General features: G+C 45.1%; 104 protein-coding genes and 1 tRNA gene (1 of these 105 running past the window's edge). 47 read left to right on the forward strand and 58 right to left on the reverse strand.

What is annotated here, in order from left to right:
- A partial coding sequence (locus AC1RNB_RS14950; protein WP_493084080.1) for a hypothetical protein occupies positions 1 to 229 on the forward strand: 229 nt, incomplete at its 5' end.
- A gap of 33 nt (positions 230 to 262) precedes the next feature.
- Here AC1RNB_RS14950 and AC1RNB_RS14955 read toward each other — a convergent pair.
- The 11 genes from AC1RNB_RS14955 to mgtE all read right to left on the reverse strand — a co-directional run bounded on the left by AC1RNB_RS14955 (position 263) and on the right by mgtE (position 11,428).
- Positions 263 to 1,192, reverse strand: a complete 930-nt coding sequence (locus AC1RNB_RS14955) for a CPBP family intramembrane glutamic endopeptidase (protein WP_493084082.1) — start codon at positions 1,190 to 1,192, stop codon at positions 263 to 265.
- A gap of 193 nt (positions 1,193 to 1,385) precedes the next feature.
- The gene (locus AC1RNB_RS14960; RefSeq protein WP_493084084.1) at positions 1,386 to 1,979 is read right to left on the reverse strand and encodes a plasmid pRiA4b ORF-3 family protein; all 594 of its coding nucleotides are present in this window, start codon (positions 1,977 to 1,979) and stop codon (positions 1,386 to 1,388) included.
- 463 nt (positions 1,980 to 2,442) lie between these two features.
- Positions 2,443 to 2,883 carry an NUDIX domain-containing protein gene (locus tag AC1RNB_RS14965; protein WP_493084086.1) on the reverse strand — a complete coding sequence of 147 codons (441 nt, stop codon included), beginning with the start codon at positions 2,881 to 2,883 and terminating at the stop codon, positions 2,443 to 2,445.
- Between the two features lie 270 nt (positions 2,884 to 3,153).
- A complete protein-coding gene (locus AC1RNB_RS14970) occupies positions 3,154 to 3,498 on the reverse strand; it encodes a hypothetical protein (RefSeq protein ID WP_493084087.1) in 345 nt (114 codons plus the stop codon).
- A 10-nt stretch (positions 3,499 to 3,508) separates the two neighbouring features.
- A complete protein-coding gene (locus AC1RNB_RS14975) occupies positions 3,509 to 4,591 on the reverse strand; it encodes a serine hydrolase domain-containing protein (RefSeq protein WP_493084089.1) in 1,083 nt (360 codons plus the stop codon).
- Between the two features lie 131 nt (positions 4,592 to 4,722).
- Positions 4,723 to 5,292: a Crp/Fnr family transcriptional regulator gene (locus AC1RNB_RS14980; RefSeq protein WP_493084091.1), complete on the reverse strand. Its 570-nt coding sequence runs from the start codon at positions 5,290 to 5,292 to the stop codon at positions 4,723 to 4,725.
- Positions 5,293 to 5,515: 223 nt separating this feature from the next.
- On the reverse strand, positions 5,516 to 6,130 hold the full coding sequence (locus AC1RNB_RS14985) for a VOC family protein (protein ID WP_493084093.1): 615 nt from the start codon (positions 6,128 to 6,130) through the stop codon (positions 5,516 to 5,518).
- A 204-nt stretch (positions 6,131 to 6,334) separates the two neighbouring features.
- On the reverse strand, positions 6,335 to 7,441 hold the full coding sequence (locus tag AC1RNB_RS14990) for a ligand-binding sensor domain-containing protein (protein ID WP_493084095.1): 1,107 nt from the start codon (positions 7,439 to 7,441) through the stop codon (positions 6,335 to 6,337).
- Positions 7,442 to 7,838: 397 nt separating this feature from the next.
- Positions 7,839 to 8,186, reverse strand: coding sequence for a hypothetical protein (locus AC1RNB_RS14995; RefSeq protein ID WP_493084097.1), 348 nt, complete (start codon positions 8,184 to 8,186; stop codon positions 7,839 to 7,841).
- 288 nt (positions 8,187 to 8,474) lie between these two features.
- The gene (locus AC1RNB_RS15000) at positions 8,475 to 9,509 is read right to left on the reverse strand and encodes a phosphotransferase (RefSeq protein ID WP_493084099.1); all 1,035 of its coding nucleotides are present in this window, start codon (positions 9,507 to 9,509) and stop codon (positions 8,475 to 8,477) included.
- Positions 9,510 to 10,036: 527 nt separating this feature from the next.
- Complete coding sequence (gene mgtE, locus AC1RNB_RS15005; RefSeq protein ID WP_493084101.1) at positions 10,037 to 11,428, reverse strand: magnesium transporter; 1,392 nt, start codon at positions 11,426 to 11,428, stop codon at positions 10,037 to 10,039.
- 243 nt (positions 11,429 to 11,671) lie between these two features.
- Between mgtE and AC1RNB_RS15010 the strand changes: the two genes are divergently transcribed.
- Complete coding sequence (locus AC1RNB_RS15010; protein WP_493084103.1) at positions 11,672 to 12,055, forward strand: SET domain-containing protein; 384 nt, start codon at positions 11,672 to 11,674, stop codon at positions 12,053 to 12,055.
- Between the two features lie 163 nt (positions 12,056 to 12,218).
- Here AC1RNB_RS15010 and AC1RNB_RS15015 read toward each other — a convergent pair whose 3' ends face one another.
- The 5 genes from AC1RNB_RS15015 to AC1RNB_RS15035 all read right to left on the reverse strand — a co-directional run bounded on the left by AC1RNB_RS15015 (position 12,219) and on the right by AC1RNB_RS15035 (position 18,076).
- On the reverse strand, positions 12,219 to 13,496 hold the full coding sequence (locus AC1RNB_RS15015; RefSeq protein ID WP_493084105.1) for a TolC family protein: 1,278 nt from the start codon (positions 13,494 to 13,496) through the stop codon (positions 12,219 to 12,221).
- Between the two features lie 130 nt (positions 13,497 to 13,626).
- Positions 13,627 to 15,210, reverse strand: coding sequence for a DHA2 family efflux MFS transporter permease subunit (locus AC1RNB_RS15020; RefSeq protein WP_493084107.1), 1,584 nt, complete (start codon positions 15,208 to 15,210; stop codon positions 13,627 to 13,629).
- Positions 15,211 to 15,264: 54 nt separating this feature from the next.
- Complete coding sequence (locus tag AC1RNB_RS15025; protein ID WP_493084108.1) at positions 15,265 to 16,302, reverse strand: HlyD family secretion protein; 1,038 nt, start codon at positions 16,300 to 16,302, stop codon at positions 15,265 to 15,267.
- Positions 16,303 to 16,450: 148 nt separating this feature from the next.
- Positions 16,451 to 17,101, reverse strand: coding sequence for a TetR/AcrR family transcriptional regulator (locus AC1RNB_RS15030; protein WP_493084110.1), 651 nt, complete (start codon positions 17,099 to 17,101; stop codon positions 16,451 to 16,453).
- Positions 17,102 to 17,218: 117 nt separating this feature from the next.
- Positions 17,219 to 18,076 carry a bestrophin family protein gene (locus AC1RNB_RS15035; RefSeq protein ID WP_493084112.1) on the reverse strand — a complete coding sequence of 286 codons (858 nt, stop codon included), beginning with the start codon at positions 18,074 to 18,076 and terminating at the stop codon, positions 17,219 to 17,221.
- A 96-nt stretch (positions 18,077 to 18,172) separates the two neighbouring features.
- Here AC1RNB_RS15035 and AC1RNB_RS15040 point away from each other — a divergent pair, with 96 nt between their 5' ends.
- The 3 genes from AC1RNB_RS15040 to AC1RNB_RS15050 all read left to right on the forward strand — a co-directional run bounded on the left by AC1RNB_RS15040 (position 18,173) and on the right by AC1RNB_RS15050 (position 22,187).
- Positions 18,173 to 19,828, forward strand: coding sequence for a DUF3472 domain-containing protein (locus tag AC1RNB_RS15040; RefSeq protein ID WP_493084114.1), 1,656 nt, complete (start codon positions 18,173 to 18,175; stop codon positions 19,826 to 19,828).
- Between the two features lie 145 nt (positions 19,829 to 19,973).
- Positions 19,974 to 21,476, forward strand: coding sequence for a S10 family peptidase (locus AC1RNB_RS15045; RefSeq protein WP_493084116.1), 1,503 nt, complete (start codon positions 19,974 to 19,976; stop codon positions 21,474 to 21,476).
- A gap of 243 nt (positions 21,477 to 21,719) precedes the next feature.
- Positions 21,720 to 22,187, forward strand: a complete 468-nt coding sequence (locus AC1RNB_RS15050) for a hypothetical protein (protein ID WP_493084118.1) — start codon at positions 21,720 to 21,722, stop codon at positions 22,185 to 22,187.
- Positions 22,188 to 22,189: 2 nt separating this feature from the next.
- On the opposite strand, the gene treF is transcribed toward AC1RNB_RS15050, so the two are convergent.
- From treF to nhaD, 4 genes are all read right to left on the reverse strand, one after another.
- Positions 22,190 to 23,692, reverse strand: coding sequence for an alpha,alpha-trehalase TreF (treF, locus tag AC1RNB_RS15055; protein ID WP_493084120.1), 1,503 nt, complete (start codon positions 23,690 to 23,692; stop codon positions 22,190 to 22,192).
- 3 nt (positions 23,693 to 23,695) lie between these two features.
- Positions 23,696 to 24,946 carry an MFS transporter gene (locus tag AC1RNB_RS15060; protein WP_493084122.1) on the reverse strand — a complete coding sequence of 417 codons (1,251 nt, stop codon included), beginning with the start codon at positions 24,944 to 24,946 and terminating at the stop codon, positions 23,696 to 23,698.
- 27 nt (positions 24,947 to 24,973) lie between these two features.
- Positions 24,974 to 26,092: a lactonase family protein gene (locus tag AC1RNB_RS15065; RefSeq protein WP_493084123.1), complete on the reverse strand. Its 1,119-nt coding sequence runs from the start codon at positions 26,090 to 26,092 to the stop codon at positions 24,974 to 24,976.
- An 80-nt stretch (positions 26,093 to 26,172) separates the two neighbouring features.
- Complete coding sequence (gene nhaD / locus AC1RNB_RS15070) at positions 26,173 to 27,453, reverse strand: sodium:proton antiporter NhaD (RefSeq protein ID WP_493084125.1); 1,281 nt, start codon at positions 27,451 to 27,453, stop codon at positions 26,173 to 26,175.
- 84 nt (positions 27,454 to 27,537) lie between these two features.
- On the opposite strand from nhaD, the gene AC1RNB_RS15075 reads away from it, so the two are divergent.
- Together AC1RNB_RS15075 and AC1RNB_RS15080 are read left to right on the forward strand one after the other, a co-directional pair.
- A complete protein-coding gene (locus AC1RNB_RS15075; RefSeq protein ID WP_493084127.1) occupies positions 27,538 to 28,020 on the forward strand; it encodes a PPC domain-containing DNA-binding protein in 483 nt (160 codons plus the stop codon).
- A 79-nt stretch (positions 28,021 to 28,099) separates the two neighbouring features.
- Complete coding sequence (locus AC1RNB_RS15080; RefSeq protein WP_493084129.1) at positions 28,100 to 29,341, forward strand: peroxiredoxin family protein; 1,242 nt, start codon at positions 28,100 to 28,102, stop codon at positions 29,339 to 29,341.
- A gap of 52 nt (positions 29,342 to 29,393) precedes the next feature.
- On the opposite strand, the gene AC1RNB_RS15085 is transcribed toward AC1RNB_RS15080, so the two are convergent.
- The 6 genes from AC1RNB_RS15085 to AC1RNB_RS15110 form a co-directional block, all read right to left on the reverse strand.
- Positions 29,394 to 31,037, reverse strand: coding sequence for a tetratricopeptide repeat protein (locus AC1RNB_RS15085; RefSeq protein WP_493084131.1), 1,644 nt, complete (start codon positions 31,035 to 31,037; stop codon positions 29,394 to 29,396).
- A 9-nt stretch (positions 31,038 to 31,046) separates the two neighbouring features.
- Complete coding sequence (locus AC1RNB_RS15090; RefSeq protein ID WP_493084132.1) at positions 31,047 to 31,874, reverse strand: hypothetical protein; 828 nt, start codon at positions 31,872 to 31,874, stop codon at positions 31,047 to 31,049.
- Between the two features lie 93 nt (positions 31,875 to 31,967).
- Complete coding sequence (locus AC1RNB_RS15095) at positions 31,968 to 33,359, reverse strand: sensor histidine kinase (RefSeq protein ID WP_493084134.1); 1,392 nt, start codon at positions 33,357 to 33,359, stop codon at positions 31,968 to 31,970.
- 2 nt (positions 33,360 to 33,361) lie between these two features.
- Positions 33,362 to 34,051, reverse strand: a complete 690-nt coding sequence (locus tag AC1RNB_RS15100) for a response regulator transcription factor (protein WP_493084136.1) — start codon at positions 34,049 to 34,051, stop codon at positions 33,362 to 33,364.
- Between the two features lie 274 nt (positions 34,052 to 34,325).
- Entirely contained in the window at positions 34,326 to 36,749 is a 2,424-nt protein-coding gene (locus tag AC1RNB_RS15105; RefSeq protein ID WP_493084138.1) for a S9 family peptidase, read from the reverse strand.
- Positions 36,750 to 36,774: 25 nt separating this feature from the next.
- A complete protein-coding gene (locus tag AC1RNB_RS15110) occupies positions 36,775 to 37,560 on the reverse strand; it encodes a glycoside hydrolase family 16 protein (RefSeq protein ID WP_493084140.1) in 786 nt (261 codons plus the stop codon).
- A gap of 309 nt (positions 37,561 to 37,869) precedes the next feature.
- Here AC1RNB_RS15110 and hisG point away from each other — a divergent pair, with 309 nt between their 5' ends.
- The 7 genes from hisG to hisB all read left to right on the forward strand — a co-directional run bounded on the left by hisG (position 37,870) and on the right by hisB (position 44,675).
- Complete coding sequence (gene hisG / locus AC1RNB_RS15115; protein WP_493084141.1) at positions 37,870 to 38,763, forward strand: ATP phosphoribosyltransferase; 894 nt, start codon at positions 37,870 to 37,872, stop codon at positions 38,761 to 38,763.
- Positions 38,764 to 38,868: 105 nt separating this feature from the next.
- Positions 38,869 to 40,155: a histidinol dehydrogenase gene (hisD, locus tag AC1RNB_RS15120; protein ID WP_493084142.1), complete on the forward strand. Its 1,287-nt coding sequence runs from the start codon at positions 38,869 to 38,871 to the stop codon at positions 40,153 to 40,155.
- A 12-nt stretch (positions 40,156 to 40,167) separates the two neighbouring features.
- Positions 40,168 to 40,587: a GNAT family N-acetyltransferase gene (locus tag AC1RNB_RS15125; RefSeq protein WP_493084144.1), complete on the forward strand. Its 420-nt coding sequence runs from the start codon at positions 40,168 to 40,170 to the stop codon at positions 40,585 to 40,587.
- 30 nt (positions 40,588 to 40,617) lie between these two features.
- Positions 40,618 to 41,673, forward strand: coding sequence for a histidinol-phosphate transaminase (hisC, locus tag AC1RNB_RS15130; RefSeq protein WP_493084146.1), 1,056 nt, complete (start codon positions 40,618 to 40,620; stop codon positions 41,671 to 41,673).
- Positions 41,674 to 41,729: 56 nt separating this feature from the next.
- The gene (locus AC1RNB_RS15135) at positions 41,730 to 43,028 is read left to right on the forward strand and encodes a PQQ-dependent sugar dehydrogenase (RefSeq protein WP_493084148.1); all 1,299 of its coding nucleotides are present in this window, start codon (positions 41,730 to 41,732) and stop codon (positions 43,026 to 43,028) included.
- A gap of 7 nt (positions 43,029 to 43,035) precedes the next feature.
- Positions 43,036 to 43,488, forward strand: coding sequence for a c-type cytochrome (locus tag AC1RNB_RS15140; protein WP_493084150.1), 453 nt, complete (start codon positions 43,036 to 43,038; stop codon positions 43,486 to 43,488).
- Between the two features lie 2 nt (positions 43,489 to 43,490).
- Entirely contained in the window at positions 43,491 to 44,675 is a 1,185-nt protein-coding gene (gene hisB, locus AC1RNB_RS15145; RefSeq protein WP_493084152.1) for a bifunctional histidinol-phosphatase/imidazoleglycerol-phosphate dehydratase HisB, read from the forward strand.
- A 118-nt stretch (positions 44,676 to 44,793) separates the two neighbouring features.
- Here the strand turns inward: hisB and AC1RNB_RS15150 are convergent, their stop codons facing one another.
- Together AC1RNB_RS15150 and AC1RNB_RS15155 are read right to left on the reverse strand one after the other, a co-directional pair.
- Positions 44,794 to 45,228, reverse strand: a complete 435-nt coding sequence (locus tag AC1RNB_RS15150) for a DUF2147 domain-containing protein (protein WP_493084154.1) — start codon at positions 45,226 to 45,228, stop codon at positions 44,794 to 44,796.
- A 16-nt stretch (positions 45,229 to 45,244) separates the two neighbouring features.
- Positions 45,245 to 46,516 carry a metal-dependent hydrolase family protein gene (locus tag AC1RNB_RS15155; RefSeq protein WP_493084156.1) on the reverse strand — a complete coding sequence of 424 codons (1,272 nt, stop codon included), beginning with the start codon at positions 46,514 to 46,516 and terminating at the stop codon, positions 45,245 to 45,247.
- Between the two features lie 312 nt (positions 46,517 to 46,828).
- Here AC1RNB_RS15155 and AC1RNB_RS15160 point away from each other — a divergent pair, with 312 nt between their 5' ends.
- The 12 genes from AC1RNB_RS15160 (at position 46,829) to AC1RNB_RS15215 (ending at position 57,339) form a co-directional block, all read left to right on the forward strand.
- Entirely contained in the window at positions 46,829 to 48,244 is a 1,416-nt protein-coding gene (locus AC1RNB_RS15160) for an anthranilate synthase component I family protein (protein ID WP_493084158.1), read from the forward strand.
- A gap of 44 nt (positions 48,245 to 48,288) precedes the next feature.
- Entirely contained in the window at positions 48,289 to 48,885 is a 597-nt protein-coding gene (locus AC1RNB_RS15165; RefSeq protein WP_493084160.1) for an anthranilate synthase component II, read from the forward strand.
- A gap of 1 nt (position 48,886) precedes the next feature.
- A complete protein-coding gene (gene trpD, locus AC1RNB_RS15170) occupies positions 48,887 to 49,879 on the forward strand; it encodes an anthranilate phosphoribosyltransferase (protein ID WP_493084161.1) in 993 nt (330 codons plus the stop codon).
- A 1-nt stretch (position 49,880) separates the two neighbouring features.
- Positions 49,881 to 50,666: an indole-3-glycerol phosphate synthase TrpC gene (trpC, locus tag AC1RNB_RS15175; protein ID WP_493084163.1), complete on the forward strand. Its 786-nt coding sequence runs from the start codon at positions 49,881 to 49,883 to the stop codon at positions 50,664 to 50,666.
- A 1-nt stretch (position 50,667) separates the two neighbouring features.
- On the forward strand, positions 50,668 to 51,309 hold the full coding sequence (locus AC1RNB_RS15180) for a phosphoribosylanthranilate isomerase (RefSeq protein ID WP_493084165.1): 642 nt from the start codon (positions 50,668 to 50,670) through the stop codon (positions 51,307 to 51,309).
- A gap of 9 nt (positions 51,310 to 51,318) precedes the next feature.
- Positions 51,319 to 52,515, forward strand: coding sequence for a tryptophan synthase subunit beta (gene trpB / locus AC1RNB_RS15185; protein ID WP_493084167.1), 1,197 nt, complete (start codon positions 51,319 to 51,321; stop codon positions 52,513 to 52,515).
- 27 nt (positions 52,516 to 52,542) lie between these two features.
- A complete protein-coding gene (gene trpA, locus AC1RNB_RS15190; protein ID WP_493084169.1) occupies positions 52,543 to 53,322 on the forward strand; it encodes a tryptophan synthase subunit alpha in 780 nt (259 codons plus the stop codon).
- A 9-nt stretch (positions 53,323 to 53,331) separates the two neighbouring features.
- Positions 53,332 to 53,913 (forward strand): imidazole glycerol phosphate synthase subunit HisH, encoded by a 582-nt coding sequence (gene hisH / locus AC1RNB_RS15195; RefSeq protein ID WP_493084171.1) that lies wholly within the window; start codon positions 53,332 to 53,334, stop codon positions 53,911 to 53,913.
- Between the two features lie 69 nt (positions 53,914 to 53,982).
- Positions 53,983 to 54,696 carry a 1-(5-phosphoribosyl)-5-[(5-phosphoribosylamino)methylideneamino]imidazole-4-carboxamide isomerase gene (hisA, locus tag AC1RNB_RS15200; protein WP_493084173.1) on the forward strand — a complete coding sequence of 238 codons (714 nt, stop codon included), beginning with the start codon at positions 53,983 to 53,985 and terminating at the stop codon, positions 54,694 to 54,696.
- A gap of 57 nt (positions 54,697 to 54,753) precedes the next feature.
- Positions 54,754 to 55,512, forward strand: a complete 759-nt coding sequence (gene hisF / locus AC1RNB_RS15205) for an imidazole glycerol phosphate synthase subunit HisF (RefSeq protein ID WP_493084175.1) — start codon at positions 54,754 to 54,756, stop codon at positions 55,510 to 55,512.
- A gap of 115 nt (positions 55,513 to 55,627) precedes the next feature.
- Positions 55,628 to 56,224, forward strand: a complete 597-nt coding sequence (gene hisIE, locus AC1RNB_RS15210; protein ID WP_493084177.1) for a bifunctional phosphoribosyl-AMP cyclohydrolase/phosphoribosyl-ATP diphosphatase HisIE — start codon at positions 55,628 to 55,630, stop codon at positions 56,222 to 56,224.
- A gap of 2 nt (positions 56,225 to 56,226) precedes the next feature.
- Positions 56,227 to 57,339 (forward strand): redoxin domain-containing protein, encoded by a 1,113-nt coding sequence (locus AC1RNB_RS15215; protein WP_493084179.1) that lies wholly within the window; start codon positions 56,227 to 56,229, stop codon positions 57,337 to 57,339.
- 338 nt (positions 57,340 to 57,677) lie between these two features.
- Here AC1RNB_RS15215 and AC1RNB_RS15220 read toward each other — a convergent pair whose 3' ends face one another.
- A complete protein-coding gene (locus AC1RNB_RS15220) occupies positions 57,678 to 58,031 on the reverse strand; it encodes a Spx/MgsR family RNA polymerase-binding regulatory protein (RefSeq protein ID WP_493084181.1) in 354 nt (117 codons plus the stop codon).
- Between the two features lie 94 nt (positions 58,032 to 58,125).
- Between AC1RNB_RS15220 and AC1RNB_RS15225 the strand changes: the two genes are divergently transcribed.
- The gene (locus AC1RNB_RS15225; protein ID WP_493084183.1) at positions 58,126 to 60,582 is read left to right on the forward strand and encodes a TonB-dependent receptor domain-containing protein; all 2,457 of its coding nucleotides are present in this window, start codon (positions 58,126 to 58,128) and stop codon (positions 60,580 to 60,582) included.
- Positions 60,583 to 60,596: 14 nt separating this feature from the next.
- Here the strand turns inward: AC1RNB_RS15225 and AC1RNB_RS15230 are convergent, their stop codons facing one another.
- From AC1RNB_RS15230 to AC1RNB_RS15240, 3 genes are all read right to left on the reverse strand, one after another.
- Positions 60,597 to 61,112 carry a hypothetical protein gene (locus AC1RNB_RS15230; RefSeq protein ID WP_493084185.1) on the reverse strand — a complete coding sequence of 172 codons (516 nt, stop codon included), beginning with the start codon at positions 61,110 to 61,112 and terminating at the stop codon, positions 60,597 to 60,599.
- A gap of 72 nt (positions 61,113 to 61,184) precedes the next feature.
- Positions 61,185 to 61,406: a hypothetical protein gene (locus AC1RNB_RS15235; protein WP_493084186.1), complete on the reverse strand. Its 222-nt coding sequence runs from the start codon at positions 61,404 to 61,406 to the stop codon at positions 61,185 to 61,187.
- Between the two features lie 38 nt (positions 61,407 to 61,444).
- Positions 61,445 to 62,224: a (Fe-S)-binding protein gene (locus AC1RNB_RS15240; protein ID WP_493084188.1), complete on the reverse strand. Its 780-nt coding sequence runs from the start codon at positions 62,222 to 62,224 to the stop codon at positions 61,445 to 61,447.
- Positions 62,225 to 62,476: 252 nt separating this feature from the next.
- Here AC1RNB_RS15240 and AC1RNB_RS15245 point away from each other — a divergent pair, with 252 nt between their 5' ends.
- Positions 62,477 to 63,106, forward strand: coding sequence for a LysE family translocator (locus AC1RNB_RS15245; RefSeq protein ID WP_493084190.1), 630 nt, complete (start codon positions 62,477 to 62,479; stop codon positions 63,104 to 63,106).
- A 19-nt stretch (positions 63,107 to 63,125) separates the two neighbouring features.
- On the opposite strand, the gene AC1RNB_RS15250 is transcribed toward AC1RNB_RS15245, so the two are convergent.
- Together AC1RNB_RS15250 and AC1RNB_RS15255 are read right to left on the reverse strand one after the other, a co-directional pair.
- Positions 63,126 to 63,455: a DHCW motif cupin fold protein gene (locus AC1RNB_RS15250; RefSeq protein ID WP_493084191.1), complete on the reverse strand. Its 330-nt coding sequence runs from the start codon at positions 63,453 to 63,455 to the stop codon at positions 63,126 to 63,128.
- Between the two features lie 161 nt (positions 63,456 to 63,616).
- Positions 63,617 to 64,930 (reverse strand): 4Fe-4S dicluster domain-containing protein, encoded by a 1,314-nt coding sequence (locus AC1RNB_RS15255; RefSeq protein ID WP_493084193.1) that lies wholly within the window; start codon positions 64,928 to 64,930, stop codon positions 63,617 to 63,619.
- A 97-nt stretch (positions 64,931 to 65,027) separates the two neighbouring features.
- Here AC1RNB_RS15255 and AC1RNB_RS15260 point away from each other — a divergent pair, with 97 nt between their 5' ends.
- On the forward strand, positions 65,028 to 65,528 hold the full coding sequence (locus AC1RNB_RS15260; RefSeq protein WP_493084195.1) for a phosphoribosyltransferase family protein: 501 nt from the start codon (positions 65,028 to 65,030) through the stop codon (positions 65,526 to 65,528).
- A 93-nt stretch (positions 65,529 to 65,621) separates the two neighbouring features.
- Here the strand turns inward: AC1RNB_RS15260 and AC1RNB_RS15265 are convergent, their stop codons facing one another.
- Positions 65,622 to 66,584, reverse strand: coding sequence for a DUF2279 domain-containing protein (locus tag AC1RNB_RS15265; RefSeq protein WP_493084196.1), 963 nt, complete (start codon positions 66,582 to 66,584; stop codon positions 65,622 to 65,624).
- Positions 66,585 to 66,685: 101 nt separating this feature from the next.
- Between AC1RNB_RS15265 and AC1RNB_RS15270 the strand changes: the two genes are divergently transcribed.
- Complete coding sequence (locus tag AC1RNB_RS15270; protein ID WP_493084198.1) at positions 66,686 to 68,413, forward strand: phospho-sugar mutase; 1,728 nt, start codon at positions 66,686 to 66,688, stop codon at positions 68,411 to 68,413.
- 91 nt (positions 68,414 to 68,504) lie between these two features.
- Here AC1RNB_RS15270 and AC1RNB_RS15275 read toward each other — a convergent pair whose 3' ends face one another.
- Positions 68,505 to 69,023, reverse strand: coding sequence for a hypothetical protein (locus AC1RNB_RS15275; RefSeq protein WP_493084200.1), 519 nt, complete (start codon positions 69,021 to 69,023; stop codon positions 68,505 to 68,507).
- 244 nt (positions 69,024 to 69,267) lie between these two features.
- Here AC1RNB_RS15275 and AC1RNB_RS15280 point away from each other — a divergent pair, with 244 nt between their 5' ends.
- Together AC1RNB_RS15280 and AC1RNB_RS15285 are read left to right on the forward strand one after the other, a co-directional pair.
- Positions 69,268 to 69,924, forward strand: coding sequence for a protein-L-isoaspartate(D-aspartate) O-methyltransferase (locus tag AC1RNB_RS15280; protein WP_493084201.1), 657 nt, complete (start codon positions 69,268 to 69,270; stop codon positions 69,922 to 69,924).
- Positions 69,925 to 69,966: 42 nt separating this feature from the next.
- Positions 69,967 to 71,145, forward strand: a complete 1,179-nt coding sequence (locus tag AC1RNB_RS15285; RefSeq protein ID WP_493084203.1) for an MFS transporter — start codon at positions 69,967 to 69,969, stop codon at positions 71,143 to 71,145.
- Positions 71,146 to 71,239: 94 nt separating this feature from the next.
- On the opposite strand, the gene AC1RNB_RS15290 is transcribed toward AC1RNB_RS15285, so the two are convergent.
- The 3 genes from AC1RNB_RS15290 to AC1RNB_RS15300 form a co-directional block, all read right to left on the reverse strand.
- Positions 71,240 to 73,894 carry a TonB-dependent receptor gene (locus AC1RNB_RS15290; RefSeq protein WP_493084205.1) on the reverse strand — a complete coding sequence of 885 codons (2,655 nt, stop codon included), beginning with the start codon at positions 73,892 to 73,894 and terminating at the stop codon, positions 71,240 to 71,242.
- A 161-nt stretch (positions 73,895 to 74,055) separates the two neighbouring features.
- Positions 74,056 to 74,655, reverse strand: a complete 600-nt coding sequence (locus AC1RNB_RS15295) for a DUF445 domain-containing protein (protein ID WP_493084207.1) — start codon at positions 74,653 to 74,655, stop codon at positions 74,056 to 74,058.
- Between the two features lie 54 nt (positions 74,656 to 74,709).
- A tRNA-His gene (locus AC1RNB_RS15300) sits at positions 74,710 to 74,783 on the reverse strand.
- 168 nt (positions 74,784 to 74,951) lie between these two features.
- Between AC1RNB_RS15300 and AC1RNB_RS15305 the strand changes: the two genes are divergently transcribed.
- Together AC1RNB_RS15305 and AC1RNB_RS15310 are read left to right on the forward strand one after the other, a co-directional pair.
- Positions 74,952 to 77,096, forward strand: a complete 2,145-nt coding sequence (locus AC1RNB_RS15305; RefSeq protein ID WP_493084209.1) for a carboxy terminal-processing peptidase — start codon at positions 74,952 to 74,954, stop codon at positions 77,094 to 77,096.
- A 48-nt stretch (positions 77,097 to 77,144) separates the two neighbouring features.
- Positions 77,145 to 77,648: a UpxY family transcription antiterminator gene (locus AC1RNB_RS15310; protein WP_493084211.1), complete on the forward strand. Its 504-nt coding sequence runs from the start codon at positions 77,145 to 77,147 to the stop codon at positions 77,646 to 77,648.
- A 265-nt stretch (positions 77,649 to 77,913) separates the two neighbouring features.
- Here the strand turns inward: AC1RNB_RS15310 and mtaB are convergent, their stop codons facing one another.
- Entirely contained in the window at positions 77,914 to 79,188 is a 1,275-nt protein-coding gene (gene mtaB / locus AC1RNB_RS15315) for a tRNA (N(6)-L-threonylcarbamoyladenosine(37)-C(2))-methylthiotransferase MtaB (protein ID WP_493084213.1), read from the reverse strand.
- Positions 79,189 to 79,382: 194 nt separating this feature from the next.
- On the opposite strand from mtaB, the gene AC1RNB_RS15320 reads away from it, so the two are divergent.
- The 3 genes from AC1RNB_RS15320 to AC1RNB_RS15330 all read left to right on the forward strand — a co-directional run bounded on the left by AC1RNB_RS15320 (position 79,383) and on the right by AC1RNB_RS15330 (position 85,578).
- Complete coding sequence (locus AC1RNB_RS15320; RefSeq protein ID WP_493084215.1) at positions 79,383 to 82,646, forward strand: glycosyltransferase family 117 protein; 3,264 nt, start codon at positions 79,383 to 79,385, stop codon at positions 82,644 to 82,646.
- A gap of 161 nt (positions 82,647 to 82,807) precedes the next feature.
- A complete protein-coding gene (locus tag AC1RNB_RS15325; protein ID WP_493084217.1) occupies positions 82,808 to 83,905 on the forward strand; it encodes a vWA domain-containing protein in 1,098 nt (365 codons plus the stop codon).
- Positions 83,906 to 84,030: 125 nt separating this feature from the next.
- On the forward strand, positions 84,031 to 85,578 hold the full coding sequence (locus AC1RNB_RS15330; RefSeq protein ID WP_493084219.1) for a sigma 54-interacting transcriptional regulator: 1,548 nt from the start codon (positions 84,031 to 84,033) through the stop codon (positions 85,576 to 85,578).
- A 222-nt stretch (positions 85,579 to 85,800) separates the two neighbouring features.
- Here AC1RNB_RS15330 and AC1RNB_RS15335 read toward each other — a convergent pair whose 3' ends face one another.
- The 3 genes from AC1RNB_RS15335 to glmM form a co-directional block, all read right to left on the reverse strand.
- Positions 85,801 to 86,292: a hypothetical protein gene (locus AC1RNB_RS15335; protein ID WP_493084220.1), complete on the reverse strand. Its 492-nt coding sequence runs from the start codon at positions 86,290 to 86,292 to the stop codon at positions 85,801 to 85,803.
- 174 nt (positions 86,293 to 86,466) lie between these two features.
- A complete protein-coding gene (locus tag AC1RNB_RS15340; RefSeq protein ID WP_493084222.1) occupies positions 86,467 to 87,597 on the reverse strand; it encodes a cysteine desulfurase family protein in 1,131 nt (376 codons plus the stop codon).
- 61 nt (positions 87,598 to 87,658) lie between these two features.
- A complete protein-coding gene (glmM, locus tag AC1RNB_RS15345; protein WP_493084224.1) occupies positions 87,659 to 89,038 on the reverse strand; it encodes a phosphoglucosamine mutase in 1,380 nt (459 codons plus the stop codon).
- Between the two features lie 81 nt (positions 89,039 to 89,119).
- Between glmM and AC1RNB_RS15350 the strand changes: the two genes are divergently transcribed.
- Positions 89,120 to 89,863, forward strand: coding sequence for a class I SAM-dependent methyltransferase (locus tag AC1RNB_RS15350; protein ID WP_493084226.1), 744 nt, complete (start codon positions 89,120 to 89,122; stop codon positions 89,861 to 89,863).
- 86 nt (positions 89,864 to 89,949) lie between these two features.
- Here AC1RNB_RS15350 and AC1RNB_RS15355 read toward each other — a convergent pair whose 3' ends face one another.
- Positions 89,950 to 90,375, reverse strand: a complete 426-nt coding sequence (locus AC1RNB_RS15355) for a hypothetical protein (RefSeq protein ID WP_493084228.1) — start codon at positions 90,373 to 90,375, stop codon at positions 89,950 to 89,952.
- A 564-nt stretch (positions 90,376 to 90,939) separates the two neighbouring features.
- Here AC1RNB_RS15355 and AC1RNB_RS15360 point away from each other — a divergent pair.
- From AC1RNB_RS15360 to AC1RNB_RS15370, 3 genes are all read left to right on the forward strand, one after another.
- Positions 90,940 to 91,554 (forward strand): phosphatase PAP2 family protein, encoded by a 615-nt coding sequence (locus AC1RNB_RS15360; protein ID WP_493084230.1) that lies wholly within the window; start codon positions 90,940 to 90,942, stop codon positions 91,552 to 91,554.
- Positions 91,555 to 91,622: 68 nt separating this feature from the next.
- Positions 91,623 to 93,290: an ArnT family glycosyltransferase gene (locus AC1RNB_RS15365; protein WP_493084232.1), complete on the forward strand. Its 1,668-nt coding sequence runs from the start codon at positions 91,623 to 91,625 to the stop codon at positions 93,288 to 93,290.
- 44 nt (positions 93,291 to 93,334) lie between these two features.
- Positions 93,335 to 94,606 (forward strand): hemolysin family protein, encoded by a 1,272-nt coding sequence (locus AC1RNB_RS15370; protein WP_493084234.1) that lies wholly within the window; start codon positions 93,335 to 93,337, stop codon positions 94,604 to 94,606.
- Between the two features lie 341 nt (positions 94,607 to 94,947).
- Here the strand turns inward: AC1RNB_RS15370 and AC1RNB_RS15375 are convergent, their stop codons facing one another.
- Complete coding sequence (locus tag AC1RNB_RS15375) at positions 94,948 to 95,436, reverse strand: DUF6702 family protein (RefSeq protein ID WP_493084236.1); 489 nt, start codon at positions 95,434 to 95,436, stop codon at positions 94,948 to 94,950.
- 54 nt (positions 95,437 to 95,490) lie between these two features.
- Between AC1RNB_RS15375 and AC1RNB_RS15380 the strand changes: the two genes are divergently transcribed.
- The 3 genes from AC1RNB_RS15380 (at position 95,491) to AC1RNB_RS15390 (ending at position 99,477) form a co-directional block, all read left to right on the forward strand.
- Complete coding sequence (locus tag AC1RNB_RS15380) at positions 95,491 to 96,072, forward strand: HupE/UreJ family protein (protein ID WP_493084238.1); 582 nt, start codon at positions 95,491 to 95,493, stop codon at positions 96,070 to 96,072.
- A 14-nt stretch (positions 96,073 to 96,086) separates the two neighbouring features.
- A complete protein-coding gene (locus tag AC1RNB_RS15385) occupies positions 96,087 to 98,495 on the forward strand; it encodes a M1 family metallopeptidase (RefSeq protein ID WP_493084240.1) in 2,409 nt (802 codons plus the stop codon).
- 163 nt (positions 98,496 to 98,658) lie between these two features.
- Positions 98,659 to 99,477: an alpha/beta hydrolase gene (locus AC1RNB_RS15390; protein WP_493084242.1), complete on the forward strand. Its 819-nt coding sequence runs from the start codon at positions 98,659 to 98,661 to the stop codon at positions 99,475 to 99,477.
- 359 nt (positions 99,478 to 99,836) lie between these two features.
- On the opposite strand, the gene AC1RNB_RS15395 is transcribed toward AC1RNB_RS15390, so the two are convergent.
- From AC1RNB_RS15395 to AC1RNB_RS15405, 3 genes are all read right to left on the reverse strand, one after another.
- Complete coding sequence (locus AC1RNB_RS15395) at positions 99,837 to 101,210, reverse strand: porin family protein (RefSeq protein ID WP_493084243.1); 1,374 nt, start codon at positions 101,208 to 101,210, stop codon at positions 99,837 to 99,839.
- A complete protein-coding gene (locus tag AC1RNB_RS15400; protein WP_493084245.1) occupies positions 101,203 to 101,784 on the reverse strand; it encodes an RNA polymerase sigma factor in 582 nt (193 codons plus the stop codon). The genes AC1RNB_RS15395 and AC1RNB_RS15400 overlap by 8 nt, the downstream gene beginning before the upstream one ends.
- A gap of 198 nt (positions 101,785 to 101,982) precedes the next feature.
- On the reverse strand, positions 101,983 to 102,663 hold the full coding sequence (locus tag AC1RNB_RS15405) for a toxin-antitoxin system YwqK family antitoxin (protein WP_493084247.1): 681 nt from the start codon (positions 102,661 to 102,663) through the stop codon (positions 101,983 to 101,985).
- Positions 102,664 to 102,709: 46 nt separating this feature from the next.
- Between AC1RNB_RS15405 and AC1RNB_RS15410 the strand changes: the two genes are divergently transcribed.
- The 3 genes from AC1RNB_RS15410 to AC1RNB_RS15420 all read left to right on the forward strand — a co-directional run bounded on the left by AC1RNB_RS15410 (position 102,710) and on the right by AC1RNB_RS15420 (position 106,669).
- Entirely contained in the window at positions 102,710 to 105,232 is a 2,523-nt protein-coding gene (locus tag AC1RNB_RS15410; RefSeq protein WP_493084249.1) for a WD40/YVTN/BNR-like repeat-containing protein, read from the forward strand.
- 170 nt (positions 105,233 to 105,402) lie between these two features.
- Entirely contained in the window at positions 105,403 to 106,014 is a 612-nt protein-coding gene (locus AC1RNB_RS15415) for a hypothetical protein (RefSeq protein ID WP_493084251.1), read from the forward strand.
- Positions 106,015 to 106,045: 31 nt separating this feature from the next.
- On the forward strand, positions 106,046 to 106,669 hold the full coding sequence (locus tag AC1RNB_RS15420; protein ID WP_493084253.1) for an MCP four helix bundle domain-containing protein: 624 nt from the start codon (positions 106,046 to 106,048) through the stop codon (positions 106,667 to 106,669).
- Positions 106,670 to 106,869: 200 nt separating this feature from the next.
- Here AC1RNB_RS15420 and AC1RNB_RS15425 read toward each other — a convergent pair whose 3' ends face one another.
- The 10 genes from AC1RNB_RS15425 to AC1RNB_RS15470 all read right to left on the reverse strand — a co-directional run.
- Positions 106,870 to 107,685, reverse strand: a complete 816-nt coding sequence (locus AC1RNB_RS15425; RefSeq protein ID WP_493084255.1) for a class I SAM-dependent methyltransferase — start codon at positions 107,683 to 107,685, stop codon at positions 106,870 to 106,872.
- Positions 107,682 to 108,755 carry a PepSY-associated TM helix domain-containing protein gene (locus tag AC1RNB_RS15430; RefSeq protein WP_493084257.1) on the reverse strand — a complete coding sequence of 358 codons (1,074 nt, stop codon included), beginning with the start codon at positions 108,753 to 108,755 and terminating at the stop codon, positions 107,682 to 107,684. Before AC1RNB_RS15430 ends, AC1RNB_RS15425 begins: the two co-directional genes overlap by 4 nt.
- A gap of 58 nt (positions 108,756 to 108,813) precedes the next feature.
- Positions 108,814 to 110,325 carry a glycoside hydrolase family 32 protein gene (locus AC1RNB_RS15435; RefSeq protein ID WP_493084259.1) on the reverse strand — a complete coding sequence of 504 codons (1,512 nt, stop codon included), beginning with the start codon at positions 110,323 to 110,325 and terminating at the stop codon, positions 108,814 to 108,816.
- 163 nt (positions 110,326 to 110,488) lie between these two features.
- Complete coding sequence (locus tag AC1RNB_RS15440; RefSeq protein ID WP_493084261.1) at positions 110,489 to 111,331, reverse strand: maleylpyruvate isomerase N-terminal domain-containing protein; 843 nt, start codon at positions 111,329 to 111,331, stop codon at positions 110,489 to 110,491.
- A 100-nt stretch (positions 111,332 to 111,431) separates the two neighbouring features.
- Positions 111,432 to 111,647: a hypothetical protein gene (locus AC1RNB_RS15445; RefSeq protein ID WP_493084263.1), complete on the reverse strand. Its 216-nt coding sequence runs from the start codon at positions 111,645 to 111,647 to the stop codon at positions 111,432 to 111,434.
- 22 nt (positions 111,648 to 111,669) lie between these two features.
- The gene (locus tag AC1RNB_RS15450) at positions 111,670 to 112,407 is read right to left on the reverse strand and encodes an MlaD family protein (protein ID WP_493084265.1); all 738 of its coding nucleotides are present in this window, start codon (positions 112,405 to 112,407) and stop codon (positions 111,670 to 111,672) included.
- A gap of 16 nt (positions 112,408 to 112,423) precedes the next feature.
- Positions 112,424 to 113,203: an ABC transporter ATP-binding protein gene (locus AC1RNB_RS15455; RefSeq protein WP_493084267.1), complete on the reverse strand. Its 780-nt coding sequence runs from the start codon at positions 113,201 to 113,203 to the stop codon at positions 112,424 to 112,426.
- A 2-nt stretch (positions 113,204 to 113,205) separates the two neighbouring features.
- On the reverse strand, positions 113,206 to 113,964 hold the full coding sequence (locus tag AC1RNB_RS15460; protein ID WP_493084269.1) for an MlaE family ABC transporter permease: 759 nt from the start codon (positions 113,962 to 113,964) through the stop codon (positions 113,206 to 113,208).
- An 11-nt stretch (positions 113,965 to 113,975) separates the two neighbouring features.
- Complete coding sequence (locus AC1RNB_RS15465; protein ID WP_493084271.1) at positions 113,976 to 114,437, reverse strand: low affinity iron permease family protein; 462 nt, start codon at positions 114,435 to 114,437, stop codon at positions 113,976 to 113,978.
- 216 nt (positions 114,438 to 114,653) lie between these two features.
- Positions 114,654 to 115,343: the final stretch of an OmpA family protein gene (locus tag AC1RNB_RS15470; RefSeq protein ID WP_493084273.1), read on the reverse strand. 1,293 nt of this gene lie beyond the right edge of the window; only the last 690 of its 1,983 coding nucleotides appear in the window; its start codon lies off the right edge, out of view — the gene reads right to left on this strand; it ends in the stop codon at positions 114,654 to 114,656.

A 115,343-nucleotide genomic window follows, 5' to 3' on the forward strand; every position in this document is an offset into this window, starting at 1 on the left:
GCTGTATTCATCGAGCTGGTTACCGGTTACGGTTGCCCTGCCGGGAGAGGAACTTTTTCTGTCCTTACAGGTGATCAAGAACAACAGTATAAGCCCCGCGGCTATTGTACTAACTGAACAGCATAGCCTGGTAATGGCTGCCGGCATACAGATGGGTAAACCGGGGCCCAACGATACGATAGAGGAAGTAAAATATTGCGGTGCGGGAAAAATGCTGGCGGCAGGTTAAGTATTCGCTGGAAATATTTGCGAACAGGGAAAACTAAAGATGCCATGTTTTTATAAACGCAGGAAGATTGGGTAACAGGTCAAACATTGCATGGATGGCTATTACAAGATATAAATTTTTTGTTCTGTTGTAAACGATGCCAAGGAAGATACCAGCAACACCCATATAAACAATTGTATAGGCTGCCCAGAATAAAAAAGGCATTTGTTCTCCCATGCCTTCACTCTCTGCACCTCTTAGAAACAGACCTGGTGCATGAACGAGCCCAAAAATGATAGCGGTGCAAACAATGCCACTGACAGACGATTTTAGTAGTAAAGACAACCGGGACTGCAGCCATCCGCGAAAGAAAAACTCTTCAATGAAACCGGCATCAAAAAAAAGATACACAAAACATAGTGGTATGCCGGTAATCAGTTGCCAGCTGCTGAATTGCCCTGTACGTATCGGTTTACTTCCATTACCTGCAAAATACTGAAACAAAACAGCCGCTACAGAAAGCAGTATAAAAACAACCAAGGTTTTTCTTCCGGGAAATTTTACTGCAGTATTCTTTAATCCGAAGTCTTTTACTGTAAATCCGGATGACGTATATATAGTAAACGGAATAATAACAAATACAAATAGTTTTTTCACAAAAATGAGAACAGTTGCTGATTTTGGATTTTGTAGCCATGCCGGAGGAAATAATTTATCCAAAAGTGATCCCCCATAGGTGATGTAAAACGTAATCCAGGCAACGAGTAGTGCTATGAGCCAGATCTCATTTTTCAGTAAAGGTTTGTCATGATGTACAGGAGTGTTTTTTGTAAACTGCCACGCTATGAAAGAAAAGCAAATGCCTATAATAAAAATTACTTCATAAAAATCTGAGAAGGGTATTTGAAAAGTAAAGTGCAGATAAAGTACGGCCATGCAATAGATAGCCAAGCCTGCCGTCATGAATTTTTTTGTTGCGTTCATTTGGTTAATATCAGCTGAAATTGTGTAATAGGGTTTATTGCTTTTTTTCAGACGAATATATGTTTTATTGAAATAAAGATACCTGCGCTGATGATATATTCTGCAGACCCAATGGGGAGGCAGGAACTATTGCCTATAAAAGGAACCTTAGATCGGCCCCGCCAATTGCGATAAGCTGATATTGACTGCCATTTTACTGTCCCTTCATCCACCTTGAAATATAGCTCTTCAGTTTTCCCAACTGTTTATTGGTCTTTTCTTTGTCAAATGTTATGGCATCATATTTTTTCGGGAACCACTCTTTTATTTGTTTATACTCCGGATGCTTTTTGTTGTTTAAAATGTCTAAATAGTAATAAAAAGAAGCTGTTCCTCCGCAATCTTCGGGCGGACAGTTCATTTGTCCATTCATGCAGACAGGATATTGTAATGCATCATCACGGTCTAAGAATTTTTCGACTTTGATTTTATGTCTCCAATTGTCTCCAAAATCGTACAGGTAATTAATGTATTCTTTTGTGTCTGAAATTACATCAGCCAGTTTCACCTCTTTTGCATCAAGTAGTTGATCGCTTCCAAACCCAGCAGTGATGTCATCTTCAATAATTTCTCCTATTCTGTATCCTTCGAGATTAAATTCAAATAAATGGTAATTATGCCAGCCCATTGCAATCTGAATAATATGATGTAATTCAAAGAACGATGTGTCCTTTTGTAGAAGGATTTCGCGCCAGATGACCGGGTTTGATTGTTCGATAGAAATCTTTATTTGAATTATTTCTTTCATGTTCTTATAGTTTAAAATAGCAGCTAATTCAGGTTGTGAGCATGTACCCATTCCCAAAATACTTACTTTTCCGAATATATAATTATCAAAGAAGATAAATCGGTTTAGGGATGTTTAAACACAAAGCAGTATTCTTTTCCTGTTTGTGGGCACTTTGTTTAGTTCGGAGTTTTCATAGTGAAGTTGGCTTTGTGCAGGAGATCTTTTCTCAGCCGGATCTACATAGTCTATTCAAAACCAGCGCAGTTTTGGCTGGGTATTTCGATAGGCTGGGTGCGCAATTGTGTCTTCGGGATACACATGGCAATAAACTTATGATCTGTTCCCGCAAGGCTCTCTCGAAATATGGGTACACAATAATCTCAGCGAGCCCCATGCGAGGGGATTTCTTTGGTGAGTAACGAGAGGAAGAATTATATGCCATCCTGGTCGCTGGCAAATTTTGTTAGCAGGTGCCGCTACCTTAACGAATAAAAACAGTGTTGTCTCTGTGTAAAGCATCTGTCAGCCAATTCGCATTGATCAATGCAAAGTCCTTGGGAAGATTCTCCGGGTGAAAAAACTTCAATTCCAGTGTTTCGGTGTTTGAATAGTTTGTATTAATGGGATTTGTCAACTTTGCTTCAAAATAGGAAGTAATATATTGAACTGTTTTATCCTGGTAATGATACGTCTGCGAAGTAGGTGAAGAATAAATACCTATGAAACGAACAATAACTGCTTTACTATTTGTTTCTTCTTCAATTTCTCTTAAGATAGCGGCTTCGACTGTCTCACCAAATTCTACGTGTCCTGATATGATGCACCATTTATTTACGTCTTTTCGTTTTTGTAACAGCACCTCTCCTTTGTCATTAAAGATCGCTGCTGCTACTGCTGGTAATATCTGTTTTGTAGTGTTCATGCAAAATTATTGTAAGCCTGTGTTGTATTTTAAGGAAAGGTAAACCTTTTCGGCCAGCAGACAGGGCTTACAGCAGTTGATAGATATATTTCGTTGAGCCAGGAGGAATCCTGCTGAATAAAGATACAAAAGTTGGAACTATATTTTATGCTCAGCAAAAGTTCATATGGTCTGCTCAACGCCACCTTGGCCTCCACGGGGTTTTTGCGAGACTCATGCCGGTTTTTTTTAGTAGGTAGGTATGGCCTGAGGAAAATGCAAATGCTTTCGTTACCCGATTTTGTTTCTCCAAAACAAAAGTATTGCCAAAACTAGTATTGAAATTAGTGTACCTGCGGGTAAATACCATAATGTCAGTATGCTGATTATCAGACCAAATAGGTAGGTCCATTGTTTGTTTGTCCATATGGCATAAATCCATACTAACCAAAGTAGTCCATACAAAGTAAAAAGCCACCCAAGCTTAAAAACATCGATGTTCATTTTATAAAAAAGTTCAGCCCAGGGACCGGGTTTTTCAGGTCCAATGTATTTCCCCTTGATTATAACAAAAATTCCGTCAAGTAGCATAAAGCCACCATTTATAAGCCCGAGTATGGTTAGTACGATTTTCATTTGAATTTTGTTAACTGCCGTAATTTTCTTTAAGCTTTCTCATCAATAGTCTTAACCCTTGCTGCGTTCCTGCATTGAAAGAGTTTGTAAAAATGATATAAGCCTTGTTTTTTAATCTGTCTATATGAACCAGCGTGAAATACGTAAATGCTCCGGTTCCCGAATGCACAGAAAGTTCTGTTCCATTTTCATAAATATTGAACCAGCCCAGGGAATAATTGGCTACCCCTTTGTGTATGAATCTATAGGTTTCCGCTGTCAGGTAATTATCTTTCCCTTCCAGCCCTTTTAAGTTGAGTTGGATGAATTTGATGTAGTCCTTCAGTTTGATATTCAGGTCTCCTGCGGGTTCGGTATAATCTAAATGATAATCAACAGTGGAGGGAACAGGTGTGAGTTTGTCGTTTTCGGTACTATGTCCCCAGGTGTCTTTTCGTGTTTGATTTTCGGGCCAGGATAATTTTACACGTAAGCCTAAGTCTTTGTTGAATATTTTGTCGATCAGCTGTTCCCAGCTTTTATGAGCAACTTTTTCCAGCATCAATGTGGCCAATGTATAGCCGGCATTGGAATAAATGAACGGATGCTGCGCATCTGGCTTTACCGGTTCCAGCGTCAATACAAACCGACCAAATTGTTTTCTTTTTTCCGGGTTGGTTCCTTTGAAACCGGGTATTTGCGGGTCGTTCTCTCCCTGAAAAGGTTGGATCCCTGCTCTGTGTGTAAGCAGATCCAGTAAGGTGATACTTGCGTATGCCGGATCACTTTTGGCTGCCCAATCGGGAAACAGGTCAAAGAATTTGGTGGTCCATCTCAATTTCCCGGTTTCCACGTATTTGGCAACCAGGTAGGCCGTCATTGCTTTGGTATTTGAGCCAATGTGGAACCTGTCATCCAATGTTGCGGTATCGGAAAGGTTGATGGAATGTTTGCCCAATGCGGCTATTTCTAGAATTGATCTGCTGTTTACCACTGCGTAACTGATCTCGGGGATCTTATGCGCCTTACGGATGGAATCAGCAAATGCAACCGTTTTTTGCCCAAAAACCATTGCGGAAATTCCTAAACAGAAAAAAGTAATTGTTTTTTTCATCCAGCCTCTGGTTTTTAGCGTTCCTTTTTTGCCAGCTTATTTGCGCCTTCTCAGCGTTCATTCAATTTCTGGCTCGTATTTTATTTGAATACAAATGTAGGGCAGTGCAAGGCTGCATGATTTGACCTAAGTCAAGCCTTACTTTTTTTTCTGATGCGGCTCAGCCTTTCCTGTGTAATGCCTAAATAAGCCGCAATATGCACCAGCGGAATCTTCTCAATTAACGAGGGTTGCTGCAGTAATAATTGCTGGTAACGCTGCTCCGCCGTTAAGGAAATGGCTTCTATGACCCTGTTTTCCAGGATGGATATATAATTGGCCATGATATTATGGGTGATACTGGTGTATTTATCTGCGGTACAGGTTTTTTGAAAATCTCTCAATTCGCAGATGAGTATTTTGCTGTCGAGCACTGCTTCGATGGCAAAATTGTTTGCATTCCCTTTTAACAGGGAAGCAGGACAGCAATCAACATCACCCTCAAAGGTGAAGCCAAGTATGTACGCTTTGTCATCTTTTTTCAGAGAGGTTTTACAGGCACCACTGATAATGTAAAAAAAGAAGGAGGGGTGCGAGCCATAACGTATAATGGTCTCCCCTTTTTTAATGAGCTTTTCTTTCCCTATTTTTTGAATGATGGAGAAAAAATATTTCGACTGTTTTTCAGGTATGTTGCTGTATAAAAATTCTGGAGAGATCATAGATCATCGTGAATTTACCTATTCGTATGTATTTTGTCATTCTAAACGAAGAGCCCCCGCTGGGAGACTCTTCGGAAAAGGGAAACTAGTGTTGATAAAACAATAATTTCTATACCAGCTCATCTCATATAATAAAGCGTCAAACTTGCACCACAGAGAATACATATTAGCGTTATAATACCGCTGTAATATTAAAAATACGGCTTACCCGATAGCAGGCCGCTTATTTAAGTTCTGAAAGTATTAATTTTTTCTGTTTTAGTGTATTCCGCATAGCTTTTTCTCTGACTGCAGGATCGTCACTGTTTATCAGATCAAAATATTCAACAGGTACCACCTGCCATGATAAACCATATTTGTCTTTGCACCAACCACATGCACTTTCTTGTCCCCCGTTTGCGGTTAGGGCATTCCAGTAATAATCTACTTCTGCCTGATCTTTGCAAGTAATAACAAACGAAACTGATTCATTAAATTTGAAATAAGGGCCTGCAGCTAAAATATTAAATTCTATATTGCCCATTTCCATGACAGCTGTTTCAAAACTGTCCTGACCTCCTTGTGCTTTTGCTTCCGGTGGATTTTTATATTGGTGGTATTCTTTCAGTTTCCCGTTTTTGAAAATGGAAAGATAATAGTCTGCTACTGCTTTTGCATCTTTATCAACCCACAGGCAGGGTGTTATCTTTTGCGTGATCATATCAGGCTTTTTTAGTAGAGTTTGATTAGTGATTGTATCTATGTTACTCTTGTTGTCGGCATTCTGTTGAGAATTGCCACAACCCATTACAATAGCTATCGTGATTATTTTCAAAAAAACAGGTATTTTCTTTTTCATAGCTTTATTTGTTTTTTGGAAAGTAAATAATTTCAGCCGGAATTGTCTGTATGTCGGGTGTTGCTAACTTTTTGAGATTTGGTGTAGTGACAGATTTTCAGCACAATAGTTCAATCGAAGAACTGACCTGAACCTATCACAAAACTGTCATACGAAGCACTGCACCCGCCATTACGCCAAACCGCTGTTGTACGTTCGTGTTTCTTAAAATTGCTTTTCAAATGTCTTTCCGTTAAATTTATATATTTTCCCGTCTGCCATTCCAAACCACAATTCACCTTTATTATCTTCGAAAATTGATAGGGCATTCTCATCGGTAAGTCCATCTTTCTTTGTGTAATTAGTCATCTTTACACTATCATATTTCCAAATTCCCGCATCTCTGTCTCCAAACCAAATATTACCTTTTCCATCTTCTGCAATTGTGAAAATGTGTTCGAGAGTGCCAGGCATTGATTTATCACCTTTTCTTCCACTTGTGGGGTGAATTAAGTTATTTTTTTCAGAAAAATTAATGATTGAGTCACCTTCCTTCAGTAATACTCCTATTCCATTATTACCAATCCAAAGTCTGCCTTTTGAGTCTTCGAAAATACTTCTAATATGAAGTGGGGCAATATTTCTATCAAATCCTAATGTTTCATCATTGATGATTGTAAATCCGTTTCCATCATAGCCAAAAACACCTGCGTAAGTGCCAAACCAAATCATTTTCTTTTTTCCTTTTGAAATACTGGTTACAGCAAATAAATTATCATAATGATTAAGGACTTTGCGGTGTGGAAACGCTAAATAAGTTAATTTTTGTCCATCGTATCTGTAAACCCCTTCTTTGGTTCCAGCTTCAAACCAAAGGTCGTTATCTGATTTCATCCATTGACCTTGTAATGATTCATTGCTATGAATTGGGAAATTAGTTTGTGATTTTTCTATCTCTGCTTTAGTGTGATTCACTATTTTTGTCCCATCATAACTGCTCACTCCCCTTTGCGTATTAAACCAAATAACACCCTTTTTGTCTTCCTGGATGTTGTGAATTTGGTTGTCCGACAATCCGTTATCGCTATTAAAGTAAATGAATGATTTGCCATTGTAGACTGCTACTCCTTCTTGAAGACTTCCAAACCAATAATATCCTTTGCTGTCTTGATAGATAGCACGAATTCCTGAGGTAAATTTTAGGGTGTCGTTTTTTGAAGTCTCTGCCAATTCAGTCTTGTTCAGTTCATTTTCTGTTGATTTCTTTTCAACGCAGGAAAAGTTCAGTGTTAATATGAGTATTAGATATGTCAATTTAAATTTTTTGTCCATTTCGGGTTTTTCTAATATGACGCACAACGGGCGGGGGCTTTAAGTAGTAGTGGTGTTATCTTCTGTCGTTCCTGGCTAACCGCTGCTGAATTAAAGATACAAAAGCTGGTGATATATTTTATAGACCAGGTGGATTTGGTAGGTCTGAAGCTTCGAGGAATCTGCGAGATATCCAGGCAGAGGCTTTTAGTGGTAGGTAGAAGAAGCGAAAGAAAAAGCTTACTCAAGATCACCGCAGCCTCCACGGGGTCATTGCGAGATCCATGCCGGGAGGTTTCTTTTTATAGGCTGATCCTGCGGAGAATTTATTACAGCCTGTATTTACAGTTTGTTTCTAATTGTAGGCAATCCCATTCTGCATATAATCGGATGTTATATACCTTACTTAGTTTTTCAATTATCTGCCTGGTTTTAATCTTTCAAACGTCTGCCGTTCATAATCATCCATTTTTCGTGCTTCCTTTAATACAGAGTTTAGTTTACCTTTTTTGGGTTCTTCAAAAATAAAAAACGAGTCGATTTTTGCATAAAAAAGTTTAATGCCTCTACATTTATTTTCCGAAATGTACTCATAAATAAATTGTGGCTGTCCTCTATCGTTACACTTACAGTCAAGGAAACTTGATAATGCCGAGTTTCGATGAAAACCCTTGTTGTAATTTAATCTTCTGTTGCCAAAATTGTCTTTGTTGCCTGTAACTAAATAATAGGAGTTTTCTGCTTTACGCCAGGTATAACCATGCATAAAAGCTTTACAACTTATAAACAGAAATGCTGCAAAAGTAGAAATGAGGAAATTAATTTTCTGAACATAGTATCATATTAAAGATATGTATCAGGCTACTCAAATATATTTTGCCAAGCTAATTTTGATTCTTGAACTGCATACAGTATCCGCGTATTAAAACTTGAGCAAAACTGTATCAAATAAAAATACTAAAGTGATAAACCATTGAAAAAATATATAAAAGTAAAAAACAAAACTGTCTGCCAGCACAGAACTTGATATGAAGCCCAAAACTTTATTTAGCTACTAAATCACCAATTTCTTTTGGTTGCTGTTAGGCACAATTTTTTTTGTTCCAAGTTTATAAATGTCATAGTATCTTTTAACAAGTCCGTTGATAAATCTTTTTAAATAATTTTCACTAAAAAAAGTGTTCGACCAATTATCGTAACGCTTACATTGTACACCTAAGTAGAAAAAATATAAGCTTACACCAAGCATAGGAATAAGTCGTCTTTCTTCTGCGCTTATTGGTGTTATTGATTCATACCCTTTTAGGAAAATATCAACTTTGGGCTGATAATCTTTAGTGTCATATTTTTCAATATTGTGTAGTTGTAAAATATAGTAAGCAATATCTAAGCAAAGCCAACCGTTTCCGCAGAAATCGAAGTCGAAAATGGTTACTTGGTTTTCGTTGGTGATGTTAAGATTGTCAAACCAAATATCAAGATGAACAATTCCCTGTCTGATTTGCAAAGTGTCAGCATTTCCAAACTCCCTTAACAGGTACGTTTGAGCCGACCTCATAAAGTTCATTTCTTCCGTATCACTTTTCAAAAAGATCGATATCTCTTTAAGTGAATCAATAAGAATGAGTTCTGGCGTATAGTTTATGCGATTTAATTTCTGATCAATGGTTATTTTATGAATTTGAGCTATCAGTTGTCCGATTTGAAAGTGAGTTTCTTCTGAAATTATGTGCTTTTTTTCACCAGATGCAAATGTAAAAAGTACAGCAAATCTGTCTCCTTCCGGGGCACTTAGTATTTGTATGTAGTTATTTTCTTTGTCTGATAGTGGATAGGAAATGGGAATGGTATTTTCTTTTAGTTGATTCAGCAATTTAATTTCTTCGTCAATCTCCGTTTCTGAACGCCAATTTAAACTATAAACCCTAAATACAAATTTATCTGAGTTGTCGGTTACTAAATATGTATCATTGATCCCAGCTTTTATTAATTGACATCTGGTGTCTGTACTCAAAGAATATTTCTCCTGTATAAACTGTCCTATATGTGTAGCTGAAAGAGTGGAATTTGTTACTGGAAAATGTGCCATTGATCTGTTTTGTTGTCTGCTGTAAAATTGTGCCTAACTTAATTATAATTGCTAAACCATTGAACCAATACAACCATTTAGCTCGGCTTTGCATGTGTAACCGGCGTCTAATGAATATAGGAAAATATATTATAAGTCATCGAAAGATGTTGTGATATTTTGCATATTCCCTGTACTTACTTGCGTATAAATCTGAGTTGTTCTACCTATATATTTGCTGAATCGTGATGATAATACTATAAAGAGCAGGCAGTTTCTGGGGAATACACATCCTTTTAGATCATTTAATTACAGCCGCCATGCAACCCGAACGCCCCAGTGAGTGACACAAGCGGCGATGCCATGAAAACAGAAGCCGGGAATCGGCTTATAAGATTTAGCAGTGCGTGTATGAGGGAGATTTATTTTCACCGCAGGGGGGGAGAGCGGGGAGTTTCGCGGAGTTGTGAATCGGCCCTCTCTTTTCTATAAGTGCAGGATCTATTGCTTTTACCATTCTATCATCCTATCATGCTATCATTCTCTCATTACAATAGAATTCCCTGCAAAAACAGATACGCAAAGCTGAAATAAATGATGAGCCCCGTAACATCTACGAGCGTAGCCACAAAGGGGGCGGAAGATACGGCCGGGTCGGCGCCGAGTTTTTTGAGAAAAATAGGCAGCATAGAACCGGATAGGGTGCCCCATAATACCACACCCACCAGTGAGAATCCTACGGTAGAGGCGATCATCATCCAGTGCGGACCGTAGAGTCCCGGTGCAATGGAATGCCATACACCCACACGGATAAAACCAATGATGCCGAGTACGGTGCCGAGCAGCATTCCACTCAGTAATTCGCGGCGCAGTACGCGCCACCAATCGGCAATAGTAATTTCGCCCACGGCCATGGCCTGTATAATGAGGGTGGATGCCTGCGAGCCACTGTTTCCACCGCTGGAGATAATGAGTGGTACAAATAATGCGAGTACCACAGCTTTGGCAATTTCATCTTCGAAATACCCCATGGCCGTGGCCGTGAGCATTTCGCCGAGAAACAATACCACCAGCCAGCCAATGCGTTTGCGGAAAAGTTTGAGTAAGGGAATATCGAGATAAGGCTCGTTCAGCGCTTCGGTACCTCCCATTTTCTGCATGTCTTCGCTGAACTCTTCGTTGGCCACCCATAACATATCATCGATGGTAACAATGCCGAGCAGTATGTTATGATCATCTACCACGGGCAGGGCCACACGGTTATTCATTTTAAATACCTGGCTGGCATGTTCCTGGTCGTCGTGTACGTTCAGCGAAACATACCGGCCATCAATGATCTCGTCCACCCGTTTATCCGGCGCTGCCAGAATGATATCGCGGATCCGGATATCATCGATCAGTTCGCCGTTATCATCGATCACATAGATCACATCAATGGTTTCGCTGCTTTTGGCGTGTTTGCGGATGGTCTCGAATACTTCGTTGATGGTGTTGTGCCGGTAGATGAACACATAATCGGGTGTCATCAAACGGCCCACACTATCTTCGGGATAACCGAGCAGGGAGAGGGTGATCTTTCTTTCTTCGGGATCGAGTAATTTGATCAGGTCGCGGATAGCGGCTTTGGGTAATTCTTCGAGAAAGTCGGTACGATCATCGGCCGGCAGCTCGTTCAGCAGTTCGGCGGTTTTGGCCGGGGGCAGTTCCTTTACAATATCGCGCTGCTGGGCAATATCGAGGATCTTGAATACACTCGAAGCCCGGTGTATGGCCATATTGGCAATGATCTGCGCCTCGTATTCGGGGTACTCGTTTATGAGTTCGGCCACGTCGCTGATATTCTGGTCGTCCAGGAATTCCCGGATCTCCAGTTTATCTTCTTTTGAGATCAGTTGTTCAAACTGCTCAAAAAGGCCGGGTTGTTCGAGTTCGAGCGACATAGGCGCAAGGTAGGAAGAATTAAAAATTAAAAATTAGAAATTAAAAATTGATAATGGGCTTCTCCTCTGTGCTCCTCTGTTGCTCCGGTCTCTGTGTTGAAAATAGTAACTGTGCGCGGGTGATGATCTTTTCAACACAGAGGCCATAGATGGGGAGGTACACAGAGGGGAGGGGATGCTTTACCAGTAAATTGTTAATTGCTGATTTCTAATTTTTAATTTTTTGAAGTTTATCTTCACAAAATGATCCTTCCCTGTATCGAAATAGCACCTTCCGATTACCGTGGCCGTGGGGTATTTGCTACGGAAGACATTCCGGCGGGTACCCTGATAGAAGTATCACCTGTACTGGTATTGAGTGAGGCGGAGCGGGTAGACGCAGAGAAAACTTCTTTGTACAATTATATTTTTGAGTGGGGACCGGAATCCAAACAGGCCTGTGTGGCCTGGGGGTATTTGTCCATCTACAATCATTCCTATCATGCCAACTGCCGCTACGATATGGATTTTGAAGCACAGGAAATGTGTATCACCACCGTACGCGATATCAAAAAAGGCGAAGAACTGTTTACCAATTACAATGCGGAGCCGGATAGTGAGGATTTGGTTTGGTTTGAAGCGAAGTGATATTGAACAGATGAACAGATGAGCAAGGAACAAGGAACAGACGATCGGAGTGTATTCCTTCAAGTCTTTTTTCTGTTCTATGTTTTGTGTTCTTTGTTCTTTCGTTCATCTGTTCCTTGCTCATCTGTTCGTCTGTTCATCTGTTCGTCTGTTCATCTGTTCCCTACCAATACTGATACCCCATCAACCTCGTTAACTCCAATTTAGCTAAACATAACTGGTATTCATATTGAAGCCTGGTGAGTGCGGCTCTTTGCACATTGGCGCCGGCGTTGGTGATTTCGAGGTGGGTGCCGGTACCGCTTTTTAAACGGTTGGTGGCCAGTAACTGGGCGCTTTGGGCCTGCTCGGTTTGTCCACGGGTATTTTTGATGCGGTCGAGGTTGGTGGCAATATCAGTGAGGGCCTGTTCAATATCTTTTTTGTAGGTACTGCTCAGGCTTTCTACGGCCATTTCATTTTGTTTGATGATATTCTGCTGCAGTTTCTGCTGCTGTTTGTTTTTACCGCCATTGTAAATGGGCATGGTAAAAGATACACCGGCGAGATAGTTAAAACGCATATCGCCGATATAAGGTACGTAGCCATTTTTGATACCTGCCGCTGCCCGTAAGCCGATCATGGGTTTATCGGCCGTTCTGGTAATAGCGAGATCGCTGCTGGCTTGTTGGATCTTGTCTTTGGCCAGCATAAAATCCGGGTTCTGGGTTTGTGCGGTTGCGAGTGCATTGCCCGCATCGGTGAGGTTCACATCAAAATCAAAATCTTTACCGTTGTTCTGTTTCACACCTGTTGTGTATTCGAGCAGGTTCAGTTGTTTCTGCAGGCTGTTTGTCAGATCAACTTTGCGGTTCTCTTCGTTATCGATGGAAGCCTGTATGTTCAGCAGATCAATCCGTAAGGCGGTTCCGTTTTTCAGCTGGCTCTCCACGATCCGTTTGTTCTCGTTCAGGAAGCTGAGTACACTGTCCTGTATACCGATGGCTTTTTGCAGGAAAACGATATTGTAGTACACATTGGCTACCTGGTAGGCCAGTTGTGCTTTTACATAGTCTACCTGGTGTTTGGCAAACTGCAGGTCGTCTTTACTGCGGTTGATATTGGCCTGTAACCTCCCGAAATCAAAGAGCGCATAATTGGCATTGATGGCCCCGTTCAGGTTATGCAGTGGTGCAAACTGGAACTTATCGCCGTTAATGGGCAGCTCTATTTTCGGACGTACATAGGCATACGATGCATCGGCCGTTACATCCGGGTATTTGTTGAGCTGTGTCAGGTTCATTTTTTCCTGCGCGGTGGTAACGGTATTCTCCACTTCTTTCACCTTAGGAAAATACCCGAACGACTGCCCGATCAGGTTCTTCAGTTCCGTATTCACCTTCACCTGTGCCTGTGCTGAGAGGGCGAGAAGGAGGCTTGCGGTAATAAGTATATTTTTCATTGTATTCATATATTTTCTTTAGAACTAATTCGCGAATTACGGATCACGGTTTGGCGGATTATTCTCTTATTTAAAATTCTATCATTCACTCATCCACTCATTCACTCCTTCACTCCTTCACTCCTTGCTCTCAATGGTTCTCCGCTGCTGCTTTCATCGAAGCTGCTATTTCTGCCGGCGATTTTTTCTTTACCCGTAAAAACACCACCAGGGGTATTACGAGCACAAAAAAGAGGGCCGTGAGGCGGAAGGTATCGAGGTAAGAGAGATAATAGGATTGCCGGTCGATGATGGCATTGATAGTGGCGAGTGCTTTGTTACTGGCGCCGGCCACATCGCCCGAACGGGTGATAAATCCCTGGGTAAGGGTATTACTTCTCTCGAGAAACATCTGCGATTCTCCGGTTACTTTGCTTACCAGGTCGTAACGGTGTTGCGCATACTGGCGGGCAATATAGTTATTGGCCAAAGCAATCCCGAATGCACCACCCAGCTGGCGTATCATGTTATTGAGTGCAATACCCGATGCATAATCTTTGGGCGCGAGGCCTGCTACCGCCTGGTTAATCAGCGGTAACTGCACCATGCTGATGCCCACTGCGCGCAGGGCCAGCGGAAGAAAGAAATCGCCCTTGCCTACATCCGGACTCAGGTTGGCACTCATCCATGCATACGCTGCAAACAGCAGGAAGCCTACCACCACAAAGGGAATGGGCGACACACCCTTACTCATGGTTTTACCGATGATGGGCATCATTACTACCGTAATCATCGTAGGGGCGAGTAGGGTAAGTCCTGTTTCATACGCCGTAAAACCGAGGGTTCGTTGCGCGAGAATCGGGAATACGAATACGGAAGTAAATAATCCCACACCCACTACAAAAGTAAAAATGGTAGTAAAGGCAAGATTACGGTTACCGAGTATTTTTAAATTAACGGCCGGGTTCTTGATACTGAGTTCGTACCAGATAAAACCTACCATACCGATAAATGCGAGTATGGCGGTAATGCGGATAATATTGCTGCTGAACCAGTCTTCCGATTCGCCTCTCTCCAGCACATACTGTAAACAGCCGATACCCACCGAGAGTAGGAGGATGCCCGTATAATCGATCTTGATCTCTTTTTTGCGTTTGCCTTCGCCTTCTTTTTTCTCGATGAAAGTGAAGGATAAAAAAGTAGCGAGAATCCCGATGGGGATATTGATCATGAAGATCAGGGGCCAGGAAAAATGGTCGATGATATAACCGCCCAGTGTTGGCCCCAATGTTGGGCCTAACACGATACCCATCCCGAATAAACCGGAAGCGATGGGCCTGTCTTTGGGTTCAAATGCATCAAACAGGATGGCCTGCGAAGTGGAGAGCAAAGCGCCTCCACCCACGCCCTGGATAAAACGCCAGATGATCAGTTCAACCAGTGTATCCGATTGCCCGGACATATAGGAGGCAATGGTAAAGATGATCATGGATACGATATAGTAATTCTTTCTTCCGAAATATTCTGCGAGGAAGCCGGTGAGCGGAATGATGATCACATTGGCGATGGCATAGGACGTGATGACCCAGCTCATGTCTTCAATGTTCACGCCAAGGCTTCCACTCATATCGCTCAGTGCCACGTTCACGATGGAGGTATCAATCAGTTCCATTACCGCGGCGGTTACCGTGGTTAAAACAATGATCGCCCTCGCAAATCCTTTAGGTGTTGCCATAGTTACAATTTACCTCTGTTGCAGAATGTGCAAGGAGGAGTATAGTCTGGTAATTTATTTTGTTTCTGCACTCACAAATACGCTCAAACCTGCACGCAGCATGTTGCGGTATTTATCGATGTCTTTGATCTGGATCTTCACCGGCACACGCTGCGTCACTTTTACAAAGTTGCCGCTGGCGTTATCCGGAGGCAGCAGGGAGAATTTGGCACCCGTAGCTTCACTCAGGCTTTCGATAATGCCTGTGATCTTTGTATCGGGGAAGGCATCAATTTCTATATCCACTTCTTTACCCGGGTATAATTTTTTTAACTGGTTCTCTTTAAAGTTGGCTACGATCCAGTAGGTGGTATCGTTAACAATAGAGAACAGGGGTGTACCTGCCTGTACAAACTGTCCTTCCGATACATTTTTTTTACCGATTTTTCCAGCCTGTGGTGCATAGATCTTTGTATAGGTCAGTTTCAGCTGGGTCTGAGCTATTTTGGCTTTTTTCACATCGAGTGCGGCAGACGCTTTCTGTACACCTGACTGCAACACAGCAATACGACTTTGCGCGGCAGCCAGATCGGTGCGGCTGTTGGTTAACTGCTGTGCAGCAGTGGCTACAGCAAATTTTGTGTCGTCTAACTGTTTGCGGGTAATGGCCTGGTCGGTGTAGAGGTTCTGGTCGCGTTTCAGGTCATCTTCTGTTTTTTTGTAACGTACCTGGCTCAGTTCAATATTACCCTGGTTAACACGAAGGCTTACTACAGCGTTGTTCAGGGCAGCTTTGGCGTTGATCACGTCTACTTCTGCCTGGCGAAAATCGGCTTCCATTTCGAGTAACTGGGTTTGTAGTTCTGCATCGTCCAGTTCTACTACCAGGTCGCCGGTTTTTACAGAGTCATAGTCTTTTACCGAGATATGTTTCACATAACCTGCCACACGTGGTAATACCGGGGTAATCTGTGTTTCCACCTGTGCGTTATCGGTGGTTTCGTGTGTGATGGCATAGTTTACTTTTCTGTAACCGAAATAACCGGCTACCAGCAGTACCGCGATTAAGACGATGGTTTTTACGGGTGATTTTTTTTCGTTGCTTACTGACATATTGATTGCTTGTTTTTCGTAATGGTTAGTTGGTTCTGCGTTCTATGTTCTGCGTTCTGTTTTTTTTGTTCGTCTGTTCCTCTGTTCCTTGCTCCTCTGTTCTTCTGTTCAATTGTTCTATTGTTCGATATTCGGTGTTCGATATTCTCTAGCGTTTCTCTGCCAGCAGATACGAATGCATCAGCAGTTTCAAATGTTTAACCAGCCTGTTTTTAAACGCCACATTGGTATAGGGATCGAAGTTGGGGTCGTTATTTACGAGAATGCCGCAGAGGGGTTTGGATAACATGACCTGGTTAATGGTACCGATGAGGGTAGCCATGGTTAGTTCGGGGTCTACTTTTCGGAAGACCTTTTTTTTGATGCCCTGGTCAATGATGCTGTGCAGCACTTTGGTGTTCCGCATAAAAATGCGGATGATACCATCGTGCAGTGCCTCGCGTTCCCTTTTCAGCAGCTCCTGGTGCAGGATGCGGTGAAAAGAGGGGTGGGCGAGGATTTTATCTACATAGTTGTCTATGATCGCATCGATCTTTTCGATCTCGGTCATGGAAGTGTTGGCATGGATCTCGTCCAATTTACCTCGCATAAAAGAAGCACGGTATTCTACAATAGCTTCAAAGAGTTTTTCTTTGGAACCGAAATAATAGTTCACCATCGCTACGTTTACATCGGCTCTTGCCGCCAGGTCGCGGATAGAACTGCCATCAAATCCCTTCTCCGCAAACAATTCGATAGCGGTGTGGATGATGTGTTGCTTTTTGTCTGAGAGCACCTGTTCGGGAAAATCTTTTGCCATAGCCTTCTTTTGAAGGCGCAAATTTTAAACAAATGTTTGAATTAATCAAACGTTTGTTTAAAAAACTAAAAAATAATTTTCCCTCCTACAGGTGGAATCACTGTTACTGATTGATTATCAGGCCAGAATATCGTTTATATTTTTCCGGATATTTTCTGCCATTTTGTGCATGGGCAGGTCGTTTTCGTCTTTTCCAAAGGGATCTTCGATCTCTTCGGCAATCATTTCCAGGCTTCCCAGTACATAAGAAATAAAAGCTACTACCGGAATGGTAAAATAGCCCAGGGTAAGCGGAAAACCGAGTGGTAAACTCAGGATATAAAAGAAGAGGAATTTTTTAATGAACACACTATACGAATAAGGGATGGGCGTATTCTTGATGCGCTCGCAGGCGCCGGTAATATCGAGAAAAGAAGTTAATTCGGGGTTCAGCATCAGCAACTGGTAATCGCTGATTTTGCCATCGCGGTGTAAGAGGCTGATCTTGTTCATGAGTAAAGTGATAACCTGGTTAGGGATATGTTTACTCGTATCAAAATCAGGAATCTCGGGATGGGGCTCTTCATCGAGGGATAGGCGTGTTCTTTCATTCAGCAGATGCTGCCGCAGTTCATCAGCAAAGAGCGCAATCAGTTTTTTGAAGAAAAGGCGATTCTGGTCATCATCATGCGGTAAAAAACTATTCAGCTTGATGGCCAGGTTACGGCTGTTATTAACGAGTGAACCCCAGAGTTTCCGTCCTTCCCACCAGCGGTCATAGGCCGTATTGGTGCGGAACACCAATAACATCGAAATGGCAAAACCGAGCAGACTGTGCATGATGGTGATATTCTTTACATGGCTGCCGAGATCCATGTGCAGGTATTCCAGCTGCAGAAAAGATACCAGCCAGGAATAGAGGGATACAAAAATGATCACAGGAAACAGCCGGCGTACTGTATCGGCCTTATGAAAACGGAAAATGAAGGGGAACATACCCCGGGGATTGTAATTGATCATACGCTAAAGTAATAAAATCTCTTTGGCTGCTCAGCGGTTCTTTTACTAAGTTTGGTTACCAAATTACCCGCTATGTTACGTTCCCTTTTTACCCTTTGTTGTGTGTTGGTTTCTTTTCTGCTAACGGCTCAAACGGCCCGTATTCCTGCTTATACCGGTTATGCGGTTCCCGCCGAGAGTGATGAATCGGATCTGTTCTCCGTTGAAAAAGGGTTACACTGGACAGACGCCAGGCAGGTGATCAGCTATTCTTTCTATGTACGCAAAGCAGGTAAACTCGTCATCCGGCTGCAGGCCAAAAATGCGGTGGCGGGTTCCCAACTGGTCATGTCTTTTAATGGCAAAGCAAAACTGCTGAACATTCCTGCCGGGAAAGATTTTACACAATTAGCTGCAGGCATCTTTGAAGTGAAAGACAGTGGTTTTTACACACTCCGTTTTAAAGCACTGAAGAAAGCGGGTAAAACAGTGGCCGATATCCGGTCGATAGAACTGTCGGGCACAGCAGCCGATATTCATTTCAATCCCCAGCCACGCCGCAATGCGGCATCGGTGCATCTGCGCTATCCTTTACCCGACTCGGTAAAAGCAGTGGCTTTTTATAACGAGATCACCATACCCGAGGGGGCAGATCTGCTGCATAGTTATTATATGGCCTGCGGTTTTGCGAGAGGTTATTTCGGGATCCAGGTAAATGGTCCGGCTGAAAGAAGGGTGATCTTTTCTGTCTGGGATTCTGGCAACGAAGCCATAGACCGCAACAAAGTAGCCGACTCCAACAAAGTAAAGTTGCTGGCCCAGGGCGATGGGGTGGTAGCGAATGATTTTGGAAATGAAGGCACCGGTGGTCATAGTCATTGGGTGTACAACTGGAAAACAGGGGTTACCTATCCCTTCATGGTAACGGCTTTGCCAGATAGCGCCACACAAACCACTATCTACACCGGTTATTTCTTTATTCCTGAAATACAGCAGTGGAAACTGATCGCCAGCTTTAAAGCGCCGCATGATGGTAAAACACTGCGTAACCTGTATTCCTTCAATGAGAATTTTGTGGGCGTGAACGGACAGTTATACCGCAAAGCCTTGTTCGGCAACCAATGGGTACAGCGCGGGAATGGCAGTTGGAAAGAGCTGACGCAGAGTAGTTTTTCTTACGATGCTACCGGAAAAGCCGGCGACAGGATCGACTATGGCGGCGGTGTAGAAAACGGAAATTTCTATTTATGGAATGGTGGTTTCCAAAAAGCCAATGCTGTGTATGGACAGTTGTTTGAAAGAACAGCCACAGGGAAACGTCCCGTAGTGGATGTTGCCAAAAATGCAGACAGTGCCAGCCAGGCCATCAAAGACAAAACCCTGATTTTTGAAGCAGTCGCCAGTAAAAAGATAGATACAACGGGTTCTGTAGAAAGTGTGTATTACCAGATCCTGAAAGAAGGAACGGGTGAGTATGTAGCGGTGAGTGATACGGTAACTGTGCACTATAAAGGCAGCCTGCTGAAAGACGGCAGTATTTTTGACCAGACCCGCGACAAACCCGCCACTTTTCCGTTGAAGCGTTTGATCAGGGGTTGGCAGATAGCGGTACCTAAATGTAAACTGGGAGGTACGATCCGGATCATTATTCCTTCCGGGTTGGCGTACTCCATCCGCAGCCGCAGCAAAGCCATCCCGCCCAATAGTGTATTGGTATTTGATATAGAAGTGTTGGCTGTAAAAAAATAAAACATATAACCGTTTATAAATCGAACACCTGATTCTTACTGCGCCTTTGCGGCTTTGCGTGCAAATTTTCTCGCAAAGCCGCAAAGGCGCAGTGTTTTTTAATTATTCAAAACAATGTGTATCTTGATCATTCAACCCAATGCGTATGAGAAAAATAGTCCTTGGCCTGCTGGCCAGTCTGGTAAGTATAACAGGTTTCTCCCAAAAAGCAGCTGCACCCACCATTCCTGAGCTGATACCTGCCGGTGTAGAAGTAACTGTAACCAAAAACAGTGTAGTTGCCGACGGTAAAAAGATCGACTACACGGCGCATACCGGTTACCTGAACCTGAAGAACGATACCGGGAAACTGATTGCCAAAGTATTTTTCACCTATTACCGGAAAGATGGAGAAGAAGCTGGTAAACGTCCTGTTACTTTCACGTTTAATGGCGGTCCGGGTTCTTCTTCTGTGTGGTTGCACATGGGCGGACTGGGTCCCAAGCGTGTATTAATGCAGGATGATGGTACGGCTACCGCACCACCTTATCAATACATCAGCAATGAATATACCTGGCTGAATAAAACCGATCTCGTGTTCATTGATCCGGTATCTACCGGTTTTAGCCGTGCCGCAGCGGGCGAGAGTCCCAAACAGTTTCATGGGTATGTAGAAGATATTTCATCGATGGGTTCTTTTATCCGTCATTTTTTATCGCGATATGAAAGATGGGGTTCTCCCAAATTTCTGGCGGGCGAAAGTTATGGTACCACGCGTGCAGCGGGCTTGTCTAAATTTCTGCAGGACAGGTACCGGATCTTTCTGAATGGTATTTTTCTCATTTCAGCCGTACTGAATTTTGGTACCAATGATTATTATGTGGGTAATGATTTGCCACGGGCTTTATACATTCCTTCGTATGCTGCTGCTGCCTGGTACCACAAAAAACTGGCACCGGCTTTACAGGCCGATCTGAAAAAGACCTTGAAAGAAGCGGAACAATTTGCACTGGGCGAATATGCATCGGCACTGCTGAAAGGCGGCTGGTTAACCGATGCAGAGAAAGATGCCATTGCCACTAAAATGAGTTATTATACCGGGCTGAGCAAAGAGTTCTGTTTGCGCAGCAACCTGCGGGTAGAAGAAAACCGTTTCTGGAAAGAACTGCGCCGGGCAGATGGTTTGATCATTGGCCGTTTGGATGCACGTTTCACCGGCCGCGACCTGGACGATGGAGGCGAGGGCTTCAGCTTTGATCCTTCCTTTGCCAATATTGATGGTCCGTTTACGGCTACGATCAACGATTATTTTCAGAAAGAACTCAACTTCAAAGAAGAGAAGGGCTATAATATTTTTGGCGATGTTGGTCCGTGGAATTACAATAATGTTCAGAACCAGTTCCTGAATGTTGCCGAAAGCCTGCGCGATGCCATGTCTAAGAACCCGGCATTAAAAGTGTATCTCGGTTGCGGTTACTACGATTTTGCCACACCTTATTTTACTGCGCAATACGATCTGGAGCACATGTTCCTGCGGCCCGAGCAGCGGAAGAATGTGAAAGTGTACACCTATGAATCCGGGCACATGTATTATATCCACAAGCCCGCCCTGCAGCAGTTTAAGCAGGATGTGGATGAATTTTTTAGCTGGAGCAGTAATGTGAAGTAAAGAATATCCCGGATAGTGCTCGGATATTGACTTTCTTCTCTTCGAAAAAACTGCTTCTCGGCGGTGCCGCGGTTGGTGCAAACTCCATCCAACCGCTGAGCCGCAGAGAACAGGGAGTTTCCGCAGAGGGATAAAGATGGATATTAATGAATGCAAACAGCGTATTACTTTTTTAGATTCTATGACAGTTATCATTTGTTTAGCTGAGGTTTTTTTCTTTTTTTGTACAAACAATCACGCACCATGAAAACAGCCCGCCAGTTATCCGTTGCCTTACTTGTGGTTCTCTGTATCACCGCATTATATGGAAGTTATCACATGATCACCGACCCCACAGGAACATCGCTGGGGCTGCCTTTTTACCTGCTGAACGGTACCATGTTTACTGATTACCTGATGGCAGGGTGGGTGCTGCTGGTAGTAGTGGGCCTGTTCAGTATGTACACCATGGCACAGGTATTACGGAAAGGGAAACGTTATTCTTTCCTCATTATGCTGCAAGGCGTATTGTTGGCTTTGTTTGTAACGGTACAGATGTTTCTGCTGGGTGACACTTTTCTGATTCAGTATGTGTACCTGTTTATCGGGGTGTTATTAATTGGCTTAGGAGCTATGCAGAACCAGCGCCGGATTGTGGTAGAAACAGAGAAAGAAGCCCACCCGGTATTAAAACCCAAGAGCCATCACCACAAACACCGGAAACACAAATAAAATTAGCTCTGTGCGCTGAAGGCAAGGTACACGCCATTGGTCCAGCCAAAACCATCCTGGTTAGGATATTCGCCACCGCCGGCTTTGCTGTCCGTATCACTTACATTGTATTTCTCCATCATTTTGCCGGTAGCCGCATATACTTTTTCATTGTTGCGCATCCAGTTGTCTTTGATCTGCCGGGCAAGTGCCTTGTGCTCGTAAGGTACCCGATGAAATGCCTGGTAAGCGATCCATTGCAAAGGCGCCCAGCCATTGGGTGCATCCCATTGCTGGCCGGTATTGCGCAACGTAGTGCGTAAGCCGCCGGGTTGCAGAAAATGCTCTTCAACCACTTTGGCTACGCTGGCAGATTGTTTGAGATCGGCTATGGGGAAGTAAAGCGGGAATACGGCAGCCAGGGTATATTGTTCGGATAGTTGTTGTGTTCTGAACTGGTAATCGAAATAAAAACCTTTCTCCTGGCTCCAGCAATAGGTCTGTATGGCTTTTTTTCTATTCGCAAAATTGTCCAGCATTTGCTTGTCTTTTTCTGCCTGGCCCAGTTTCCCGTAAATAATCGATAATAACATTTCCATCGAACACAGGAGGCAATTCAGATCTACCGGAATGAGGTCAGTGGTTTGGATGGTCTGCATAGTCTCCCCATCACTGAACCAGCGGCTGCTGAAGTCCCAACCCGATTCTGCCGCTGCGCGGATATGGCGGTACACTTCCCGGGAATCACGACCGGAGGATTCGGCCAGGTGTTTGTCTTCTGTAAATGCTTCCGGCCGGGGTGTGTCCATATCATCCCAATAACGGTTCAATACAGCACCGTCGGGCATTTTTACCACACGCCGGTACGTGGTTTGTGTATCTGATAGTTGGGAAATACCATCCATCCAGAAAGCATATTCTTTTTCCAAAGGAGAGAGATACTTACTCAGAATTTCTTCGCCTTTCTCTTCCATCAATAATAAAACCATCGAAGCAAAAAAAGGTGGCTGCGAGCGACCGAGATAATAACTGCGGTTACCATTGGGAATGAACCCAACAGTATTGATCAGATACGCAAAATTGTTGACGATGTTCTCGATGATATCCACCCTTTTGGAAACCTGTAATCCCAGCATGGTAAAATAACTGTCCCAGTAATATACTTCCCTGAATCTTCCACCCGGAACGATATAGGGATGCGGTAAAGGGATCAATGTACCCGCCTGCTGATCGGGTGTACGGGTAAGTGTGTTCCACAGTTCTGCTAAATGGATGTGGATGGGTTTGTTGGCCGAACGATAACTGTTATCTGCTTCGGCCGGTAATCGAAAATAGGTTGCTACAAACTGGCGGAGATCAAAATCCGGTGCGGGTCTGGCTGCTGTATAAGCAGCCATAATAACTGCAACGGGTTGCAACGGAATGGCATCTACAAAATATTTGGAATCGGCAAAAAGCCCACTCATCTGTACATCTTCATACAGGGGTGATAGTTGCTCAAGGGTGAGATAGGTACTTGCCTCCATGGATCAGGATTGATTAGTCTGCGCCAGTTTGAACTTGTTCTGCAGACGTTTAAAAATAAACAGACAGGTAATCAAAATAGCCATGGGGATGAGTGAGAAATAAAACGCGGTTTGTCCGCCATAACTCTCAAAAATATGCCCGGTAATGATGGAACCTGTGGTGCCACCCAGTGCTGAGAAGATGATGATCAGACCACTCATCAGTCCATGTTTCTGTACAGGTAAAGTGCTCAGGATCACTGAATTCACCGCCGGATAAATAGGAGCGATCAGTAAACCGATCAGGGGAAAGATAAATGCCGCTATCGGTGCCGTACTCCAGCCGGTGATGGGTGTACCGGAAACATTCGATGCCAGCGGAATAGCCACCAATACCAATGCCGCTGCCAATACCAGGCAACTGGCCAGTACGAGGAACCAGTTTAGTTTTTTCAATACGAGTCCGGCAAGAAAACGTCCCACTGCCGTAGACCCTGCCAGTATACTGGCCATCTGTATGCTCAATGCAGCAGGTAAGAGTAATACCTTGTTATTAAAAGTGGGCAACCAGCTCATGATACTCTGTTCGATCAGTACATAAAAAAAAGCGCAGAAAATAAAGACGAGTACAATGGGCGAAACCATGAGCCGGAACATTTTTCCGAAATCTGCGAGCATGGAACCGTTTTCCTGGTTACGGATGGAAGATTCATCCAGCGGGGCGCTCAGCAATAACAGGAAGGCTGCGAGTGAAATGCCGCCCAAAACATAATATACTTTCAGCCATTGGGTAGATTGCGGGTTGGTGTCATCTACAAAATAGCCGAAGATGAAATAACCGGTCAGGATGCCGACCATGAAAAAGGATTCGATAAAATTCATCAGACTGATATGTTCTTTCTCATTGCGGGTTACGAGTCCGATGGTGCTGTATACCGACATCTTGATCAGTGCAAAACCGGAACCCACCGCGGCGAATAATAATTTAGTAGTGAGAAAACTGGCCGTGAATGGCATCATAAAGCAAACCGCTGTTACAAAACCCAGTGCCATGAGCATGGCATTTTTATAACCGATGCGGGTAATATAGGAAGAGATCAGGAAGGATACCCCTGCAATACTCAGGTCCTTGAATGCTTCCAGTACCGAAGCCGATCCCTGCGTTACCCCGTAATTGTTCTGCACCTGCAATATTACCGTGCCTACACTGTTCAGCAGAATGGCGAAGACGAAATAGTTGAGAAAAAGCGAGGCTTTGATCTTCCAGTTCTGCATAACGTTTTTTTAGTAATGAATAATGTGTTATTTAGCGAGTAACTGTAAACAAACAGGACTGGGTACTTCTATTTTCTGCAGGGTTGGCTGCAAAAGACCGGTTTCGTGGTTTCTTTTGAAGATGACGATATTGTTGGTTTTCTGGTTGGCCACGATCAGAAAATTACCCGTAGGATCGATGATGAAATTACGTGGCTGGGCACCTTCTACAGGCTGGTAGCCAATACTGGTGAGTTTGCCGCTTTTGGGGTTTACAGAAAAGATGGCGATATTATTTTCCTCGCCACGGTTAGAAGCGTAAAGAAATTTACCGTCGGGTGAGAGATGAATATCGGCACTGCCGGGCTGGCCCGTAAATTCTTCCGGATGTGTGGGTATGGTCTGGATATTTTTCATGGTTCCCTTGTTATAAGCAGATACGGTAACGGTACCTGTCATTTCTTCCAGCCGGTAAACAATAGATTGGGTAGGATGAAAAGCTACATGACGTGGCCCGCTGCCGGGTGCAGAGGCACTGAATGCCGGAACCGCCGGCTGCAGGGGTTTGGAGGCCGTGGCTGTAAAATGGTAACTCATGATCTTATCCATACCCAGATCAGGTGCCAGAATGTATTGGTAGTCGGGCGAGAAAAAAGTGGAATGTACATGTGCCGATGCCTGCCGGGCTTGATTGGGGCCGGAACCTTTGTGTTGTATCAGTTGTGCATAGGGTTGGATGCTGCCGTCTGTGCCGAGGGGAAAAGCGGCGAGACTGCCACCGCTATAGTTGGCCACCACGGCCCATTTACCCGAAGGATGCACTGTAATAAAACAGGGATCATCTCCTCCACTGGCCTGCTGGTTCAGCAACTGCAGTTTACCTTTTGTTTTATCAAATGCGAAAGCACTTACCCTGCCTGGATTTTCGCGGCCTGTTTCATTTACGGCGTATACAAAATTGCCATTGGGAGATACTGCCAGAAAAGAAGGATTGGTACAGCTATCGGTATTACTCACCCATTGCATTTCCCCGTTTTTGGCATTGAACTGGTAAACATAAATGCCTTTGCTTTTACCGGTGGTATAAGTGCCTACAAAAAGATAATACTGTTGGGCGTTGGCAGAAAGGGAAATCACTCCAATGAACAAAGCAAGCAGGTAACGCATAGAAGTTTTTTTAGGAACTGTAAGATAAAGATTGCCTGCGAGATAAGAAAGCTGCTATGGTAAATGTTTGGTTCCTGCTATCAGGCCTGTTGAAACAGGTGCTGCAGCATGAATACACCCACGCCACCGGCAAAACCTACCAGGGCCAGCCAACTGATCTTTTTGAGATACCACATAAAATCGATCTTTTCGATGCCCATTACGGCCACACCGGCGGCCGAACCAATAATGATCATACTGCCCCCGGTACCGGTGGTCAGTGCAAGGAACTCCCAGAAAGGATGATCCGTAGGGTAGGTAGCCAGATCGTACATACCCTGCGAAGCGGCTACCAGCGGTACATTATCTACGAGGGCAGATAAAATCCCCAGTGTAATGCCGATCAGGTAATCATTCTGTAAAGTATTACTGAGAAACTGCGCCAGTTGTGTTAACAACCCGATAGATTGCAAAGCCGCTACGGCCAGTAAGATGCCCAGGAAAAAAAGAATGCTCGAAGAATCGATCTTCTGCAGGGCGCGGGCCACATTGTATTTTTCTGCCAGTTCAGGTTCTTTTTCTTTGTGAAGCAGGGTAGTGATGATCCACATACAACCCAGCGCCAGCATCATACCCATAAATGGCGGTAAATGCGTAACCGTTTTAAAAGCGGGTACAAAAAGCAGAAAACCGATACCGGCAGATAAGATGATGGTTCCTTCTCTTTTCTCTTTCTCGGTACTATTGGCAATGGGATGAAGGGCTAATGTTTTTCCGGCAAATTTCCGCGCAATGATGGCAGCGGGCAGGATGCATACCACCAGGCTGGGCAGGATGAGTTGTTTAATGATACTGAGGGCGGTGATCTGTCCGCCGATCCATAACATGGTTGTGGTAACATCACCCAGTGGCGACCATGCACCGCCTGCATTGGCGGCAATCACGATCATGCCGGCAAACCAGAGTTTGTCTTCTTTGTCTGTAAGCAGTTTGGCGCAGAGAGAAGTCATAACGATGGCTGTGGTTAAATTATCCAGCAGGGCGGAAAGAAAGAACGTGATGCCGGCTACCAGTAATAATAAGGTTGATTTTTTGGTAGAAGTGATCTTCTGTGTAATGATCTCAAAACCATTATGCGAATCAATCAGTTCTACAATCGTCATAGCGCCCAGCAGAAAAAACAGGATTGAGGCAATTTCGCCCAGGTGGTGCATCAGTTCTTCTACATCCGTGTGCGGGTTATCTCCCTGCAGCAGGTAAATGGTCCAGCATACTACCCCCGTAATCAATGCCGGGGCCGCTTTATTCAGTTTCAACGGATGCTCAAAGGCAATGGCAAGATAACCCAGTACAAAAACCGTAATAAGCAGTATGGTGGCCATAATAGCAGCAGTTAAATGATCTCTTCAAAGTTATCTGATATTTGAATAGCTCCGGCAGCCGGGGCAATTTCTTAAATTCGTTAGATGCGTTACCCTTTATTCACCAGTGTACTGCTGCTGATGCTGCTCACTGCCTGCCATTCTCCGAAGCCTATGCAACCTGTTACGATTACCCATGCTTTCCGGTTATTACCGGGACAGGACCTCAAACAATCCATTGAATTGTACGTTAAGCAACACCAGATCGCTGCAGGCTGGATAGCCACAGCGGTGGGTAGCCTGACAGAGTATCAGGTCAGGTTTGCCAACCAGGAAAAAAGCTATAGTGATAAAGGTCATTTTGAAATTGTGAGTCTGGTGGGCACCGTATCTGTGAATGGATCGCACATGCATGTGTCGCTTTCTGACAGTACCGGTAAAACCATTGGCGGACACTTGCTGGATGGCTGTAAAATATACACCACTGCCGAAATTGTGATCGGAGAAAGCAAAGAACATGTTTTTAACAGGGAAAAAGATGGTTCCACACCCTGGGAGGAATTACAGGTGAAACCGGCAAAACAGTAAAGCCATTACTGTTCCTGTTATGTAAATTAACAAAGCGTATTCGTCAGCAGTTTCTATTTTCGTTCACCTAAAGTTGTATATGATAGCGAGAAAAATAAGTTGGGTGGTTATGGGTTTACTGCTGTTGCAAACAGCCTATGCCCAGAAAAATCTGGTAACCGGTGCCTGGTTTGGTAATCTGCTGCGCGAAGATGGTAAACAGATCCGGTTTCATTTTGATCTGAAAACAGAGAACCAGAAAACGGTCATGTATATTATCAATGCTGCGGAAAAGATCCGGGTGGATAAGATCAGGTACAGTGCCGATTCGGTATGGATTGATATGCCGGTTTTTGAATCTTATTTCCGTGCCAAACGGATCTCTGATCAGCGCTGGGAAGGAAGCTGGACCAGTGCTGGTTCGGCTCAATGGTCTGTAATGCCTTTTGTTGCAGAAACACAGGCCACGGTTAGCGCACCCGCACTGGCACCGGCAGTAACCGACCTCACCGGTAAATGGGCGGTTACTTTAACCAGGCCCAATGGCACCACAAGACCCGCTATCGGCGATTGGCAGCAGAAAGGCAATGTATTGCGGGGAACCGTACTGGCGCCCTCCGGCGATTACCGTTACCTGACGGGCTATGTAAGCGGAGATGAATTGCAGTTAAGCACTTTCGACGGATCGCATGCTTTTTTATTCACGGCAAAAATTAATAGTGCCAACCAGATCAGCGATGGTATGTTTTATTCCGGTGCTACCGGTAAAGAACCCTGGGTGGCCGAACGAAATGAAAATGCCTCTCTTCCGGATGCCGCAGCGGTTTTTATGAGAGAGGGAGAAGACAGGCTTCACTTCCGTTTCCGTGATCTCGATAAAAAATGGGTATCGATCAATGATGCCAGGTTCAAAAATAAAGTGGTAATAATACAGATCATGGGCTCCTGGTGCCCGAACTGTATGGATGAAACCGCTTTTTTGAGTGAGTACTATCGAAAGAACAAACAGCGGGGCGTAGAAGTGATCGGGCTGGCCTATGAGTACAGTACCGATTTCGAAAGATCGCGGAGCAGCCTCAGGAAATTCAAAGACCGCTTTCAGGTGCAGTATCCACTACTGATCACAGGTGTTACTGTTTCTGATACCTTACGTACCGGGAAAACATTGCCGCAGTTAACACCTATCAAAGCATTTCCCACTACTATTTTTATCGGTAAGAATGGCAAAGTAGCAAAGATCAAAGCAGGGTTTAAAGGCCCGGGAGCAGGAGCTTATCATGAGGAACTTAAAAAAGAATTTGCAGCAACTATTGACGAGCTGTTGAAAACACCTGTAAAATAAAGTGGCCGGCAGAAGAATCCACCGGCCTGTTTTACAACCTGCCTGAGAAAATTTATTTTCCTTTGGGTGTTTCTGCAGCCGAAGGCTGCGCCTCCATCATTTTTTCAAGTATTGCTTTGTATTTTTCTGCTTCATTATTTCCAGGATCCAGTTCCAGTATTTTATCATAACAGGAAAGGGCATCGTCATATTTCTTTTCCTTGTTCACTTTAAAAGCGGCAATATATCCGTAAGCCTGTATCAGCCATTTTTTGGTGGTAGCATTGGAACTGTCTTTCATGCCAACTTTAATCAGGTCTTCATAATGTGGTATGGCAATGCCGGTTTCCATGGCAGTATCCATCGCTGCGTTGGAACGGGCTCGCCAGTAATAGCCAAAACTCTGTTCCGGGTATTTCTTTTCATAGATGGCAAAAACACTGTCGGCCATGGGATACTGCTGTGCATTATAATTAGCTACTCCCCAGCTGAATATATCAACATTATTCAGGCTGGTACTATCTAGCTGGTAAAGTTGCTGATACCAATATGCCTGTTTGTTGTATGCTTTCTGTGTTTTATAGAACTGAGCCAGTTTTTTTACGATAGCGGTTTTCTTGGCGGTTTCTTTTTCTACCTGTACAGCTTTCTCGTACCAGATAGCAGCTTCGGCTTCTTCTTTTTTGGCGGTACTGATCTTTGCCATCAGTTCAAAGTCACTGGCCGCATAATTACTGTCATTCTCAGCAGAAAAATATTTTTTCAGACTCTCTTCCGCCATCTGGTTATTGCTTTCGGCATCATAACTATAGGCCAGTAGTTTGTATATTCTCGGCTTGGGTTTATTAGCTGTAGCGGTAATCAGTTCATTGGCTTTCTGAATGGCATCTGTATATTTTTTTGATACATAGTAGAGATCTGTGAGCAGGTAGCCGTTTTTGATATTCGGGTCACTGTGCGAAATATAGTTCTGTAGGTATTCGAGTGCTTTGTTTACATCTTTATAATAGCTGGCAAGGTATAGTTGAAAATACACCGGCCCGAATGAGGGATCTGCTTTAATGGCTTTATCATAGTATTCGGTAAATACTGATTCATTGTTTTGCGTCTGGTAAATTTTTCCCATTTTATAATAGGCTACCGGATTACTATTGTCCAGTTCTGCGGCTTCCTGATAATTTCTAAAGGCTTCTGAACCATTATACATTTTCCGGTAGGCATCTCCGGCGGCCATGTAAATGGCTGCATTTTTTCGCTCTTTCCTGGCGGCTTCTGTCAGCATCTCAAGCGCGTAATACAGGTTGCCATGTGGTGCATCAATATTGGCTTCGGCGATAGCCAGCTGTACCAGCGGATTCTTTTTTCGGGATGTTCCCAGTGCTTCCGTAAATAAACGTTGTGCCTGCAGAGAATCACTTTTATAAAGAGAAATACAGGCATGTGTGATTTTAGACATGGGTTGATCCTGTATCGAAGCAGGAAGGCCGGTAAAATAGCTGCTTGCTTTTGCCGTGTCGTCCTGAGCCAGGGCAGTGCGTATTAACCAATACCAGTGTAATACCTGTTCCGGCTCACGGGTGGTTAATTCTTTCAATTTTATTTCAGCAGATTGGTACCGTTCGTATTGATAGTCCTTTATCGCATCTGCAAGTGTTTGCCCAAAAACAGTGCAATAGGCTGCTGAGCTTAGCAGGAGAATCCATATTTTTTTCTTCATGTTGTTGGTTTATGCAGTTGTTGATAAATGAGGTTTCATGGTTATAATACAGGCTGAAGAAAACAACAAGCGTAGATTTTCCTTTTTTTCTTCGAGCCATTCTGCAAACGAATGTTTTTTTTCCAGGTTGATCAGAATCAGATCCGCCCTTATCTGCTCCCCGTAATCCAGGATGGCCTGCGGCGTCTGTTTACCGAGGAATACCTTGTAGAGCGGAAGATGCCCGGATTCGGTCAGGTTTTTAAAAGTCTGGTAAAAAGAATCAGAGACATGCTGCATATTGGTGTCAGCATCATCCAGTGCCGTAGCAATATAGATCTGGGCATGATACCTGGCAGATACATCCAGCGCAATCTGGATGCGTTTTGCCGGCATACAGCCGGTAATGGGAATGAATACCGACCGGATGCCCTGTACCAGTGATTTATACATGAAAAGCAGTACCGGAACATTCATTTTGATACACAGACGGTGATAAAAAAAATGTGCATGAGAAAGTTGTGATGAATAGTTTTTATGCTGCACATTCATTACCAGATCAATCTTTTCAGCAATGAAATATTTTTTGAACCGTACTGAAAAATTCTTCCTGAATATAGTGTTTGAAATGATTCTGAATTTCCCCTTCAGCTGCGCTACTTTCTGTTTCAGTTCATCCATTTCCTTTTCACAGGAGGCAGCCGAATCTCCTGTCAGGGAGGAAAACGTATTTTCAGAACATTTAAGCAGATGTATACGCGTATTTTTCTGGCCAAAAATCAGTAAGGCTTTTTCTATAGCCAGACAAACGGTTTCGTCATCTTCGAAGCTGATTAATATATTGGTAAAAGGCATCATCGGAAACGAATATCTTTCCTGATGATTAAAAGGTAATTATAGTGAGGTTAGAATAGTATTAGAATTCAGTAACTGCAGTGATACACCATTCGCTCAGACCTTGTGAAAGCGTTGTGCAATGGGCAGGCCGATCTTGAAACGGGTGCCTTTGCCGGCGGTACTGTCAATCTCAATACTGCCTTTGTGCAGGTTAATGATGCGCAGTGCCAGCGGCAGACCCAGTCCAAAGCCATGTATATGATTTGTTTCTGAGGTTCTGTAGAATGGCTGGAATATCATTTTTTTATCTTCGTCACTGATGCCCGGGCCATTGTCGCTGATACTGATCAGCAGCTTATCGTCTGAAAATCCCAGGGAGATATTGGCAAGATGATCCGGCGAATATTTACAGGCGTTGATTGCAATATTCCTGATGGCACTGTATAATAGATCTGGATTGCCGAATATCAAAAGACCATCTTCATTATCAGGGAAATTATCAAAGTGCAGTTGCGCATGAAAAGAAGGTTCTATTTTTTTCAGTTCAGCGGGAAGCTTCATGATCAGTTCATCCATCCTCACCAATGTAAGTTCCATTCCATTAGAGGTGCCGGTAGCTTTGGCAATTTCCAAGAGGCTGCGTGTAAGCTGTGTAAGGTTGCGTACATCCTCGTGCACAGACCGGAGAACTGTTTCATATTCTTTGGCGCTGCGTTCATTCTGTAAGGTTATTTCGAGTTGACTCAGTATAGAAGTAAGGGGTGTTGATAATTCATGGGATGCATTTGCGATAAAATGGCGTTGTATGTCAAACGACTCTTCCAGCCTTGTTAACAGATCGTTGAATGTAGCCGATAATTCGTGTATCTCATCTTTTGATTTGGATAATTTAATCCTTCTGGTCAGGTTCTGCGATGAAATCTCTTTCACCTCCCTGGTGATATTCTGTATCGGAGATACAATATTCACAGAAAAGACGCTTCCTGAAATCACAGTAATTAAAATGCCTGAAAAAAAGCTGATCATAAGTATGATGCGCAGTTGGGACAATTTTTCCAGTCCGCTTTTGTCAATGGCAGAGGCAACGAGTATATAACGGTGATTCTGATAATTGTAATTGATTACCAAACCTTCTTTGCTGCCATCCGTAAAATGATAATCGCCCCTGATACTGGCTCTTTCTAACCCTATACTGTCAAGGGTTGCGGCAGTTGTATTACTATCTGCATATTGGTATAATTTCTGCCCCCGATCATCATAAATAACCACACTTTTTTCTTTGATGGTAATCATGGTTGTTTCGTCGATCCTTTGCAGCAGGTTGGTATCTATTCCTTCTACTTTCAATAGCAGGTTGGCTGTAGTAATGGCTCTGTTCTGAATTCTTCTGGTAAAATCTTTCTGTCTGTTCAGGTCTGAGAAATAATAAATAGAAATACATACGATCAGCAGGATCAGACTAACCACAATCGAAAATAGTATTGTTATCCTGTATTTGATCTTCATCGTTAGTACTCTTTAAGAACATATCCCATCCCAATCTGGGTGTGAATGAGTTTGTCAGGAAACTGTTTATCAATCTTGTTACGCAGGTAATTTACATATACATCAATTACATTGGTTTTGGTATCGAAGTCAATATCCCACACATTCACAGCTATATCGGCCCTGGATACCACCCGGTTTTTATTGCGCATCATATATTCGAGTAACTGAAACTCTTTAGCCGTAAGGGATATGATATGGTTATTTCTTTTAACTTCTTTCGTGTCGAGGTTCATTTCCAGATCATTGATGCGGAGGATGTTTCCTGCGGGCAATTGCTGGTGCTGGGTTCTTTTTAATAAAGCCCTGATCCTGACCAGCAATTCCTTGAACTCAAATGGCTTGATCAGATAGTCGTCTGAGCCTGCATCAAAGCCTTCGAGTTTATCGTTCATGGTAGACAGGGCCGTCAGCATAATTACAGGAACCTGCTGGTTCTTGTTTCGTATGATCCTGCATAACTCATAACCGTTGATCCCGGGCAGATTAATGTCTAATATGATGAGATCATACTGGTTAGCCAAAAAAAGCCTTTGTCCGATCAAACCATCAAATGCAACATCTACCTGGTACCCATTTTCTGTCAGCCCCTTTTTGAGTGTGTTGGCAATCTTCTGTTCATCTTCAACTATCAGTATCGTAAGTTCTTCCATAAATAACATCGTTTAGCTTGCATCTGCATAATTACTGATTTCCGCGCATCTGAACGGCTGTTTGCTGAATTCAAATCCTATTCTAATCTCCGGCTGACCAATAAAAAACAGCTATTTCCTAACATTTCAAAAAATCCCCACTTTCTATACTCCGGGAATATGGGAGGCTTGCTGATCGCGTACAGCCATTGAAGTGTTCTGTACTGTTAAGCTATCGTTTCCTGTAATCAAAAAGGAGGATCCAGACAGTTCCTCCTTTTTGATCAATCAGTGGTTATTTTTTGGCAGCTTTCACATATTTTTCCAGCCACTGGTATTGTTCCCATAACATATGCAACACATTTTCTTTACCCCGGTATCCGTGTGCCTCATAAGGTAGAAACACAAAACGAACAGTTCCGCCATTTCCTTTAATGGCTGCAAACAGGCGTTCACTGTTAATGGGGTAGGTGCCGGTATTATCGTCTGCCTCGCCATGTATCAGCAGGATCGGTGTTTTAATTTTATCTGCATAACTGAATGGGCTCATATCATGGTACAGATCCGGTGCCTGCCAGTAAGTGCGGTCCTCGTTCTGGAAACCGAAAGGAGTGAGGGTTCTGTTATAGGCGCCACTCCTGGCAATACCTGCTTTAAAGAGGTTGGTATGGGCCAGTAAATTGGCCGTCATAAAAGCGCCATAACTATGGCCACCTACCGCCATCCGGTTACGGTCGCCCACACCCATTTCTACCAGTTTGTTGATAGCCGCTTCTGCATTCAGTTTCAGCTGGTCAACAAAATTATCATTGGGTTTTTTATCCGGTCCCGATGCTACGATCGGCATTTCCGCATTCTCCAGGATGGCATATCCCTGCGTAACATAATAGATCGGTGTACCCCAGCTTAAAGTAGTAAACCGGTCTTTGCTGCCTCTGATCTGCGCGGCATCAGCGGCAGAATTAAATTCTCTGGGGTAGGCCCACATTATTACGGGTAAAGGACCATCTTTCTCCTTGTTATACCCTTTTGGTAAATACAGGTCACCGGTAAGGTCAACCCCATCGGCTCTTTTGTATTTGATTTTCTCTTTGGTTACACCTTCCAGTTGCGGATAAGGATTGGCAAAGCTGGTAATAGCTCTGTCAGCTATGCGCAGTACCAGATTTTTGATATAATAGTTCGGTACTTCTTTCTGCGATTCCCTGCGGGTCAGTAGAATAAGTTTATTGGCATCCAGTACATCTTCTACCGTTTCAAACACCCCTTCCTGGCAACGCCAGAGAATTTCGTTCTGTTTGGTAGACAGATCAAACTTGGCAAGAAAAGGCAGATCACCTTTGGCAGATGCCCCCACGGTATTATTCATCAGGATTTTACTGCCATTATCGGTGGTTTGAATCACCTGCCGGTCAAATTTATTTCTTGTCAGTACCGGAGAACCGGGATTGTTATAGGCATCTGTGATATTACGTTCATACAGTAACTCCAGACTGTTAGTGGTGCTGTTGTAACGGCTTACACGACCCAGCTGCCTGGAACGTGAAACCTCCGTTACCAATGCCAGTGAAACATCGCCCCAGGTAGTACCGGAATAACGCATTTTGGTTTTGAACAATTCTTTGGCTTCGCCGGTGAAAGGCGCACTTAAGGCATATACGGCATCATGAAACTCCACCTGTTTTTTAATCAGGCCACTATCCAATGGCATGGCCCAGGTAATGGTAGCGGCTTCATCATCGCGCCAGTCGAAACCGCGGGGTACATTCTGCGTATTATCATAACCCGAAGGAGTGCCTTCGGTGGAAGGTAATTCTGCCAGTACTTTTACTACTTTACCTGTCAGGTCTGTAATAGTAATGGTTGATGGAAACCCAAACGAAGTAACGAGATAAGAAAAAGGTTTCCGGATGGTACGTACCATCATGTATTTTTTATCTGGCGATAAACTGAAACTGCTGATCAGCCCTGCTTTACCGATATTGGTTTCTACCCCGTTTTTGTTTTGTACCAGTTGTGTGGTAGCAAAGAACTCGAACAGTTGTTCATCGTAAGGGGATTTGATCAGGTCCTGGTAAGTAGGACTGGGAGCCGCTTTACCCAGGCTCTGCTGAATCGTGGGTCCTTTCGGTGTAATAGGGCGTTTGGGCGCATTTGCTGCCGGCTGTGTGGTGGATTTGTAAAGAATGGTATTATCATCTACCCAGGTAAAGGCAGTGCCCAATACGGTATTTACCGCCTGCTTATTGATTTTCGTTGCTTTTTTGGTAGCCAGATCAATTACGTACAGGTCTACGCGGCTGCCTGTGGTATTGGTAAAAGCAATTTTGGTTTCCGAAGGGCTCCAGCTGGCATTACCTGCCAGCAAATTGGCCGGTAAACCTGCTATCGCAAACTCCTGGTTGTTATTGATATTTTTCAGCCTGAAATTATTCACGAAGAACTGACGGCTGGGAGAAAAATTGTTGGGGTTCAAACGCAGACCGGCAATGCGGCTTTCGGGTTGTCCGAGTTCTTCCACGGTGGGGTAAGAATTGCGTTCGCTCAGCAACATCCATTCTCCTTTGCTGTTTATACGAACAGCAGGGGTAGGTTTTGCCAGTAACAGATCGGCAACCTCTTTGGGGGGCAACTGGTAACTGGTAGCATCCTGCGCTATGGCAAAGCCAAAGGCAAATAACAGCAACAGCAGTGCGGTGATTTTTCGGGTGTTTCTCATGATAGTGTAGTTTGTATAGTAGTGATTATTGGTAAACGCGCACATAGTCTACTTCCATTCTGAGTGGGTAGATCTTTTCATCCACGCCTTTCTGTCCGCCCCAGTCACCTCCAACGGCCACATTCAGCAAGAGATGAAAGGGTTTATCAAAAGGCCAGGCTTCTTTACCGCTATGCTCATTTTTGAAAGTGAAATATGCTTTGCCATCTACCAGCATGGTAATGCTTTCTGCATCCCAGTCTAAAGAATACAGGTGAAACGCTTCACTGCAATCAGGCACCAGTGTGGTAGCTGTTTTCTGTGTGCCAATGCTGTGAAAATATTTTTTGGTGTGTGCCGATGCATGTATCACTCCCTGGTTATACCCTACATGTTCCATGATATCGATCTCTCCGTCATCGGGCCATTTAAGAGGGGAAACTGAAGCCAGCATCCAGATAGCGGGCCAGGTACCGAGCCCCTTGGGTATACGGGCCCTGACATCAATATGACCATAGGTCCAGTCGCCCTTGCCCTTGGTTACCAACCTGGCAGAAGAGTATTCATTGTTTTCTGTCTTTTCTTTTCTGGCTTCAATGATCAGATGCCCTTTCTCTACCCGGGCATTGTTCAGTTTCTTGTGGGTATAATATTGCAGTTCATGGTTGCCCCAGCCATGTCCGCCTACATCGTAGTTCCACTTGGTTGAATCCGGTAACCCGGTATAATTGAACTCATCGCTCCATACCAGTTTTTTCTTTGTCTGGGCCGTAACCTGCAAACAGGTCAGGCAGGAAAGCATTACAAAAATAACAAGTGTAAGTTTTTTCATAAAAGCAACGTCTTTTGGCTTACCAAGATACTGACAAAACCCGCTTTTATCGTGGGTAGGACTGTTTAACGCAAAAAAATTTGCGGGTAAAAGCGAATGGCTTTACTTTTGTGCTCTGTTATGAAAAGATTTGCACATACACACCACCATCATTTCTTACCCCTGGGGTAGGCTATTGGTGTTTTGTGCTGGTTCACAATAAAACATTAAAGGGCTTACCGGATCGGTAGGCCCTTTGTTATTGCCCCCATCTCCTGAAGGGGGGCTATCATTCTTCAGGGAAAAAAAAACAGGCGTAAGCCCAATGGTATGAAAGAAGCTATGCAAAACAGCCCGGCCCAGGCAGGCGACAAATTGAAATTAGCGATCCAGAAAAGCGGTCGTTTACACGATGATTCGATCCGTTTGTTGAAAGAATGTGGCATCGATATCAGTAATGGTGTAAACAAACTGAAAGCAGAAGCCAGCAACTTCCCGATAGAGGTATATTTTCTCCGCGATGATGATATTCCGCAATATGTGGAAGATGGGGTGGCCGATATCGGTTTTGTGGGAGAGAATGTAGTGTACGAGAAGAAAAAGAAAGTGACCGTAGCCGAGAAACTGGGTTTTGGTAAATGCCGTTTAAGCCTTGCTATCCGTAAAAGCGAAACCTATACGGGTGTACAATACCTGGCAGGCAAAAAAATTGCTACCAGTTACCCGGTGATTCTGGGTGATTACCTGCAGGCAAACGGGGTAGATGCAGAGATCCACGAGATCAGCGGCAGTGTAGAAATTGCCCCCGGCATTGGACTGGCCGATGCGATCTGCGACCTCGTAAGCAGTGGATCCACCCTGTTCATGAACGGACTGAAAGAAACAGAAAGTATCCTGCAATCGCAGGCTGTACTGATCAAGAACAAAGGGTTGTCGGCAGAAAAAGAACAGCTGATCTCCCGCCTGCTGTTCCGTGTGCAATCTGTGAAGAAAGCCAAGAACAACAAATACATATTGCTTAATGCACCTAATGACAAACTGAAAGAGATCATTGCTTTGTTACCCGGTATGAAAAGTCCTACGGTATTGCCTTTGGCCGAAGAAGGCTGGAGCAGTGTTCACAGCGTACTGAATGAGAATGATTTCTGGGATATCATCGAGCAACTGAAAGCCGCCGGAGCGCAGGGAATTCTGGTGGTGCCGATTGAGAAGATGATTGTCTGAGACGTGAATCGTGAGTCGTGAGTCGTGAGTCGTCAGTAATGAGTTGTGAGAGAAAAAACTCACGATTCACGACTCACGTCTCACGAAAACCTTGAAACCGTAATTATGAAAATTGTACAATACCCGAAAAAAAGCGACTGGCCACAATGGCTGCAACGTCCTGCTATTGATAACAGTGCGTTGCAGGAGAAAGTGAAAGCCGTGATGAAGGAAGTGAAACTGAACGGAGACGCGGCCGTAAAACAGTTTACCCAACAGTTTGATGGGGCAGTGCTCGACGATTTTTTGGTTTCTGAACAAGAGATCAGCGAAGCGGCTTCCTTGCTTTCCGATGTATTAAAACGGGCTATTCAGCAGGCAGCGGCCAATATTACATTGTTTCATACCAAACAAACAGCGGCAGTAGAAGTGGTGGAAACCATGCCCGGTGTGCAATGCTGGCGTAAGAGTATTGGTATTGAAAAAGTAGGTCTCTATATCCCCGGTGGTACGGCGCCTTTGTTTTCTACCATTCTGATGCTGGCCATTCCGGCAAAGATTGCCGGTTGTAAACAGGTAGTACTTTGTTCGCCACCCGGTGAGGATGGAAAACTGCATCCGGCTATTTTGTATGCAGCCAGCATTACAGGCATCACATCGGTTTACAAGATCGGTGGTGTGCAGGCGATTGCTGCAATGGCCTACGGAACAGCAACTGTGCCGCAGGTGTATAAAATATTCGGTCCGGGTAACCAGTATGTAACCTGCGCCAAACAGCTGGTGCAACAGGAAGGTATTGCCATTGATATGCCCGCGGGCCCCAGTGAAGTATGTGTGCTGGCCGATGATACAGCCAATGCAGCTTTTGTAGCGGCCGATCTGTTAAGTCAGGCAGAACACGGCGCAGATAGCCAGGTATTACTGGTAACTACTTCTGCGGCATTAGTAGATAAGGTGCAGGATGAGTTGAGCAAACAATTGGCGCAGTTATCCCGCAAAGAGCTGGCAGCCAAAGCGCTGGAGAACAGCACGGCCATTCTGGTGCAGGATCTGGCAGAAGCCATCGCACTGGTTAACGAATATGCTGCCGAACACCTGATCATTTCCTGTAAGGATGCGGATGAACTGGCAGAACAGATTGTGAATGCCGGATCGGTATTTCTCGGTAATTATTCGCCGGAGAGTGTGGGCGATTATGCCAGCGGTACCAATCATACCTTACCTACCAATGGTTTTGCCAAAGCTTACAGTGGTGTTAGTGTAGATAGTTTTGTGAAGAAAGTGACTTACCAGCGATTATCGCAGCAGGGGTTACAAGCTATCGCTGACACAGTAGTATTGATGGCAGAAGCAGAAGGATTGGATGCACATGCCAATGCAGTTCGCGTCCGGACTGCTTACCCGAAAGATTAAAGCTGATACAACATGTATACATACGCACTCATACCAAAAGAAGAGATCAACAGTATTATTCCCATGCTGCAATTATTAAATGCTGATATACCGGAATCTGTTCTCAGGGAAAGGCTGGCTGAAATGGTGCAGCGTGGTTATGAATGCCTGGGTGTTTACGACGGCAGGAAATTGATCGGCATCAGCGGTTTGTGGATACTGGTTAAATATTACGTAGGCCGCCATATTGAGCCCGATAACGTGATGATACTGCCCGAATATCGTAACAAAGGCATCGGGGAGGAGATGATGAAATGGGTATATGCATACGGGCAATCCAAAGGTTGTGTGGCTTCGGAACTGAATTGTTATGTAACGAACAGCGGCGGACAAAAATTCTGGGCCAACGAAGGATATAAAATACTGGGTTTTCACTACCAGAGAAAACTATAATAGATCTCTCAAAAGAATAAAGAAAAAATTATGTCATTTGATCTTACTAAACTGGTTCGTTCCAATATCCAAAAACTGGTGGCCTATTCTTCTGCCCGAGATGAATTCAGCGGCGAAGCCAAAGTATTCCTCGATGCCAACGAAAACAGCCTGGGTTCACCTTTGCTGAAATGGTATAACCGTTATCCTGATCCGCACCAGCGTGCCATTAAACAGAAGCTGGGTGTGATCAAAGGCATAACGCCTGAACATATTTTTCTCGGTAACGGCAGTGATGAATGCATAGATCTGCTTTTCCGCTGTTTCTGTGAGCCGGGTAAGGATAATGTGATCATTTGTCCGCCTACTTATGGCATGTATGAAGTAAGCGCCAATATCAATGATGTAGCGGTGAAAAAAGCGCCCTTGCTCGAAGATTTTCAGCTCGACCTCGTACACCTTGAAACACTTGTAGATGCCCATACCAAACTGATCTGGCTCTGCTCCCCCAATAACCCCACCGGCAATGCATTGAACAGGGTAGATATTGAAACGGTACTGAATAATTTCAACGGCATTGTAGTGGTGGATGAAGCCTATATCAATTTTGCCAAACAGAAATCTTTTATACAGGAACTGGCAGACTATCCCAACCTGGTGGTGCTGCAAACCCTGAGTAAAGCCTGGGGACTGGCGGGCCTGCGCCTGGGCATGGCTTTTGCTTCTGCTGCTATCATTGAAGTGCTGGATAAGGTAAAACCGCCTTATAATATCAACCAGGCCACACAGGAGCTGGTATTAAAAGCACTGGATGAAGTAGGACAGGTAAACGATATGATCCGTTTGCTGGTAGATATGCGCGAGGCACTGGCAGAAGTATTCCGTTCGATGCCTACGGTAGAGAAAGTATATCCCTCAGATGCCAATTTTCTGCTGGTAAAAATCAAAGATGCCCGCAAGATCTATGAATTCCTGCTGGGGAAAGGCATTGTGCTGCGCGACAGGAGTAATGTAACCCTCTGCGAAGATTGCCTGCGCATCACCGTAGGAACAGAGCAGGAAAATACTTTACTGGTAGATGCCATGCAGGATTGGTACGCACAATAAACAAACCGTGGAGGTATCTGTTTTCCGTTGTAAATTCAACCCCTAATTAACCACATATGAAAAAAAACGCTTCTGTATTCACGCTTTTCCTCGCTATGGCAGGACTTAGCGGTATAACTGCAAATGCATCCGACTCACTAACGCTTGCCAAACCCGTTGCAGTGGTGGCCGATGCTGATAACGCGGGTTTAAAACTGCCTGCCGGTTTTGGTGCACTGAAAGTAGCCGATGGTATTGGCCGTGCCCGCCATATAGCCGTTACCGCCCAGGGCGATGTATACGTAAAACTGATGCGGGTGGCAGATGGTAAGGGCATTGTACGCCTCCGCGATACGAATGGAGATGGTAAAGCTGAAGATATTTCCAGCATGGGTAACTATGGTGGAACCGGGATCGCTATTAAAAACGGGTATCTCTATGCTTCTTCCGATGAGGAAGTATTTCGTTATAAACTCGATGCCAAAGGGGAAGTAGTGAGTCCGCTGCAGCCTGAAAAAATTATTACCGGACTGATCAACCGCCGCCAGCACGAATCCAAATCCATCACGCTGGATAACAATGGCAATATCTATGTCAATATCGGCGCTTACTCTAATTCCTGCCAGGAGCGCGACAGGCAGCCGGGTTCACTCGGCAGAATGCCTTGCCCAATCCTGGATTCTGCCGGGGGCATCTGGCAGTTCAAAGCAGATAAGCTGAACCAGACCTATGGCGATGGGGTAAGATATGCGACGGGTTTACGTAACGTGGTGGGCCTTGACTGGAACAACCAGTTGAACCAGTTGTTTGTAATGCAGCATGGACGCGATGACCTGCATAACCTGTTCCCTTCTCTCTATACCCAACAACAGAATGCAGACCTGCCCGCAGAAACCATGTATGCTTTGAAGAAAGGCGATAATGCCGGTTGGCCTTATGTCTATTACGATCCTTTCCAGAATAAAAAAATGCTGGCACCTGAATATGGTGGTGATGGCGTAAAAGAAGGCAGCAAAGAATATATCGATCCGGTAGTAGCGTTCCCGGCGCATATGGCACCCAATGCAATGTTGTTTTACACGGGTTCTATGTTCCCTGCTAAATACAAAAACGGTGCATTCATCGCTTTTCATGGTTCCTGGAACCGCGCACCTTTACCGCAGGAAGGTTATTATGTGGCATTTGTACCTTTCGAAAACGGCAAACCCGGCAAGTGGGAAATTTTTGCGAATGGTTTTGCAGGCATAGAAGTAGTTACCGGTACCAGGGGGGCGCAACATCGTCCTTCCGGGCTGGCAGAAGGACCTGATGGCTCGCTATATGTAGCAGATGATGCCAAAGGAACTATTTACCGAATTGTTTACACCGGCAAATAATAGATTAATGAAGAAAGTATTGATCCTGTCTGCAGCCGCTTTTGCCTGTATGGCATTTCAGACAGCCCCTAAAAAACAGCTGCCGGCCAAACCGGCAGCTGTTGGTTCTGCAAATTCGATGAGTGCTTCTTTACAAAGAGGTAAACAGGTATATACCACCACTTGCCTTGCCTGCCACCAGGTAGATGGGGGCGGTGTACCCCACCTGAACCCTCCGCTGGATGGAGCAACCGGCGTAGTAAGTAAAGACAAAACCCGCCTGGTACGCATTGTACTGAAAGGGCTGGATGAAAGGGTGGAACTGGATGGCGAATATTATAGTAACAATATGGCGGCGCATGCGGATCTTTCTAACCAGCAGATCGCAGATGTGCTCACGTATATCAGGAACAGCTGGACCAACAAAGCCGGTGCAGTAACCGTAGCAGAAGTAAAAGTGATCAGAGCTAAAATCAAATAAGTATGGTAAGCAGTAAAGCGGATACGCCGGCTAATACCCCCGCAGCGGAACATGGCGGTAAAAGAATTCTGTTTGTAGACAGGGATGGTGTGGTATTGCAGGAACCGCCGATCGATTTTCAGGTGGATAGTATTGAAAAAACTTCTTTTGTTCCCGGAACGATCACGGCCCTGTCGAGGATAGCTGCTGAACTGGATTATTACAAAGTGATGGTGACCAATCAGGATGGACTGGGAACGGATTCTTATCCTGAAAAAGATTTTCATCCCTATCATGATCTCATGCTTCGTGTACTGGAGGGGGAGGGTTTTGTGTTTGATGAGATGATCATTGATAAAACATTTGCCAGCGAGAACCAGCCTACGCGTAAACCGGGTACGGCTTTGTTGCAGCATATCATCAACAACCCCGAATTTGATCTGGCCCATTCTTTCGTGATCGGCGACCGGTGGAGCGATATAGAACTGGCCAAAAACCTGGGCTGCAAAGCCATTTACCTGCACTCGGCCCTGCACCAGCTAACCGAGGCACAGGAAGCGGCCCTGCGCCCAACCATTGCTTTTGAATCGGATAACTGGGCGGATGTATATAGTTTTCTGAAACTGGGTTTACGCAGAGTGGTACATGAGCGTAATACCAATGAAACTAAGATCCATGTAGAACTGAACCTGGATGGAAACGGGAAAGCGAATATCAGTACTGGTCTCGGTTTTTTTGATCATATGCTGGACCAGATCGCGCGTCATGGTAAAATGGATCTGACGGTGATTACGAAAGGAGACCTGCATATTGATGAACACCATACCATTGAAGACACTGGTATTGCCCTCGGTGAAGCATTTGCGCTGGCCCTGGCAGATAAGCGGGGAATGGAGCGGTACGGTTTTGCGTTACCTATGGATGAAGCTGAAGCCAAAGTGCTGATCGATTTCGGTGGCCGTAACTGGATCGTATGGAACGCAGAATTCAAGCGGGAAAAAGTAGGAGAAATGCCTACTGAAATGTTTTTTCATTTCTTCAAATCATTCAGCGATGCGGCTAAGTGTAACCTGAATATCGAATGCAAAGGAGAGAATGAACACCATAAAATAGAAGCCATCTTCAAAGCCTTCGCCAAAGCCATCAAAATGGCCGTTAAGCGAGATCCCTTATCTGATTTTCTGCCCTCTACGAAGGGGGTGCTGTAGGGGAGAGTCAATAGTTAATAGTTAATAGTTAATAGTTAGTAGTTAATAGTCTGTAGTTAAGTACATCCCACTTCCATCTCCAGACTTTTAACTATTAACTTTTAACTCCAGACTAACCCTATCCCGCCCTCTTCCATACTTCCGTTCTTCCCAATAAAGAAATGCCGATATAACCACGCAGGCTCAGTGTCTGTGGGTCTTTCAGTTTGATATAACTTTTGTATTCTTTCCCGTTCTGCGGATCGTAGATGCGGCCGCCGCTCCATTCGCCGTCATCGTATTTGAAATGTTTAAGAATTACCGAACCGAGTAATGGTTTATTTCTCAGAGAAGGGTCGGGGTTATTCACGTCTAATTTCGGGTTGCCTTTTGGGCCGTTGGGTTCCTTCATCCAGTAGAGTTTGCCGAAATATTGATCTCCTTCTTTGTAGATCTGTATTTTTCCCTGTCCATTGGAGCTGAGCCAGATCCCTACAATATCATCGGCACTGCTGGTTGCGGCCAGTAAAGTGGTAGAAAAGAAAAAGCCAATCAGTGTCAGTATTTGTTTCATAGTCGTGATTACCTTTTTATTGATTAAGATAAATGGTTCCGTCTTTCATTACCAGCGCTGTTTTCCTGATCTGCGAAATATTGGCAGAAGGATCTCCTTCTACCGCTATCAGGTCGGCGAGTAATCCCTTTTTGATCCGGCCGATGGTATTGCCATACCCAAACATATCCGCATTCACAGATGTGGCACTTTTCAATACATCCAGCGGTTTCATTCCATAAGCTACCATGGCTTCCATTTCACGTGCATTATCGCCATGGGCATATACACCTACATCACCTCCAAACACAATCGTAACTCCTTTCTGCAAAGCCAGAGTAAAAGCCCTGCGTTTGTTGGTGATTTTCTGGGGCTCCGGAAAACTACCCTTCTTCCAGCCATCGTATTCACTCGTGGCTTCTGATGCACTGAGCGTGGCGCAATAGCCTACTTTGTGCTGTACCATCAGGTCAAAAATTTCGGCGGTAGCATTATCGCCATGTTCAATGGTACTCACACCCGCCAGTATAGCGCGTCGCATGCCTTCTTCCGAACCGGCATGGGCCACTACTTTGCGGCCACTGCTGGCCGTAACGGCTACAATGGTTTTTAATTCATCGAGGGTAAAAGTAGGTTCCGGTTTTTTGCTATCCAGTCCCCAGCGGTAATCCGCATATACTTTGATCAGGTCGGCCCCGTTGCCGATCTGTGTCCTGGTTTCTTTGATCAATGCATCCACACCATCCGCTTCAGCGGCACCCCTGATGAGCTGGTGATCTGTATTTTTCAGTTTGGGTCCGTAACTGCCGGTGGCCACAATGGCTTTGGTGGCAATGATCATTCTGGGTCCGGGGATGATGCCTTTTTCGATAGCGGCTTTTAAACCCACATCATCATAATCGGCCCCTTCGGTTCCCAGATCGCGTACGGTGGTAAAACCGGCCAGCAGGGTTTTATTGGCATGCACCACGGCGCGGGCCGTTCTTTCGGCGCGGGACTCATTCAGTACCTGTTCGTCCCATTTGGTTTCATTGTAAGGGTGGAGCAGGAGGTGCGAATGTCCCTCTATTAACCCGGGCAAAAGGGTCTTACCTTTTAATTCGATGATCCTGAAAGGCTGTTCCGGCTTGATACTGGCTGATTCGCCCACTGCTATGACCTGCTGTTGTTTTACCAGTACGGCCCAGTTGGTATGCATGGTTTCTCCATCGAATACCCTTTCGGGCTTTAGCAGGATAGCGGTATCCTGTGCGATAATACCGGTAGCCGGCAGGAGGAAAAACAGCAGTAAAACAGCGGATCTTCTCATAAATGGATTATTAGGGTGAAGTTAACAAAGGTTCCTGCCCGCTTAAAAAAAATTTGGTTTTACAACGATTCTGCTACAACTTTGCCAGCAATGAACCAGATCACAAACAAATATTGGTGGTGGCATACAAACTCCGTTCGGGGATTGTAATGGCATAGCCAGTACTTTTTGAATACTATTCAGAACCCCGACAGAGATTGTCGGGGTTTTTTATTACCCCTGGCTCCCCAAAAGGGGAAGAATCAGGGGAGATTGATCACTTAGCTGCTTTTCAAAAGCGCTGTAAATGCCCCGCAGGGGTTAGGGTGAAATATGAAGAAAATAACACTACAAACACAATGCAGGAAAATGCTGGGCGACCTGTTTACGCCGGTAGGTATTTACCTGCGCTTGCGCGATCGGTTCCGCGATACGGTACTGCTCGAAAGCACCGATCACCATGCCGCAGAGAATAGTTATTCGTTTATCTGTATCAATGCCATTGCAGGCATCCAGATCAGTTCGGCAAAAAGTATAGAATACAAACTGCCTGGCCAGAAACCTGAGCAACTGAGCATTAAAGCTACCGCTGAAGTACCCGATCAACTCTGGTCCTTCATGCAACGTTTTGAAGCCAAGGAACCTACCATGAAAGAGGGCAGGTTTGCACAGGGCCTGTTCGGATACACCACATTTGATGCCGTGCAGTTCTTTGATACGATTCAACTGCACACGGCCGCCGGCGTTGAACCTGTTATTCCGCTGATGCGTTATCGCCTGTACCAGTATGTGATCGTGTTCAATCATTTCAAAGATGAACTGTTTATCTGCGAGAACCTCGTGCCCGGACTGGACTCTGAATTATCTATTGTAGAATCGCTGATCAAGAGCAAGGATGTGCCGGTATTTCCTTTCAAAAGCCAGGGCGAAGAGTCTTCTAATATGACCAATGAGGAATACAAAGACATGGTGCAGAAAGGTATTCAGCGTTGTATGCGCGGGGATGTGTTCCAGATCGTACTCAGCAGAAGATTTCAGCAGCGGTTTACGGGTGATGAGTTTAATGTGTACCGCGCTTTGCGCAGTGTGAACCCTTCGCCCTATTTGTTCTTTTTTGATTATGGTGATTATAAACTGATGGGATCCTCGCCGGAAGCGCAGCTGGTGATCCAGAACGGCAAAGCCATTGTACATCCCATTGCCGGTACCTTTAAGCGTAGCGGTGATGACCAGGTTGACCAGGAAATGGCAGCTAAGCTGCTGGCCGATGCCAAAGAGAATGCAGAACATGTAATGCTGGTAGACCTTGCCCGCAATGATCTCAGCCGTTCCTGCGATGAAGTGGAAGTGAGCCAGTACCGCCAGGTGCAGTATTACAGTCATGTGATTCACCTCGTAAGCGAAGTAACCGGTAAAGTGAGCAAAGGCCAGAATCCCTTTGAGCTGCTGGCCAAAACCTTTCCTGCAGGCACCCTGAGTGGGGCCCCAAAATTCAAAGCTATGGAGATCATAGATGCGTATGAACCTACGGCCAGAAGTTATTATGGGGGTGGTATCGGTTTTATCGGGTTTGATGGCAGTTGTAACCATGCCATCATGATCCGCACCTTCCTGAGTAAAAACAATACGCTGGTGTACCAGGCCGGTGCAGGTGTAGTAGCCGCGAGTGTGCCGGAGAGTGAATTGCAGGAAGTGAATAATAAACTGAATGCACTGAAAAAAGCCATCGAGATAGCAGAAGGAATTTAGTTCACGGATCAAGACCGATAAAACCCGTCAAAGCAAACAGTAAAATGAAAATATTAGTATTTGATAATTACGATTCGTTCACTTACAACCTGGTTCACCTGGTAGAAAAAATAACGCATGGTAAAGTAGACGTGTACCGGAATGATGAACTACCTATGGAAAAAGCGAAGGACTATGATAAGATCATTCTCTCTCCTGGTCCGGGCATACCTTCAGAAGCGGGTATGTTATTGCCACTGATCAAGGAATATGCTTCCACCAAATCCATACTGGGTGTTTGTCTTGGCCACCAGGCCATCGGCGAAGCTTTTGGGGGCAGTCTCACGAACCTGTCAACCGTGTATCATGGCGTAGCTACACCAATACAATTGATCAAAAAAAACTCACCACTCACTACTCACCCCTCACAAAACAATGTCTTCGCCGGCCTGCCCGATGAGATCGTTGTGGGCCGCTACCATAGCTGGGTCATCAATGAAAGCGGCTTCCCGGCCGAGCTGGAAGTAACGGCAAGGGATGCCAATAACTATATCATGGCTTTACAACATAAAACATTTGACATACAGGGCGTACAGTTTCACCCCGAAAGTGTGCTTACGCCCGATGGCGAAAAAATGATGCGTAACTGGTTAAATAAATAAGATGAAAAAGATTTTACAGTATCTGTTTGAATATAAAACATTGTCGAGAGAGCAGGCAAAGGAAGTGCTGATTAGTATGTCGCGCGGACAGTATAATGAAAGCGAAATGTCTGCTTTCATCACCGTATTCCTGATGCGCAGTATCACCATCGAAGAGCTGCAGGGTTTCAGAGATGCTTTGCTGGAACTCTGTGTGAAGATAGATCTGCAGGGTCACCCGGTAATGGATATTGTAGGTACCGGAGGGGATGGAAAGAATACCTTTAATATTTCTACCTTATCCTGTTTTATTGTGGCAGGTGCCGGACAAAAAGTGGCCAAACATGGTAACTACGGGGCTACTTCTATCAGCGGCTCTTCGAATGTGATGGAACAGCTGGGATATCGTTTCAAGAGCAGTAATGATATTTTACTGAAGGAACTGGAAGCGGCCAATATCTGTTTCCTCCATGCTCCGCTGTTTCATCCTGCCTTAAAAATAGTTGGTCCCATCCGTAAGAACCTGGGTGTAAGAACATTTTTTAATATGCTGGGCCCGATGGTAAACCCTGCCGACCCTGCTTACCAGCTGGTAGGCGTATATAACCTGGAGATGGCGAGGATCTATAATTACCTGTTGCAGCAAACGGGTAAAGCATTCACTATTATCCATAGCCTGGATGGTTACGATGAAATCTCGCTCACCGGCGATACCAAAGTGATCACCAATGAAGGAGAGAAAGTGATGACACCCGAACAATTAGGCAAACGCCTTGTTTCTGCAGAAGACATTTACGGGGGCAATACGGCAGAAGAAGCCGCTAAGATCTTTCAGAAGATCATCAGAGGAGAAGGTAGCTGGGCGCAGAATGCAGTAGTGCTGGCCAACGCTGCCATGGCATTGCATTGCACGGGTAAATATACCAGTTACGATGCAGCGTATCATGCCGCCGTAGATAGCCTGGAAAGCGGGAAGGCTCATCAATCTTTACAAACCTTAATCAGCCTGCAATAACATGAATATTTTAGATACCATCGTAGCGCAGAAAAAAAAGGAAGTAGCGGAACGTAAACAGCAGGTGCCTGTTGCCGAACTGGAGAAAGGGCGTTTTTTTGCCAATGAAACGCTATCATTAAAATCCTTCCTGCTGGATCCTGCCAGAACGGGAATCATTGCAGAATTTAAACGTAAATCTCCGAGCAAGGGCATTATCAATGATCGTGTATCGGTGGAAGAAGTTACCCAGGCCTATGCCCAACACGGCGCTTCCGGTATTTCTGTGTTAACCGATCAGGAATTTTTTGGCGGCTCACTGGATGATCTGCTGGCAGCTACCATTAATGAAGTACCGCTGCTGCGCAAAGATTTTATGATCGATGAATACCAACTGGTAGAAGCCAAAGCCTATGGTGCGGAAGTGATTCTGCTGATTGCGGCCTGTTTAACTCCTGCCGAAGTGAAAACGATGGCGGGGGTAGCCAGGGGGCTGGGACTGGAAGTATTACTTGAGATCCATAACGAAGAAGAGCTGGGCCATATCTGTGAAGCGGTAGACCTGGTGGGCGTAAATAACCGGAATCTGAAGACTTTTACCGTTAGCATTGATACTTCGCTGGCGCTTATTAACAAGATACCCAAAGAAAAGCCCGCAGTGGCAGAAAGCGGTATCAGTGATGTAGATACTATTGTAACTTTACGGCAGGCCGGTTTTACAGGTTTTCTGATAGGAGAGAATTTTATGAAACAGGCCCGTCCTTCGATTGCTTTTGCTGATTTTGTCAATCAACTAAAAGCAGGATAATATGCGAATCAAGGTTTGCGGTATGACCAGCACGGAACAGGTTCTGCAACTCGATGAAATGGGAGTGGAATTTGCCGGATTTATTTTTTACCCGAAATCGCCCCGTTATGTATATAAGTTCATGCCCAAACCTGAGATAAAAAAGATCAAGGGAAAAGGCATTAACAAAGTGGGCGTGTTTGTAAATGCAACGGTGGAAGAAGTACTGCAGACGGTAGATGATTGCGGTTTACACCTGGTGCAGTTACATGGAGATGAAACCCCAAAGTACTGCGAGAAGATCTCCAATTATGTGGGTGTGGTAAAAGCATTCCGCCTGCGCGAAGAAGACAATGTGTTGTGGAAAGTAAAAGACTATATGGACATCGCCGACATGTTTCTCTTTGACACCGAAGGTGCGGGATATGGCGGCACTGGTAAACAGTTCGATTGGAATATTCTGCGCGGACTGGCTATTGGGAAACCTTTTTTCCTGAGTGGTGGGATTGGTCCGGAAGATACTGAAAAGCTGACGCATTTTGCCAAAGAACCGGTAGCCAAAGATCTTTTCTCAATTGATGTGAACAGCAAATTTGAAATAACTCCCGGCATTAAAGATATGGAAGCGTTAACCAGATTTATACCGTTAGTAAAACAGCTATAAAAGATTAAGATGACAGCGACCCTCACTTACCAGCATCCCAACGAACAAGGTTATTATGGCCGGTTCGGCGGTGCCTATATTCCGGAAATGTTACACCGCAATGTAGAAGAATTAAAGGCCCGTTACCTCGATATCATGTATGAAGCCTCTTTTCAAAAAGAGTTTCAGCTGTTATTGACAGATTATGTGGGCAGGCCCACTCCTTTGTTCCTGGCCGAACGTTTAAGCAAGGAATACCAGACAAATATTTACCTGAAAAGAGAAGACCTTTGCCATACCGGTGCCCACAAGATCAACAATACCATTGGCCAGATTCTGCTGGCACGTAAGCTGGGTAAAACCCGCATCATTGCAGAAACAGGTGCGGGGCAGCATGGTGTGGCCACGGCCACCGTTTGTGCGTTGAAAGGGATGGAGTGTATTGTGTACATGGGTGAGAAAGACATTGAACGCCAGGCCCCCAATGTGGCGCGCATGAAAATGCTGGGCGCCAAAGTGATACCGGCTACCAGCGGCAGCAAAACACTGAAAGATGCCACCAACGAAGCCATCCGCGACTGGATCAATAACCCGGTGGATACACATTATATTATTGGCAGTGTGGTAGGCCCGCATCCTTATCCGGATATGGTGGCGCGCTTTCAGAGTGTGATCAGCGAAGAAACGAGGTGGCAGCTGAAAGAAAAAACAGGCAGTGAATTACCTACGCATGTAGTTGCCTGTGTGGGCGGTGGTAGTAATGCGGCCGGTGCCTTTTATCATTTCCTGGATGAACTGAGTGTGCAGCTGGTAGCAGTAGAAGCCGCCGGTTATGGGGTGAACAGTGGTATGAGTGCCGCTACCACCCAACTGGGTACACCGGGCATCCTGCATGGCAGTAAAAGCCTGGTGATGCAGACAGCCGATGGACAGGTAGTGGAGCCGCATAGTATTTCTGCCGGACTGGATTACCCCGGTGTGGGCCCTTTACATGCTAATCTCTTTGCCAGTGGCCGCGGTACTTTTGTAAGCGCCACCGATGAAGAAGCTTTACAGGCGGCTTTCCATATCAGCAAAACAGAAGGCATTATTCCTGCACTGGAAACAGCGCATGCATTTGCGGTACTGGGAAAACTGCAGTTGAAAACAACGGATACCGTAGTGATCTGTTTAAGTGGCCGTGGCGATAAAGACCTGGCTACTTACATGAAAGCCATGAATATCTGATAAGATTACTGATTGATACACTATACCATGAGCAGAATACAGGATTTATTTGCCAAAAAACAGCAAGAGGTTTTGAATGTGTATTGCACGGCCGGTTATCCCGAATGCAACAGCACCCTTACGGTGATGAAAGCTTTGCAGGATAACGGTGCCAACCTGATAGAACTGGGAATGCCCTATAGCGATCCGCTGGCAGACGGACCGGTGATTCAGGCCAGCAGCAGTAAGGCACTGGAAAATGGAATGACACTGGCCATATTGTTTGAACAACTGAAAGATTTCAGGAAAACGATACAGATCCCGGTGATCCTGATGGGCTATATGAACCCGATACTCCAGTATGGCTTTGAAAAATTCTGTGCCGATGCGGCGGCAGTGGGCGTAGATGGTTTGATATTACCTGATTTGCCGGAGTTTGAATTTGAAACGGAATATGGCCCCATCATCAAACAATACGAACTGGATTTTATTTTTCTGGTAACCCCAGAAACCACGGAAGAAAGGGTTCGCAAACTGGATGAACTGAGCAGTGGCTTTTTATACGCGGTAAGTTCATCAGCTACCACAGGTAAAGACAAAGACTTTACAGCGGTTGGAGTATATCTGCAAAGATTACAATCCATACAACTGAAAAATCCTGTGATGGTAGGTTTTGGTATTAAGGATAGAGAAACTTTTCAGTCGGCCTGTAAATATGCCAATGGTGCCATTATTGGAACAGCGTATATACAGATGCTTAACCAGACAAAAAACATCGAAGAAGGAACCCGCCAGTTTTTGCAGCAGGTTCTGGGAACAACAGTATAACCCATCAAAATGAAACTAGCTATTGTAAAATATAATGCCGGTAATATCCAGTCAGTCCTGTATGCTTTGGAGCGCATTGGTATGGAAGCGGTGGTAACGGATGATCATGCCGAATTACAAGCGGCCGATAAAGTGATCTTTCCTGGTGTGGGTGAAGCGAGCAGTGCTATGAACTACCTGAAAGAAAGAGAACTGGATACGCTGATCAAAAGTTTAACCCAACCTGTACTGGGCATTTGTTTGGGTATGCAACTGATGTGTACCCACAGCGAAGAGAACGATACCGAATGTTTGGGCATATTTGATACGGAAGTGAAAAAGTTCACCGGTCAGCTCAAGATCCCGCAAATAGGCTGGAACCTGGTGCAGGAAGGAAAAGAACCGCTGTTTACTGGTATTCAGAAAGATCCTTACTGTTATTTTGTACACAGCTACTACGCAGCGCTCTGCGAAGAAACAGCGGCTGTTACCGAATACGGTGTCCGTTTCAGCAGTGCTTTACAGAAAAACAATTTTTACGGCGTCCAGTTTCACCCCGAAAAAAGTGCTTCGGTAGGAGAACAACTGTTAAAAAACTTCATCCAATTATAAAACCCCTTCCTCTGCAGGAGGAATCGAAATAGAAATTTTTAATTTTTAATTTCTAATTGTTAATTATTCATGCAAATCATCCCCGCCATAGATATCATTGATGGAAAATGTGTTCGCCTTACCCAGGGCGATTATGACCAGAAGACCATTTACCATTCCAACCCACTGGAAGTGGCCAGACAGTTCGAAGATGCCGGTCTGCAGCGGTTACACCTGGTAGACCTTGACGGAGCCAAAGCCGGTGCCATTAAAAACTGGAAAGTGCTGGAAGCGATTACTAAAGCCACTTCGCTGGTGGTTGATTTTGGGGGAGGCATTAAAACAGAAGAGGACCTGAAAATCGTATTTCATTCGGGTGCTGCTTTTGCCACTATCGGAAGTCTGGCCGTAAAGAACGAAACCCTGTTTGTAGAATGGTTACAGAAGTATGGCGCGGAAAAGTTTTTACTGGGGGCCGATGTAAAAGGAGAAAAGATTGCAGTAGGCGGCTGGCTCGAAACCACTGATATTGATATCTATGCTTTTATTGAGAAGTACATGGGCTATGGCATCAGCCAGATTTTTTGTACGGATGTGAGTAAGGACGGAAAACTGGAGGGGCCCTCGCTGGAACTGTACCAGCGCATCATTCACCGTTTTCCGGAACTGATTTTTATAGCAAGCGGCGGAGTAGCTACCCTGGAAGACCTGGAAGAACTGAAACTGATCGGTTGCTGCGGTGCCATTGTGGGCAAAGCGATTTATGAAAACAGGATCACGCTTACAGAACTGATCAATTTTTAAAGCCTGCCTTCTGTGGGTAGATTTGCCTGCGGAGGCGCTAAGGCGCAAAGCGATTTTATGTTAACGAAACGAATTATACCCTGCCTCGATATCAAAGATGGCAGAACCGTGAAGGGGGTCAATTTTGAGAATATCCGTGATGCCGGCGATCCGGTAGAACTGGGTGCTTTTTATGCGCAGCAGGGAGCAGATGAACTGGTGTTCCTCGATATCACGGCTACGGTAGAAAAAAGAAAAACACTGAGCGAACTGGTGAATAAGATTTCGCACCATATCAATATTCCTTTTACAGTAGGAGGTGGCATCAGCAGTGTAGAAGATGTAAGTGTACTGCTGCAGAACGGTGCCGATAAAATTTCTGTGAATACAGCCGCTTTTAAAAACCCGCAATTGATCGCTGATCTCTCCAAAGAATTTGGTAGCCAGTGTGTGGTACTGGCCATTGATACCAAACAGGAAGCCGATGGCAACTGGTATGTATACCTGAATGGCGGCCGGGTTAAAACGGATACATTGTGTACCGACTGGGCCCGGCAGGCCGTTGAACTGGGCGCAGGCGAGATCTTACTCACATCTATGAACCACGACGGTACCAAACAGGGTTTTGCCCTTGATATTACCGCCACACTGGCCAGCACATTACCCGTACCCGTAATTGCCTCGGGAGGGGGGGGAACGATGGAACATTTTGTAGATGTATTTACCAACGGGAAAGCCGATGCGGCACTGGCCGCCAGTATTTTTCACTTTAAAGAGATCGGGATCCCGGAACTGAAAGCCTACCTGAAGGATAAGGGGATTGTAATGAGGATCTGAGCCGGAACCTGTTCCCGAAATCTTGCTGTATCTTTGCAGACCCTTGCTGAGACCGGCACAGGTGTTAAAGTGTGCGACGCAACCCATGATCAATCAAGAACCAAAAGCTGGTAACATGAAAATAGATTTTGCCAAATATGCAGACGGGCTGGTGCCTGCCATTGTACAGGATTTTCACACCCATACCGTACTGATGCTCGGGTTTATGGACCAGGCGGCACTGGATAAAACGGAACAGACGGGGAAAGTGACTTTTTACAGTCGCACCAAAAAGCGGCTGTGGACCAAGGGCGAAGAGAGTGGTAATTTTCTGGAACTGAAAAGTATTACGGTGGATTGTGACAATGATACCCTGCTGGTAAAAGCGCATCCGGTGGGCCCGGTTTGTCATACCGGCGCGGATACCTGTTTCAGCGAAAAGAACCGGAACGATAATTTTTTACTCTATCTCGAAGAAATTATCCGTTTGCGCAAACTGGCTACACCGGAGGAATCGTATGTAGCGAGGTTGTTTGGCAAGGGCCTCAATAAGATAGCCCAGAAAGTGGGGGAGGAAGCCGTAGAACTGGTGATTGAAGCCAAAGACAACGATGATGACCTGTTTCTGAACGAAGCGGCGGACCTGTTATTCCATTATTTGCTTTTGCTTAACGCGAAAGGACATAATTTACAGGCTGTAATAGAAGTACTTCAAAAAAGACATTCGAAATAAGCATGAAAAAATTACTGATCATTTTATTGATGCCGATACTGGCCATGGCCCAGGGTGGACAGGGTTTTACCATGATGCAACCACAGGTAAGTGCCGGGTTTGTAATCAAGGGTAGCCTGAGTGGTTTAAAAGACAGCACGGAAGTTATCCTGAAAGGAGGCAACGATGGAAAGATCATTGCCAAAGACAAAGTAAAAAAAGGCGCATTCACCCTGAAAGGGAAACTAAATGAGCCGGATATTTTTCAGCTCAGTTTTACAGGTTACGCACAGGCGGTTGATCTGTTCATTGCTAACGATGCGATTACTATTTCCGGCGATCTGAATCAGCCGGGTTCGGTGCAGATTAAAGGCTCTGCTACTGAAACGGATTACGAGGCTTTTAAAGCTACTTTCAATCCTTTGTTCGAAGAGATGCGGGCAAAAGTACAGGTGATCAATGGAGAAAAAGAACCGGGCAAAAGAGATTCGCTGATACTGGGGTATACAACTTTGCGTAACACGGTTATGACCACTGCCATGAAGTTTGTGAAAGACAAACCCGCTTCGGCCGTAAGCTCGCTGACTTTGTTTGCGGTGATGCCATTGTTTGAAGGTCCGGTAGAACTGGAAAATGTATATACACAACTACAACCCTCAGCCCGCAAAGGTTCTTTTGCCCGCGAGATTGAAAAGAAGATTGCGGATACCAAAATAGGAATGATTGGTTCACAGGCACTTGATTTTACCCAGAAGGATGTGGATGGCAAACCAGTATCACTGGCTTCTTTCCGTGGTAAATATGTGCTGGTGGATTTCTGGGCCAGCTGGTGCAAACCCTGCCGCATGGAAAACCCGAATGTGGTGGAAGCTTACCAGAATTATAAAGACAAAAACTTCACCGTACTGGGCGTATCGCTTGACCAGTCAAAGAATAACTGGCTGCAGGCTATACAAGCTGATAAACTGAGCTGGACCCATGTAAGTGACCTCCAATACTGGAACAATGCGGTGGCACAGTTATACCGTATTCAAAGTATCCCCGCAAATCTGCTGGTAGACCCCAACGGAAAAATCATTGCCCGCGATATCAGAGGTGAGGAACTGCAAAGAAAACTGAAGGAATTACTGAAATAAAATATCTGTGGATCTCTGTATCTCCGTGTCTCTGTGTGTTGAAGAGGCACGGATTTTTTTTGCGCTGACTGAAGTGATTTGTTTCTTAGCAGAATCGCAGAAACTGTCCACCCTCTTTAGCTCTTTCTCTCTTTTAGCTCTTAGTGAAATAAACATCCCGCTTATCGGCAGAATTGCGGAAAGTGTAAAAGGTTTCACTAAGAGAAGGACAAGAGAAAAAGAGGGTAAAAGAGAATGAGCGTAAATGATCAACCTACTCCAGTAGGAAGTTTACAGTTTATGTTACTATAAACTGTGCCTTTGCGTGAGATATTTTTGCGCGTAGTTACCCAACGATATTATTTTTTGAACAGTTTCGCGTAAGTATCCGCATCAAATCCGATAGCGATTACTTGGTTCCCTTTTTCGATGAGTGGGCGTTTGATGCCGCTGGTATTTTGGGTAAGCAGTTTAATAGCCGCTTTTTCGTTGGTGATGGTTGCCTGCACTTCGGGAGTGAGTCCGCGCCAGGTGCTGCTTTTTTTATTCAATACCACTTCCCATCCCAGTTGGCTGCTCCAGTTTTTCAGTTTGGCAGCTGTGATGCCCTGCTTTTTGTAGTTATGAAACTCGAAAGGGATCTGGTGTGCATCTAACCAGACAAGGGCTTTTTTTACCGTATCGCAGTTGGGTATTCCGTAAACAGTGTACATGTTGACCGATTATTCGGGCAAAAGTAGCCAGTAAACCACAATTATTTGAAGGAATAAAGCGGGATGGCTTATTTTGTAAGCAAGCAATCGATACATGTACAGAATCTGGGTGGTGTTTTTATTGGCAGGGTTCGTTTCTTCACTGGAGGCGCAGGATAAAAACCGGCAGAAAACCCAGCTGGGCAGTCTGATAGGGAATGTGCTGGACCAGGTATCCGGCAAACCGCTTCCCTTTGCCAGCCTCCTTTTAACCCGGATCGATGCTACCGCTACGCCAACCCCTTTACTCGCAGATAAAAACGGTGGATTTGGTTTTGAAAGTCTTCCTTTCGGTTATTACCGTTTAAAAGTAGAATTGGTTGGTTTTGCCCAATATAACCTGGATAGCATTCATATATATGCAGAGAGAATAGATATTAATCTGGGCGATATTAAACTGAATGCTGCCGGTACCGCATTGAATGAAGTGATCGTATATGCGGAGAAACCTCTGGTAGAAAACCGCGACGGGAAAGTGGTGTACAATGTGGCCGAGAGTCCGCTCAGTAATGGCAGCAATGCTTCCGAAATGCTGCGTAACCTGCCATTGATGAATGCCAATCCGGATGGCACATTGTTGCTGCGCGGAAAAGAACCCCTGATTTTGATGGACGAAAAACCTGTTAATCTCAGTGGGCAACAATTAACCGAACTGCTGGAAAGTTTACCTGCCAATGTGGTAGAGAAAGTAGAAGTGATGCAGAACCCACCGCCGGAGTATGCCACGCATCCGGGCGGGGTGATCAATATCATTACCCGCAAGGGCAGGGTAGGTATTTATCAGAAAGTAAGCCTGAGTACAGGTTCCAGGGGCGAGGCCGGTGTATCGGGTTATGTAAGTTACCGAAGCAGTAAACTCAATATGAGTTCAAGTATAGGTTATGGTACTTCGCTCTCGCAAGGTAATTCATGGTCGCACCGGCAGAATATTTACCGCGATTCGGTGAACTATTTTTATTCGCAGTCTGCCTTCAATAATCGTAGCCGGCATCCCAATGCCCGTTTTCAGGCAGATTACGATTTTACTAAAAAAAGTACGATCAGTTTTGTATACCAGGGTAACCTGAACTATTACCATAACCGGAGCGATGTATTATATACTAACCGGGATAGTGTATTAAATGTTTACAAAGCCAGCTCGAGAAACAATGCGTATGATGGGGACGGGTATAATCACGGGTTCTCGGGTTCGTACCAGTGGAAGGGGAAAAATCCGGTAGAGCGTTTACAGGTGTATAGCGGTTACAACTTCAGCAAAAACGAAAACAACCGCGATTTTTACCAGCAGTTCCTGCAGTCGGATTTCCTGCCTACCGGACTGGATTCCACACAGGTACAACTGACCGATAATTATGTGCGTTCTTTTTACCTGAACAGTAATTATAACAAACCCATTAACGATACGGGCACCAGTTTTTTATCCATCGGCAGCTCCTATACTTCGCAGGTATATCATAATATGCTCAACACCAGTTTTCTGCGTAAGGCAGATCAGGTATTTGTACAGAATGCACTGCTGAGTAATGACTTTTATTTTCACCAATCAGTGTTTACGGTAAGGGCCGCTCTGATTATCGGGTTGCCGCATGATACCAAGCTGATCATGGGTGCCCAGGCAGAGAATACACAAACTGATTTCCGCTTTGTAAAAGGCAATGCCCCCAATGCCAATAACACCTATTGGAGAATACTGCCCAATCTTACTATCCGGAAAGAATTCAGTAAGGAGTTTAATCTGTCTTTTGTATTCCGCGAAACCATCCGTAGGCCGGGTATGAATGAGTTGAACCCCAGCGTGGATTTCAGTGATCCGTTTAATATCCGTTTTGGTAATCCATATATCCAGCCATCACTCACAGATAATTTTGACCTGAATTTCAGTTACTCTGCACGCAATTTCAACCTCAATACCTCACTGGGATATAACCGGGTAAAGAATGTGTTCAATTCTATCCGTACACTGGCAGATAGCGGTAAAACACAAACTACCTGGCAGAATATTTCTGATCAGGAAGAATACCAGGCCAGTATATGGAGTGGTATTACTATTGCACGGAAAATCCGGATCAGCATCAGTGGTGGTTATAATTACAACAAATACAGTGCAAGGGAAAAATTATTGTACCGCTATGTGGATGGAGGAAGCCTCTATGCTACATTCAACTACAGTTATTCGCCGGATAACCTGACCATGATCGAAGCCAATAACCGGTACACCAGTTTTGCCAGTCCGCAGGGTCGCTCGCGCAGTAATATCAATATGAGTCTGAGTGCACAAAGGAAGTTTTTCAATAAACGCATTACGGTTGGAGTAGCTGCCATTGATCCTTTCGGATTGCAGAAATATAATGGCTTTACCTACGGCAGTAATTTTACGATTGAAAGCTACAGTGCCAGCAATACCCGGAATTTCCGTTTAACGCTTAGCTACCAGTTAAGTAAAGTAATGGTACGAAGTAATCTCAACGATAAACAACGCAAGGAAGCACTGGATAAACTGCAACAGAAATAAAGGGAAATATGTTCTTATTGGGCAGCCTGCTGTTTGATGCGGCTCGCCAGCCAGCTGTTTTTAACCGGTACCATCCAGTCTGACAACAAAGCCGCTTTATCGGCTACCAGGTTATTGAAGTAGATGGTATCGGGCGTGATAAAGCCATTCTCCAGTGCATAATTTACCTGGGCCAGTGGAATGGTTTCGATCTTGTCTTTCACCACAAATGCCAGGTTCTGGCGGTTCAGCAGATCTACCTTAAATTCAGTTTGTATTTGCTGGATAAAGTGAACCGAACTATCGGTGCTGCAACCTCCCACACCCGTCACCGTTTCATCGGCCATCAGTACAATGAACTGTCCAAAGAGCAGATTGGCATAGGCTTTAACCGGGGCACCATGGCTTTTCCAACGGCCGGCAAATTCTTCCAGCATTTCTTCCAACTGTAAGGCTTCGCTGATCATAAACAGGCGGTTGCTCTGGTAAATCCATACCCGGGAGCGGGGGTGGAAATCTGCGGGAATCAGGTGCTGGAATTCGAAGTTCATACTGCAAAATTACTGCTTTTGTCAGAATTCTGTATCTCAGGTAGCAGCAGGCGGAAAGAAGGTGTTTTAAACCTATGTTTTCCGACCAAAACGCATAAAACTCAGGAAGGTTCCACTTAAGATAGCTGCAAACAGCCTGCCGGCAAGTGAAGCACCGGTAAAAAACTGGCCCCGGGTTTCGGGCGGTTCTTTGAGCAGCAGTGATAAAAGCCAGCTGATCAGCAGCGTAACCACAAACATGTATACGGTGATGGCCAGCCATTTTTTCCAGGTAAAATTTTTGCGGGAAAGCATAATAACGAATGATGTTTATTAAAGGAAGGATCCTGACGTTATTCCATACTCGCTGCAATCATTTCTGCCACATCCAGTACGGCCACTTCATTTTCTTTTTCGCGGTTCTTGACACCATCCGTCATCATGGTATTACAGAATGGACAGGCAGCCGCGATAAAAGCGGCACCGGTGGCCAGTGCTTCATCGGTACGTTCAATATTAATGCGTTTATCGCCGGGTTCATCTTCTTTGAACATCTGGGCGCCACCTGCACCACAACAGAGACCGTTGCTGCGGCAGCGCTTCATTTCTACCAGTTCGGCATCCAGTGCTTCCAGTACTTTACGTGGAGCTTCGTAAATATCATTGGCCCGACCCAGGTAACAGCTATCGTGGTAAGAGATTTTTTTGCCTTTGAAACTGCCACCTTCTTTCAGTTTTATTTTTCCTTCATCAATCAGTTGCTGCAGCAGGGTAGTGTGGTGAATTACTTCATAGAGGCCACCCAGTTCAGGATATTCGTTTTTCAGCGTATTGAAACAATGCGGACAGGTAGTCACGATCTTTTTTATACCATACCCATTCAGCACCTGTATGTTCTGGTAGGCCATCATCTGAAAAAGGAACTCATTACCCGCACGTCGGGCAGGATCGCCGGTGCAGGCTTCTTCTTTGCCGAGGATGGCATATTTATAACCCACTTTATCCAGGATGGTGGCAAATGCTTTGGTGATCTTTTGGGCACGCTGGTCAAAACTGCCGGCACAACCCACCCAGAAAAGAATATCCGGTGTTTCGCCGCTTGCCATCATCTCAGCCATGGTATTCACTTTCATATCCCAAAGTTTATACGAATGTACTGGAAAAACAAATAGCAGAAATGAACAGATGAACAGACGAACAAGGAACAGACGAGCTTTTTATAAACAGTAATAAACTGCCTTTCCGATCAACACTCCCTGATCTTGTTTTTCTAGGTGCTTTGTTTTATGATCGTCATTTTCTGTTCCTCTGTTCCTTGTTCGTCTGTTCGTCTGTTCTTCTGTTCCTCTGTTCCCGTTTCCTATTCTTATCGTACTTTTATTCCAATGGTCCACATTCTTTTCGTCGGTTTCCTGGTCAGTTTTCTCGGGCAGTTGCCTTTGGGAAACATGAGCTTTACTGCTACACAGATCTGTTTGCAGGAGGGGTTTAAAAAAGCATGGTTATATGCCGTAGGGGTGGCTATGGTAGAAATGATTTACCTGCGCTTTGCCCTAACCGGCATGGACTGGGTGGTGAAACACCGGGTGTGGTTTCTGGGATTGGGTTGGGTAACGGTGGTGATGTTCCTCGTATTGGGTGTGCTCGCATTCCTGGTGGCACAAAAACAGGAAACAGAAAAAAAAGCATTGCTGCTGAATAATAAACTAAACCGGTTTTTACTGGGACTGATGATGAGTGCCCTCAACCCTGTTCAGATTCCTTTCTGGTTTCTGTGGACATCCACTTTTATACAAACCAAAGTGCTGCCGGTAGCCGCCATCCCTTTTAATTTGTTCACAGTTGGGGCAGGTGTGGGAACGCTTTCCGGACTGGCTGTTTATATCCATGGTGGTAACTGGCTGGTAACCCGCATGAAAACCAGCAATAAAACGCTGAATAAAATCATGGGGATCGTTTTCTTTATTACTGCGTTGATACAGGTATACCGCATGATCTGGGAACCGTTTATTTAACAAAGATTATCTCTTTCATTTAATCAACGATCAATAACACACAACCTTCTTTAGAATAGGTTCTGTGTGCATCACTCTCATCGCCCACAGTATAGATCAGTCCTTTCTGAAGTAGATGTTTGCTGCCATTGGCCAGTTCGGTTTCCATGGCCCCTTCGATACAGTAAATAATATGTCCTTTGCTGCACCAATGGTCAGCAAGGTATTCCGGCGAATACGTTACCTGCCTGATCCTCACTTCATCCCGGAAAAAAGTTCTCCACTCAGCATATCCCGTAATACCCGGTTTGACCTCTGGAGTGATGTCTGCGAAGTCTGTGATGGAGAAAGGGAAAGGGGAGAATTTCATGGTATTTACTATTTGGGGTGTAATCTCTTTTGAACAGATGAACAGATGAACAAGGAACAGACGAACGCAGAACATAAAACCCAGAACTTATAACAAGGAACAGTTGATTCCGATCATCTGTTCCTTGTTCAATATTCATCTGTTCATCTGTTCATCTGTTCCTATCTCATCTCCACCGCCCATTGATCTCTGTCATCCGGAGAGAATTTCCAGGGGGCGAAATTGTTTTCGATATTGCTGAAAGTGCCGTTCCACTCCTGCGGGGCATTGCTTTCTTCCATAATGAGTGACCGCCGTAATTCGATGATGATATCGAGCGGGGAAATACTGACCGGACAGGCTTCCACACAGGCATTACAGGTGGTGCAGGCACGGAGTTCTTCCACACTGATATAATTGTGCAGCAGGGATTTATTATCGGCTACAAAAGTTTTGTGCTGGTTGATGTTTCTGCCTACTTCTTCCAGTCGGTCGCGGGTAGACATCATGATCTTTCTGGGACTTAACAGTTTGCCGGTCATATTAGCGGGGCAGGCAGTAGAGCAACGTCCGCACTCGGTACAGCTGTAAGCATCCAGCAGGTTTTTCCAGCTCAGTTCAAAAACATCTTTTGCACCAAAATGAGCGGGTGGGGCCGCATCGGCCGGGGCTGTTTCGGGTTGCATGGCGTATAATACTTCATTCTGCACAGCCGGCATATTTTTCATTTTGCCATTGGGTTCCAGGCGGGCATAGTAGGCATTGGGGAAAGCCAGCATAATATGCAGGTGTTTGGAATAAGGCAGGTAATTCAGGAAAGCAAAAATGCCGGCAATATGTAACCACCAGCAGCTTCGCTCCAGTACTACCAGACTGCTGTCGCTCATACCACTGAACAAGGGGCTGAGCCAGCCGGAAATATAAAAGGCACCGGTTGGCAAATAATGTTCGTTGCCTCTCGACTGTAATGTCTGATCAGCTGCATTCATGATCAGGAACAAAGACATCAGCACAATTTCTGTGAACAGGATATAGTTGGCATCTGATCTGGGCCAGCCATTCAGGTCTTTGCTCAGGAAGCGTTTTAGTTTGAGAAGGTTTCTTCTGCTCAGAAATACGACACAGACCAGTAAAACGCCCAGTGCCAGGAATTCGAAAGCATTGATAAGCCAGTTATACAAACCGCCGAGGAAAGGGGCGAAGAGGCGGTGCGTGCCCAGTATACCATCCAATACAATTTCTAACACTTCCAGGTTGATGATGATGAAACCGGCATAAATGATAAAGTGCATCACCGCTACCAGCGGGTTATGGAACATCTTCTTCTGACCCAGTGCGAGCAACAGCAGGTTTCTCCAGCGTTTGGCCGGCTGATCGGTCAGGTTTTCATCTTTACCCAACAGAATATTTCGTCTGATTTCGCCTGCTTTTTTGGCAAATAACCCAACTGCTACGGCCGAGAGGGCCAGAAACAGTATTTGCGGTAGATAATGCATAGAGATCGGTTATTTTGCTAAGATAAGATTTTGACCAGTTGGAAAGGGGATTGCGGGTTGTTTTATTGTTGTTACTTTTGATCATCAAACCCTTACTATGGCAACCAGGAACTATATCATGAGCCGTGAAGCCGCTGAACAGAAACTACACCGCATGGCGCTGGAACTGGCCGAAAACCTGAACGGTGATACAGAACCGGTGGTGCTGATCGGGATACGTAACAGCGGAACCGTGATTGCAGAAAAAACAGCGGCCCTGCTGAAGAACTATGTTTCCTGCGAGATCAAAGTGATTTCGCTCAGTATGGATAAACACCATCCCACCACCGTAACCCTCAGCGAAAATATACCGCTCGATAAAGTGCATGTGATCATCGCCGATGATGTAACCAACAGCGGCCGCACACTGCTGTATGCACTAAAACCCTTACTCGAATTTCACCCCAAAACTATCCAGACCCTGGTACTGGTTGAAAGGATGCACAAATTATTTCCTATCAAACCGGATTACGTTGGCTTATCGGTTGCCACTACTTTGCAGGAACATATCCAGGTGGAAGTAGCAGATGGGGAGTTGGTGGGAGCGTACGTAGAGTAATTAAAAATTAGAAATTAAAAATTAGAAATTAAAAATGGGATGGCGGGATGCCTCTCCGTATTCAATTGTTAATTGTTAATGTCTAATGCTTAATTAAAAATGCAGCCAGTTCCATTCAATCCCTTTTTTTGAAAAGCCGATGGAGGGGGCGGGAATTTTGATGGCGTTGAGGAGGAAGAAAGCGGTTTTAACGAGCTTACTTTTGGTTTTGATCCGGGTAAGGTCTATATCCGGAGAGAGGTACCATTGCCGGCGGCGGGGAATATCGGTTCGGTTGAAATAAACAGCACCGTTTTCATCTTTGGCCGTATTTTCTGTGCCGCCAAACATGCCGTCTGCCCCATATCCCACTGCTATATTTAACCATGCAGGTAAACCTGAATTTTTGAAGAATGATTTGAGATTGGCACTGGCCCAGTAGGTCTGGCCGTTATAATCTTTCAGCATACGCTCCCAACCCCGGCTACCGAAGAGGGTATTGGCGCGCTGGTTCAGTACAGGGTCTGTATAGGTATTCTGGTGAAAGGAGAATTTCAGGTGTATCCTTTGTTCGTTCCAGGCCAGTTCCTGGGCAATCAATAATCCGCTGCCGCTAAGGTTCGCAGCTATATCGCCGAGGCTAAAACCCCAGCCCGAAGAGTATCCATCCAGCACTTCAATCACCGTCATAAAAGCCGTACCACTCAGTCCGCCTATCCAGATTCGTTGTTTGCGGGGCAACCCGGCCCACCGCCATACTTCCACACTCATTCTGCCTGCAGTATAGGCACCAAATACATGGCCGGCTTTATCTACCTGCAGCCAGGTATTGTTATCGTTAAAAAAATGAAAGGATGTTTGCGGGTAATTCTCGTACCAGGCATGCGATAATTCTGCCAGCCCCAGCCCATAACCCACCACACTGGCACCGGCGGCCATGAAAATCCTTGTTGGATTCGGCTTACCATCGGGCACATCCTGCCTGCTTACCTGAACCGGCAAAGAATCCTGTGTAAAAGCAAACTTCATTGCCAGTAACAGTATGAGTAGGAGGAAAGGCTTCACTGCCTCAAACATACAGCACTAAATCCGGAGAGTTACTGCACAGTAGGTTGAAAATGCAAAAAATATTCATAAACTTGTCAGGTAAAAGAAAACAACACTTAAAACTTGCAAGTATGGATGCTGCCATTCAGGAAAGAATCAATGTCTGGGTTAACGGAAACTACGACCAGGCCACCAAAGATACCATTGCCCAACTACAGAAGGATAGTCCGGATGAACTGGCAGATGCTTTTTACCGGAACCTCGAATTCGGCACGGGTGGTTTACGCGGTATTATGGGTGTGGGTACCAACCGGATCAATAAATATACCATTGGCATGGCTACACAGGGTTTTGCCAATTATTTGAAGAAAACTTATGGCAGCGAAGAAATCAAAGTAGCCATTGCGCACGATAGCCGGAACAACAGCCGGTTTTTTGCCGAAACCACCGCCCATGTATTTGCCGCCAATGGCATCAAAGTATTCCTGTTCGAAGCCCTGCGCCCTACACCGGAACTCAGTTTCGCCATCCGTACCCTGGGCTGTAAAGCGGGTGTGGTATGTACCGCTTCGCATAATCCACGTGAATACAATGGTTACAAAGCATATTGGAATGATGGCGGACAATTGGTGCCGCCTCATGATAAAAATGTGATCATAGAAGTAGAAGCCATTACCAATGTGAACGACGTGAAATGGGAGGGAGGCAGTGCCAATATTACCCTGATCGGTAAAGACATGGACAATGCCTACATGGATATGGTGAAAGAACTGAGTGTATACCCCGATGTGATTGCCAAACAGCATGACCTGAAAATTGTATATACGCCCATTCATGGAACCGGTATTACACTGGTGCCCGAAGTGCTGAATCGTTTTGGCTTTACCAATGTAACTATTGTGGAAGAGCAGGCCACACCCGATGGTAATTTTCCAACGGTGAATTATCCCAATCCGGAAGAAAGTGAAACCATGAGTATTGGTTTGAGGAAAGCCAAAGAACTGGATGCGGATATTTTACTCGGCACCGATCCGGATGCAGACCGCGTAGGTATTGGTGTGAAAAATCACAAGGGCGAGTGGGTATTAATGAATGGTAACCAGACAGCGGTACTGGCTTTCAGCTATATGATGGAAGCGCGCAAAGCCAAAGGCATTGCACAGCCCAATGATATGGTGATCACTACCATCGTTACCACCGAAATGATCAACGAAGTGGCCAAACAGAATGATGTGGCCTGCTATAATGTACTCACCGGCTTTAAATGGATCGCTGAAAAGATCAAGGAGCTGGACGGACAGAAGAATTATGTAATCGGCGGAGAAGAAAGTTTTGGTTTGATGATCGGTAACCAGATCCGCGATAAAGATGCCGTTAGTGCCGTGGCCCTGATGTGCGAAATGGCTGCCTACGAAAAGAACCAGGGGAAAACCCTGTTTGATAAGATGATTGAACTCTATATCAAATATGGTTTTTATTACGAGAACCTGATCAGCATCACCAAAAAGGGAATGAACGGCCAGAAAGAAATTGCTGAGATGATGGAAAGCTACCGCAATAACCCTCCTAAAACCATTGCAGGTGCACAGGTGGCTACGCTGCTCGATTATGAATTGCAGAAAGGGACCAATCTCGTTACCGGCGAAACCTGGACGATCGCACTTCCCAAAAGTAATGTGCTGCAGTTTGTAACAGCCGACGGAACCAAGATCTCTGCCCGCCCATCCGGTACGGAACCCAAGATCAAATTCTACTTCAGTGTCAATACCAGGCTGGCGCGGAAAGAGGATTTCGATACTGTGTATGCTTCGCTGGAAAATAAGATCAAAGACATTATCACAGATATGAATCTGAAATAAGGAACATTCTGATTGCCACCGGTTTGCTGCTGTAGCTGCTAACCGGTGGCTTTTTTATCCGGTATTGTGCAGTTGCTGTTTATACGATCTTTTACCGTTCAATGATTACATCCGAAAAACTACCCTCTGTCACCACTACTTCTTCTGTTTTATTTCCTAACCGGTCGAACAAAAAATAGGTAAACGAAAAGCTTCCCTTCAGATAGGAGCGGGCATCCTGTTGTACGGATAATTGCCCATTCTGAAAATAATGAAACCGCCCGCTCGTAGAATTGGGTGTGGTTTTCCACTCAATAAAATTCCCGTTGAACTGTGTAGTCAGCTGGTGACTGGCCGATTGCGCACCGCTAACGGTAAAATCAGGGATCACAAACCTGATCATGATGCTGCTATCGTTGGTGATGTATTCTTTTCCTTCAATATACAGATCAAAACTACCGTTGGCTTTTTTGACAGACTGAGCCGTAACCGGACTCATGAAACGCACCTGTTTGCCATTTACGCTGGCGGTGAAACGGGGGTTATTCAAAGGCCCATTGGTCTCTTTTGAACAGGAGAAAACGAAAAGTAACAAGCAGGCTGCCAGAAATAAGTGTATTGGTTTTTTCATGGTTGCAATTTGGAAGCAGATAAAATCCGGCTCATCGGGATTCTGTATAACCGGTAAAAACTATTTCTGAATGGTATGAGGGTAATCCGGGTTGCAGCATTTCAGGTGGCCTGTGGGGGATGGAACCGGTAATTTATCCGGAAGAGCCGGGACGGTTCTGAATAACTTATGCCTGTTTTTTTCTTTTTACACCACTATCTTATCTGTATGGGCTCTTATTTCTTAGCTGTATATTCGCTATGCTATGAGAAAGTATGAGGATACCTACCAGCACAAAGGACTGCGTAAAAAGCTGGTCGACCTGTTGAAAGAAAAAGGCATTACAGACGAATCGGTGCTGGATGCCATTAATACCATACCCCGCCATTATTTCCTGGATTCTGCTTTTGATAAGATAGCCTACGAGGACCGTGCTTTTGAAATTGCAGCAGGTCAAACTATTTCACAGCCTTATACAGTTGCTTACCAAAGCCAGCTCCTGCAGATCAAAAGAGGCGATAAAGTACTGGAGATTGGTACCGGTAGTGTTTACCAGGCAACCATCCTGGCCGAAATGGGGGCGAGGGTGTATACCATTGAGCGCCAAAAAAAATTATACGACCTGCAGAAAGAATATTATTTCCGGAATAAATATCCCAACATCAAATTCTTTTTCGGGGATGGTTTTGAAGGCTTGCCCACTTTTGCGCCTTTTGATAAAGTAATCATAACTGCAGCGGCACCTTTTATTCCTCCTAAACTGGTTCAGCAATTAAAAACCGGGGGACTGATGGTGATTCCGGTAGATGAAGGTGGTTCACAACGAATGCTGCGCTTAACCAAACAGGCTGATGGTTCGGTTACCGAAGAGGCTTTTGAACAATTCTCTTTTGTACCCATGCTTACCGGTAAAAACCGGTAATTTTTTATGGCCTGTTACCCGCAGGTATCAATTCCGCTATCTATGCAAAAGCAAAGGTCGATAACGGTACTTCCTTATATTGTGGCCGCGCAGTTTGCCTGCACTTCTGTATGGTTTGCCGGAAATGCGGTGATTGCTGATATCATCCGCCAATTCGGTCTTTCTGCCGATGCATTGGGTCATCTGGTAGCAGCTGTACAACTGGGTTTTATCACCGGCACCTTGTTGTTCGCCATTTTTACCGTGTCTGACCGGTTTTCCCCTTCCCGTGTTTTTTTTACCTGTGCCATGGCTGCAGCGCTGACCAATCTGTCTGTTTTTGTGGCCGATAGATTTTCGCTGTTGCTGATGGCCCGTTTTACGACCGGTTTTTTTCTCGCAGGTATTTACCCGGTGGGCATGAAGATCGCAGCCGATTATCACAAAGAAGGGTTGGGCAAAGCATTGGGCTGGCTGGTAGGTGCATTGGTGTTGGGAACTGCTTTTCCGCACTTTGTTCATGTGTATACAAGCAGTTTTTCCTGGAAAGCAGTGATGATTGTGAGTTCCCTCTTGTCAGTAATGGGTGGAATGACAATTCTGTTTTTTGTACCCGATGGCCCACACCGCAGCAGGAGTAACGGGTTTGATCCATCTGTACTCCGGCGGATCTTCCGAAACGGACTATTCCGGTCGGCCGCTTTTGGGTATTTCGGGCATATGTGGGAACTCTATACTTTCTGGGCCTTTGTACCATCCATTCTCTATACCTATTTCGATCAGTATGCCAGTACCGGGCAATCAGTATCGATGCTCTCTTTTTGTATCATCAGTGCAGGTGCTATAGCCTGCGTAGGAGGTGGCTATCTTTCGCGCCGTATCGGAAGTGCCCGAACTGCTTCTCTGGCCCTGGTAATCTCAGCTGCTTGCTGTTTACTTTCGCCGCTGTTCTTTCATTTTTCTTTTCCTGTATTCTGTTTGTTTTTAGTGATATGGGGGATGTCGGTGGTAGCCGATTCGCCGCAGTTCTCCACGCTGGTAGCACAAGCCATCCCCGCCGAAATCAGGGGAACCGCTTTAACCATCACCAATTCTATCGGTTTTGCCATCACCATCTGCAGCATCGAAACCATCAATTACCTCCGCCCTTACATCGCCCCCCGGAACCTGTACCTCATCCTCGCCATCGGCCCCATACTCGGCCTCCTGGCCATGAAAAAACAATTGCAAAAAAGAGAGTAATCCTGAAGTGAATACCGTCAAAAAAGAAGCCGTCCTGCAAGAACGGCTTCTCTGTATTCAATTATTAATTGTTAATTTCTGATTGCTAATTAACTTACTGCTGCATCATCTCCATGCCACCACCTTGCTCTGCTTTCGTATTTTTACGTTTGAACAGGGTTGCATCAAATTTACCAAAGCGGTAACTGAAGTTAAGACGCAATACCTGCTGGTCTCTTCTTCTTTCGCTGTTTTGGGTAAAGAAAGTACTTTCTGAATAGGTTTTGAACACCTGTGTACGGAACACATCATTCATACTCAGTGTTAAGGAACCGCTTTGTCCGTTTTTCCAGGTCCAGTCTTTACGCACTGCCAGGTCAAATCCATAACGGGGAAGGTTATACCCCTGAGAGGTAGATTGCGGGCCACCCCACATCATTCCGCCACCACCACGGCCGCCACCGCCTGAATTAGGAGGTAACACCGATTTTGCCTGGTAGTCGCCGCTGAACTGGATAGACCAACCTTTGCCGGCTTTGAAGTTGTTATTCATTTTACCAAACCAGCTAACCAGTGAATTGCTCAGGCTCTGACCAGGCACGGTGGCGTTGATCTTTGAGTTGAAGAGATTCACATTCACGGTAAAATCCCACCACTTGGTCAATGCCATTTTGTTGGTCAGTTCAAGACCATAAGAATAACTATAATCAGCATTGATATAGGTATTGAAGAAAGCACTATCGCCGCTAACCAAACCATTCTTATCCCTGTACACATACCGGGTAATCAGGTCTGTGGTATGTTTGAAGAAAGCCGTAGCGAGGAAATTAGCTCCACGGGTATAGGCGTTGTTATAAGAAACCTCGAATGAGTTGGTGAACTCCGGCTTCAGACCCGCATTACCGATATTGATATTCTGTGGATCAGAATAATCAGGGAAAGGCATCAGCTGGAAAAAGTTAGGACGGTTTACACGACGTGAATAGTTTAACTGCAGATCCTGCTTATCATCCATCTTATACGTAACAAACGCACTTGGGAACAGACTCAGCGGGTAGTTCACTTTAAAAGTGGCAGAATCCTGACCTTTTGCATTCAGTAAAGTACCGGTGTAAGTAGAACTTTCTGCACGCAGGCCTAACTGGTAACTCCATTTTTTTACTTTGAAGCTATAAGTGGTGTATGCCGCAGATACCTGGTCGTAAAATTTATATTTGTTACTGATACCCGGCACCAGTGTATAAGCACTGCTGCTGTAATCATACCGGTACTGATCGCTCATGTTGCTGAAATCTCGGATAGCGGTTCTCACACCTGCTTCCAGTTTACTGTCATCACTCAGCGGATTCTCATAGTCAGCCTGTAAAATATAGTTCTTGGTAGAACCGCCGCCGATGGTTTTCTGCAACAAAGCCTGTCCTTTGGTAGAACCATTACTGTTATAAGTTTGGGTACTTATATTGGCATTGTTATCGTTGTTGCTGGAGTTATAGTTGAAGTCGGCAGAAATATTATGCCCACTCTTGGTAAAATTGTGTTTAAAACTTACCTGTGTTCCCATATTCCGCATCATCGCATTGCTGGTCGTATTGATTTGGTTATAGGAGCTGAACACCGATTTGATGGTTGAATCTACTTTCTGCGTTTGCTCGTTATCAAACTGACCGCGCATAAAGTTTCCGGCAATCGAGATCGTATTACGGTTATCGATCAGAAAATCCAGACCGGCCCGGCCAAAACCAAAATAGCCGGTATTTACACCATGACTGGTATTATACACAGAACTGGGCGTAAACAACAGGTTGGTTCTGTCGGTAATACCATCAGAAATGGATTTACGCTCATTAAAGTTGGCACTCAGTGAAAAATTGATCTTGTTCTGACGCAGGTTCAGATCGCCACCCAGGTTTAATTTACCACGTGAGTCGATACCGGTTCTGATGCCACCGTTATAACCGGTCTTTTTATTCTTCTTCAGTACAATATTCAGAATACCCGCATTTCCGCCGGAAGCATCAAACTTGGCAGAAGGGTTGGTAATCAGTTCCACTTTGTCGATGATATCGGCAGGGATCTGGTCAAGGGTAAGGGTAGTGGGACGGTTATCGATGAACAGGGTAGGACTGGCATTCCGCATGGTAACATTCCCATCAATATCCACATTCAGCGAAGGAATGCTTTTCATGATCTCGGTAGCGGTTTGGCCGGAGCTAACCAGGTTCTTGTCTACGTTAAAGATCTTACGATCAATACCCAGTTCCAGTAAAGGTTTGGCAGAAGAAGTAACGGTTACGTTCCCAAGGTTGGTAGCGTCTTCTTCCATTTTAATATTGCCCAGGTCCTTATCGGCCATGGCTAAGATTTGCTGCATATTACCACCGGCAGCATTGGCGGCACCGGGCTGGGGCATTTTAATACCAAAAGTCAGGGTTTTTTCCAGTGCTTTATACCCTAATGCACTGGCTTTCATTTTAAAATTGCCAAAAACAGGAAGATTTTCAAAGTTGAAATCACCATTAGCCTTGGTGATCTGGGTGCTGAGGATGGCTTCTTTCATTTTTTTGGTAACTGTATCAAACTTGTTGCCGATCAGCTGTACCGTTACAGATTCGAGGCCCTTGTTGGTCTTACTGTCTACCAGTTTGCCAAAAAAATGGCCAATATTCATGCTTTGTGCACCTCCGCCACCGGCACGCATGCCTCCGGGCATCTGGGCAAAAGCCGACAGAATAAACAGGTTAAGGATACCAACTACTAATAATTTTCTCATGATGTTGTATGTATTATATAATGCAAAGTTGCGATGCAATAGGGGCAGCCCCTTTTTTCATTACACCAGCGGTAATAAGACAATTTTGAATGGACAAAGTTGAAACATAGGGGGTAGAAATGCCTATATTGTCGGTGATTACCCCTTTTAATCGGTCATTCCTATAAAGAGGTCAGCAGAATTTGCAATAAACCGATCAGAAATCCGAGTACACCGCCAATGATTTCCACAAAGCGGAATTCTTTGGCCATGATGCTGTTGAGGATCTGCTCCAGCTTGTCTGAAGAAAAACCAGCCACTTTTTCAATCACGATCTGCTCCAGATCCAGCTGCTCCTGCAGGCTACCCATGTATTTCTGCATGATGATGGGGAATAGGGTTTCCAGCTCGGCCATAAACACCGATTTCAGCTCATTAATGGTCTTATCACCAATAAACATGCTGATTACCGGCATCTGCTCGGCCAGTTTTACCCGTAAAAACTGGTCAATATGCCCTTCTACATGCGGCATGATCTTTTTCAGGTTGTCCGGATGGGTGATTTTAGTTTCTATGTCGCTGAAAGACAATAACTCCGAACTAACCAGTTTTCCCAGTTTTTCAGCAAACTGTCTTTGTCTTTTCGGGAAAATACCATGCAGGGTAAACCAGAGGATTTTTTTGGGCTCTCTGGGATGAAACAACATCTTGATCGCGATCCAGTTGGTGAACCAGCCGATAAAAGCCGAGATCAGGGGCAACAGTAACAAGCCATAGCTCATGTCATAAAATTTAAAAACCTATTCCGCTTTCAAGGCGGGATAGGTTTTGTAGAGGGAGAACGAGGGGTCTCGAACCCCCGACCTTTAGTGCCACAAACTAACGCTCTAACCAACTGAGCTACGCTCTCCGTTTTTTGGACGGCAAAAATAGGAAAATTCGGGATTAGTTGGGCGTCATTTTTCACAATCTTTTTCCGAACCACTCATCAAAACCTTTGTTAATTGGGATAAGTACTGATGGCTTAACCGCTTTTTGGGCTATTTTTGGAACAGTCATGCAAAAATTTACGCATTTTATGAAGAGTAGAAAAGGATTATTGCTGTTGGCCGTCGTTTTATTCGGTGGTCTGTTTTTTGCTTTCAGAACCTCCGGGATCGGATCAAAAGACATACTGGTTACCCAGAAACAACGTTTACTTGCTGCTGTGGGTACCATTCTGGAGCAACAGCATTACAGTCCCAAAAATATCAATGACGATTTCTCCCGCCAGGTATTTAAAAAATACCTCGAAGACCTGGACGGCGATAAATCGCATTTCCTGCAGTCGGATATAACCGCCCTCAAAAAATATGAGACCACGATCGATGATGAGATTCATGAAGCCACACCCATCCAGTTTGCTCCGGCGGTGAGTGCTTTGTATGACCAGCGCATCAAAGACGTGATCGGGATTTATCGTTCCGTTCTCAGCAAACCCTTCGACTTTTCCAAAGATGAAACCGTGGAAATGGATGGCGATAAGCTGTCTTACATGAAAGATGAAGCAGAACGGGCAGAACGCTGGCGCAAGAAACTGAAATATTATACACTGGAGAGATACGCCGACCTGTTAGAGCAGCGTGAGAAAAATAAAGGCCAGAAAGATTTTGTGGTAAAACAGGATTCTACCCTGGAGCGCGAAGCGCGTGAGCGTGTGCTGAAGATCATGAATGAAACCTATGAGCGTATCCAGAAAACATTTAAGGAAGAAGAACGCTTTAATTCTTTCATCAACGTGATCACCAACCAGATGGATCCGCACAGCGATTATTTTCCACCAGTGGAGAAAAGATCTTTTGATGAGAAGATGAGTGGTAAGTTCTACGGTATTGGTGCTACCCTGCAGAAAGATGATTATGGTATTAAAATAGCGAGTATCGTTACCGGTGGTGCCGCCTGGAAATCGGGCGAAGTAGTGGTGAACGATGTGATCACCAAAGTGGCACAGGGCAAGGGAGAACCGGTAGATGTAACCGGTTTTGAAACCACCGATGCGGTAAAACTGATCCGCGGTAATAAGGGAACAGAAGTAAGACTGACCATCAAAAAACAGGACGGCTCTTACAAACAGGTAAGCATGATCCGCGAAGAAGTGGTGCAGGATGAAGGGTATGCCCGCAGTGCGGTGATACAGAACGGCAATGATAAGATCGGATATATCTATCTGCCTGATTTTTATTCTGATTTTGAAGATGTAAATGGTCACCATTGCTCAGAAGACGTGGCCCAGGAAGTGATCAAACTGAAAGCAGAGAATGTAAAAGGCATCGTGATCGATGTTCGGAATAATGGCGGTGGTTCCTTATATGAAGTGGTGAAAATGGTGGGATTGTTTATCAAAAGCGGTCCGGTGGTGCAGGTAAAAGAAAGAAGCGGCCGTGTGGATCAGAATACCTGGCGCGATAACGATGAATCCATCCTGTATGATGGTCCGCTGGCAGTGATGGTGAACGAGTTCAGTGCCTCGGCCAGTGAAATTTTTGCCGGTGCTATCCAGGATTACAAGAGAGGAATCATTATCGGAAGTTCTTCTACCTACGGAAAAGGAACCGTACAACGCCAGGTACCCTTTGGCAACCGTAACGACCTGTACAGTGGTCGCACCGATATGGGAGCTATGACACTTACCTTCCAGAAATTTTACCGGGTAAATGGCGGTTCTACACAGTTAAAAGGTATCACACCCGATGTGGTATTGCCGGATGCATTGGAGTATTATAAAGGGCGTGAAAAAGATAATCCGGGTGCATTGCCTTACGATGAGATCCCTAAAATGAATTACCAGACCTGGAACGATAGTTTTGGATTGGATAACCTCGTGAAAAAAGAGAACGAAAAGATCCAGAGCGATGCTTCTTATAACCTCCTGAAAAGTAACCTGCAATGGCTCGCTAAAAATGCAGAAATGCCCGTAGACCTGCAATTGCAGAAATACAAAGCGCGGCAGAAACAGATCATGGCTACTGTTAACCAGAACAATACTTTACTGAAGGCCAAAGAAGAACTGAACGTAGCTGCACTGGTGGCGGATAATGATAAGTTTTATAAAAATCCGGACCCCTCCAAAGGAGAACGTTACCAGGCATGGCTCAAGTTCCTGAAAACAGATATGCATATAGATGAAACCGTTAAAATGGTAGGTCAGATGGTACACACGCAGGTGCAAACCGTGGCAAAGTAATCAGTTGGCTTATATTCTGTATTTTGTGAGTTCAAACGATGCATGCACATGGAACCTGAGAAGAAGTGGTACGCTTTATATACCAAACCCCGTTGGGAAAAAAAGATTGATAGCGCACTGATCAGAAAGGGAATCGAAAGCTGGTGCCCGTTACAAAGGGTTGAACGCCAGTGGAGCGATCGGAAAAAAATCATCGAGGATCCGTTATTCAAATCCTATGTGTTTGTACGGATCGATGATACCGAACGTACCAAAGTACTGATGACGGATGGAGTACTCAATTTTGTGCACTACCTGCGCAAACCTGCGGTCATCAAAAATGAAGAAGTAGATCTTATTAAAAAATACCTTGCCGAAAAAGATGCCAGCATTTCTATTCTCTCCGAAGAAGGATTTAAGGAACAGATGCAGGTAACCGTAAACCATGGTGTATTCATGGGTAACGAAGGAACCGTATTACGCGGCGGCAAGAAAAAAGTGTATGTAAAACTCGAAAGCCTGGGACAGGTAATGGTAGTGGAGTTTCCCGCAGAATTTTTATCACCGATTTAGTGAGTTGGGAGTGGTTAGTAGTGAGTGTAAAATGTGTTGATATACTACTTACATCTTTTGTGAATAGGCAATGGTCAATGCTGAATGAAAAATGATATTTACTCACTACTGACAACTCACCACTCACCACTCACGAGTTCAGTGAATGGGGAATGGTCAATTGTCAATGAGAAATGGTGTTGACTCACTACTCACATCTTTCATGCATGGGTAATTGTCAATGATGAGTGGATAAGGAACTGTTTGATCATTGCCTATTGCCCATTCACAATTCCCAATTCACAATTTCGTTCGCCCATTCTTTTCTATACGGGGTACTGATGCGGATATAGTTATCTGTGTATCCTTCCATCATGCCGTTTTTCTCAAAAGCCTCAAACAAAACTTTGCGGGTTTGGCCGGTGAACTGGTTGGTAAAGTACTGCATCTTCATGTAGGAGAGGTTACGCAGGGTTTTGTTGCGTTCATTGCGCACAGCAACGGGTACTACGGGTTTTATTTCCAGGGCTTTGGTATGATCCCTTTCTGAGTAAGTAAACACGTGGAGGTAAGACACATCGAGCGAGTGCAGGAAATCGAAGGTTTCGGTAAACTGCTGATCGGTTTCACCGGGAAAACCTACAATCACATCCACGCCGATGGCGCAATGCGGCATCAGGGTTTTGATGAGGGCCACTCTTTCGGCATACAGTTCTCTTTTATAACGCCTCCTCATCAGTTTCAAAATCTCATTGCTCCCGCTTTGCAGGGGTATATGAAAATGCGGCATAAACTTATCGCTGTTGGCTACATATTCGATGATCTCATTGGTAAGCAGGTTGGGTTCGATGGAGGAAATACGGTAACGTTCAATTCCCTTTATTTTATCCAGCGCTTTTACGAGGTCAAAGAAGTTTTCTTCGTATTTGTTATCGCCATCCGGTCCCTTCCCGAAATCGCCCAGGTTTACGCCGGTAAGTACGATCTCTTTTACCCCATCGGCTGCCAGTTTTTCAGCATGACCTACCACATTGGCCACATTATCGCTACGGCTTTTACCCCGCGCCATGGGGATGGTGCAGAAGGAACAGTTATAATCACAGCCATCCTGCACTTTTAAAAAGGTACGGGTACGGTCGTTTTGAGAAAAAGAGGCATTAAATCCGCTTACTTCTTCAATATCGCAACTGCAGATGCGGGCAGCATCGCCCTTGGCCAGTTCGCCAATATGGCGGGCAATATTGAACTTTTCGGCGGCACCCAGTACCAGGTCAACCCCGGGTATGGAAGCGATTTCTGCGGGCTTGAGCTGGGCATAACAACCGGTGATCACCACAAAACTTTCCGGCGTTTTCCGCTGGATCCGGCGAACCAGCTGCCGGCATTCCTTATCCGCATTATCCGTTACCGAGCAGGTATTGATCACATACACATCGGCCTGGTCGTCAAAATCACGTTTTTCAAAACCTTCGCTCTCCAGTAAACGGGAAAGGGTAGAAGTTTCCGAAAAATTGAGTTTACAACCCAGGGTGTGAAAGGCTACGGTTCGCTTTTTTTCCATAGAAGGGGCAAAGATAAGGAAGTTAGGAGTTTGGGGTTTGGAGTTTGGAGTTCAGCACATCGAACCCCAAACTCCAAACTCCAAACCCCAGACTGCCCTCCCTAACGTTTTCTTAAAATAACCCAAACCCCCATATCCATTTCCCGATTTACGATATAAAAGTTATGTTTGCCAGTCTTAAAAAACCAAAACCAATGCAGTTTAAGAAGATCAATAACCTTGTTGGATGGGTAGTGGCCCTGATCGCCTGTACCGTTTACATTATGACCACCGAAGCCGGAGGAAGTTTCTGGGATTGCGGTGAGTTTGTAAGCTCCTGTTTTAAATTACAGATCCCACACCCTCCGGGAGCCCCGTTGTTTGTGATGCTGGGCCGGATCTTCATTGTTCTGTTTGGCGATAATCCGCTGACCGCCGCCAAAGCCGTGAATATCATGAGCGCCCTGGCCAGTGGTTTTACCATCCTGTTCCTGTTCTGGACCATCACCCACTTTGCCAGACGCATCGTAAATGTTTCCACCAGCGATACCCTTACCCTATCTCAGGCCTGGTCTATCATGGGTGCCGGTGTGGTAGGAGCACTTGCCTATACTTTCAGTGATTCTTTCTGGTATAGTGCTGTTGAAGGTGAAGTATACGCCATGTCCTCTTTCTTCACCGCCATCGTATTCTGGGCCATCCTGAAATGGGAGAACCATGCCGATGAGCCCGGTGCAGACCGCTGGATCGTGTTTATCTTTTTCCTGATGGGATTGTCGATCGGGGTTCACTTGCTGAACCTCTTAACCATTCCCGCCATTGTAATGGTATATTATTTCCGCAGGAGAGATACTTTCAACTATGATATTCTCCGCAAATGGTTCCTCCGTTTGGTAGCCATCGGCGGTGTACTGGCTGTGATTGGTGCGCTCATCAGCGCCTCTGCAGAGTCTACCGATAATGTACCGATGGATGGTACGATGGCCGGCTTAATGATTGTGGCCGTTATCGCCGCTATTGGTCTGCTGTTCCTGGTAGAAAAACAGGGTAAGGATAAAAAAGCCTATTACGGCGGTGTTTATATCTTTTTCGCCATCGGTTGTATCATTACCGGTGTGGTACAGGTAGGTGTGATCCAGTATTCGGTGAAACTGGCGGGTACCTTCGATCGTTATTTTGTTAATAGTTTCGGACTGCCTTTCTTCTCCGGATTCACTTTCTTTTTTGTGCTGGTGGCCGGCCTGATCTGGTACGGATTGAAACTGGCCGATAAAAAAGCCTGGGCTTACCTGCGCCTCGCTATCTGGTGTTTTGCTTTTATGCTGGTAGGGTACAGTACCTATGTTACCACCATGATCCGCAGTAATGCCAATCCTTCCGTGGATATGTACAATGTGGATAATCCTAATAGTTTAGTAGGCTATCTCGGTCGTGATCAGTATGGCGATTTTCCTTTGTTATACGGACAGAAATTTACCGCAGACCCGGTTGACCTTAAGAATACCGGCATGCGTTACCAGAAATCGAAGGATAAATATATTGAGCTGGGACAGGATCGTAAATATGTATATGCGTCTGAAGACAAAATGGTATTCCCCCGTGTTTGGGATCCGAGCAACGACCAGAACCATGCCGATTACTATGCATATTATTTAGGGATCAATAAAACCCGCGAAGGAAAATATGAACGGGCACCAACACAGGCGGATAATGTGAAGTTTTTTGTAGGCTACCAGACGTACTGGATGTATTTCCGCTATTTCATGTGGAACTTCTCGGGAAAACAAAATGATAACCAGGGACTATTTGCAGGCAACGTGCGCGATGGTAACTGGATTACCGGGATTTCTTTGATAGATAACATGCTGTATGGCGACCAGAGTACCCTGCCAGACAGTCTGAAAAATAACAAAGCCCATAACAAATTATTCCTGCTGCCTTTTATTCTTGGTCTGATTGGTTTGTTTTATCAGTTCAAGAAAAGAGGAGATGATGGAACGATCAACCTGTTATTGTTCTTCTTTACCGGTATGGCCATTGTGTTGTACCTGAACCAGGCCGGTTATCAACCGCGTGAGCGTGATTATGCGTATGTAGGAAGCTTCTACGCTTTTGCTGTGTGGATTGGTTTGGGCGTATTAAAAGTGCGCGACTGGTTGGGTAAAGCCCTTTCGCAGGCTGCCGCGGCTTCTGTTGCTACTGCTATCTGCTTGCTCGCAGTACCGGTATTGATGGCGCAGCAGGAGTGGGACGACCATGACCGCAGTAAAAAAGAATTGCCACGCGACCTTGCCAAAGATTACCTCGAAAGTTGTGCTCCTAATGCCATCCTTTTCACCTACGGTGATAACGATACCTATCCTTTGTGGTATGCCCAGGAAGTAGAAGGTATCCGCAGAGATGTACGTGTGATCAACTTCAGTTTATTGGGTATTGACTGGTACATTAACCAGCTCCGTTACAAAGTAAACGAGAGCGATCCGATTGATGTGATCTGGACACCTGAACAGATCGAAGGTGGCAAACGCGATTATATTTTATACCGCCCGCAGCCCGGTATCCCGGAGAATGCTTTTTACGACCTGTATGATGTGATGAAGAATTATGTAGGTAGCGATGATCCGGCCAAGATGGACGACAGGGGTAATGGCGAAGCATTGAATACCTATCCGGTGAAAAAATTATCGGTGCCGGTTGATAAAGCATTGGTATTGAAAAACGGAACCGTGAATGCAACAGACAGTGTAGTAAGTGAACTCCGTTTTGAAATTCCCAAAGGCGCGTTGGTGAAGAACGACCTGGCCTTACTGAATATCATCGCAGCTAATAAGTGGCAGCGTCCGATCTATTTTACGAGTCCTTCTGCAGATCTGGGTTTTGATCAGTATATCCGCAGAGATGGTTTATCATACCGCCTGGTTCCGGTAGAGAACAGTCGTGTAAACACAGACTGGATGCTGGACAAAGCCATGAACAAATTTGCGTTTGGAAATGCGAATGTAAAAGGCGTGTACTTTGACGAAGAGAACCGCCGCCACCTGAACTCTATCCGTACCGCTTATTCAGAGCTGGCGATGGATCTGGCTGCCAAGAACCGCAAAGAGGAAGCCAGAAAAGTACTGGAGAAAGCAGATAAGATGCTGGAGAACGCCGGTAATTTCGATTACGGTATGACCAGTCGCGGTAACCAGCACAACCGTAATTCATTGCTGTTCCTGCAGGCTTGTTATATGGCAGACGATACCACACTGGCCAATAAAATAGCGGCTTCTGTGAAGAAAGACCTGCAACAGCAGGTGCGTTACTACAATTCGCTGGGTACAAAAAGTGCCGAAAATATGGCAGATGAGAAACGAATGGCAGAAAACTACCTGCAGGGCCTTGACCAGCTACAGAGTGTGTACAATCCAAGGATCCAGATCCCTGGTAAATTAATGGCACCAAGAGATTCTGCTGCCAAAGACAGTCCTAAAAAATAGGTTCTGATAAGATAAATCGCAAACAGCCCGGCATGGTCCGGGCTGTTTTTGTTAAAGGAATCTCCTGGGGCTGCCCAATGGGGTATTTATTTCTCATTCCGCAAACCAATACCCGGCATCTTCGTTAATATTGTAGTACTCATCTCTTGTTATTTACAGCTATGCGCGGACACCGTTTTGTACATTTTAACCCTCATGAAAATGATAAGAGCCGGTTTGAACAACTGCTCGATCTTTTTATGCAGTTACTGTCTTATACCAATGGCGACGCGTCAGAGGCATTGGACTGGCTGAACCAGCTGGACCGGAAATACCAGCTCACCAACGATGAATATGGCATGGGCGATTTTATTGATGATCTGAAACAGAACGGTTACCTGCAGGAGAATCCGCAGGATGGTAGTTTCAGGATCACCGGTAAATCGGAACAGACCATCCGCAAGAAAAGTCTGGAAGAGATCTTTGGTAAACTGAAGAAAACCAAACAGGGTAATCACCAGACCTTTAAGCCCGGCCAGGGCGATGAACAGAACCCGGACACCCGTCCCTTTCAGTTTGGCGATATGCTGGAGCAGATAGATTTTACGGAAAGTATCCGCAATGCGCAGATCAATCATGGGATCGATAGTTTTTCGATGCGGGAAGATGACCTGCAGATCAGGGAGAGTGATTTTAAAACACAGACTTCTACTGTATTGATGATCGATATTTCGCATTCGATGATATTGTACGGGGAAGACAGGATCACGCCCGCCAAAAAAGTGGCGATGGCATTGAGCGAACTCATCACCACCAAATACCCCAAAGACACATTGGATATTGTGGTCTTTGGTAACGATGCCTGGAGTATCGAGATCAAAGACCTGCCTTACCTGCAGGTAGGGCCATATCATACCAATACTGTGGCGGGCCTGGAGTTGGCGATGGACCTGCTGCGCAGAAGAAAGAATCCCAACAAACAGATCTTTATGATCACCGATGGCAAACCCACCTGTTTAAAGATCGGTGGCCGGTATTACAAAAACAGTTTCGGACTTGATAGAAAAGTAGTGAACCGTTGTATCAACCTGGCGGCGCAGTGTAAAAAACTGAAGATCCCGATCACCACTTTCATGATCGCATCAGACCCATACCTGCAGAAATTTGTACAGGAGTTTACAGAAACCAATAACGGAAAAGCCTTTTTTGCCTCTCTCGATAAACTGGGCGCATTTATATTTAAAGATTTTGAAAGCGGGAAGCGGAAGACGGTTTATTAGGAAGTCAAAAGTCAAAAGTCAAAAGTCAAAAGTTAAAAGTTAAAAGTAAGGAAATGACACTCCCTACTCACTACTGACGACTCACGACTCACGATTCACGATTCCCGCCTCACAGAAACAGAACTATGGATATTAAAAAAATAAAAACCCTCGGCCAGTTACAGAAAAGCAAGTACCAGCCGAGGTCGGTGAAAGAAGAGATCAGGGATAATCTCGTAAAGAGCATCCGCAACAGGGAAAATCCGTTTGAAGGGATTATGGGGTATGAGGATACGGTGATACCGGATACGGAGCGGGCATTGCTGAGCCGGCATAATATCCTGTTCCTGGGATTACGCGGACAGGCCAAGACCCGGATGGCGCGGCAGATGGTGGATCTGCTGGATGAATATATTCCGATTGTGGCTGGTAGTGAAGTGAACGATGATCCGCTGCAGCCAATGAGTAAATTTGCGAAAGACCTGATTGCCGAGCATGGCGATGATACGCCGGTACAATGGATCCACCGAAGCGAACGTTATGGAGAGAAGCTGGCTACACCGGATGTAAGTGTGGCAGACCTGATCGGTGATATTGATCCTATTAAAGCTGCCAATCTCAAACTCAGTTTTGCGGATGAGAAAGTGATCCATTATGGTATCATCCCCCGCAGCAACCGCGGCATTTTCGTGATCAATGAATTACCCGATCTGCAGGCGCGGATCCAGGTGGCATTATTTAATATTCTGCAGGAAGGAGACATCCAGATCCGCGGATTTAAACTGCGTATGCCGCTGGATATCTTATTTGTATTCACTGCTAACCCGGAAGATTATACCAACCGCGGCAGTATTGTAACACCGCTGAAGGATCGGATCGAAAGCCAGATCCTCACACACTATCCCAAAGACATAGAAACGGCGCTTGCCATTACAGAACAGGAAGCCAATATTCTGGGAGCACAGAAAGACAGGGTAGTGGTCAGCGACCTGATTAAACGTTTGATAGAGCAGGTGGCGTTTGAGGCAAGATCTAATGAATATGTAGATAATAAAAGCGGTGTAAGTGCCCGTTTAACCATTGCAGCTTATGAAAATGCGGTGAGTAGTGCTGAGCGAAGGGCCATCATACATGGCGAAGAGAAAACCCAGGTCTGGATCAGCGATCTTTCCGGCATCATTCCCTCAATAACGGGTAAAATAGAATTGGTGTATGAAGGAGAGCAGGAAGGGCCTTACCAGGTTGCCGTGAACCTGCTCGATAAATCCATCCGTACACAATTTGTACAATATTTTCCTAACCCTGAACAAGCGAAAAAGAAACGTAGCACCGGAAAAAAATCTGTTGAGGAAAAAGAACCCGAAAATCCCTATAAAGCCATTACCCGTTGGTTTGATGCAGGCAACCATCTGGATCTGTTGCTGGACATGAAGGATGAAGACAAGATTGCCCATCTCTATAAAGTGGACGGACTGTTTGGGTTTGTAAAAAAACACTTTCCGCATGCCAATGAAAAAGAAAATGCACTGCTGATGGAGTTTGTATTACACGGCCTTGCTGCTTATTCCATGATCAGCAAAAAAGTGATCGATGGAAAAATTGAATTCAAGGACCTGATGGGCAGTATGATGAACCTGGGCAGTTTTAACCTGGATGAAGAAGGAGATGAGTTTGATGAAGGGGATTATAGGTGAGGAACAGATGAACAGAGGAACAGATGAACAGAGGAACAGATGAACAGAGGAACAGATGAACAAGGAACAGATGAACAAGGAACAGATGAACGGAGGTGAAAAGAACAAAGAACATAGAATATCGAACACCGAACAGGGAATATCGAATGTCGAAGGAAATAAAGAATATTTATTGTCCGATCCTCTGTTCATCTGTTCCTTGTTCGTCGGTTCAATTGTTCCCTAGAACTTAATCCCTACCGATCCTCCGCCATAAAAAGGGATGGTGCCGGCGGCTGTAAATAGGGGGGATATAAAAGCCCGGAAGCTTAGATTTTTTTTCTGGGGCTGGTAGCGATAGCCGAAATTGATAAAGCCAGCGGTGGTGGTTCCCGGATTATCGAAATAGGTATTGCCCACCGATGAAGACGCAATAGTGACACCTGCGCCCAGTTCTGCAAAATGATCTCCCGATCCAGTCAGGTAATTCAATCCCAGTGGAATGGTGAATACGCCTTTCTTTAAGAAACCATATCCTCCCACACCGGCACGGATGCCCAGGCCCTGGTCGCCCTGGAAACGCTGGTCGTAGTTAATGCTTAGAATACCCGGACCACCTGCTTCTACAAAAAAGGTCTGGTGGGCTCCCTTTGCGCCGAAAGGCCCGCTTTTTTGCGCAAAACCGGCAAGGCAGAAGAGGCAGGCTACTATTACACAGGTGTATTTAAGGGTCATAGAGTACAGTTTTTGACTTAATACGCTATAACGCCAAAACAGATAGGGATATTTTGTTATGGATGTGTATCGAAGAAAAAAGGGAGTTAGCCCATAACTCACCGCTTTATGGAGCAGCATCCTGCACCGGGCTGGCCTTATTATGTTAAGGGAAACCGGCTGAAAATGACAGGCTTAGATCAGCTCTTTCAGTTTCTCCACTACCAGGTCTATCTCTTCTTTGGTATTGTGTTTACTGAAAGAAAAACGAACGGTTACCTGGTTGGGATTATTATTGATGGCACGGATCACATGCGAACCCTGATCGGCACCGCTGGTGCAGGCACTGCCGCCGCTGGCGCAGATCTGGTTAATATCAAGGTTGAAGAGAATCATTTCACTTTTTTCAGTTTTCGGGAAACTTACACTCAATACCGCATACAGGCTTCTTCCCAATGGATCGCCGTTAAATGCAACACCCTTGATATTTTTTTTCAGGCGTTCCATCATGTATAATTTCAATCCTTTCACATAGGTACTTTCTGCTTCGTAATGTTCCGTGGCCAGTTGCAATGCTTTGGCAAAACCTACAATACCGTACAGGTTCTCGGTTCCGGCACGCATGTTTCTTTCCTGGCTGCCTCCGTGTACAAAGGGTTTGATCTTTACATTCTCATTAATGTAGAGCAAACCAACTCCTTTGGGTCCATGAAATTTATGTCCGGCACCTGTGATAAAGTGAACCGGTGTATTGCGCAGATCAAAAGGGAAATGTCCTACCGTTTGAACGGTATCGCTGTGAAAAATCGCATTGTACAGTTTGCATAATTCGCCCACTGCATGAATATCGAGCATATTGCCGATTTCGTTATTGGCATGCATCAGGGTTACCAGGCATTTCTCCTCGCTTTCGGCCAGTAATTTTTCCAGGTCTTCCAGATCGATATGACCATTGGGAAGCAGTTTTACATAACTCAGCGAAGCTTCGCCGTTATGATAGAGGTATTCTACGGTGTGGGTAGTAGCGTGGTGTTCAATTACAGAGGAGATGATATGTTTACATCCCAGATCGCGCACGGCGGCGGTGATGGCGGTATTACTGCTTTCGGTACCACCGCTTGTAAAGAAGATCTCGGCGGGATGCGCATTCAGGATCTTGGCCACAGTTTTACGCGCATTCTCTATCGCCATTCTCGACTCGCGTCCGTAACTGTAAATAGAAGAAGGATTGCCAAAATGGGTGGTCAGGTAAGGCATCATCGCTTCCAGCACCTGGGGATCCAGTGAAGTGGTAGCGGCATTGTCGAGATAGATTCTTTCGCTCATGGGCGCAAAATTACTAAAATCAAAGCAATTCCCCCCTCAACTCCCAACTCCAGACTTTCTCCTACATAGCCTCCCTGATATCCTGCATCAGTTTCTGGGCAATATTAGCTGCGGTGGTCTCAAAATTACTTTCGGCATAGATCCGGATAATCGGTTCCGTATTACTGGTACGGAGATGCACCCAGTCGTTCTCGAATTCGATCTTTAAACCGTCTTCGGTATTGATGGGGTATTTCTTGTATTTCTTTTTGATATGATCAAAGATCTTCTTCAAGTCAAAACCTGCAGTCAGTTCGATCTTGTTTTTACTCATGAAGTAATCCGGATAGGTATTCCGCAGCTGGCGAACGGATTTTTTCTGTTTGGCCAGGTGCGTGAGGAATAATGCGATACCGATCAGGGCATCTCTTCCGTAATGCAGGTCCGGTACAATAATGCCCCCATTACCTTCACCACCAATTACGGCATTCACCGCTTTCATTTTATTTACCACATTCACTTCGCCCACGGCACTCGGTGTGTATTCGCCGCCGTGTTTTAGGGTTACATCTTTTAAAGCACGGGTAGAAGACATATTGCTGACCGTATTACCCTTTCGCTGCGACAGGATATAATCTGCCACCGCTACCAATGTATATTCTTCGCCAAAGAGGGTTCCATCTTCACAAACAAAACAAAGCCTGTCTACATCCGGATCAACGGCAATACCCATGCTGGCATTCTGTTTTTTTACCTCGTTGCATAACTGCAGCAGGTTCTCGGGCAGGGGTTCGGGGTTATGGGCAAATTTGCCGTTTACCTCTTCATTCAGTACTGTAAAGTCTTTTACACCGAGGGCTTTCAGCAATTGCGGCACCGCAATGGCACCGGTGCTGTTAATCGCATCTATAACGATATTGAATTTGGCTTTTTTGATGGCGGCCACATCTACCAGCGGATAGTTAACTACGGCATCAATATGCTGCTGTAATAACTGGTCGTTGGTGGTATAGCTACCCAACTGATCAACACCGGCAAATACAAAATCTTCTTTGGCGGCAATCTCCAGTACTTTGGATCCCACTTCGCCACTGATAAATTCGCCTTTGTGGTTCAGTAGTTTTAGCGCATTCCATTCTTTGGGGTTATGACTGGCAGTTAAAATAATGCCACCGGCCGCTTTTTCAAATACCACCGCCATTTCAACGGTAGGGGTGGTGCTCAGGCCCAGATCTACCACGTCCAGTCCCAGTGCATTCAGCGTACTTACCACCAGTCGCTGTACCAGCTCCCCGCTGATCCTGCCATCGCGGCCGATAATGATCTTTTTATTGGCAGATTCGCTGGCCAGCCAGGTACCGAAGGCAGCGGTGAAGCGGACCACATCCAGCGGACTGAGTGTATCGCCGGGTTTACCACCAATGGTTCCGCGGATGCCTGAAATGCTCTTGATCAATGCCATGGGAAGGAATTTAGGGATGCAAACATAATAGAAATTTTTTGTTTGCCCCGCTGGCGTAGTTTTGCAGGATAATGAGGACTTATGCCGGATAAAGCGTGGTACAAAGATTGGTTTAACTCGGATTATTATCATTTGCTCTACCAGCATAGGGATGAGGAAGAGGCTTTGCAATTTATCCGGAACCTGATTGGCTACCTACGGCCCGAAAAGGGCAGTACCATGGTAGATATTGCCTGTGGCAAAGGAAGGCATAGCAAGGCCCTGGCCGATATGGGCTTTGATGTAACGGGGATCGATCTTTCTGTGGCTTCTATTGAAGAGGCAAAAAAGCAAGAGAATGAACAGCTGCATTTTTTTCAGCATGATATGCGCCTGCCTTTCTGGATCAATTATTTTGATTACGCGTTCAATTTCTTCACCAGCTTTGGTTATTTCAGAACCCGCCGCGAGCACGATAATGCTATCCGCACCATTGCCCAGAGTCTGAAACATGATGGGATATTTGTGATCGATTACCTGAACGTGCATTACTCAGAAGACAGGCTCGAAAAATTATTTACCACCACCCTCGACGGGATTACTTTTCATATTACCAAGTGGCATGATGAGGAACATTTCTTTAAACAGATCCAGGTAACCGATGCCACCAACGCGGCTCCCAAACACCTCTATACGGAACGGGTAGCCAAATTTTCTCTCGGCGATTTTACCGATATGCTTTCTTACCAGGGTATGCAGGTGCAGGAAGTGTTTGGCGATTACCAGCTGGGGAGATATGATATCCGAAAATCACCCCGAATGATTATTGTGGCTAAGAAGAACTGATAGAAGGGCTTGTTTGTCAGCCACCTACAACGGTTGCAGAAAATAACTGCCTCTGTTTTTTATTGATCCCGAATGGATGGGTTGACTTACTTGTATGTTTTCGGCTGCCATTTTTTTCTGTAAAAAAAATCCGGGATCCTGCGGGGCGATGTGAGAATGCTGTCTCCCGTTCTCTGCGCTTTTGCCAATGGATTGGGCATAGCAGATTGAAATCCACTGTCTGGTCTTAGAATAGACATATTATCTATCGGCGATTCATAAATATCAAAACCTTGCTGGTTGTTACCCTTGTAAACAGGCGGTATTGGTTTTACCGTCATCACATTGGGTATACCCTGATAAGGCAGGCGTTTGTCAAAACTTTTATTCTGCGGAAAAGTATCTTTTTCTATCAATGGCTGTAAAACACTCTTTCCTGTAACAGATATTTTTGGAATGCTGGTAGGATTGGTTTGTGCAGACCCAGCTGAATACAGCATAACCAGCCCCATCGCGCAAAGAAGAGTTTTCATAATACCAAAATACTTAATATATCTAATTTAGTAAATGCTTCCCGGTTTTTATTTTGTTAAAATAGTCCGGGAGAACTTGTACGATTGCTCGCAAGAATAGAGCTCAGAGCAGTTTACCACTGCTAATTAATGGTAGAGTGCAACTCCAAGAGGATTGTGAGTCAGTCAACCCCCCAACGGCTGCCGACTCGGGGCTAAAGCCCGTTTATCAATTCAATCATACATTTCTATCCACGCCCTGAAGGGCGTGGCAAAAAGAATATACTTTCTGCAAAATCATGCTATAGATATGATCTCAACACTATATCAGTCATTATATTACCCCTTTTGTGTTTTTCTTTCATTGCCACGCCCTTCAGGGCGTGGACAAAGGGCTTATATGAGAAGTGGTTCAGGGACTTTAGTCCCGTGAGTGTACTAAAGCAGAAAGATGAGATAATGCTTCCAATCCCTTCGGTCTGACTGTCCAAAACTGCTACAAAAAACATTCACTCATTCACTCATTCACTCACCCACTCATTCACTCATTGGATTTGTTTCACTCATTAGATTTATCTTTACCCCATGTGCACCCCCATTCTTCTTTCTGGTTTTTTTGAAAATATCTGGGAATGGCTGCGTTATGCCGATACCCAGCTGTTTCTGAAGATGAATACGGAGTGGACAAATCCCCTGCTCGACAGCATTTACCCCTGGTACCGCGAAGCCAATGCCTGGGTGCCCTTATACCTGTTCCTGATCGTTTTTGCCATCATGAATTTTAAAGAAAAAGCCCTGCCCTGGATCCTGTTTGCGGTACTAACGGCCACCTTAACCGATCAGCTCAGCAGCAGTTTCATCAAAAAACTGATAGAACGACCAAGGCCCTGCCGGGAGGAATTATTGATGGGGCAGGTACGGCTGATCCTGAATAACTGTTCAGGCGGCTATAGTTTTCCCTCTTCGCATGCCACCAATCATTTTGGTTTTGCCATGTTCCTGTTTCTGACCCTCCGGCCGATCATGAAAAAATGGGGCTATGTATTTTTTATCTGGGCCGCTACCATTGCCTACGGACAGGTATATGTAGGCGTACATTATCCATTGGATATCCTTGCGGGTGCCCTGCTGGGTTGTTTGATCGGTTATCTCACAGGCACTTATTTCAACAAAAGAATCGGACTGCCGCAAGCGGAATGATAACTAGGCTTTCGGTTGCAGTGGAAGGCAATACTAAAATCTATATTTTTACACATTAACTTCCGCTCATGATCTCCACCCGTATTTTCCGGATCGTTATTGGACTATGCGCACTTGTTTATCTGCTCGGCATTTTCATGATTCCCTTGATGGATATTGACGCTTCCCAGTATGCGTCTATCAGCAGGGAAATGCTGGAGAATAACAGTTTTCTGCAGGTCTTTGATCTGGGGTATGATTACCTCGATAAACCTCCTTTGCTTTTCTGGTTATCCGCGCTGAGTATGAAGATACTGGGGGTGCACGACTGGTCCTACCGGCTGCCGTCTTTCTTTTTTGCCTTACTCGCCGTGTATGCAACCTATCGGCTGGCGCTGATCTATTACCGTAAAGAGATTGCGCAGCTTAGCGCTATGGTACTGGCTGCATCACAGGCGTTGATCCTGATCACACACGATGTGCGCACCGATACCATGCTGATGGGATGGGTGGCATTGAGCCTCTGGCAAATGGCCGCCTGGTACGAAACCGGTAAGTGGAAAAATTTTCTGTTCGCTTTTGTGGCCATCGGTTGTGGTATGATGACCAAAGGTCCGATTGCTTTGATGGTTCCCGCTTTTGCGTTTGTACCCCATGTACTCTTACGCCGCGACTGGAAACAACTGTTTCGCTGGGAATACCTGCTGGGTATATTGATCATTGCAGTGATGCTGGTGCCCATGAGTATCGGCTTATACCGGCAGTTCGATCTGCATCCGGGAAAAATGATCAATGGGGTGCCGATCCAGTCGGGACTGCGTTTTTATTACTGGACACAAAGTTTTGGTCGTTATACCGGTGAGAATGTATTCAATGAAATGAATCATTTCACTTTTCTGCTCGAGAATATGCTCTGGAGCTTTTTACCCTGGATCCTGTTCTTCCTGTTAGGTTTGGTGTTTTCAGTAAAGGAATTGATCCGGAAAAAATTTCATCTTACCGGAAAAGAAGAGTGGGTGAGTGCCGGTGGTTTTATCGTAACCTACTGCATCCTCGCCCGCAGCCAGGCACAATTGCCGCATTATATTTTTGTGGTATTTCCTCTGGCCGCCATAGTTACAGGAAAGTTCCTGTTTCAATTACTGTTTACCGAAGAACTCATAAGATGGAGAAAGCCCCTGCTGGTGCTGCATGTTTGTATTTTTACCTTACTGTGGGTGGCTGCGGTGGCTTTGCTGGTATGGCCATTCCAGGTTCCCCTGTTTGTAGCGGTACTGGCAGGTGCGGGCCTCATAGGATTGTTTGTTATCCTTTCTTCCAAAAAATTACAATTACCGGTACTGCTTTGCGTGGCATTGTATACGGTGCTGGGTGTGAACAGTTTTCTCAGCACGGCTTTTTATCCCAATGTGTTACGCTACCAGTTAGGGAATGATGCAGCCGCTTTTATCCGATCCAATAACCTTCCCAAAGAAAAAATTGCTTTATATGGTATCCATGAAGGAAGAGCCCTGCATTTTTATGCCCAGCGTATTTTTCCTACCCGGGTATCGCCCAATGATTTTCGGCAGGATGAAATGGTGATTACCGTAAAGGATAGCCTGCCTGTTTTTACCCAACGTTTCCCAGATGCAAAAGTATTACACGAGGGAAGCCATTTTGGGGTAACTGCTTTGTCATTACCCTTCCTAAACCCCGCCACCCGCGAGCAGGAAGTGCCCAAATATGTACTTATTGCATTGGGAAACAGGCCTTAAATGGTGATTTGTCAGGTATTGTTTAGTTTTGGGTAAGTTCCATTATGACAGAAGTAATTATTTTATTGATATTGATCGTGATCAACGGCCTGTTTTCGATGGCCGAGATCTCGCTGGTTTCGGCACGTAAGGCAAGACTGGAGGCACAGGCCCTGAAAGGGGATACCGATGCCAAAAAAGCCCTGCAACTGGCCAATCATCCCGAAACTTTTTTATCTACGGTGCAGATCGGCATTACGCTGATCGGCGTATTAACCGGTATCTATTCCGGCGATAGTTTCAAACTTCCCCTGCAGCAATGGCTGATGAAATTTGATTGGCTGGCGCCTTACAGCAGCACCATCGCCACCACTTTTATCGTGATTATTCTTACCTATCTCTCGCTGGTATTGGGAGAACTGGTACCCAAACGCCTGGGATTGAGTAATCCTGAAATGATCGCTAAATCGGTAGCAGCACCCATGCGCATTGTTACCTGGATCATGTACCCATTCATCTGGTTACTGGGTATTTCGGCTAACAGTATTATCCGTTTATTCAATATCAAAAGCAACGATAACCAGGTAACCGAAGAAGAGATCAAAGCCATTATCAGCGAAGGAACAGAACATGGTGCCATTGAAGAAGCGGAACAGGATATCATTGAGCGGGTATTCCATCTCAGCGACCGTAACATCACTTCCCTGATGACACACCGGAGCGAGATCACCTGGATTGATGGTAAAAAAACGATCGGTGAAATAAAAGCTTCGATGGAAGAAGTGATCCATTCCATGTACCCGGTTTGTGAAGATGATATCGATCATATCAAAGGGGTGGTAAGCATCAAAGACCTCTTTGCGGCCGACGCATCCGCCACCGTCTTTTCCATCATGGGCGATGCCATGTATGTGCCCGAGAACAATACGGCCTACCAGGTGCTCGAAAAATTCAAGCAGACCAAGATCCACCACTGTTTTATTGTAGATGAATACGGAAGTGTGCAGGGGCTCATGACATTAAACGATATCCTCGAAGCCATTGTAGGCGATATTCCGCAGGAAGAAGATGAAGAACATGAGATCATCGAAAGAGCCGACGGTTCTTTCCTGATCGATGCGCAGATCCCTTTCTACGATTTTCTCTCCCATTTTGATAAAACAGAATGGATGCTGGAAGGCGACCAGGACTTTGATACCCTCGGCGGTTTTATCATCCACGAACTGGAAAAGATCCCCACCACCGGCGAAACCATGGAATGGAAAAACTTCAGATTTGAAATCGTGGATATGGATAATCACCGGATTGATAAGATATTGGTGACGGCGGGGGCGTAGCGAACAGATGAACAGATGAACAGATGAACAGATGAGCAAGGAACGGATGAACAGATGATCGGAACTGAAAAGCTTAATGGGCGTGTTTAGATTAATTCTGTGAAATTCCCTAACGCTGTTCCTCTGTGTTGAAAATAGTCATCTATCAATATCACCCAAAATCATCCCTATTCGTTTGCAACAAAGAGACACGGAGTGACAGAGTAGCACAGAGAGAATGAAGAGGTATACGGTCTCAAAGTGAAATAATAACTTTCACTGTCCATTAGCGGTAGCTAATCTTAACAAACTTGTATTTTCATTCTTCTGTTCCTTGCTCGTCTGTTCATCTGTTCTTCTGTTCAAAACTCAAACACCGCATAATTCTTCGGAAAATCCAGCTTATAACTTTTATCCTCATTCTTACTCTTCACATGAATCAGGTTACTCTGCAGTTTTTCAAAATCGTATAAGAGACTGCAATCGATCTCCAGTTTTTTGATGTCGGTTACTTTGGGGATCTCAAGGTAACTCCATACACTTTCTTTCTGGATCTCGTGGCCCAGGTAATGCATGGTAACGGGCTGACCGTTTATTTTTAGGCGGATGGTACGGGTAAGGTATGTGCCGATCTGTTTATCGAGAAATGCGGCATCGGCCGGCTTCAGGATATCGAGGCGGGTAGTGGTATATTTCTGGATCGTTTTCTCCAGGTCTTCGGTAAAAATGCGCACACTTACTTCTGCGGTGGCTTCTTTCGCATTATGATTAATTTCAATAACAGATACATAGAAAGGATGCAACAGCGCCAGAATTCCCGTTACCATCCACTGAACCAGTATATTTACCATTCAAATAGGTTTTTTGACAGGTACAAAGGTCATGATTAATTTAACATCCTGCACATGAATGATTTTGGATTATATTTTGAATTAGGCTACCAGCATATTGCCGACCTCAGGGGCATCGATCATATCCTGTTTGTAATGGCCCTTTGCCTGCGTTACCAGTTCCAGGACTGGCGCAAGATTCTCGTACTGGTAACCGCTTTTACCATCGGGCATTCCATTACACTGGCCATGAGTGTGTTTAACCTGGTGGATTACCCGGTAAAATGGATCGAATTCCTGATTCCGGTTACCATTATGGTGACGGCTATCAGCAATGTATTTGTGAAAAAGTTCGTTTACAAGACCCGTTTTCCGGTGATCTATTTTTTTGCCCTTTTCTTTGGGTTGATCCATGGCCTCGGTTTCAGCAATTACCTGAAAAGCCTGCTCGGAACCAATACCAATATCGTATCACAACTGCTCGCCTTTAATCTGGGCCTCGAAGCAGGGCAGTTGCTGATTGTAACCGGCGTTTTATTGATTTCCTTTATATTCGTAACCATTTTGAAATGTAACCGCAGGGAATATATCCTGTATCTCACCGGAGGTATTTTCGCAGTTGCGGTTCAGATGGCCATCGAAAGACTTCCTTTCTAAAACAAAAACAGAGAATGAGAAAACTGCTTATCCTGTCCTTACTGTTATGTACAGCCGGCCTTATACAGGCCCAGGACATCCGTAACAACCCAACTTCCAACCATGGAAACAAGTTTGAACAGTTGGGAACCATTTTACCCACGCCCAATGAGTACCGTACGGCCAGTGGTGCACCAGGTCCCAAATACTGGCAGCAGCGCGCTGATTACGAGATCAAATGTGAGCTGGACGAAGCTAACCTGAAATTAAAGGGTAGCGAAACCGTAACCTATTTCAACAACTCGCCCGATGTGTTAACCTATATCTGGTTACAGCTGGATGAGAACGAACACAGTACCGTTAACAACGCCAACTACCAGGATGCAAGCGTACTGAGCAGAGCTGTTTCTGCCGGTGCTATTGATAAAATGGAAGGACAGAAAACAGATAACGGCTATGGTTTTATCATCTCTAAGCTTACAGACGCTACCGGTAAATCACTGAAATATGTGGTTAACAAAACCATGATGCGTGTAGATCTGCCCGCTGCGTTAAAGCCCGGACAGAAATTCGTTTTCAACCTCGACTGGAGTTATAAAATCTCTGACCGTATGACTTTTGGCGGTCGTGGTGGTTATGAGACCCTTGATGGACATAACCTCTTTACCATGGCACAATGGTATCCCCGTTTGTGCGTGTACAGCGATTTCCAGGGATGGCAGAACCACCAGTTCACCGGTAGGGGAGAATTTGCACTTGCATTCGGTAACTACAGTGTGCAGATGACCGTACCGGCCGACCATGTGGTATTGGCTACCGGTCAGTGTCAGAACTACCCACAGGTATTAACTGCGGCTCAACTGGCCCGCTGGAACCAGGCACAGAATGCCAAAGAGCCTGTAGAGATCGTTACACTGGAAGAAGCAGTAAAAGCAGAAAAGCAGATCAGCCCGGCTAAAAAAACATGGGTGTTCAAAGCAGAGAACGTAAGGGATTTTGCCTGGACAGCCAGCCGTAAATATATCTGGGATGCCATGCCGGCCTATGTAGAAGGCAAAAAGATCATGTGTATGAGTGGTTATGCCAAAGAAGCCTATGGCCTGTACCGCAAGTTCTCTACCAAAGCGGTGGCACATACCATTAAAACCTATTCTAAATTCTCTATTCCTTATCCTTACCCTGTAGCGCAGAGTATTGAAGCGGCTAACGGTATGGAATATCCGATGATCTGTTTCAACAACGGACGTACACAGAAAGATGGCACTTACAGCGAGTCTACCAAACTGGGTATGCTGGGTGTGATCATTCACGAAGTAGGACATAATTTCTTTCCCATGATCGTTAACAGCGATGAGCGCCAGTGGTCATGGATGGATGAGGGACTGAACTCTTTTGTAGAGTACCTCACCGAAGAACTCTACGATAACAAATTTCCTTCCCGTATGGGCTTTGCTTCTTCTATGAAAGGGTATATGTCTTTACCCAAAGACCAGCTGGAGCCGATCATGACCAATAGTGAAAACATCATTGGTTTTGGTCCGAATGCCTATACCAAACCCGCCACCGGTCTGAACATCCTGCGCGAAACCATTATGGGACGTGAGCTGTTCGATTATGCGTTTAAAGAATATGCACGCCGCTGGGCCTTCAAACACCCAACCCCTGCCGATCTCTTCCGTACCATGGAAGATGCGAGCGGAGAAGACCTGGATTGGTTCTGGAGAGGATGGTTCTACGGTATTGAGCCTTGCGATATTGCCATTGATACGGTGAAACATGCTGTATTCGATCCGAACGCTGCTGCCCCTGCAGGCGGTGGATTTGGAGGCAGAGGTGGATTCGGCGGACCTTCCGGCCCACGTGGTATGGATAAACCCGTACTGCCCATGTTTGATGATATTTCCAAAGTACGTAACCGCGAAGACAAACGCATCGTGTTCCTGACAGATGCCGATACCAGCCTCCGTGATTTTTACTGGAGATATGCCAGAGGTCTGGAGCCATACGATTCCATCACCAAGATCCCGGCCCCGGCGCCTGCTGCTGCACCAGAAGCCATGAGTGCAGAAGACAAAGCCAAATATGCAGATGTAAATCTGTACGAGATCACTTTCGCCAACAAAGGCGGATTGGTAATGCCGATCATTGTTGAGTTTGCTTTTGCAGATGGAACCAAAGAAACACAAAGAATCCCCGCACAGATCTGGCGCAAAAATGAGAACAGTGTAACCAAATTATTCCTTACCCGGAAAAAAGCGGTGAGCATTAAACTGGATCCGATGAAAGAAACAGCAGACATCAATGAAGCCAATAACGTATGGCCTAAGAATGGTGCAGTAGCAGCGGAACCCAGCAAGTTCGCCATATTCAAAGCCGCCAACAGGCAGCGCGGACAGTCGCAAGGTGTAAACCCAATGCAGAATGCATTGCAGAAAGGAAAATAGTAACAGGTTGTGCTAAATACAATAAAGCCACTGCGTAATTGCGGTGGCTTTATTTGTGAGTGGGCAATTGTGAATAGTCAATTGTCAATAGATCGGTTCTATTCACTATTGACCATTCACCATTCACCATTCACAAAAAACAAACATTAAATAACAGATCGTCATGAAATCACTTTGTTTCTTAATAACGCTTTTCTTCGCCCTCTCCACCCAGGCTGCTACCGTAGACACCGTAGAGATCTACAGTAATAGTATGCACCGCACAGTTAAGACAGTAGTAGTGCGGCCGGGTTCTTACAGCAAGGACAAGAACACACGTTATCCGGTACTCTACCTCCTGCACGGGGCTTTTGGCAGTTATTCCAACTGGATCCGCAAAGTGCCGCATATACAGCAACTCGCCGATCAGCACCAGCTGATGATCGTTTGTCCGGATGGCGGATTTACCAGCTGGTATTTTGATAGTCCGGTAGACAGTACCTACCGTTTCGAAACCTTTGTAGGAACGGAAGTACCGCAGTACATCGACCAGAACTACCGTACCATCAACGACCGGAAGGGCAGGGCCATTACCGGATTGAGTATGGGTGGTCATGGTGGTATTTTTCTGGGTTTCCGTCATGCAGACCGTTTCAGCGCCTGTGGCAGTATGAGTGGGGCATTACATGTGAGTGTGATTACCAAAGGTTATGATGTAGAAAAAAGACTGGGCGATACGGCTGCCAACCGAACCTACTGGAAAGACTGGAGCGCTTTGAATGTAATAGAAAAATATCCGTCCGATTCACTCGCGATCATCATTGATTGCGGTACCGAAGACAGGGTGCTGGCTATGAACAAAGCCATGCACGAAAAAATGCTCAAACTAAAGATCCCCCACGATTACACCGAACGCCCCGGCGAACATAACTGGGCGTATTGGGAAAAAGCAATTGATTACCAGGTATTGTTTTTCAGGAAGTATTTTGATAGGCAGAAGTAGTGAGTGGTGAATGGGCAATTGTGAATAGGGAGACCATCTCTGTGAATCTCTGTTACGCTGTGTCTCTGTGTTGAAAGATCAGGCTTTTGCTATTGGGTAATGGAGCATTGGTAAGATTTTTCAACACAGAGCCGCAGAGAGTAGGAGTTACACAGGGAAAAGCAGCTGTTTGCACTGGCCATGATACATTGCTCATTCACCATTGACCATTCACAACAAAAGCAACTCAAAAGAGTTGCTTTTTTATTGATGCAGTTAATACAATGAAGCCCCGTTAATAAATCATTGCATCTGCCATCTGCACCAACTATCAGGATCCCTGGGGGAAGTGATCGGTTTGTTCATAGGTACATACGGTATTATTTCTTTGCCGGTTGCCTGTGTTGCAGCGAAAAGTTCAGGCCAAAACTGCTCAGGCGGATACTGCCATAACCAACACCTCCCAATGGTATTTTGGCGTATGGTTCTATCTGTAAAGCCCATTTTTTACTGATTTTGTTCTCAAAACCAACAGAGAAATGTGCGATAGACAGTACATGTTTATCATCCGAGTCAAGCGTACTATGCCGGGTTACCGGTTGGTTATTAGAATAGTAGAAATAATCATAGCTCTCTTTGGTCATAAAATAAGAGGAGAGACCGGCACTGAAAAAGCTGCTTTTGTTCTCATTTTTGCCCATCGTATATCTTACCTGTAAGGGTACTTCCCACATGCGGCAATAACCGGTAACATTTTCGAGATTATAATAACTTGCCCATGTGCCTTTGGGTGCGGTAAAGTCTTTGCCGGCAACTTTATAATTTTTCTGCGTGTAGATAAGTCCTGTATGAACAGACCACCGGTTACTGAAATGATACCCGGCCATCATACCCAGGTTAATACCCGGATCGTTGGCATACCTGAATTTAACGGTGCTTTTATCTACCCCGGCTACAAAGGCATAACTGAATCCTCTTCGGCTGCTATTTACTTTTACCACTGGGGCTGGAGCCGGTTCTTCTGTTTTGGCAGGTTCGGTAATCGTTATGGGCGTGGTTATTTTTTCTGCTGTGTTGGTTTGTGTCTGTTCTGTTTCTGCTTTTTGAGACTGATCCGTTGTAGTAAGTGCTGTTTTTTCAGTAACGGGATGCGCTAATGGTAACGGTATATCCGTTTTTTTATCACTGATAGTAGGTGTATTAGAAGTAGAAACGGGCGGGTTGTTTTCAGCGATCTCTTTTACACCGGAACTACGGTCATAAGCATTTGGTTTATCAGAGAGGCTTTTGTTTTTTCTGGAACGGATAACTTTTGTTGCACCCAACCCGGATACTGTTTCGGTTTGCAGGGTAGCTCTTGTTATTGATTCGGTTTCTGTAAAGCTTTGATCTTTTTTCTCTGCTTCTTCCTGCATGTGTTGTGTATCCTGTACCGTTATTTTTTCAGATGAATTGGCTGGTTTTGTTTCCTGAATGGTTTTGCCGGATACAGTGCCGGCATCTGAGGTGGCTGATGTTGCTACTTGATCAGCAGAATGATTGGTGCCCATCCAATAAGCCACCCCACCGCCTACCAACAACAGGGGTAATAACCACCAGAACAGAAAACGACGTTTTTTCTTTTCTGTTACGGGCATAATACGGTCAAGCTCCTCGCTGAGTGCCTGCCAGTTGGCTTCTCCGGGAGGTGTATATCTCCCGGCAGCTTCCCTGCTTAAGCGGTCCAGTTCTTTATCGTCACCAAGATTATACATATGCTTTGTACTCGGTTTGTTTTGTAATGATTTTTCTGAGGTTATGCCTTGCCTTCGACAGGTTCGATTTAGAGGCTCCCACACTGATACCCAGTTGCGAAGAAATTTCTTCATGGCTGAACCCCTCGATCACAAACAGGTTAAAGACTGTTCTGTACACGGGCGTTAACTGGCAAATGGCTTCCATGATCTCCTGGTACATCAGTTTGTCAATCCCCGTTTCCTGCACATCGGCAAAAGTTTCGCCTTCTTCGCTGATCTCCTGGCTTACCAGTTTCAGGTGGTTGCGCCGCAGGTGGTCGATGCAGGTATTTACCACAATCCGTTTAAACCAGCCTTTCAGCAAAGCTTCGGTTTCACCATTACGGTTACCGTCGAACTGCTGTATATTCCTGAATAATTTAATAAATGATTCGCTAACGAGTTCTTCGGCTTCCTCTGTTCTGCTGATATAACGGTAACAGATCTTCATAGCATAGTCATACAGCCAGTGATAGAGGTCACGCTGGCTGTTACGGTCATTTTTACAACAACCGTTAATCAAACTCGATATCTGTTGTATCTCCCGGGGCAATGGTTTACAGGATACAGTTTCTGGTAATAGTCAGGTTAAAGCTACAATTCCTGCCGGTTATACGGGAATGGGGAGGGTGGGGTTGCCTGGGGGGGATGGGTAAATAAGGTAAATAAGGTAAATAAAGTAAATAAGGTAAATAAAGTAAATAAGTATATAGGTAAATAAGTATATAGGTAAATACGGTAAATGGGGAGGTTAGCGGCCGGTGCGGCCGTCGCGGACTTTGTTTTTTTTGCCGGAGGTCTTTTTTTCGAATTCGAGTACTTCTTTGGGTTTGGGTTTATCGGCGGGTTTGGCTTTGCTGGTGTCGGTGGCGGCTTTGGTGAGGCCTGCGGCGGAGGTTTCGGCACCGGGTTCCTGTAACTGGTCCAGAAAATAGGCTTCGGTGCTGATCAGTTTACCGGTGGGTGGATAATAGTATTTCCAGGTTCCATGCCGCAGCGAACTGCCCTCATTTTTCACCACTACCCGCTCATATTTGTTGGGATCCTTCAGGTCGGCCACATCAACAGTATCGTAGAGTTTGTTGGGATTGAAGGCGCGCCAGCTTTCCTCCCTCTCCAGCCCGGCCAGGGTAAAATACCGGCAGATCCCGTTTTTATTGCCCCAGCGGTAATTCTCGGTGGCCACCAGGTCGTCCATCAGGTTGTAGCGGCGCCAGAGGCCCTCTTTGCGGTCGTTTACGTAACTGCCCTCTTCCTCATAACCCGGCTCTCCCCGCAGGGGATCCACATGAATGGTCCATTTGCCCTGTTTCAGTCCTTTACTGTCTACAATATTCAGTGTATCGCCTTTAACGCCAATGCGGAAGCTTTTGTATTGGGCCGGAGCCGATACAGAAAATAAAATGAGCAATGGTAGCAGGAGACGTTGCATAATTGCTAAATTGGGTACTCGAATTTATTACTTATTTATAACTGCTATGAGAAGATTAACAATCCTGTTACTCCTGCTGGTTGCCACGCAGGCAATGGCCCAGGTAAAACCTACCCCCGCTTCGGAACGTTTAAAAAAGACCGACCAGCGGAAAGCGCTTTTACAGCGTTCTTTACTTAACGGAACCACTTTCCGGAATATCGGTCCCAGTGTGATGAGTGGCCGTGTGGCCGATCTGGAAGTGAATCCCGATGATCCTACGGAGTTTTATGTAGCGTATGCCTCTGGCGGTTTATGGCATACCGTTAACAACGGGCAGAGTTTTACCTCCCTATTCGATTCAGAAGATATCCTTACCCTTGGCGATATCGCCGTTAACTGGAAAACCCGCACCATCTGGGTGGGCACCGGTGAAGTGAACAGCAGCCGTTCTTCTTATGCCGGCATTGGTCTGTACAAGTCATCCGACAATGGCAAAACATGGGAGTACCTTGGTTTGCCCGAAAGCCATCATATCGGAAAGATCCAGTTACATCCTACCGATAATAACACGGCATGGGTAGCTGCGCTGGGGCATCTCTACTCCTCCAACAAAGAAAGAGGTATCTATAAAACCACCGATGGTGGTAAAAACTGGAAACAGACATTGTATGTAGATGAGAATACCGGTGGTGTGGATATGGAACTGAATCCCAAGAACCCCAACGAATTATATGCTGCCATGTGGTACCGTACCCGCTCTGCCTCCAATTTTGAAGAAGGCGGTAAAACCAGCGGCATCTACAAAAGCAACAATGGCGGCGATAGCTGGGAGCTGATTTCACAGGCCGGCAGTGGTTTCCCTTCGGGCGAGGGTGTGGGCCGGATCGGTCTGGCCGTGGCACAACAGAATTCGAACGTGGTATATGCTGTAGTAGATAATAATTTCCGCCAGCCGGATACCGCCCTGCGCAGAACAGATTCTACCCGGTATGTGCTGCGCGATTTTAAAGACCTTACCAAAGAACAGTTCCTCGCATTGGACGATAAAAAACTGAACGCATTTATCAGCAACCGCCGTAACGGTATTCCGCAGAGATATTCGGCCGCCGCTATCAAAGACGGCGTATCGAGCGGTAAATATGCGCCTTCGGTGATATGGGATTTTCTGTTCGATGCCAATACGGCTTTGTTCGAAACACCGATTATCGGTTGTGAACTTTACCGAAGCGATGATGCCGGTAAAACCTGGAAAAAAACCAATACCAAAGCTTTGACCATGTATAGTACCTATGGTTACTATTTCGGTAAAGTGTTTGTAAGTCCGGCCAACGATAACAAAGTAGTGTTAACCGGTTTTGATATCCAGATGAGTACCGATGGCGGTAAAACCTTCAAATTTATTGGTGGCGATAATGTACACGCAGACCACCACGTAGCCTGGATGAATCCCAAAAAAGACAGTCACATGGTTATCGGTAACGATGGCGGTTGTAATATCACCTACGATAACGGCGAACACTGGTTCAAAGCCAATACACCACCGGTAGGACAGTTTTATAACGTAGCAGTAGACATGGCCAAACCCTACAATGTATATGGTGGTTTGCAGGATAATGGAACCTGGTATGGCAAAAGCACTACCCGCGAAAGTTTTGACTGGTTCGATTCGGGCCATAACCCTTACACCGGTATTGGCGGAGGAGATGGTATGCAGGTGCAGGTTGATTGGCGCGATAACAAAACCGTGTATAGCGGTTCTCAGTTTGGCGCTTACGCTCGCCAAACATTGGGTGTGGGCGATTATAAATCAGTTCGTCCCTCACGCGATCTCGGCGAAACGGCGCTGCGTTATAACTGGCAAACACCGATCCTGTTAAGCCGTCATAACCAGGATGTGTTTTATTATGGCAGTAATAAATTTCACCGCTCTTTTAACCGAGGCGATAGTTCCGTTGCCATGAGTGCCGACTTAACCACCAACCCCAAACAGGGTGATGTGCCTTTTGGTACTACGACTACGATGAGTGAGAGTCCGCTGCGTTTTGGATTGGTATATGTAGGTACCGATGATGGCAATATCCAGGTAACCAGGGATGGTGGGTATAGCTGGGAGCTGATCAACAAAAAATTACCCAAGGGTTTATATGTGAGTCGTGTATTTGCGAGTGCTTTTAAAGAAAGCCGTGTATATGCTTCGCTGAATGGTTATCGGAATGATAATTTCCTGCCTTATCTGTATGTGAGCGAAGATTATGGTGCTACCTGGAAACAGATCGGCAAGGATCTGCCTAATGAACCTATTAATGTGGTGAAGGAAGACCTGACCAATGAGAACATTTTGTATGTAGGAACCGATGGCGGTTTGTATGTGAGCCTGGATGGCGGTGCTACATCGATGATGTGGAACAAAGGGTTGCCTTACAGCGTGCCCATCCATGATCTGGTACAACACCCGCGCGAGAATGAGCTGGTGCTCGGAACCCATGGCCGCAGTCTCTATATCGCCAAACTGGATGAGTTACAGAAACTGGCCAAAGATGCCGACTACCGAGCTAAAAAAGAAGCGGAGCTGAATAAAGCCAAGTAGGCTTCAGTTTAAAAACGATCTAACCGTGCCCTTGTGCCTTTGTGTGAATATTATTTCTCACACAAAGGCACAAGGGCACGGGTTTGTTAGAGATCACATTCATCGAGAATTATCATATTCAAAAAAAATGAGTATTTTAGTGAGAAACGCAGATCTATGAGTTATCATCTATGAGACTTCTAACAATTACAGCACTTTTACTTTTTTCGATAAGGTCTATTTCCCAGGACAATAGCTTGATACAACTTGCCTTTAAGGATAAGTCCAATTTTGAAATTACTACGCTTTTAGGCAATAAAAGACCGGCTGCTTATTTTGTGTTGAGCAAAACGGATAAGTGGAATACATATCGGTTTCATTTGAACGAAGATCTTACATCTGATAGTGTGAGAAAGAGTTTAGAGAGTGATGAGCATTCGCCTTACAACTATAGCTACCTTTTCAGAGATACGGTACTAGATTTGCTTTTCAACGAAACTGAAAAACAGCATTTACACAGAGTGGCGCAATTAATGAAGCCAAGACAACTTACTGACACCTTTCATGTGTTCAAATTGATAAAGTCATTTAATACTACTATAAATGACTTCTTCTTTTCTGTAACTGATCCGATTTTCACCCGGGACAAACAGTATGCTTTTGTTGATATTACTATATATAAAAAAGAAAAGGAAACAGAAGATTTTAATCACGCTTATTTTGGAACGACATTGCTGATTTACAAGAATATAAAAGGTAAAGGTTGGTCGATAATAAGGAAAGTAAATCGCCTGATTCTGTAATGGGGAAGGCCTACGCTTAAATATACTAAACATGAAATGGACCTACCTCATCAAAAATAAACTAACCGCCTCAGCTGTATTACTTACCTTATGCCTCTTGGTACTTCTCAGCAACTACCTGGACAGGGTACACACCAAAAACGTAACCAATGCCATTTCTACCTTATATGCAGACAGGCTGCTTGCGGAAGAATATATTTTTAAAATGACCAGCACTATCTACCAGATCAGAGAAATATTGCATGCGGAGCAACCCAATGATGCAAAAGCAACTGCTATCGGTAAACTGATGAATGCGTTTGCTGATGCTTACCAGACGTATAACAAAACAAAACTTACTACCACTGAAAAGGCTACCGCTACTGAACTGAACGGCCACTTTACAAATCTGCAGCAAACATTTGCCAGTAACCAGTATGGTGCTTCCGATGATACGGAAAAAGCAATTGCTTCTTTGAACAGACTTTCTACAGTTCAGTTAGAAGAATCAAAGCTGATCATGAAAAATGTTGAACTGCAGTATGCTACTATCAAAGCCTCTTCGCAATTTGCGTTTGCTATTGGTATCATTATTTTGCTTGTATTGCAGGCGATCGTTTTTACGGCTAAAGCAGTGGTGCCGGTAAATATGCCCAGCGATACAACACTCAATTAGTTACCTAAGGTTTCAGAAACTTGCTGATGGAGTTTGAATTAATTCATACAAATGGATTCTCCTCAGCGTAAACTCCGCTTCTCTGCGGCTCTGCGGTTGGATATGGCTTGTGCTCACCGCGGAGCCGCAGAGAGCAGGGAGATCTCGCAGAGAAAACATTGTGGTAAGGTCAATCGCTACTGAGAAGTTTTCTAAAGGTATCAGGGGTATTTGATAGCTCTTTTTTGCAGGATCCACAAATCATGGCCACCCGCTTTTTGCGGATGCTCTTTTCCCTCATACATTTCTTTTACTTCGAAATAGGGTTCCAGCATTTTCTTGAACAACAAGGGCTGGTGCCAGCTCGTCATCATGCGGTGGCCTGGTTGCGGGTATTGCCGGCTATAGATGCCATAACCGGATAGCTGTCTTTTTTCGTCCAAACGCAGTTGATGTATATAGTTACTGCCATGCGTGGTAAGCAGCAAAATGCCATCCGGCTTCAGAATCCTGTGCAGTTCTTCGATCCATGCCGGTTGCGCGGATGCATCTATATGGGTGAGTACAGAAAACCCGTAAACCAGGTCAAAAAAGTCAGGCGCATAGGGGGTAGGCGGAAAGGAATGAATAGATGTGAAAGTGATAGCTGGATAATATGTTTTATTCCAATCTATCATGGCTTCATTGGCATCGGCACCATAGAGCCGCGCCGCGGGTAGCAGGGCTGGCAGATGACGTATGATCCTGCCTACACCGCAACCCCAATCAAGGATTTTGAGATCTGTATGAGGGAGATAGGGTTTTGTCCAGCCAATGATTTCCTTCGCAGCTATTTCTCCATCAGCGATAAATTTCCGGTAATCCAATTGGTAGGTTTCATAGATATGCTGGTCCGGTGGAATGACCAATCCCGGATAGGCCTGACGATACAAACTGTTCTGTTTCCCTTGCTGCTGTCTTGCCATCCAGAACGAAACACGGTGCAGCGTTGGTGCCAGCCGTAACCGGTAGAGCAGGTATTTGACGAAGGCCCTCAAAATCTGCGCTGTTTTCTTTTCTGCCACAATACAAAACCGGTAATGCTGAGCAATCCGCCCGATAATCCGAATATAGTGTACAGCAGTTTTACGGGCCAGCCACCATAGCGGCCGTAATGGATCTGTGCATTAATGATATCGCGGCGGTTTTCGGGAATGATCTCTGTTACAAATGCCGTTTTGTTTAAAGCTCCAGAACTATCGAGGAAAACAGCATCTGCGAATTTTTTGTTGTGGATAAAAGCATTGGTAGATCTGCTGCCATACACTGCCGTTTTTCCTTTGGAAGAACCAGCAAAATAGATCACATGGGCACTAAAAGCCGGGTGCTGTTGCTGCACCTGTTTAATGGCACTGTCCAGAGAGAAGGATAGGGGCGCTGAGGCTTTGATAATTGGTGTATAGGGTTGCGATGCCGCATAAAAATCTTTCGAAAAAACATATCGTTGCATCCATACACCGGTGGCGCCGATCATAAGGTTGAAAAGCAGGGCATATACCCCTACAACCTGGTGCAGGTTACTCCTTCGGTATAATGGTTTTTTGAACAATAAAACAGGAAGGATCTTTTTGCGGTAATGTATAATGCCTGTGCAAAGGCTCAGTAAAAACAGCACCCCAAAAAAGCCCAGTATCCACTCACCCGTTTTTTTCAGGTGAAGGGAATTGTGAAAAACAGTGAGCCAGGCCATAAAATTGTGCCGTCTGTCTTTTCCTCCACCCCGGAACCACAATACTTCGGCCGTTTGCGGATGCAGGAACACCTGCATGGTCTGGCTGCCTTTTTTATAAGACGAATCATACACCGAAAAAATATAAGGTTTGCTTGTATTTTCTGCCAGGTTACAACTGCTGATCTGTGCCTGCGGAAATTCTTTCTGCAGACTTCTGTAACAACTATCTACCGTTAACAAAGGCAGGTTGAACTGTTGCTTAATAACGGGATATTGCAGGGCATCCAGCTCCTCATGAAACACCAGAGCGGCACCCGAGAGCGACATCAACACAATAAAAATGCCCGATAACAGACCGGAGAAGGAATGTATCCTGAATAAAAATCTTTTTTGCATGAAGTGGTTTGTGCTGCCAAATGTAAGGTTTCATCAGTAACTCAGTATGATCTCTGCTTTACCAGATAGATTTAAGCGTGTATAATTTCCCATTTTGTAAAGCTTTTGTACCCTTAGCAGGGAAGATGCTTAGGCTACTAAATTCGCTTACCGGAAAAAAGAGATCCGTCATTACCAGGCTACCGTTATCTGCAAACAGTTCCACAGAGGATTTGTCTATATAAAGATGCATGGTAAGTAGTTTCCCTGTTGCCGCTCTGGGGGCCTTGTGCACAGCTGCAAAATCTTTGGAGAAACCGGTCTGCTGTAATTGGCTGCGGTTAATGTAAAACTCGTTTTTGGTTGGGTTGTATCCGATCCTCACAGATTCATTCTCTTTGTTGCGTAATTCTATTCCCAGGTCATTGCTGCCTGCGGCAGACAGGTCAAAACGAAGTGTTATCTCAGCCAGTGATATGGGATAGTTTTTTCCGGCGGTAAGTGTAACCGGGTTCTGCGTAGTTCTGAGTTGGTCTGTTTCGGTAACAGGTGTTGTTCGTAAACGGAAACCCTTGCTGGTTTCCTGTAAAAACAATTCTCTGGGTAAGGTCATGGCACTGCGCCATTTCTGCGTGGGTACAGTTTGTGCATACTGCCAGTTACTCATCCAGCCCAGAAACAAGCGGCGCTGGTTGGGTGCATTGTACCAGGTTACACCGGCATAATTATCCGTACCCTCATCCAGCCATAGTTTTGTTTCGCTGCTGTTTTCATTCGTAAATGTTTTCCCATCAAAACTGCCGATAAAATATTGGGTACCACTGCCGCCGTTGGGGGCACCTGTGCCAATACTGACCAGTAATACCCATTTGCTTTTTCCTTCTTTGGTTTTGAGTTGAAACAGATCGGGGCATTCCCACACGCCACCATGACTGCCTTCCGTTTTTCCGAAACGGCCAGTCAGTTCCCAGTTTTTTAAATCGGGTGAGTGGTAAAAGAGAATTTCATCTCCCGCGGCCATCGTCAGCACCCATCGTTGAGAAGCCACGTGCCAGATCACTTTGGGATCACGGAAATCCTTGATGCCGGGATTTTTAATCACCGGATTGTTGGCGTATTTGATCCAGGTTCTGCCTTTATCGGTGCTGTAGGCAATGCCCTGTGTCTGAAAATCTTTTCTGCCTGCTTTTTCTCCCGGCATATAATGGTAGGTGAAGATGGCCACCAGCGGTGCTTCTGCTCCTTTTTTAAAACCGGAAGTGTTTTTTTCATCCACCACCACACTACCTGAAAAAATATCTCCATGGGCATCCGGATACAAGGCAATGGGCTGGTGCTGCCAGTGTAGCATGTCTTTGCTGATGGCATGGCCCCAGTGCATGGGCCCCCATACCGTACTGTCGGGATAGTGCTGGTAAAACAAATGGTACTCGCCTTTATAATACACCATGCCATTCGGATCGTTCATCCATTTGGCCGGGGGAGAGAAGTGAAACTGTGGACGGTGAAGTTCCTGGTAAAGCTTTTTCTGCCCGATGACAGTAGGGCTACCCAGTAGGGTCATCAGCAGGCTCAAACAAAACATTCGCATGGTAGAGATTTGTAACAATTTACATAGGATTGAGTAGAATAACTACTCCACTCTGCGAAACCTCCGCTTCTCTTCTTCTCTGCGGTTGGATAAACTGCAGGCCAACCGCAGAGAACGGGAGGACGGGGAGTTATCGCAGAGGGGAAGGGGATAAGAAATTTTATCAGGCCATGAAAGAAACCATTTCCAAAGCGGTTCGGGCCAACGATTCGTCTCCCTGAATGCTGATCCGGTGTATCAGGTCTGCTGGCCGCAGGCTTTTGGAGAATAAACGCCAGCTGGTATCGGGATCCATGGTCACGGTGGCGGCTGGTTTGGCGCTGGTCTGTTTGGATAACTGCCATTGACCATTGACATAACTATTAAACCAGGATCCACCTGCATCGCCACTGATAGTGAATTGAAGGGTGGTGTTTTCTGCAGCTTCAGTATCCCGGAATGTATACGGTAAGGCCATCATGCAGGTATCGATAAAGGGGTAAAAAAATTCCCTTTCGAGATGATGACCGGGTTGATTAACCGCATCGCGGATCTGTTGCTGGTGCAGCCATTTTTCTGTGTACTCGCGTGCAATATGCATCCAGTTTTTACTTTCTTCTTCGCCGGCCCAGTTAACGGCGAAACCGGCTTTGGCAAATGGATCCAGAGAAGTATAAAAATCACAATAGGTTTTACCGGTGGCTTCGTGCAGCAGGATTAGCATAACCGGACTCACCCTCTTCATCGCTTTTACCCAATCTGCATTCAGTCCGTTCAGAAAATCTAATAGTCCCTGGTAATCATTACCGGCAAAGGACTCGCCCCAATAATTATCGCGTAACATGGACAGGCTTCTGATATTGCCATCCAGTAAATGCGCTACTACATCTTTTACCTTCCATTGTTTGGCAATGGTTTGTTTTTGCCAATCAGCAGGGGTAAGTGTATATAATAAACTGAGTAACTGCTGATCCAGTAAGGGTAGCAGGTGAACGGTATCAATGGGTATGGTGGGTGGGCTGGTCATCAGTTCAACAGTTGCTCTAAATTAACTGATTTAGGAACAAGACCGAATCCAATGATCCGGATATTTTTTAGTTTTCGTGGTAACCCAAAAAAATGGTTGATCAGCGCTGTTCTTTTTTCGACAGAAAAAAGAAAGCTAGGCCGCTTACCAGAAAAATACCTCCCACAATGGGCGACCATTGTACAGGATGTTCTTTCTCAGCACTTACCTGTAGTGGGCCGAGGTCAACTATTTTTTCTGTGGTTACATAGGTAAATCCAGTATAGGCGATCATGATGATCCCGATGGCAACTAATAAAATGGCAATTGTTTTCATGGTAGTAGTGGGTATGGGTGATTTATTCTGTATCTGTTTTCTTCTTTTTCTTCAGTTCTTCCTGTTTTTTCAGTTCCTCAGCTTTTTTGGCAGCTTCTTTTTTCTTTTTGTTGAAATAACCTTTCAGGAGAAAATTACTTTTGGCTGCTTCCATGTTCTCGCTTAGTCCTTTGGATCCTTCTTTCAGATTGGTCATGGTGGCATCCAGCGATTTTCCGAATTTTTCATCATTCATCAGCTTGGATAAAGCGCCTTTTCCGTTATTGAGCTTATAAGTAAATTCAGCCAGTTCTGTGGTAATGAGGCTGATATTATCTACACTTTCCTTTACGCTGATCATGATATCATCCATTTCTATAGGGTCTCTTGCCAGTATGATGGCATTCTCATCAACCATACTTCCTGTGCTTCCGGGATAGACCGTCAATACTTTGTCGCCCATCAATCCGTCAGACGCGATGCCGGCAACAGCATCTTTGCGGATAAATTTTCTCACTTCTTTTCTGATAATCAGATCTACCCTTACAGACGTGTCTGTGATCAGTTCTATCTGGTCTACTGTGCCGATATTGATACCGGCAAACCTTACATTGTTGCCGATCTTCAATCCGCTAACGGTACTGAACACTGTTGAAATCTTAAAAGTAGATCCAAACAGGTTTCGTTGGTCTCCGATAAAATAGATGGCTGCTGCAAACAGCAGAATACCTGTTATGACAAACATGCCTAATTTCCAGGTAACTCCGGTTTCTTGATTCATTTGGATGATTTTATAATTAAGTAAAAAAGGAGCCCACCCACTCATCCTTGCTCCGGGCCAGCTCATCGTAAGTGCCTTCTGCGTGGATGATGCCGTTCTCAAGAATCACGATCCTGTCGCCGGTTAATTTGGCACAGGCCATATCATGTGTGATGATGATGGAACTGGTTTTATTTTTTTGTTGTATCTGCAGGATCAGTTCACTGATTTCCCTTGATGTAATCGTGTCTAAGCCGGTAGTGGGTTCATCGTATAACATCAGCAATGGATTCAGGATCAGGGTTCTTGCCAATCCCACTCTTTTACGCATACCACCCGATAATTCCGATGGCATTTTATCAATGGCTTCTGCCAGTCCTACACTTTCCAGTTCGGCAGTAATGGCTTCTGTAACTTCCTGTTCCGTTTTTTCTGGCGAATGTCTTTTTAAAGGGAAAGCCAGGTTTTCTCTGACCGTCATAGAATCATACAAGGCCGCATTCTGGAACAGAAAGCCCATTTTCAGTCGTAGCTCATTTAATTGCTGATTGGTTAAGGTATTGATCTCAGTGCCCATTACCCGAATACTTCCCTGGTCATAGGCTACCAGACCAGCAATACATTTAATGATAATGGATTTACCCGAACCGGATCTGCCCAGTAATACCAGGTTTTCACCGGCTTTGACGGAGAGTGTTACCCCTTTCAACACAGGATTGTCTTCGCCAAAAGATTTATACAATCCTTCTATCAGCACAATGGTCTCTTTATCCGTAGTGGCTTGCCCTGTAGCTGGTATGGTTACTTCATTATTCATGGTTACATAAAAAGATCTGTGATCTGCACTGCCAGCATATCAATGATAAAAATGGCCAGCGAAGCGGATACCACGGAAGCATTGGCAGCCTTGCCCACGCTTTCGGTTCCGTTTGCTGCAGTAAAACCTTTGTAGCAGCCGATGGAACCGATAAAAAATCCGAAAAAGAAACTTTTAATAGTGGGTGGTATCACATCTATATAGTCCAGTGATTCCAGCACCTGCGATGAATAGCGGTAGAGGTTTACATCACCATGTATATTAATACCAGCATATCCACCGGCCATGCCAATTGCATCGGCAAAAAAAACGAGTAAGGGAACCATTAATGTGGTAGCTAACACGCGTGTTACCACCAGGTATTTATAAGGATTGATACCGGAAACTTCCATGGCATCGATCTGTTCCGTTACTTTCATAGAACCCAGTTCTGCCCCGATGCCTGATGAGATTTTTCCTGCACAGATCAGTGCGGTTATCACCGGTGCAATCTCTCTTACCAGCGAAAGCGCCACCATACCCGGTAACCAGGATTCTGCACCAAAACCGGCAAGGGTGGGTCTGGTTTGCAGTGTTAGTACGAGGCCCATAATAAATCCGGTAATACCAACCAGGGGCAATGTTTTGTAACCAATGAAATAACACTGACGCAGAAACTCTTTCATTTCAAAAGGCCTGTGCAGTAGTTCACTGAAAAAACGGGCCATGAACCGGGTAATGGTTCCAGTATCGTTGAATATGTTTTTAATGGAAGTAATCAATGAACAGGATTTTATAAAGTGGATGATGAATTCTCTTTTTTCACGTTTTCGTCAGGTTCAGCAACCAGGGGTGGATCTGTCTCTGTTTTTAGCTTCTCCAATATGGCCTGTTCGCCCAGTTCGGTATATTCCTTTGCTAATTCTATGATCTCACTCTCTGTTTTGTCTTCTGAACTGAGTACCGAATTATTGGCAGGTTCATGCGAAGCCACCAGTTCGTTCACCTTCAGGTGCAGAGAGCCGGAAAAGCGGCTAAATGCTTTCTGGATGATAAAAAGGGTGAGAAAGGAGGAACCCAGAATAATATTCTCGATTTTTTCGTGCAGGCCCTGGCTGAAAAAATGCTGGTCGGTACACCAGTAAATCACGATCCCCAGCGCCACAATAAAAGTGATGGAATTACCCAGTATAGCAGTTGCCACAGAGGTCAGTCTTTCAAATAGATTTTCTGTATGCCTGTATAGATTTTTCACCTGGATACAAAGTTGTGAATCCCGGAACTGTTCGGCTTATGTTTGCGTTTGAAAAACTTGCATGTTTTACGCATCTTATTAAAATTGATAACGCGCAGTTGGTGAAGTTGTGTAGATATTTCTTTTTGAGAAGTGTTTTAACACTGCCTATATATATACAAAGCCCCGGTAAGAAATACTTATCGGGGCTTTGTACAAGAGAGATATTGCTACTGTTTATTTCGCAGGTATGATATCGATGATCACCGACCTGTTGTAAAAGCGCTCTTCCGGTAAATTGTTCTCAAAAGGTGCCGTTTGGGGATCTTCTCCAAAACCGTAGGTTTCAAATCTGACACCTCTTTTACCACTATTTGATAAGGCACGCTCCAGAATTCTTTGTGCTTCACTGGCTCTTTCTCTTGAAAGTGTCAGGTTATATGCTTCTTCTCCAATTACGTCTGTATGTCCGTGTATGATCACAGTACTGTTATCAGCGATCAGCGGAGCTACGATGTTGATCAGGAATTGCTCATACGCTTCTCTGGTTTTTGATTTGTCAAAGTCAAAGAGTATGCTGTAGCGTAAACCTTCCTGTTTGCTGTCTTCTGCTTTCAGCAGACTCACAGAACTCTGTTTCCGTACAGTAGCACCTTTTTTGGTTTGTCCCACCATGGTAATGGTATAATTACCCTGCGTTTTATCCTGCAGGATGGTTTTGCCCGGAACAGAAGCCTGGTCAAGCGTATAAGGGCCGTAGGTCTGCATTTTACCCCGATCATCCGTTACTTCTACATTCCAGCTGCTCAATACTTCTGTGGCACCCTCATTGGTGAAGATCACATGGCTATCCAGCGGATCCTGTTGATATGAAGTGATATAGACCGGTTTCAGGAATTCTGAACTGGCACCACCTACCTGTAACAT

The organism is Sediminibacterium sp. GW821-FHT12F12, from assembly GCF_058806635.1.

Coding starts and splice junctions, on each gene's coding strand:
- AC1RNB_RS15065 (WP_493084123.1), bottom strand. CDS start 26,092: ATGCGTTACCTGCTTGCTTTGTTCATTGGAGTGATTTCCCTTTCTGCC.
- glmM (WP_493084224.1), bottom strand. CDS start 89,038: ATGGCATTGATCAAGAGCATTTCAGGCATCCGCGGAACCATTGGTGGT.
- AC1RNB_RS15365 (WP_493084232.1), top strand. CDS start 91,623: ATGATCTCCACCCGTATTTTCCGGATCGTTATTGGACTATGCGCACTT.
- AC1RNB_RS15085 (WP_493084131.1), bottom strand. CDS start 31,037: ATGAAGAAAAAAATATGGATTCTCCTGCTAAGCTCAGCAGCCTATTGC.
- AC1RNB_RS15285 (WP_493084203.1), top strand. CDS start 69,967: ATGCAAAAGCAAAGGTCGATAACGGTACTTCCTTATATTGTGGCCGCG.
- AC1RNB_RS15060 (WP_493084122.1), bottom strand. CDS start 24,946: ATGCAGAACTGGAAGATCAAAGCCTCGCTTTTTCTCAACTATTTCGTC.
- AC1RNB_RS15010 (WP_493084103.1), top strand. CDS start 11,672: ATGATCCTTCCCTGTATCGAAATAGCACCTTCCGATTACCGTGGCCGT.
- AC1RNB_RS15350 (WP_493084226.1), top strand. CDS start 89,120: ATGCCGGATAAAGCGTGGTACAAAGATTGGTTTAACTCGGATTATTAT.
- AC1RNB_RS15335 (WP_493084220.1), bottom strand. CDS start 86,292: ATGACCCTTAAATACACCTGTGTAATAGTAGCCTGCCTCTTCTGCCTT.
- AC1RNB_RS14975 (WP_493084089.1), bottom strand. CDS start 4,591: ATGAAAAAAACAATTACTTTTTTCTGTTTAGGAATTTCCGCAATGGTT.
- AC1RNB_RS15420 (WP_493084253.1), top strand. CDS start 106,046: ATGAAATGGACCTACCTCATCAAAAATAAACTAACCGCCTCAGCTGTA.
- AC1RNB_RS15265 (WP_493084196.1), bottom strand. CDS start 66,584: ATGTTTGAGGCAGTGAAGCCTTTCCTCCTACTCATACTGTTACTGGCA.
- hisC (WP_493084146.1), top strand. CDS start 40,618: ATGTCATTTGATCTTACTAAACTGGTTCGTTCCAATATCCAAAAACTG.
- AC1RNB_RS15320 (WP_493084215.1), top strand. CDS start 79,383: ATGCAGTTTAAGAAGATCAATAACCTTGTTGGATGGGTAGTGGCCCTG.
- AC1RNB_RS15290 (WP_493084205.1), bottom strand. CDS start 73,894: ATGAGAAAATTATTAGTAGTTGGTATCCTTAACCTGTTTATTCTGTCG.
- AC1RNB_RS15305 (WP_493084209.1), top strand. CDS start 74,952: ATGAAGAGTAGAAAAGGATTATTGCTGTTGGCCGTCGTTTTATTCGGT.
- AC1RNB_RS15440 (WP_493084261.1), bottom strand. CDS start 111,331: ATGACCAGCCCACCCACCATACCCATTGATACCGTTCACCTGCTACCC.
- hisH (WP_493084171.1), top strand. CDS start 53,332: ATGAAACTAGCTATTGTAAAATATAATGCCGGTAATATCCAGTCAGTC.
- AC1RNB_RS15025 (WP_493084108.1), bottom strand. CDS start 16,302: ATGTCAGTAAGCAACGAAAAAAAATCACCCGTAAAAACCATCGTCTTA.
- AC1RNB_RS15000 (WP_493084099.1), bottom strand. CDS start 9,509: ATGGCACATTTTCCAGTAACAAATTCCACTCTTTCAGCTACACATATA.
- AC1RNB_RS15035 (WP_493084112.1), bottom strand. CDS start 18,076: ATGTTCCCCTTCATTTTCCGTTTTCATAAGGCCGATACAGTACGCCGG.
- AC1RNB_RS14960 (WP_493084084.1), bottom strand. CDS start 1,979: ATGAAAGAAATAATTCAAATAAAGATTTCTATCGAACAATCAAACCCG.
- AC1RNB_RS15455 (WP_493084267.1), bottom strand. CDS start 113,203: ATGAATAATGAAGTAACCATACCAGCTACAGGGCAAGCCACTACGGAT.
- AC1RNB_RS15310 (WP_493084211.1), top strand. CDS start 77,145: ATGGAACCTGAGAAGAAGTGGTACGCTTTATATACCAAACCCCGTTGG.
- AC1RNB_RS15375 (WP_493084236.1), bottom strand. CDS start 95,436: ATGGTAAATATACTGGTTCAGTGGATGGTAACGGGAATTCTGGCGCTG.
- AC1RNB_RS15270 (WP_493084198.1), top strand. CDS start 66,686: ATGGATGCTGCCATTCAGGAAAGAATCAATGTCTGGGTTAACGGAAAC.
- AC1RNB_RS15150 (WP_493084154.1), bottom strand. CDS start 45,228: ATGAAACAAATACTGACACTGATTGGCTTTTTCTTTTCTACCACTTTA.
- AC1RNB_RS15340 (WP_493084222.1), bottom strand. CDS start 87,597: ATGAGCGAAAGAATCTATCTCGACAATGCCGCTACCACTTCACTGGAT.
- mtaB (WP_493084213.1), bottom strand. CDS start 79,188: ATGGAAAAAAAGCGAACCGTAGCCTTTCACACCCTGGGTTGTAAACTC.
- AC1RNB_RS15075 (WP_493084127.1), top strand. CDS start 27,538: ATGCGTTACCCTTTATTCACCAGTGTACTGCTGCTGATGCTGCTCACT.
- AC1RNB_RS15360 (WP_493084230.1), top strand. CDS start 90,940: ATGTGCACCCCCATTCTTCTTTCTGGTTTTTTTGAAAATATCTGGGAA.
- AC1RNB_RS15045 (WP_493084116.1), top strand. CDS start 19,974: ATGAGAAAAATAGTCCTTGGCCTGCTGGCCAGTCTGGTAAGTATAACA.
- AC1RNB_RS15235 (WP_493084186.1), bottom strand. CDS start 61,406: ATGCTTTCCCGCAAAAATTTTACCTGGAAAAAATGGCTGGCCATCACC.
- AC1RNB_RS15080 (WP_493084129.1), top strand. CDS start 28,100: ATGATAGCGAGAAAAATAAGTTGGGTGGTTATGGGTTTACTGCTGTTG.
- AC1RNB_RS15245 (WP_493084190.1), top strand. CDS start 62,477: ATGGTCCACATTCTTTTCGTCGGTTTCCTGGTCAGTTTTCTCGGGCAG.
- trpD (WP_493084161.1), top strand. CDS start 48,887: ATGAAAAAGATTTTACAGTATCTGTTTGAATATAAAACATTGTCGAGA.
- AC1RNB_RS15445 (WP_493084263.1), bottom strand. CDS start 111,647: ATGAAAACAATTGCCATTTTATTAGTTGCCATCGGGATCATCATGATC.
- AC1RNB_RS14995 (WP_493084097.1), bottom strand. CDS start 8,186: ATGCATGGTTATACCTGGCGTAAAGCAGAAAACTCCTATTATTTAGTT.
- AC1RNB_RS15260 (WP_493084195.1), top strand. CDS start 65,028: ATGGCAACCAGGAACTATATCATGAGCCGTGAAGCCGCTGAACAGAAA.
- AC1RNB_RS15405 (WP_493084247.1), bottom strand. CDS start 102,663: ATGCAACGTCTCCTGCTACCATTGCTCATTTTATTTTCTGTATCGGCT.
- hisA (WP_493084173.1), top strand. CDS start 53,983: ATGCAAATCATCCCCGCCATAGATATCATTGATGGAAAATGTGTTCGC.
- AC1RNB_RS15160 (WP_493084158.1), top strand. CDS start 46,829: ATGAAGAAAATAACACTACAAACACAATGCAGGAAAATGCTGGGCGAC.
- AC1RNB_RS14980 (WP_493084091.1), bottom strand. CDS start 5,292: ATGATCTCTCCAGAATTTTTATACAGCAACATACCTGAAAAACAGTCG.
- trpC (WP_493084163.1), top strand. CDS start 49,881: ATGAATATTTTAGATACCATCGTAGCGCAGAAAAAAAAGGAAGTAGCG.
- mgtE (WP_493084101.1), bottom strand. CDS start 11,428: ATGTCGCTCGAACTCGAACAACCCGGCCTTTTTGAGCAGTTTGAACAA.
- AC1RNB_RS15415 (WP_493084251.1), top strand. CDS start 105,403: ATGAGACTTCTAACAATTACAGCACTTTTACTTTTTTCGATAAGGTCT.
- hisG (WP_493084141.1), top strand. CDS start 37,870: ATGAAAGAAGCTATGCAAAACAGCCCGGCCCAGGCAGGCGACAAATTG.
- AC1RNB_RS15040 (WP_493084114.1), top strand. CDS start 18,173: ATGTTACGTTCCCTTTTTACCCTTTGTTGTGTGTTGGTTTCTTTTCTG.
- AC1RNB_RS15450 (WP_493084265.1), bottom strand. CDS start 112,407: ATGAATCAAGAAACCGGAGTTACCTGGAAATTAGGCATGTTTGTCATA.
- AC1RNB_RS15140 (WP_493084150.1), top strand. CDS start 43,036: ATGAAGAAAGTATTGATCCTGTCTGCAGCCGCTTTTGCCTGTATGGCA.
- AC1RNB_RS15390 (WP_493084242.1), top strand. CDS start 98,659: ATGAAATCACTTTGTTTCTTAATAACGCTTTTCTTCGCCCTCTCCACC.
- AC1RNB_RS15250 (WP_493084191.1), bottom strand. CDS start 63,455: ATGAAATTCTCCCCTTTCCCTTTCTCCATCACAGACTTCGCAGACATC.
- AC1RNB_RS15370 (WP_493084234.1), top strand. CDS start 93,335: ATGACAGAAGTAATTATTTTATTGATATTGATCGTGATCAACGGCCTG.
- hisB (WP_493084152.1), top strand. CDS start 43,491: ATGGTAAGCAGTAAAGCGGATACGCCGGCTAATACCCCCGCAGCGGAA.
- AC1RNB_RS14985 (WP_493084093.1), bottom strand. CDS start 6,130: ATGAAAAAGAAAATACCTGTTTTTTTGAAAATAATCACGATAGCTATT.
- AC1RNB_RS15110 (WP_493084140.1), bottom strand. CDS start 37,560: ATGAAAAAACTTACACTTGTTATTTTTGTAATGCTTTCCTGCCTGACC.
- AC1RNB_RS15105 (WP_493084138.1), bottom strand. CDS start 36,749: ATGAGAAACACCCGAAAAATCACCGCACTGCTGTTGCTGTTATTTGCC.
- AC1RNB_RS15410 (WP_493084249.1), top strand. CDS start 102,710: ATGAGAAGATTAACAATCCTGTTACTCCTGCTGGTTGCCACGCAGGCA.
- AC1RNB_RS15395 (WP_493084243.1), bottom strand. CDS start 101,210: ATGTATAATCTTGGTGACGATAAAGAACTGGACCGCTTAAGCAGGGAA.
- AC1RNB_RS15020 (WP_493084107.1), bottom strand. CDS start 15,210: ATGGCAACACCTAAAGGATTTGCGAGGGCGATCATTGTTTTAACCACG.
- AC1RNB_RS14965 (WP_493084086.1), bottom strand. CDS start 2,883: ATGAACACTACAAAACAGATATTACCAGCAGTAGCAGCAGCGATCTTT.
- AC1RNB_RS15385 (WP_493084240.1), top strand. CDS start 96,087: ATGAGAAAACTGCTTATCCTGTCCTTACTGTTATGTACAGCCGGCCTT.
- AC1RNB_RS15220 (WP_493084181.1), bottom strand. CDS start 58,031: ATGTACACTGTTTACGGAATACCCAACTGCGATACGGTAAAAAAAGCC.
- AC1RNB_RS14990 (WP_493084095.1), bottom strand. CDS start 7,441: ATGGACAAAAAATTTAAATTGACATATCTAATACTCATATTAACACTG.
- trpA (WP_493084169.1), top strand. CDS start 52,543: ATGAGCAGAATACAGGATTTATTTGCCAAAAAACAGCAAGAGGTTTTG.
- AC1RNB_RS15135 (WP_493084148.1), top strand. CDS start 41,730: ATGAAAAAAAACGCTTCTGTATTCACGCTTTTCCTCGCTATGGCAGGA.
- treF (WP_493084120.1), bottom strand. CDS start 23,692: ATGGAGGCAAGTACCTATCTCACCCTTGAGCAACTATCACCCCTGTAT.
- AC1RNB_RS15435 (WP_493084259.1), bottom strand. CDS start 110,325: ATGCGAATGTTTTGTTTGAGCCTGCTGATGACCCTACTGGGTAGCCCT.
- AC1RNB_RS15095 (WP_493084134.1), bottom strand. CDS start 33,359: ATGAAGATCAAATACAGGATAACAATACTATTTTCGATTGTGGTTAGT.
- AC1RNB_RS15180 (WP_493084165.1), top strand. CDS start 50,668: ATGCGAATCAAGGTTTGCGGTATGACCAGCACGGAACAGGTTCTGCAA.
- AC1RNB_RS15295 (WP_493084207.1), bottom strand. CDS start 74,655: ATGAGCTATGGCTTGTTACTGTTGCCCCTGATCTCGGCTTTTATCGGC.
- AC1RNB_RS15380 (WP_493084238.1), top strand. CDS start 95,491: ATGAATGATTTTGGATTATATTTTGAATTAGGCTACCAGCATATTGCC.
- AC1RNB_RS15215 (WP_493084179.1), top strand. CDS start 56,227: ATGAAAAAATTACTGATCATTTTATTGATGCCGATACTGGCCATGGCC.
- AC1RNB_RS15240 (WP_493084188.1), bottom strand. CDS start 62,224: ATGAAAGTGAATACCATGGCTGAGATGATGGCAAGCGGCGAAACACCG.
- AC1RNB_RS15125 (WP_493084144.1), top strand. CDS start 40,168: ATGTATACATACGCACTCATACCAAAAGAAGAGATCAACAGTATTATT.
- AC1RNB_RS14955 (WP_493084082.1), bottom strand. CDS start 1,192: ATGAACGCAACAAAAAAATTCATGACGGCAGGCTTGGCTATCTATTGC.
- AC1RNB_RS14970 (WP_493084087.1), bottom strand. CDS start 3,498: ATGAAAATCGTACTAACCATACTCGGGCTTATAAATGGTGGCTTTATG.
- AC1RNB_RS15090 (WP_493084132.1), bottom strand. CDS start 31,874: ATGATGCCTTTTACCAATATATTAATCAGCTTCGAAGATGACGAAACC.
- hisD (WP_493084142.1), top strand. CDS start 38,869: ATGAAAATTGTACAATACCCGAAAAAAAGCGACTGGCCACAATGGCTG.
- AC1RNB_RS15280 (WP_493084201.1), top strand. CDS start 69,268: ATGAGAAAGTATGAGGATACCTACCAGCACAAAGGACTGCGTAAAAAG.
- AC1RNB_RS15030 (WP_493084110.1), bottom strand. CDS start 17,101: ATGGCAAAAGATTTTCCCGAACAGGTGCTCTCAGACAAAAAGCAACAC.
- AC1RNB_RS15165 (WP_493084160.1), top strand. CDS start 48,289: ATGAAAATATTAGTATTTGATAATTACGATTCGTTCACTTACAACCTG.
- hisF (WP_493084175.1), top strand. CDS start 54,754: ATGTTAACGAAACGAATTATACCCTGCCTCGATATCAAAGATGGCAGA.
- AC1RNB_RS15275 (WP_493084200.1), bottom strand. CDS start 69,023: ATGAAAAAACCAATACACTTATTTCTGGCAGCCTGCTTGTTACTTTTC.
- hisIE (WP_493084177.1), top strand. CDS start 55,628: ATGAAAATAGATTTTGCCAAATATGCAGACGGGCTGGTGCCTGCCATT.
- AC1RNB_RS15155 (WP_493084156.1), bottom strand. CDS start 46,516: ATGAGAAGATCCGCTGTTTTACTGCTGTTTTTCCTCCTGCCGGCTACC.
- AC1RNB_RS15255 (WP_493084193.1), bottom strand. CDS start 64,930: ATGCATTATCTACCGCAAATACTGTTTCTGGCCCTCTCGGCCGTAGCA.
- trpB (WP_493084167.1), top strand. CDS start 51,319: ATGACAGCGACCCTCACTTACCAGCATCCCAACGAACAAGGTTATTAT.
- AC1RNB_RS15050 (WP_493084118.1), top strand. CDS start 21,720: ATGAAAACAGCCCGCCAGTTATCCGTTGCCTTACTTGTGGTTCTCTGT.
- AC1RNB_RS15430 (WP_493084257.1), bottom strand. CDS start 108,755: ATGCAAAAAAGATTTTTATTCAGGATACATTCCTTCTCCGGTCTGTTA.
- AC1RNB_RS15100 (WP_493084136.1), bottom strand. CDS start 34,051: ATGGAAGAACTTACGATACTGATAGTTGAAGATGAACAGAAGATTGCC.
- AC1RNB_RS15225 (WP_493084183.1), top strand. CDS start 58,126: ATGTACAGAATCTGGGTGGTGTTTTTATTGGCAGGGTTCGTTTCTTCA.
- AC1RNB_RS15330 (WP_493084219.1), top strand. CDS start 84,031: ATGGATATTAAAAAAATAAAAACCCTCGGCCAGTTACAGAAAAGCAAG.
- AC1RNB_RS15325 (WP_493084217.1), top strand. CDS start 82,808: ATGCGCGGACACCGTTTTGTACATTTTAACCCTCATGAAAATGATAAG.
- nhaD (WP_493084125.1), bottom strand. CDS start 27,453: ATGGCCACCATACTGCTTATTACGGTTTTTGTACTGGGTTATCTTGCC.
- AC1RNB_RS15230 (WP_493084185.1), bottom strand. CDS start 61,112: ATGAACTTCGAATTCCAGCACCTGATTCCCGCAGATTTCCACCCCCGC.
- AC1RNB_RS15015 (WP_493084105.1), bottom strand. CDS start 13,496: ATGAAAAATATACTTATTACCGCAAGCCTCCTTCTCGCCCTCTCAGCA.
- AC1RNB_RS15355 (WP_493084228.1), bottom strand. CDS start 90,375: ATGAAAACTCTTCTTTGCGCGATGGGGCTGGTTATGCTGTATTCAGCT.